The organism is Kallipyga gabonensis, assembly GCF_001286805.1.
GTDB lineage: Bacteria > Bacillota > Clostridia > Tissierellales > Peptoniphilaceae > Kallipyga > Kallipyga gabonensis.
This window is the reverse complement of the sequence record NZ_CXYV01000002.1, coordinates 574,951-690,293: the sequence shown is the minus strand read 5'-3', so window position 1 is coordinate 690,293 and position 115,343 is coordinate 574,951. Positions and strand designations below refer to the sequence as shown.

92 protein-coding genes, 1 tRNA gene and 2 pseudogenes (2 of these 95 only partly in view) are annotated in these 115,343 nt (G+C 54.7%); 34 read left to right on the top strand and 61 right to left on the bottom strand.

All coding sequences use genetic code 11. The features are described from left to right. The 6 genes from BN2373_RS04555 to hpf form a co-directional block, all read right to left on the bottom strand. Positions 1-1,071 carry the 5' portion of an ABC transporter substrate-binding protein gene (locus tag BN2373_RS04555; RefSeq protein ID WP_053942956.1) on the bottom strand. The gene continues 948 nt to the left of window position 1, outside the view, so the window shows 1,071 of its 2,019 coding nt (coding positions 1-1,071); it begins with the start codon at positions 1,069-1,071; its stop codon lies beyond the left edge, outside the window. 163 nt (positions 1,072-1,234) lie between these two features. Then, positions 1,235-1,777, bottom strand: a complete 543-nt coding sequence (locus tag BN2373_RS04550; protein ID WP_053942955.1) for a thioredoxin family protein — start codon at positions 1,775-1,777, stop codon at positions 1,235-1,237. Next, a complete protein-coding gene (locus BN2373_RS04545; protein ID WP_053942954.1) occupies positions 1,764-3,515 on the bottom strand; it encodes a proline--tRNA ligase in 1,752 nt (583 codons plus the stop codon). Before BN2373_RS04545 ends, BN2373_RS04550 begins: the two co-directional genes overlap by 14 nt. Before the next feature lie 2 nt (positions 3,516-3,517). Further along, positions 3,518-4,631, bottom strand: a protein-coding gene (gene prfB, locus BN2373_RS04540) for a peptide chain release factor 2 (protein ID WP_238379627.1) whose coding sequence is annotated in 2 segments (ribosomal slippage) — positions 3,518-4,558 and positions 4,560-4,631 — 1,113 coding nt in all. Because the reading frame shifts where the segments join, the coding sequence is not laid out codon by codon here. Between the two features lie 24 nt (positions 4,632-4,655). Next, positions 4,656-7,487, bottom strand: a complete 2,832-nt coding sequence (gene secA / locus BN2373_RS04535) for a preprotein translocase subunit SecA (RefSeq protein WP_053942952.1) — start codon at positions 7,485-7,487, stop codon at positions 4,656-4,658. Between the two features lie 225 nt (positions 7,488-7,712). Further along, complete coding sequence (hpf, locus tag BN2373_RS04530; protein ID WP_053942951.1) at positions 7,713-8,279, bottom strand: ribosome hibernation-promoting factor, HPF/YfiA family; 567 nt, start codon at positions 8,277-8,279, stop codon at positions 7,713-7,715. 696 nt (positions 8,280-8,975) lie between these two features. Here hpf and BN2373_RS04525 point away from each other — a divergent pair. From BN2373_RS04525 to BN2373_RS04515, 3 genes are all read left to right on the top strand, one after another. Beyond that, positions 8,976-9,266: a glutaredoxin family protein gene (locus tag BN2373_RS04525; protein ID WP_053942950.1), complete on the top strand. Its 291-nt coding sequence runs from the start codon at positions 8,976-8,978 to the stop codon at positions 9,264-9,266. 116 nt (positions 9,267-9,382) lie between these two features. Further along, entirely contained in the window at positions 9,383-10,315 is a 933-nt protein-coding gene (locus BN2373_RS04520; protein ID WP_053942949.1) for a radical SAM protein, read from the top strand. Positions 10,316-10,319: 4 nt separating this feature from the next. Next, positions 10,320-11,258, top strand: coding sequence for a pyridoxamine kinase (locus BN2373_RS04515; RefSeq protein ID WP_053942948.1), 939 nt, complete (start codon positions 10,320-10,322; stop codon positions 11,256-11,258). Positions 11,259-11,662: 404 nt separating this feature from the next. On the opposite strand, the gene sufU is transcribed toward BN2373_RS04515, so the two are convergent. From sufU to BN2373_RS04465, 10 genes are all read right to left on the bottom strand, one after another. After that, positions 11,663-12,112 (bottom strand): Fe-S cluster assembly sulfur transfer protein SufU, encoded by a 450-nt coding sequence (gene sufU, locus BN2373_RS04510; protein ID WP_019133929.1) that lies wholly within the window; start codon positions 12,110-12,112, stop codon positions 11,663-11,665. Next, complete coding sequence (locus tag BN2373_RS04505; RefSeq protein ID WP_238379626.1) at positions 12,112-13,416, bottom strand: aminotransferase class V-fold PLP-dependent enzyme; 1,305 nt, start codon at positions 13,414-13,416, stop codon at positions 12,112-12,114. The genes sufU and BN2373_RS04505 overlap by 1 nt, the downstream gene beginning before the upstream one ends. Next, on the bottom strand, positions 13,406-14,494 hold the full coding sequence (locus BN2373_RS04500) for a SufD family Fe-S cluster assembly protein (protein WP_053942947.1): 1,089 nt from the start codon (positions 14,492-14,494) through the stop codon (positions 13,406-13,408). The genes BN2373_RS04505 and BN2373_RS04500 overlap by 11 nt, the downstream gene beginning before the upstream one ends. Next, entirely contained in the window at positions 14,494-15,987 is a 1,494-nt protein-coding gene (gene sufB, locus BN2373_RS04495) for a Fe-S cluster assembly protein SufB (RefSeq protein WP_238379625.1), read from the bottom strand. Before sufB ends, BN2373_RS04500 begins: the two co-directional genes overlap by 1 nt. A 1-nt stretch (position 15,988) precedes the next feature. Further along, a complete protein-coding gene (gene sufC / locus BN2373_RS04490; protein WP_053942946.1) occupies positions 15,989-16,762 on the bottom strand; it encodes a Fe-S cluster assembly ATPase SufC in 774 nt (257 codons plus the stop codon). 172 nt (positions 16,763-16,934) lie between these two features. Continuing rightward, entirely contained in the window at positions 16,935-18,089 is a 1,155-nt protein-coding gene (locus tag BN2373_RS04485; protein WP_053942945.1) for a glycosyltransferase, read from the bottom strand. A gap of 17 nt (positions 18,090-18,106) precedes the next feature. Then, a complete protein-coding gene (tkt, locus tag BN2373_RS04480) occupies positions 18,107-20,098 on the bottom strand; it encodes a transketolase (protein ID WP_053942944.1) in 1,992 nt (663 codons plus the stop codon). A 13-nt stretch (positions 20,099-20,111) separates the two neighbouring features. After that, positions 20,112-20,897 carry an Mrp/NBP35 family ATP-binding protein gene (locus BN2373_RS04475; protein WP_082338301.1) on the bottom strand — a complete coding sequence of 262 codons (786 nt, stop codon included), beginning with the start codon at positions 20,895-20,897 and terminating at the stop codon, positions 20,112-20,114. 91 nt (positions 20,898-20,988) lie between these two features. Then, entirely contained in the window at positions 20,989-22,041 is a 1,053-nt protein-coding gene (fni, locus tag BN2373_RS04470) for a type 2 isopentenyl-diphosphate Delta-isomerase (RefSeq protein ID WP_053942943.1), read from the bottom strand. A 40-nt stretch (positions 22,042-22,081) separates the two neighbouring features. After that, positions 22,082-26,323 (bottom strand): 2-hydroxyacyl-CoA dehydratase, encoded by a 4,242-nt coding sequence (locus BN2373_RS04465; RefSeq protein ID WP_053942942.1) that lies wholly within the window; start codon positions 26,321-26,323, stop codon positions 22,082-22,084. Between the two features lie 235 nt (positions 26,324-26,558). Here BN2373_RS04465 and BN2373_RS04460 point away from each other — a divergent pair, with 235 nt between their 5' ends. Both BN2373_RS04460 and gpmI read left to right on the top strand, forming a co-directional pair. Further along, complete coding sequence (locus BN2373_RS04460; RefSeq protein ID WP_053942941.1) at positions 26,559-27,794, top strand: FprA family A-type flavoprotein; 1,236 nt, start codon at positions 26,559-26,561, stop codon at positions 27,792-27,794. Between the two features lie 35 nt (positions 27,795-27,829). Beyond that, positions 27,830-29,431, top strand: a complete 1,602-nt coding sequence (gene gpmI, locus BN2373_RS04455) for a 2,3-bisphosphoglycerate-independent phosphoglycerate mutase (RefSeq protein ID WP_053942940.1) — start codon at positions 27,830-27,832, stop codon at positions 29,429-29,431. 90 nt (positions 29,432-29,521) lie between these two features. On the opposite strand, the gene BN2373_RS04450 is transcribed toward gpmI, so the two are convergent. Further along, a complete protein-coding gene (locus tag BN2373_RS04450) occupies positions 29,522-31,225 on the bottom strand; it encodes a hypothetical protein (RefSeq protein ID WP_053942939.1) in 1,704 nt (567 codons plus the stop codon). A 1-nt stretch (position 31,226) separates the two neighbouring features. Next, complete coding sequence (locus BN2373_RS04445) at positions 31,227-31,970, bottom strand: ABC transporter ATP-binding protein (protein ID WP_053942938.1); 744 nt, start codon at positions 31,968-31,970, stop codon at positions 31,227-31,229. Between the two features lie 365 nt (positions 31,971-32,335). Between BN2373_RS04445 and BN2373_RS04440 the strand changes: the two genes are divergently transcribed. Both BN2373_RS04440 and BN2373_RS04435 read left to right on the top strand, forming a co-directional pair. Then, positions 32,336-33,298, top strand: coding sequence for a D-alanyl-D-alanine carboxypeptidase family protein (locus tag BN2373_RS04440; RefSeq protein WP_053942937.1), 963 nt, complete (start codon positions 32,336-32,338; stop codon positions 33,296-33,298). 319 nt (positions 33,299-33,617) lie between these two features. After that, entirely contained in the window at positions 33,618-33,953 is a 336-nt protein-coding gene (locus BN2373_RS04435) for an SdpI family protein (RefSeq protein ID WP_053942936.1), read from the top strand. 109 nt (positions 33,954-34,062) lie between these two features. Here the strand turns inward: BN2373_RS04435 and BN2373_RS04430 are convergent, their stop codons facing one another. Beyond that, positions 34,063-34,542, bottom strand: coding sequence for a prepilin peptidase (locus BN2373_RS04430; RefSeq protein WP_053942935.1), 480 nt, complete (start codon positions 34,540-34,542; stop codon positions 34,063-34,065). 394 nt (positions 34,543-34,936) lie between these two features. Between BN2373_RS04430 and BN2373_RS04425 the strand changes: the two genes are divergently transcribed. Continuing rightward, the gene (locus tag BN2373_RS04425) at positions 34,937-35,128 is read left to right on the top strand and encodes a hypothetical protein (RefSeq protein ID WP_053942934.1); all 192 of its coding nucleotides are present in this window, start codon (positions 34,937-34,939) and stop codon (positions 35,126-35,128) included. Between the two features lie 84 nt (positions 35,129-35,212). Here the strand turns inward: BN2373_RS04425 and BN2373_RS04420 are convergent, their stop codons facing one another. From BN2373_RS04420 to BN2373_RS04400, 5 genes are read right to left on the bottom strand one after another with little or no spacing between them, the layout of a single operon-like run. Continuing rightward, the gene (locus BN2373_RS04420) at positions 35,213-36,124 is read right to left on the bottom strand and encodes a ribonuclease Z (protein ID WP_053942933.1); all 912 of its coding nucleotides are present in this window, start codon (positions 36,122-36,124) and stop codon (positions 35,213-35,215) included. 16 nt (positions 36,125-36,140) lie between these two features. Further along, positions 36,141-36,860 (bottom strand): Crp/Fnr family transcriptional regulator, encoded by a 720-nt coding sequence (locus tag BN2373_RS04415; RefSeq protein WP_053942932.1) that lies wholly within the window; start codon positions 36,858-36,860, stop codon positions 36,141-36,143. A gap of 19 nt (positions 36,861-36,879) precedes the next feature. Continuing rightward, positions 36,880-39,384: an ATP-binding protein gene (locus BN2373_RS04410; protein ID WP_053942931.1), complete on the bottom strand. Its 2,505-nt coding sequence runs from the start codon at positions 39,382-39,384 to the stop codon at positions 36,880-36,882. Between the two features lie 14 nt (positions 39,385-39,398). Continuing rightward, complete coding sequence (locus tag BN2373_RS04405; RefSeq protein WP_154826132.1) at positions 39,399-40,019, bottom strand: 5-formyltetrahydrofolate cyclo-ligase; 621 nt, start codon at positions 40,017-40,019, stop codon at positions 39,399-39,401. A gap of 9 nt (positions 40,020-40,028) precedes the next feature. Beyond that, positions 40,029-41,054 carry a PTS sugar transporter subunit IIC gene (locus BN2373_RS04400; RefSeq protein ID WP_053942929.1) on the bottom strand — a complete coding sequence of 342 codons (1,026 nt, stop codon included), beginning with the start codon at positions 41,052-41,054 and terminating at the stop codon, positions 40,029-40,031. A 262-nt stretch (positions 41,055-41,316) separates the two neighbouring features. Between BN2373_RS04400 and BN2373_RS04395 the strand changes: the two genes are divergently transcribed. Together BN2373_RS04395 and BN2373_RS04390 are read left to right on the top strand one after the other, a co-directional pair. After that, positions 41,317-42,762, top strand: a complete 1,446-nt coding sequence (locus BN2373_RS04395; protein ID WP_053942928.1) for a cell wall-binding repeat-containing protein — start codon at positions 41,317-41,319, stop codon at positions 42,760-42,762. A gap of 79 nt (positions 42,763-42,841) precedes the next feature. Further along, the gene (locus BN2373_RS04390) at positions 42,842-45,433 is read left to right on the top strand and encodes a ribonucleoside-diphosphate reductase subunit alpha (protein ID WP_202904632.1); all 2,592 of its coding nucleotides are present in this window, start codon (positions 42,842-42,844) and stop codon (positions 45,431-45,433) included. 494 nt (positions 45,434-45,927) lie between these two features. Here the strand turns inward: BN2373_RS04390 and BN2373_RS04385 are convergent, their stop codons facing one another. The 3 genes from BN2373_RS04385 to BN2373_RS04370 form a co-directional block, all read right to left on the bottom strand. Then, complete coding sequence (locus BN2373_RS04385) at positions 45,928-46,371, bottom strand: hypothetical protein (RefSeq protein WP_053942927.1); 444 nt, start codon at positions 46,369-46,371, stop codon at positions 45,928-45,930. Positions 46,372-46,896: 525 nt separating this feature from the next. Beyond that, positions 46,897-47,718, bottom strand: a complete 822-nt coding sequence (locus BN2373_RS04375) for an immunoglobulin-like domain-containing protein (protein WP_053942925.1) — start codon at positions 47,716-47,718, stop codon at positions 46,897-46,899. 58 nt (positions 47,719-47,776) lie between these two features. Next, positions 47,777-48,595: a hypothetical protein gene (locus tag BN2373_RS04370; RefSeq protein WP_154826130.1), complete on the bottom strand. Its 819-nt coding sequence runs from the start codon at positions 48,593-48,595 to the stop codon at positions 47,777-47,779. 186 nt (positions 48,596-48,781) lie between these two features. Here BN2373_RS04370 and BN2373_RS04365 point away from each other — a divergent pair, with 186 nt between their 5' ends. The 11 genes from BN2373_RS04365 (at position 48,782) to BN2373_RS04315 (ending at position 62,895) form a co-directional block, all read left to right on the top strand. Then, positions 48,782-49,825, top strand: a complete 1,044-nt coding sequence (locus BN2373_RS04365) for a ribonucleotide-diphosphate reductase subunit beta (protein WP_053942923.1) — start codon at positions 48,782-48,784, stop codon at positions 49,823-49,825. 32 nt (positions 49,826-49,857) lie between these two features. Beyond that, a complete protein-coding gene (purE, locus tag BN2373_RS04360; RefSeq protein ID WP_053942922.1) occupies positions 49,858-50,352 on the top strand; it encodes a 5-(carboxyamino)imidazole ribonucleotide mutase in 495 nt (164 codons plus the stop codon). A gap of 100 nt (positions 50,353-50,452) precedes the next feature. Next, positions 50,453-51,166: a phosphoribosylaminoimidazolesuccinocarboxamide synthase gene (purC, locus tag BN2373_RS04355; RefSeq protein ID WP_019133899.1), complete on the top strand. Its 714-nt coding sequence runs from the start codon at positions 50,453-50,455 to the stop codon at positions 51,164-51,166. A gap of 105 nt (positions 51,167-51,271) precedes the next feature. Then, a complete protein-coding gene (locus tag BN2373_RS04350; protein WP_053942921.1) occupies positions 51,272-52,696 on the top strand; it encodes an amidophosphoribosyltransferase in 1,425 nt (474 codons plus the stop codon). A gap of 2 nt (positions 52,697-52,698) precedes the next feature. Continuing rightward, positions 52,699-53,805 (top strand): phosphoribosylformylglycinamidine cyclo-ligase, encoded by a 1,107-nt coding sequence (purM, locus tag BN2373_RS04345; protein WP_053942920.1) that lies wholly within the window; start codon positions 52,699-52,701, stop codon positions 53,803-53,805. Further along, the gene (gene purN / locus BN2373_RS04340) at positions 53,802-54,449 is read left to right on the top strand and encodes a phosphoribosylglycinamide formyltransferase (protein WP_053942919.1); all 648 of its coding nucleotides are present in this window, start codon (positions 53,802-53,804) and stop codon (positions 54,447-54,449) included. The genes purM and purN overlap by 4 nt, the downstream gene beginning before the upstream one ends. After that, positions 54,446-55,198 (top strand): IMP cyclohydrolase, encoded by a 753-nt coding sequence (locus tag BN2373_RS04335; protein ID WP_238379624.1) that lies wholly within the window; start codon positions 54,446-54,448, stop codon positions 55,196-55,198. The genes purN and BN2373_RS04335 overlap by 4 nt, the downstream gene beginning before the upstream one ends. Further along, on the top strand, positions 55,195-56,631 hold the full coding sequence (gene purB, locus BN2373_RS04330; RefSeq protein ID WP_053942918.1) for an adenylosuccinate lyase: 1,437 nt from the start codon (positions 55,195-55,197) through the stop codon (positions 56,629-56,631). Before BN2373_RS04335 ends, purB begins: the two co-directional genes overlap by 4 nt. A 9-nt stretch (positions 56,632-56,640) precedes the next feature. After that, entirely contained in the window at positions 56,641-57,825 is a 1,185-nt protein-coding gene (locus tag BN2373_RS04325) for a phosphoribosylaminoimidazolecarboxamide formyltransferase (protein ID WP_053942917.1), read from the top strand. 52 nt (positions 57,826-57,877) lie between these two features. Continuing rightward, on the top strand, positions 57,878-59,146 hold the full coding sequence (purD, locus tag BN2373_RS04320) for a phosphoribosylamine--glycine ligase (RefSeq protein ID WP_053942916.1): 1,269 nt from the start codon (positions 57,878-57,880) through the stop codon (positions 59,144-59,146). Further along, complete coding sequence (locus tag BN2373_RS04315; RefSeq protein ID WP_053942915.1) at positions 59,143-62,895, top strand: phosphoribosylformylglycinamidine synthase; 3,753 nt, start codon at positions 59,143-59,145, stop codon at positions 62,893-62,895. Before purD ends, BN2373_RS04315 begins: the two co-directional genes overlap by 4 nt. Before the next feature lie 34 nt (positions 62,896-62,929). Here the strand turns inward: BN2373_RS04315 and BN2373_RS04310 are convergent, their stop codons facing one another. Continuing rightward, a complete protein-coding gene (locus tag BN2373_RS04310) occupies positions 62,930-63,772 on the bottom strand; it encodes a hypothetical protein (RefSeq protein ID WP_053942914.1) in 843 nt (280 codons plus the stop codon). Positions 63,773-64,315: 543 nt separating this feature from the next. Between BN2373_RS04310 and BN2373_RS04300 the strand changes: the two genes are divergently transcribed. Next, positions 64,316-65,446: a polysaccharide deacetylase family protein gene (locus tag BN2373_RS04300; RefSeq protein WP_053942912.1), complete on the top strand. Its 1,131-nt coding sequence runs from the start codon at positions 64,316-64,318 to the stop codon at positions 65,444-65,446. Then, positions 65,430-66,089 (top strand): NUDIX hydrolase, encoded by a 660-nt coding sequence (locus BN2373_RS04295; RefSeq protein ID WP_154826129.1) that lies wholly within the window; start codon positions 65,430-65,432, stop codon positions 66,087-66,089. Before BN2373_RS04300 ends, BN2373_RS04295 begins: the two co-directional genes overlap by 17 nt. A gap of 94 nt (positions 66,090-66,183) precedes the next feature. Here the strand turns inward: BN2373_RS04295 and BN2373_RS04290 are convergent, their stop codons facing one another. The 4 genes from BN2373_RS04290 to rpsF all read right to left on the bottom strand — a co-directional run bounded on the left by BN2373_RS04290 (position 66,184) and on the right by rpsF (position 69,972). Next, positions 66,184-68,451, bottom strand: a complete 2,268-nt coding sequence (locus BN2373_RS04290) for a cell wall-binding repeat-containing protein (RefSeq protein WP_053942910.1) — start codon at positions 68,449-68,451, stop codon at positions 66,184-66,186. Between the two features lie 476 nt (positions 68,452-68,927). Beyond that, on the bottom strand, positions 68,928-69,155 hold the full coding sequence (gene rpsR / locus BN2373_RS04285) for a 30S ribosomal protein S18 (protein ID WP_019133878.1): 228 nt from the start codon (positions 69,153-69,155) through the stop codon (positions 68,928-68,930). A 12-nt stretch (positions 69,156-69,167) separates the two neighbouring features. Next, a complete protein-coding gene (locus BN2373_RS04280; RefSeq protein WP_053942909.1) occupies positions 69,168-69,671 on the bottom strand; it encodes a single-stranded DNA-binding protein in 504 nt (167 codons plus the stop codon). 16 nt (positions 69,672-69,687) lie between these two features. Further along, entirely contained in the window at positions 69,688-69,972 is a 285-nt protein-coding gene (gene rpsF, locus BN2373_RS04275; protein ID WP_019133876.1) for a 30S ribosomal protein S6, read from the bottom strand. 545 nt (positions 69,973-70,517) lie between these two features. On the opposite strand from rpsF, the gene BN2373_RS04270 reads away from it, so the two are divergent. Continuing rightward, positions 70,518-73,406, top strand: coding sequence for an insulinase family protein (locus BN2373_RS04270; RefSeq protein ID WP_053942907.1), 2,889 nt, complete (start codon positions 70,518-70,520; stop codon positions 73,404-73,406). A 102-nt stretch (positions 73,407-73,508) separates the two neighbouring features. Here BN2373_RS04270 and BN2373_RS04265 read toward each other — a convergent pair whose 3' ends face one another. The 8 genes from BN2373_RS04265 to BN2373_RS04230 form a co-directional block, all read right to left on the bottom strand. Next, positions 73,509-74,219, bottom strand: coding sequence for a B3/B4 domain-containing protein (locus BN2373_RS04265; RefSeq protein WP_053942906.1), 711 nt, complete (start codon positions 74,217-74,219; stop codon positions 73,509-73,511). Between the two features lie 51 nt (positions 74,220-74,270). Beyond that, a complete protein-coding gene (gene htpG / locus BN2373_RS04260; protein WP_053942905.1) occupies positions 74,271-76,256 on the bottom strand; it encodes a molecular chaperone HtpG in 1,986 nt (661 codons plus the stop codon). Positions 76,257-76,414: 158 nt separating this feature from the next. Next, positions 76,415-77,821, bottom strand: a complete 1,407-nt coding sequence (locus BN2373_RS04255) for an MATE family efflux transporter (RefSeq protein WP_053942904.1) — start codon at positions 77,819-77,821, stop codon at positions 76,415-76,417. Then, positions 77,821-78,138, bottom strand: a complete 318-nt coding sequence (locus tag BN2373_RS04250) for an Asp23/Gls24 family envelope stress response protein (protein ID WP_053942903.1) — start codon at positions 78,136-78,138, stop codon at positions 77,821-77,823. Before BN2373_RS04250 ends, BN2373_RS04255 begins: the two co-directional genes overlap by 1 nt. Further along, positions 78,135-78,809 carry an HAD family hydrolase gene (locus BN2373_RS04245; RefSeq protein ID WP_053942902.1) on the bottom strand — a complete coding sequence of 225 codons (675 nt, stop codon included), beginning with the start codon at positions 78,807-78,809 and terminating at the stop codon, positions 78,135-78,137. Before BN2373_RS04245 ends, BN2373_RS04250 begins: the two co-directional genes overlap by 4 nt. Positions 78,810-79,055: 246 nt before the next feature. Next, positions 79,056-80,147, bottom strand: coding sequence for a cell wall-binding repeat-containing protein (locus BN2373_RS04240; protein ID WP_053942901.1), 1,092 nt, complete (start codon positions 80,145-80,147; stop codon positions 79,056-79,058). 216 nt (positions 80,148-80,363) lie between these two features. Next, positions 80,364-80,627, bottom strand: coding sequence for a hypothetical protein (locus tag BN2373_RS04235; protein ID WP_053942900.1), 264 nt, complete (start codon positions 80,625-80,627; stop codon positions 80,364-80,366). A 9-nt stretch (positions 80,628-80,636) separates the two neighbouring features. After that, complete coding sequence (locus BN2373_RS04230; protein ID WP_053942899.1) at positions 80,637-80,912, bottom strand: hypothetical protein; 276 nt, start codon at positions 80,910-80,912, stop codon at positions 80,637-80,639. A gap of 238 nt (positions 80,913-81,150) precedes the next feature. Between BN2373_RS04230 and murI the strand changes: the two genes are divergently transcribed. After that, the gene (murI, locus tag BN2373_RS04225; protein ID WP_053942898.1) at positions 81,151-82,005 is read left to right on the top strand and encodes a glutamate racemase; all 855 of its coding nucleotides are present in this window, start codon (positions 81,151-81,153) and stop codon (positions 82,003-82,005) included. 124 nt (positions 82,006-82,129) lie between these two features. On the opposite strand, the gene BN2373_RS04220 is transcribed toward murI, so the two are convergent. The 7 genes from BN2373_RS04220 to metG all read right to left on the bottom strand — a co-directional run bounded on the left by BN2373_RS04220 (position 82,130) and on the right by metG (position 89,252). Next, positions 82,130-82,216, bottom strand: a tRNA-Ser gene (locus BN2373_RS04220). 499 nt (positions 82,217-82,715) lie between these two features. Further along, positions 82,716-84,128 (bottom strand): exopolysaccharide biosynthesis polyprenyl glycosylphosphotransferase, encoded by a 1,413-nt coding sequence (locus tag BN2373_RS04210; protein WP_053942896.1) that lies wholly within the window; start codon positions 84,126-84,128, stop codon positions 82,716-82,718. A gap of 582 nt (positions 84,129-84,710) precedes the next feature. After that, positions 84,711-84,941, bottom strand: a complete 231-nt coding sequence (locus tag BN2373_RS04205) for a glutaredoxin family protein (protein ID WP_034579145.1) — start codon at positions 84,939-84,941, stop codon at positions 84,711-84,713. A 23-nt stretch (positions 84,942-84,964) separates the two neighbouring features. After that, positions 84,965-85,855, bottom strand: coding sequence for a 16S rRNA (adenine(1518)-N(6)/adenine(1519)-N(6))-dimethyltransferase RsmA (rsmA, locus tag BN2373_RS04200; protein ID WP_053942895.1), 891 nt, complete (start codon positions 85,853-85,855; stop codon positions 84,965-84,967). Beyond that, positions 85,815-86,408, bottom strand: a complete 594-nt coding sequence (gene rnmV, locus BN2373_RS04195) for a ribonuclease M5 (protein WP_337999380.1) — start codon at positions 86,406-86,408, stop codon at positions 85,815-85,817. Before rnmV ends, rsmA begins: the two co-directional genes overlap by 41 nt. 1 nt (position 86,409) lies before the next feature. After that, positions 86,410-87,240 carry a TatD family hydrolase gene (locus tag BN2373_RS04190; protein WP_053942894.1) on the bottom strand — a complete coding sequence of 277 codons (831 nt, stop codon included), beginning with the start codon at positions 87,238-87,240 and terminating at the stop codon, positions 86,410-86,412. After that, positions 87,237-89,252: a methionine--tRNA ligase gene (metG, locus tag BN2373_RS04185; protein ID WP_053942893.1), complete on the bottom strand. Its 2,016-nt coding sequence runs from the start codon at positions 89,250-89,252 to the stop codon at positions 87,237-87,239. The genes BN2373_RS04190 and metG overlap by 4 nt, the downstream gene beginning before the upstream one ends. Before the next feature lie 313 nt (positions 89,253-89,565). On the opposite strand from metG, the gene BN2373_RS04175 reads away from it, so the two are divergent. The 7 genes and pseudogenes from BN2373_RS04175 to BN2373_RS04145 all read left to right on the top strand — a co-directional run. Next, positions 89,566-91,191, top strand: coding sequence for a substrate-binding and vWA domain-containing protein (locus tag BN2373_RS04175; protein ID WP_053942891.1), 1,626 nt, complete (start codon positions 89,566-89,568; stop codon positions 91,189-91,191). Further along, the gene (locus BN2373_RS04170; protein WP_053942890.1) at positions 91,191-91,814 is read left to right on the top strand and encodes a 5-bromo-4-chloroindolyl phosphate hydrolysis family protein; all 624 of its coding nucleotides are present in this window, start codon (positions 91,191-91,193) and stop codon (positions 91,812-91,814) included. The genes BN2373_RS04175 and BN2373_RS04170 overlap by 1 nt, the downstream gene beginning before the upstream one ends. Continuing rightward, complete coding sequence (locus tag BN2373_RS04165) at positions 91,811-92,890, top strand: substrate-binding domain-containing protein (RefSeq protein ID WP_053942889.1); 1,080 nt, start codon at positions 91,811-91,813, stop codon at positions 92,888-92,890. Before BN2373_RS04170 ends, BN2373_RS04165 begins: the two co-directional genes overlap by 4 nt. A 15-nt stretch (positions 92,891-92,905) precedes the next feature. Further along, entirely contained in the window at positions 92,906-94,045 is a 1,140-nt protein-coding gene (locus BN2373_RS04160; RefSeq protein ID WP_053942888.1) for a toxic anion resistance protein, read from the top strand. Between the two features lie 206 nt (positions 94,046-94,251). After that, a complete protein-coding gene (locus BN2373_RS04155) occupies positions 94,252-94,578 on the top strand; it encodes a transposase (RefSeq protein WP_162200050.1) in 327 nt (108 codons plus the stop codon). A gap of 11 nt (positions 94,579-94,589) precedes the next feature. Next, positions 94,590-95,444: an IS3 family transposase gene (locus tag BN2373_RS04150; RefSeq protein ID WP_053942886.1), complete on the top strand. Its 855-nt coding sequence runs from the start codon at positions 94,590-94,592 to the stop codon at positions 95,442-95,444. Between the two features lie 24 nt (positions 95,445-95,468). After that, positions 95,469-96,188, top strand: a pseudogene (locus BN2373_RS04145) (IS3 family transposase); the annotation flags it as partial. 358 nt (positions 96,189-96,546) lie between these two features. Here the strand turns inward: BN2373_RS04145 and BN2373_RS04140 are convergent. The 6 genes from BN2373_RS04140 to BN2373_RS04105 form a co-directional block, all read right to left on the bottom strand. After that, positions 96,547-97,641: a hypothetical protein gene (locus BN2373_RS04140; protein ID WP_053942884.1), complete on the bottom strand. Its 1,095-nt coding sequence runs from the start codon at positions 97,639-97,641 to the stop codon at positions 96,547-96,549. 166 nt (positions 97,642-97,807) lie between these two features. Further along, positions 97,808-99,040 (bottom strand): MFS transporter, encoded by a 1,233-nt coding sequence (locus BN2373_RS04135; protein WP_162200049.1) that lies wholly within the window; start codon positions 99,038-99,040, stop codon positions 97,808-97,810. Positions 99,041-99,115: 75 nt separating this feature from the next. Then, entirely contained in the window at positions 99,116-100,360 is a 1,245-nt protein-coding gene (gene tyrS, locus BN2373_RS04130) for a tyrosine--tRNA ligase (protein ID WP_238379623.1), read from the bottom strand. A gap of 609 nt (positions 100,361-100,969) precedes the next feature. Then, entirely contained in the window at positions 100,970-103,204 is a 2,235-nt protein-coding gene (locus BN2373_RS04115; protein WP_053942880.1) for a DEAD/DEAH box helicase, read from the bottom strand. Continuing rightward, positions 103,179-104,462: a BREX system ATP-binding domain-containing protein gene (locus BN2373_RS04110; protein WP_053942879.1), complete on the bottom strand. Its 1,284-nt coding sequence runs from the start codon at positions 104,460-104,462 to the stop codon at positions 103,179-103,181. The genes BN2373_RS04115 and BN2373_RS04110 overlap by 26 nt, the downstream gene beginning before the upstream one ends. Then, positions 104,455-106,650 carry a tellurite resistance TerB C-terminal domain-containing protein gene (locus BN2373_RS04105; RefSeq protein WP_053942878.1) on the bottom strand — a complete coding sequence of 732 codons (2,196 nt, stop codon included), beginning with the start codon at positions 106,648-106,650 and terminating at the stop codon, positions 104,455-104,457. Before BN2373_RS04105 ends, BN2373_RS04110 begins: the two co-directional genes overlap by 8 nt. Before the next feature lie 83 nt (positions 106,651-106,733). Here BN2373_RS04105 and BN2373_RS08060 point away from each other — a divergent pair, with 83 nt between their 5' ends. Then, a complete protein-coding gene (locus BN2373_RS08060; RefSeq protein ID WP_274380697.1) occupies positions 106,734-106,859 on the top strand; it encodes a hypothetical protein in 126 nt (41 codons plus the stop codon). Positions 106,860-107,054: 195 nt separating this feature from the next. Here the strand turns inward: BN2373_RS08060 and BN2373_RS04100 are convergent, their stop codons facing one another. From BN2373_RS04100 to BN2373_RS04065, 8 genes are all read right to left on the bottom strand, one after another. Then, positions 107,055-108,026 (bottom strand): transporter substrate-binding domain-containing protein, encoded by a 972-nt coding sequence (locus BN2373_RS04100; RefSeq protein ID WP_053942877.1) that lies wholly within the window; start codon positions 108,024-108,026, stop codon positions 107,055-107,057. Positions 108,027-108,095: 69 nt separating this feature from the next. Continuing rightward, positions 108,096-109,622 carry an FGGY-family carbohydrate kinase gene (locus tag BN2373_RS04095; RefSeq protein WP_074018014.1) on the bottom strand — a complete coding sequence of 509 codons (1,527 nt, stop codon included), beginning with the start codon at positions 109,620-109,622 and terminating at the stop codon, positions 108,096-108,098. Between the two features lie 15 nt (positions 109,623-109,637). Then, entirely contained in the window at positions 109,638-110,432 is a 795-nt protein-coding gene (locus BN2373_RS04090) for a BtpA/SgcQ family protein (RefSeq protein ID WP_053942875.1), read from the bottom strand. Positions 110,433-110,466: 34 nt separating this feature from the next. Then, the gene (locus tag BN2373_RS04085) at positions 110,467-111,294 is read right to left on the bottom strand and encodes a sugar phosphate isomerase/epimerase family protein (RefSeq protein WP_053942874.1); all 828 of its coding nucleotides are present in this window, start codon (positions 111,292-111,294) and stop codon (positions 110,467-110,469) included. Positions 111,295-111,332: 38 nt separating this feature from the next. Continuing rightward, a complete protein-coding gene (locus BN2373_RS04080; RefSeq protein ID WP_053942873.1) occupies positions 111,333-112,070 on the bottom strand; it encodes an amino acid ABC transporter ATP-binding protein in 738 nt (245 codons plus the stop codon). Beyond that, on the bottom strand, positions 112,070-112,828 hold the full coding sequence (locus BN2373_RS04075; RefSeq protein ID WP_053942872.1) for an amino acid ABC transporter permease: 759 nt from the start codon (positions 112,826-112,828) through the stop codon (positions 112,070-112,072). The genes BN2373_RS04080 and BN2373_RS04075 overlap by 1 nt, the downstream gene beginning before the upstream one ends. 15 nt (positions 112,829-112,843) lie before the next feature. Beyond that, a complete protein-coding gene (locus BN2373_RS04070) occupies positions 112,844-113,611 on the bottom strand; it encodes a DeoR/GlpR family DNA-binding transcription regulator (RefSeq protein WP_053942871.1) in 768 nt (255 codons plus the stop codon). A gap of 559 nt (positions 113,612-114,170) precedes the next feature. Next, entirely contained in the window at positions 114,171-115,058 is an 888-nt protein-coding gene (locus BN2373_RS04065; protein ID WP_053942870.1) for an AEC family transporter, read from the bottom strand. Positions 115,059-115,075: 17 nt separating this feature from the next. On the opposite strand from BN2373_RS04065, the pseudogene BN2373_RS07665 reads away from it, so the two are divergent. Continuing rightward, a pseudogene (locus BN2373_RS07665) lies at positions 115,076-115,343 on the top strand (NAD(P)-dependent oxidoreductase); its annotated part runs 95 nt beyond the window's last position; the annotation flags it as partial.

The following is a 115,343-nucleotide window of genomic DNA, read 5'->3' as shown; positions in this document are numbered from 1 at the left end:
GTGGGTGTTCTTTTTCAGCGTCTCGTCAGTCGCATAGTTGGTTTCATTGAAAGTCTGACGATCAAAGTTGAAGACAACGCCAAATGCAGTTCCGTTGGGGAGGGTGTAGTGGGTCTGTCCCTCATATTTCTTTACATAGTCTTCATAGTCAGCCCAGCCCGGATTTAATGCAGCCTGGCTATAAACGCCGTTTTCAAAGCCCTTGATTCCGGAATAGTTGTCGGATCCATCATCATAGACTTCAGTGATCTTGGAAACGTGTACGTTGGCGGCATCCCAGTAAGCCGTGTTCTTGGACATGACGCGCTGGGATTTAGCGGTGTTTTCGGTGAGGATGTAAGCACCATTGTAAAGAATGGAGTCCAACTTTGCGGCACCAAAGTCACACTTGTCTTTGTTGGGAGCACCCAGTTTGCAGCCATCGCCGGAGCTTTCGAGGAAAGCCTTATTAATTGGATATAGCACAGAATAGGTGGTCATGGAATCGAAGTAGGGAGTAGGCTGCTCCAAGGTGAATTCCAATGTGGTATCATCAACGGCCTTTACGCCGACCTTATCCCAGGCTTCATCGGAGAAGTCGGAAGCAAGATATTCATCATATCCCTTTAAAACACCCTGTAAGAGATAAACGGCCTCAGAGTTGAATTCAGCACCATGACGAACGCCAGTGACAAAGTCTTCTGCTTTAACGGTGTCGTAAGCCTCACCGGTATGGGTGACCCACTGAACATCAGGACGAATTTTGAAGGTCCAAACCGTCTTATCATCATTCGACTTCCAGGATTCCGCAATAGAGGGAATTAGTTTCCCGGTAGGAGAATTATCAAGAAGTCCATCGACTAAGTTTGCATTGACCCGGTGGTCGGTTTCCTTGGCAGTGGTTACATAGTCCATATTCGCCAAGTCTGTTCCATAAGTAATGGTGAGCTCTTTCTCAGGAATGTTCTCCGTAGCTTGAGAGCCGGGGGCTTCCTGAGATTCTCCGGACTTGCTCTCTCCGCCACCATTGTTTCCACAAGCGGTCAGGGTCAAAGCAAGTGCCAATGACAATGCCAGCAATTTCTTTTTCATTTTTCCCTCCTTCACGATTCAATCGTGTAGTAATTTTGATTCAGTATAGCACAATGGAGCTTTTTTTCAAGGAATGAGAGAAATTTATAATGATAATAAAAAAGTCGCTTGCATAATTATTATGCAAGCGACCGTATTTTTCCCGGATTTTTTCCATTATTCACTAATTATTCAGCAAGCTTTCAACTTTGCTTTGGATGTCCTCCTTGGTGAAGGGCTGGGTAAAGTTGTTGGTGTCGTAAGCTATGACCTTGCCCTCTTTGACAAGGAGGATTGCCGGGATGTATTCGACCTTCAATTCCTTGGCAAAATGGTCAAATTCCTCTCCCTGAGCCTCCGCGTCCATATAATAAAGGGTCCAGCCCTCTTTTTTTGCCACTTCATCCAATAATGGAATAAATTTTCGGCAATAAGGGCAATAGGTCGCCCCCATGTAAATCAGGCGGTCTTCCTTTTTTTTCTGAGCTTCCTCCACCTGGTCAATAGTGATGGCGGGATAAGTTCCCACTAATTCATTGTAGGCTTTCTTCTCCGCCTTCTCTTCTTCGCTTTCTTCCTCCGAAGAAGCTTCCCCTCCCGATTCCATCTGGCTGACAGACTCGCTTTGACCGGACTCGGATTCTCCTATCGGTTTATTCTGCCCGCAAGCGGTTAAAGTGATAGCTAAGACCAAGGCTCCCAGCAAGAATTTATTATTCATTTTCATTGGTTAATTCTCCTCTTGCACTTCTTCCCCATAAGTCCATACAAAGGGCCGAAACACGGCCGATCGCTTCCTCGCTCGTCACATCCTCATTGACCATCTCCTTGCGGGTGGAATACTCCACCAGGTCTTCTCCGGCCTTCTTTCCCACCGTAATTCGGAGGGGGATTCCAATCAGGTCGCGGTCGTTGAACTTAACACCGGCCCGCTCATCCCGGTCATCCAAAAGGACTTCAACCCCCTTATCCATGAGGTCGGCATAGATTCTTTCCGCCAGGTCCACCTGGACGATGTCCTTCATGTTCATGATGGAAATGATGACCTGGTAGGGGGCGGTCAGGAGGGGCCAGATGATTCCCTTGTCATCGTGGTTCTGCTCAACGATCGCGGAGATGGACCGGGTGACCCCGATTCCATAAGACCCCATAATAATGGGCTGGGACTTCCCATTCTCATCCAGGAAGCTGGCCCCCATGGATTCGGAGTACTTGGTCCCCAGCTGGAAGATGTTCCCTACTTCAATTCCCCGGGCAAAGTGGAGGGGGGCACCGCACTTGGGACACCGGTCCCCTTCTTTGACCATCCGGAGGTCATCCACCACTTCCCCATCGAAATCCCGGCCGAAGTTGACGTTCTTCAAATGGAAGCCCGTCTCGTTGGCTCCACAGATCAGATTGGACCGTTGAGTCACCGTCCAGTCGACTAGAACCCGGACCGACTCATCCAGGCCCATGGGCCCGGTGTAACCTGCCTGAGCTCCGGTCAGCTTTTCAATAGTCTCATCGTCCATCATCTCCACTTCATGTTCAGGAACCTGGAGGTAGGCCACCAATTTGGCCATATTGAGCTCCCTTTCCGCAGGAAGGAAGACCATGATGGGATCCCCGCCGGCCTTAAGACAGATGGCCTTGACCATCCTGGCGGCATCCAGGCCCAGGAAGTCCACCAGGTCCTCGATGGTGGTCACATGGGGGGTGGAGATCTTCTCTACCTGGCCGGCCTCTTCGGTCGGAGCTTCCTCCCCGGCCATCCCGGCCTTTTCATCCGTGGCCGCATAGTCGCAGTCGGGGCAATAGACAATCACGCCTTCCCCCACTTCAGAGAGGGCGGTGAACTCATGGGAGAGGTTCCCTCCCATGGCCCCGCTGTCGCCCAGGACCACCCGATAGTCCAGGCCCAGGCGGTCAAAGACCCGGACATAGGCATCCCACATGTTTTGGTAGGCGGCTTCCATGGATTCCCGGTCCACATCAAAGGTGTAGGCATCTTTCATGAGGAATTCCCGAGACCGGTTGATCCCGAAACGGGGCCGCTTCTCATCCCGGTACTTCCACTGGATCTGGTAGAGGTTGAGGGGGAGTTGCTTGTAGGACCGGATTTCTTCCTTGACCAGGTCGGTGAAGGATTCCTCGGCCGTGGGGCCCAGGGAGTATTCCCGCTCGTTCCGGTCCTTGAGTTTGAACATTTCCGGGCCGAAAGTTCTCCACCGTCCCGACTCCTCCCAGATTTCTCGGGGCTGGAGGATGGAGGTCCGGATTTCCTGGGCACCGGCCCGGTCCATTTCCTCCCGGACTACCCGCTCCACCTTCTGAAGGACCCTCTCCCCAAGGGGGAGGTAGGAATAAATGCCCGAAGCCGTCATCCGGATCATTCCGGCCCGGAGGAGGAGGCGGTGGCTGGCAATCTCCGCGTCCGCCGGCACCTCCCTTAGGGTGGGCATATAAAATCGTTTCATTCTCATGGCTACACCTCTTCCTGTGCTTTCCAATTTAAGTAAGCCTCAACAAAATCATCCAGGTCTCCGTCAATAACCTTCTCCACATTGCCCATTTCATGGCCTGTCCGGTGGTCCTTGACCATGGTGTAGGGCTGGAAGACGTAAGAGCGGATCTGTGCTCCCCAGGAGATCTGGGTGTATTTTCCCTGAATGTCGGCAATTTCTTCCCGGTGTTCCTCTTCCTTGATCTGAACCAGCTTGGCCACCAACTCCTCATAGGCCTTGGCCCGGTTTTGGATTTGGGATCGTTCATTCTGGCAGGTCACCACCACCCCGGTCGGGAGGTGGGTGATCCGGACGGCGGAATCCGTCGTGTTGACGTGCTGGCCCCCTTTTCCTGAGGACCGATAGGTGTCGATCTTGAGGTCCTTTTCATCGATCTCAATCTCCCCCACATCCGGAATTTCCGGATAAACGTCCACGGAAGCAAAGGAGGTATGACGTCTGCCCTGAGAATCGAAGGGCGAAATCCGAACCAGTCGGTGAACGCCTTTTTCTCCCTTGCAGTAGCCATAGGCATAGGCCCCGGTGACGAAGTAGTCCACCGACTTGATCCCCCCGCCTGTTTCATTGAGGGTCAAAGCCGTCTGTTCAAACTTCCAGCCCCGGGATTCAAACCAACGCTCATACATTCGCTGGAGAATTTCCGCCCAGTCCGTCGCCTCCGTCCCGCCGGAACCCGCATGGATGGAGAAGTAGCAGTTGTTCCGGTCGTATTTCCCGGACAAAAGAGCATGAGTCCGGAGGGCGGAGACCTTCTTATTCAGGAGGCGGACCTCCTCGGAAAGATCTTCCCGGGCCTGAAAAAATTCTTCTTCAGAAAGGATGTCCATCATCTCTTCCAGGTCACGATGACTTTCCACCAGCCCCTTATAGCGATCGATGGTTTCTTTGTTGGCATCCAGGTCCATCATGACCTTTTTGGCCCGGTCGGGATCATCCCAGAATCCGGCCTCCATGGTCTGTATTGTCAGTTGGCGGACGGATTCTTCCAGGCCCTCGATGTCAAAGGGACCCCCTAAGCTCGTCCAGGACCTCTCCCATGGAGGCGAGGAGTCCGATGATTTCGTGGTGATCCATGGCTTTCCTCCTTATTGGTTCTTCTTATTGGTTCTTTCCATGGCAGTTTTTATACTTCTTCCCCGACCCACAGGGGCAGGGATCATTCCGGCCGATTTTCTTTCCCTTGCGGACGAAGGGTTTGTTTTCCTCTTCCTCACTGTCCCCGGAAATCTCCCGGGTGGGCGTCGCTACCCGGGTCCTCTCCAGAGAAGAGGCGGGAACAACATGGTAAATCAGACGGACCGTATCCTCCCGAATGGCCTCATTCATGGCGGCGAACATATCAAAGCCTTCATTGCCGTAGGCCCGAACCGGATCCTCCTGACCATAGGAGCGGACAGCAATCTCCTGGCGGAGCTGGTCCATGGCGTCGATGTGGTCCATCCACTTGCTGTCAACCACCTGGAGAAGGACGATCCGTTCCATCTCCCGCATGTTCTCTTGACCCAGCTCCTTTTCCTTCTTTTCATAAATATCAAAGGCAATCTCAAGGAGCTTGGCCTTGAATTCTTCCTGGCTCATTTCCCGGATGTCCGTGACCGCCAGGATTCCCTGGGGGAGGAAGAGGGTGTTAAGGTAGGTGAAGAGCCCCTCCAGTTCCCAACTCTCCGAGGAAACAGCGGGCGGGCAGAAGGAATCCACGGCATCGGAGACGGTGCTTTCGATCATGGTTTTGATGTAGTCCTTCATGTTCTCCCCGTCCAGGACCCGCTTTCTTTCTCCGTATACAGTCTTCCGCTGGACGTTCATGACGTTGTCATATTCCAGAACCCGCTTACGGGTGGCAAAGTTGTTGGCCTCAACACGGGACTGGGCCCTTTCGATGGATTTGGTCAGCATGCCTGCCTCAATGGGCTCATCATCAGGGAACATGGAGGACTGGGACATGTTCCGCATCCGCTCTCCCCCATAAAGGTACATGAGCTTGTCTTCCAGGGAGATGAAGAAGCGGGATTCACCCGGGTCTCCCTGACGGCCGGCACGGCCCCGGAGCTGGTTGTCGATCCGGCGGGACTCATGGCGGGAGGTCCCCAGAATATAGAGACCCCCTGCCTCCCTGACCTTCTCCGCATTCTCCTTGGTTTCCTGACTGAATTTCTCCTTGAGTTGGGAAAAAAGAGCCCGGGCATCCATGATTTCTCGGCCGGTGATGAACTGAACTTCCGCATCCGCTTCCTCTTCTTCGGTGACGACCGTCGACAGGGGAAAGCGGTCCTCCGGCTCCACGTGACGGAAGGAGTCGGCCCATTCAATCAACTCATCCGAATAGCCCTTGTTGGACATCTCCTTTTTGGCCATCCACTCCGGATTTCCACCTAAGACAATATCGGTACCACGACCGGCCATGTTGGTGGCAATGGTGACTGTCCCAAAGCGTCCCGCCTGGGCCACGATTTCGGCCTCCTGGCGGTGGAACTTGGCGTTCAAGACGGAGTGCTTGATCCCCACCTTTTTCAGAAGGCCGGAAATCAGCTCCGATGTTTCAATGTCCACGGTGCCCACCAGGATAGGCTGGCCGCTTTCATGGACTGCCCGGATTTCGTCCACAATGGCGGAGAACTTCCCCTTCTCATTTTTGAAAATCAGGTCATTTTGGTCCTTCCGGATCATGGGCCGGTTGGTGGGAATTTCGATGACGTCGAGGTGGTAGATTTCGGAGAACTCGTCCTTTTCCGTCATGGCCGTTCCGGTCATACCGGACAGTTTCCCATACATGAGGAAGAAGTTCTGGAAGGTAATGGTGGCCAGGGTCTTGGATTCCGAATTAATGGGGACCCGTTCCTTGGCTTCAATGGCCTGGTGGAGGCCGTCGGAATACCGGCGCCCTTCCATGATACGGCCGGTGAATTCATCGACAATCTTGACCTCATCGTCTACAACCACATAGTCAATGTCCCTTTTCATGGTTGTCCGGGCCTTAAGGGCCTGGTTGATGTAGTGCATGAGCTCCATGTGAGAGGGGTCGGAAATGTTGTCCACATGGAAGAATTTTTCCGCTTTATCATTACCCTGCTCGGTCAGGTTGGCGGATTTCCTCTTCATATCGACAAGGTAATCCACCGTTTCCAGTTCCGGGGCTCCATCCAGGAGCTGGTCCAGGGGGTTGATATTATCTTCATCCGGGTCCATGATCCGGCCTTCCAGAGTTTGGATGAAGGTGTCGGCCCGGGAGTACATTTCGGTTGATGGGTCTCCCTGACCGGAAATAATTAGAGGAGTACGGGCTTCATCGACCAGGATGGAGTCCACCTCATCAACGATAGCGTAGTGGAGGCCCCTTTGTACCAAACCGCTTTGGTAGATGGCCATGTTATCTCTCAGGTAGTCAAAACCGAACTGGTTGTTGGTTCCGTAGGTGATGTCGGCTTTATAGGCGGCCTGACGGTCACCGGTGGACATGTTCTGAAGAATACATCCTACCCGGAGGCCAAGAAATTCATGGACCTTTCCCATCCACTCGGAGTCACGGGTGGCCAGGTAGTCGTTGACGGTGACAACATGAACCCCCTTGCCGGCGATGGCGTTGAGGTAGGCCGGCATGGTGGAGACCAGGGTCTTTCCTTCACCGGTCTTCATCTCCGCTATCCGGCCCTGGTGGAGGACGATGCCCCCGATGATCTGGACAGGATAGGGCTTCATGCCCAAGACCCGCCAGGCGGCTTCCCGGACAACGGCGAAAGCTTCCACCAGGAGATCATCCAGGGTTTCGCCCTCCCGGTAACGCTTCTTAAATTCTTCGGTCTTGGCCTGGAGGGCTTGGTCGGACAAGGCCCCCATTTCTTCCTCCAGATCCAGGACCCGGTTGACCAGCGGTTGAATCCGATCAATTTCCTTTTCACTGAAGGACTTGGTCAAGAAATCAAATAAACCCATTTTCCCTTCTTCCTATCTTATACAGAGTTCATCAATCAAGCAGGTGACTCCTGAGTAGGGAAGATTCTCCCTGCTTGCTCATGAGCCAATTTCAAAATAATCATACAGATTCATTATACACAAAATCTTGTTCATAATATGACAAAAAAAGATCCCGTCGCAAGGACGGGACCTGAATAGACATGAAAAGACGTTTTGGATAACCTGAATACTTTTTCGGAAATCTTATTTAATGAATCTTCCTTCACTTGGTGTAATCATGCCGTAGTTTCCGGCCTTTCTCCGGTAGACTACGGAGAGGGTGTCTTCTTCCATATTGAGGAAGAGGAAGAAATCGTGACCAAGAAGGTCCATTTGAAGAACGGCTTCTTCCGGAGTCATGGGCTGGACGTCGATTTCTTTGACACGGGCAATGTCCGGTACATCATCGGCAACCGCCTCCTCAGGCAGGTCTTCGATCTGATCAAAGAGGAAGCCGGTCTTTGTTCCATCCTTATGACGGTTCTTCAGCTTGGTCTTGTACTTGCGGATCTGAGAAACCAGGGCCGAAACGCACTGGTCGACGCTCTGGAGCATATCAAAGGAGGTCTGGTCAGCACGGAGAATGGCATCCGAGCCGGGAACAGGAATAGTCACTTCCACCCTCTTCTCCTGGCTCCCCTCGGTTGACATGGTGACGGTCGCTTTGACGTCTTCGTCAAAGTACTTGTCCAGTCGTTCCAGTTTTTCAAGGGTCAGGTCCTTAAAGTTATCACGTATGGAGATATTTTTTCCAACAAAATGAACTTTCATATGGAGCCTCCTTCTATTGATTTACTTTCTCTTTACATACCCCACTCTATTTTTTACAAAACCTATTCATCAATAAGAATTGGGTACCGGATGAATAGATTTTTTTACAAGGGCTTAACATAGCCCTTTGTATAAATAGTTGGTGAGAAAAGCCCTGGAACATTTTGGGATACTTGTGGACAAATCTCTTCCCTAACCCTGTGGATAATGTGGATAATTTTGAGGATAAGCCATGTTTGCGGGATTTTTGTCCACATTCTTTCCACAAAACGGTGGATAAGTTTCCCAAAAAAGATCCGGTTGACTTTTATGACAAAACCGCTAGGCCAAGACCGGTCAAGAATAAAATGTACAAAGGTCTGCAAACTTATCAATTCTCTTGTGGTCTTTCTGACCATGGTAACAAGATCTTGACCCTATTCATAAAATCTCGAATAATAATTATGTGAGTAATCATCGGATTATTTCATGGCCCAACTTTATTTTTGACCCAAAGCTCGAATATGTATTCATGACCTTTCTCAAATCACGGGAGGGTGACTAATAAATATCAAGTCCTTCCGTAAGATCTCCCTTTCCTTTTTAGAGAGCGAAGAAGTGGGTACATTTATGAATAGACTTCAGTGGACGGTATCCGGTGGAAATCCATGATCTTTCATCGGAATACCAAAGCAGAAAGAAAAGAAAGGAAAAGCCATGACACAGTACCGTCTCTTTTATAAAGAAACTTGCCCCTTTTGTAAGAAAGTTCGCTCTTTTATCGAGAAAAACCACATTGAAGGCATTGAGGAAGTGGACATCAAGGCCGATCCCGCCAACGAAGACTACCTGATCGAAAAGGGTGGGCAGGATATGGTCCCCTGTCTTTTCATTGATGACCAGGCGATGTACGAATCTGAAGACATCATCCAATACCTCAGGGATCATTTCCTTGATGGGCAAGGGGAGGATGCCGATGATCTTGGTGGAAACACCTGCCCCCTTTAAGGAAAAGTGACAGAACGAGCCTGAACAAGACCGGGAGATGATCACAGGTTTTGTGGTCATCTCTTTTTTTGTGGCAAATCGCTAAAAGAGAAATCGCCGAACGAGAGGAGTCAATGGTGAAGGAGCATGAACACGTTTATGGGCCAATCCCCTCCAGGAGACTGGGCAGGTCCCTGGGGGTCAGCCCCATTCCCGGAAAGACCTGCAACTATGCCTGTAATTACTGTATGTTGGGGGCGACCACCCGGATGAGTGGAGAGCGGAAGGAATGGATCCCTCTGGATGAACTTCTGGATGAGTTGGACAGCTTCCTGGCTGAAGGAATTGACTACGATACGGTTACTATCTGTGGAGAAGGGGAACCCACTCTCTATTCCAGACTGGGTGAATTAATTGAGGGCTTAAAAACCCGCCAGACCAAGCCGGTGGCCGTCATCACCAATTCCGGAAACATGGACCGGCCGGAAGTTCGTCAGGCCCTGATGAAGGCGGACATTGTCCTTCCCTCCCTGGAATCTGCCGATGAGGCTACCTGGCGGACCATCCACCGCCCCTCTCCCCATATCTCCTTCCCGGCTATCATTGAGGGGCTCAAGTCCTTTGCCGAGGATTTCCAAGGCCAGCTTTGGCTGGAAGTCATGCTTCTGGCAGGGATAAATGACAGCCCGGACCAGTTGGAAGCAATCAAGGCTCTGGTTGATGAGATTAAGCCCGACCGGGTCTACGTCAACACCCCGGTCCGTCCCCCGGCTGATTCTACCGTCAAGATACCCGACCACAAAAGGGTTCAGGCGGCGGTTGACATCCTGGGTGGGATTGCCCTGGACTACCTGACTGATCAAGACTTCACCAGTGCGGAGGAGGACCCCTTCCAGGCGGTCCTGACCATCTGCAAGCGTCACCCCATGAACCGGTTCGAGCTGGTCCACTTCCTTGAAGAACGAGGGGTAAAGGATACGGAAGCCTTTATCCGGACCCTCAAGTCGCTTGGTGGACTGGAAACGGTGAACTACTGCGGGATAGAAAGTTATCGGAATACGAGGAGCTGATAGTATGCCAAGACTAAAACGCTGTTGTGCCATCCATGACCTCTCCGGCTTCGGACGGGTTTCTCTCATGGTGGTTATCCCTACCCTCTCTGCTATGGGGATCCAGGTTGTTCCCGCCCCCACGGCCGTCCTCTCCACCCACACCGGAGGAGCCTTCCCGGGCTACTCCTTCTGCGACCTTACTGACACCATGGAGGCCACTTTCGCCCACTGGAAAAACCTCCATTTGGAATTTGACAGCATTTATAGCGGTTTCCTGGGCTCCCCCCGCCAATGTGACCTGGTGAGCGGCCTGATCCGGGACTTTCGCAGGGAGGATAGCCTGGTCATGGTTGACCCGGTAATGGGGGACCGGGGCGATTTCTACGCTTCAATTTCCCCCGATATGGCGGGAGAAATGCGGAAACTGGTTACCCAGGCCGATGTCGTCACTCCCAACCTGACCGAGCTCTTCCTTCTCTTAGACCGGCCCTACAATCCCGAGGTCGGCCCCGAAGCCTTCCGGGGCCTCCTGGAAGAACTGGCGGATATGGGTCCCCAACAGATCGTCGTTACCTCCTGCCCCGGAGAAAAAGAAGGCGAAATTGCCTGCCGGGTATATGACCACGGGGAGTTCATCAGCTTCAGTCAGTCCTACTTTGATGTCCAATATCAGGGAACCGGTGACCTCTACTCCGCCATCCTCCTGGGCCTCCTGATGACGGGATCTCCATTTGCCAAGGCCTGTGACACGGCGGCCGGAGAAGTTCTCCGGCTCATGAAAGGAAGCGTGACCTACGGCGAACCCTACACCGACGGGGTCTTCCTGGAAGCCTTCCTCCCGGAGCTGGGTCAACTGGTCGACCGGGACCAAACCCTGACCCCCGGCTACCGGGAAGGGCGGGAAAGCCTCCGGAAAGTCCCCGCCCCCGGCAAAGACTTCCTGGGAAATCCGGGCAAGTGAGGGAAGGCCCCGCGGGCGGGGCGGCGGAGACAAGCTGAGGTTCCGGCGGGGTCGGGAGGACTGGCGAAGCCCCCCTTCCCGCCAAAATCCCCATTTCGGGGAGGGGCCAAGCTGAGCCGCCCTTTTCGCCAAAATCCTCGTTCCGGAGGGGTATAACGATGCCCCTCTTTTCGCTGAAAACTCGTTTCGGAGGGGTATGGCGTTGCCCCTCTTTTCACTAAAAACCTCATTTCGGAGGGGTATGGCGATGTCTTTTTTTCACTAAAATCCCCATCAAGCTAACAGAAGGCCCCGCGGGTGCCGGTGGGACTGGGGGCCGACATGAGCCCTTCATGCTGCCATGAGCCCACCCCTCCACAAAAAGACCCCCTGACCGCCAAGCGGCCGGGGGCTTTTTTGTTTTCTTATTTCCCTTCGCCCAACCTCTTCTTGTCGATGAGGTTTTTCAGGGTGTGCCAGGCGAGTTCGGCGCATTTGACCCGTTGGGGCATGTAGGCGATGGATTGGAGGGCGACGGCGTCACCCAGGGATTCTTCGAGTTCTTCCATATCGGTCTTTTGTCCGGTGATCATGGCCAGGAAGTCTTCCACTTTTTGGTAGGCTTGGTCGACAGTCTCCCCTTCGATGAGTTCGCACATGAGGGAGGTGGAGGCCTGGGAGATGGCGCAGCCTTGGCCGGTGTATGAGGCTTCCTTGATCACATCCCCGTCCATGGTCAGTTCCAGCTCAATCTCATCCCCACAGGAGGGGTTGTGGCCGGCTTCGACGATGTCGGGGTTTTCCTGGTCATACTTATAGTCCGAGGAGTTGGCATGGGCCATGACGATCTTGGAATACAGGGCTTTCATATCCATCAGCGGACCTCCTCTGGATGCATGGTCTCCTGGACCAGGTCGATCCCTTCGAAGAGCTTGTCCACCTCTTCTTTGGTGTTGTAGAAGGCGAAGGAAGCCCGGCATGAGGCAGCGATACATAGACCCCGGTGAAGGGGCTGGGTGCAGTGGTGGCCGGACCGGATGGCGATGCCGATGGAGTCCATGATGGTGGAGACGTCGTGGGGGTGGACCCCCTTGATGTTGAAGGCAACGGCGGTTCCTCTGGCGGAATGGCGGGGCCGATAGACTTCCAGGTCCTCCCTGGCCTCCATCTTAAGGGCGCAGTATTCGGCCAGGGCCTTCTCATAGCGGGCGATCTTGTCCATCCCGATAGCTTCCATATAGTCGATGGCGGCATGGAGGCCGACCACCCCGCCCACATTCTGGGTCCCTGCCTCAAATTTGTAGGGCAGGGGGGCAAAGGTGGAGGTCTGGTCCTCCACATATTCGATCATCTCTCCCCCATAGAGGAAGGGAGGGATCTTCTCCAGGATCTCCTTCTTCCCATAGAGAACCCCGATCCCAAAGGGAGCCAACATCTTGTGGCCGGAGAAGGCCAGGAAGTCGCAGTCCAGGTTCTGGACATCGATAGGGTCATGGGGGACGGCCTGGGCCCCATCCATGACCGCGATGGCTCCAACCTCATGGGCCAGACGGATGATTTCCCTGGCATTGGGCTCCGAGGAGAGGACGTTGGAGGCTCCGGTGAAGGCCACCACCTTGGTCCGGTCGTTGAGTTTGGACTTGTAGTCCTCCATGTCGAAGGAGAAGTCATCGTCCAGCTCGACATAAACCAGCTCCGCCCCCGACTGCTGGCAGGCGAACTGCCAGTTCACCGAATTGGAGTGGTGCTCCATCCGGGAGATGATGACCCGGTCGCCCTCCTTCAGGTAGTGGAGGGCCCAGATGTAGGAGACCAGGTTGAGGGATTCGGAGGCATTCCGGGTGAAGATGACCTCCTCCTTGTGGCCGACATGGATAAATTTCGCTACCCTTGCCCGGCCCTCTTCATAGGCCTGGGTGGCATAGAGGGAAAGCCGGTGGTTGCCCCGGAGGGGGTTGGCATTCTCATAGCGGTAGAAGTCCGCCACCCGGTCGATGACGGGGTTGGGCCGCTGGGTGGTCGCCCCGTTGTCCAGGTAGGTGATGGGGGTCCCCTCCGACTTGAGATAGTCGAAGTCGGCCCGGACAGCCTCCAGGTCAAAGCCCGGATCATCCAGGATGGCCAGGACCCGGTCCATGGTCATGGGGATCTCGTTCAGCTTTTCTTTCTTATTTTCCATGGCGGTTGACAATCCTTTCGTGAATCACTTGCTTCAGGCTCTCCCGAAGGTCCTCATCCGGGATCCGGTCCAGGGAAGGCCGCATCCGGGATTCGACGATGAGGCCCTCGGCCTCGGACCGGGGGAAGCCCCGGCTCATGAGGTAGAAGAGGATATCCTCGTCCAGCTTGCCGTTGGAGGCGGCATGGTTGGCCTGGACCAGGTCCTCATGGCAGAGGAGGATAGGGACAGCCAGGGACTTGGCCTCTTCCGAGAGAAGGAGGGTGAACTCTTCCTCTCCCCCGACGGCTCCTACCGAGCCCTCCTTGAAGTCCAGGGTGTCCCGGAAGGACTTGTAGGCACGGTCCAGGAGGGCTCCATTGGCTTCGATGTGGCCATCGGTGAAGTGGTTGAAGAAGGTGACATTGTAAAAAAAATCCATCCTGGCCTGACCCCAACCCAAGTAGGCGGTGTGGATGTCGGCCTTGGATTCGTAACCCACCAGGTCTCCCCAGAGGTAGAAGTTGGACTTACCGGAACCCAGACATACCGTGGTGAGCTTGAGCTCAGCCCCGTCCTCCATGTCAGCGATCAAGGAGAGGTTGGAACTGACTCCCTCATCCACCTGGTCAAGTACAATTAAGTGGAGAAGGGCGTCTTCTTTCAGCTGGACCCGAACGGCTCCGTTCCGGTAGTAGGCCCCCTCCCCTTGGGAGGCGGTGGAGATGATGGCCGTTGCCCGGTGGCCTTCCGGAAGGTCAAACTGGTGGGAATCCACCAAAATGGGCTGATCATCGGACAGGGTGAAGTCCACCCGGTAATGGTCCCCTTCCTCAAGCTCGGTATGGTTTTTGTAGTTGGCAAAGATCCTGTTCTGGTCCATAAGGTCTCGGGAAATTCCCCGGGGATCCTCCTCCAGGTCCCGGGCCGTATGGAAGGGAACCTGGGTCTTCCGATCCGACTCAAAGTCGGGTTGGAAGGGATCCAGGACCGCATTCTTCTCCATGACCAGGAGGTCAGTCTCCACATCGTTGGCCTTCATCCAGCGATTGGTCAGTGCGGGTAGGACGGACCCGCGGCCTTGTTTAACACTTGTCATCAGCCAATCGCTCCTTTCAGTTCCAAAGTAATCAGGTTATTCATCTCCACGGCATATTCCATGGGCAGTTCCTTGGCCACCGGTTCGGCGAATCCCCGAACGATCATGGCCTTGGCCTCATCTTCCGGAATTCCACGGGTCATGAGGTAGTAGATGGCATCCTCATCGATGGATCCAATCTTGGCCTCATGGCCCAGTTCCACATCCTCATTTTCCACCCGGATAGAAGGGATGGTGTCGGTCCGGGATTCCGGATCCAACATGAGGGACTCGCAGTCCTGGGCACAGCGGGACCCCTGGGAGTCCGGCCCCATGACGACGGTTCCCCGGTAGATGGAGGTTCCCCCACCCTTGGAGATGGACTTGGAGTTGATGGAAGAATAGGTCCGGGGAGCAAGGTGGATGGACTGGGCCCCGGTATCCAGGTACTGGCCCTTGCCGGCGAAGGTAATCCCGGTGAATTCCGACACCGCCCCTTCTCCCTTGAGAACGGAAGCCGGGTAGAGCATGGAAACGGCGGATCCAAAGGAGCCGGACACCCACTCAATCTTCCCCTTCTTCTCCACCTGAGCCCGTTTGGTGTTGAGGTTGTACATGTTCCGGGACCAGTTTTCGATGGTGGAATAACGGAGGTGGGCCCCTTCTCCGACGAAGAGTTCCACGGCCCCGGCATGGAGGTTCAGGGTATTGTACTTGGGAGCTGAGCAGCCTTCAATGAAGTGGCAATCTCCCCCGTCTTCGATGATAATCAGGGTGTGCTCAAACTGTCCCGCCCCCGGGGCATTCAGGCGGAAGTAGGATTGGAGGGGGAAGTCCACCTTGACTCCCTTGGGGACGTAGACGAAGGATCCACCCGACCAAACGGCATAGTGGAGGGCCGCATATCGGTGGAGGCGGGGGGTAATGAGGGTTCCGAAATACTTCTTGACGATCTCGGGATACTCCCGAACACCTGTCTCAAAGTCGGTGTAGACCACCCCTTTTTCGCCCAAAAAGTCTTTCATGTTATGGTAGACGATCTCGGAGTCAAATTGGGCTCCCACCCCGGCCAGGGATTTAAGCTCAGCTTCCGGAATCCCCAGCTTCTCAAAGGTGTCCCGGATCTCATCCGGAACATCCTTCCAGTCCCGAGCCTTCTGGGCCTTGGGCCGGACATAGGCGGAAATCTTGTCCATGTCCACCGGGGTCAGGTCAGGACCCCAATTGGGGTTTTCGGAGGCATTGAAAATCTCCAGGGCTTCCAGCCGTTTTTCCAGCATCCAGTCAGGCTCGTTTTTCTCCTTGGAAATCTCCCGGACGGTCTCCTCCGACAGGCCATTTTCCGTTTTATAATCATAGTCCAGACTGTTTTTAATATCGTAGACCCCCCGCCGCTGGTCGGACACATCCGTCCTCTCCGGCGGAGTGACCCGCTTTGATTGTTTTCTCCGGTCCCTCTCCGCCTTCCTTTCCAGGTGACGGGCATGGGCCAGGTCCATACGGTCTTGGTCCATCTTAGGCCTCCTCTTCCGACTTGGTCTCCAGACCCAGTTCCTCCCGGATCCAGCCGTAGCCCTCTTCCTGAACCTTGTCAACCAGGTCGGGACCACCCTCCTTGACCAGCTTGCCCCCGATGATGACGTGGACAAAGTCGGGATGGAGGGAAGCCAGAATAGTGGAGATGTGGGTGATGATGAGGCAGGACTTGTCTTCGTTGAGGAAGTCCGCTACCCCCTGGGAGACCACCCGGACCGCATCCACATCCAGACCCGAGTCGATTTCATCCAACATGACGAACTTGGGGTCCAGTGTCTGCATCTGGAGGATTTCCGTCTTCTTCTTTTCACCCCCGGAAAAGCCCACGTTGAGATAGCGGCCGGACAGGTCCCCGCCCATCTCCAGGTCTTCTGCCTTCCGGTTGATTTCCTTATTGAACTTCATAATGGAGGGGTTCTTCCCCGTCTTCTGGGCAACAGAAGCCCGAAGGAAGTCCTCTACGCTGACCCCGGGCACCTCCTGGGGGTTCTGGAAGGCCATGAAAATCCCCTTCCGAGCCCGTTCATCCGCCGTCCATTCCAGGATGGACTCCCCTTCAAAAAGGATGTCTCCCTGAGTAATCTTATATTTGGGATGGGCCATGATGGCGTTGGCTAAGGTGGACTTGCCGGCACCATTAGGTCCTAATACAACATGGACTTCTCCGGGATGGATCGTCAGGTTGACCCCGGACAGGATTTCTTTGCCCTCAATCTCAACATGCAGATCTTTTATTTCCAGTAAATTTGCCATATTCACTCCTCATTCTTTCTGACAGCGTGCATTTTTTTATATACCGCTTTTTCCCTTTTTAAGACGGTCGGGAAAAAGGAAACTGAACAATAAAACCATCCACTATTCAAGATAGGGGATGGTTTCTTCTCTTCCATTGATTATAATCACATTTCCGGATTTTTGATCCCAATCACACTTGAGCCTCCGGCAGCTGGGGATAGTCCTCTCGATAGAGGTCGACCAATTCCCGGGCAATGGTCCCCCAGGAGAATTTCTCCGCCACTTCCCGGGCCATCTTGTCCCGGTCATAGCTATCGATGGTTTTCACCATCCGGTCCATGGCCCGGCCGGCAGCAAAGGCATCCCCCACCTCCACCACTTCTCCGTAGTCTTCCTTCATATAATCATCCAGACCCCCGCAGCGGGAGGCGATGACAGGAAGGCCGGAAGCCAGGGCTTCCACAAAAGCCACCCCAAAGGTTTCCTTCCGGGAGAGGAGGACGAAGGCCTGGGCTTTTCCATAGGCTCGGGCGATGGTTGCCCTCTCCACCATTCCTTCCATGGTGACCGCCTCCCTGATGTGGAGGTCCTCAGCCAGGGCTTCCAGCTTTTCCCTTTCCGGACCATCCCCGAAAATGACCAGACGGCTCTTCGGGAAATGCTCCCGGTGGAAGGCAAAGGCCCGGAGGAGGACATCGTAATTTTTAATGGGAAGGAGGTTGCCGGCGGAAACAAAGGTGAAAGGTTCATTCTCCTTATTACCTGCAGATGAGACAAAAAGGGAGGTATCGATCACGTTGTTGATTACCGTGGAATCAAAGCCGGTTTCCCTCCGAATATTCTTTTGGAGGGAAGAAGAGACCGTAATCAGGCGATGGATCCGGGGATAAAGATCCTTAGCCCGTCTTTTGATTCCCGGATTCAACGGGGATTCATGGAGGAGGGAGGAATGCTCCGTTAAATAGAGGGCCAGGCCCTTCCTTTCACAAACCGGAGCGGCCACTTCCCCCACCTTGAGAAAGTGGGCGTGAACAAAAAGAGGAGCCTCTCCCTCTTCCTCCATAATCCGGTCCAGGAGCCGGCGGAAAGCCCGGGTACCCAGTTTTTCCTTGACCCCCTGAGGGATGGAGCCTAAAGGAAGGGACACCTGGTAGCAGGAAACCCCTTCCTTGTTTGTCCGGAGAAAGCCCAGGGGGCGTTTTCTTCGGATGGATCGGAGGTCGATGGACCCATAAACAACCGGGAGGCCTGCCTTCTTCAGAAGGCAGGCCTGGTCGAAGGCAAAGGCCCCTTGCTTGGGATAGGTCGGGGTCGGAATGCCGTTTCCGAGGATGAGAATATACATAGTATCGTTCAGAAACCTTATAACGTTAAAAAGCGATCGACGACATTTTCCGCCGTCATGCCCAGGTGCTCCAGGGCCTGGCCGCCGGGTGCGGAAAGGCCGAAGCGGTCGATGGAGATGACCTTGCCTTGAGGACCCACGTAACGGTCCCAACCGAAACCGGCTCCCGCCTCGATGGAAACCCGCTTGGTCAGAGCCTGAGGAAGGACCGATTCCTTGTAAGCCGGATCCTGGTCCTCAAACCGGGCCATGGAAGGCATGGAAACCACCCGGACAGGGATCCCCCGGTCAGCCAAAATCTTCTGGGCTTCCAGACAGACCTGGACCTCCGACCCCGTTCCAATCAGAATGCCCTGGGCCTGACCCTGGGCTTCAGAGAGGACATAGGCTCCCTTTCGTACTCCGTCCATGGCCTTTTCCCTGGTTCCCTCCAGAATGGGGAGGCTCTGACGACTGAGGGCCAGCATGGTGGGCCGGTCGGTGGATTCCATGGCCAAAATCCATGCCGCCCGGGTCTCGTTTCCGTCAGCCGGACGGACCAGGTCCATGTTGACCATGGACCGCCAGGAGGCCAGGTGTTCAATGGGCTCATGGGTGGGGCCATCCTCCCCGACGGCCACGGAGTCATGGGTGGTGACATAGATGGTGGGGAGCTTCATGAGGGCCGAGAGGCGGGCGGCCGGACGGAGGTAGTCCGAGAAAACAAAGAAGGTGGCACAGAAAATCTTGGATCCCCCGTGGAGGTAGATCCCGTTATTGATGGCCGCCATGGCAAATTCACGGACGCCGTAGTAGATATTTCTGCCCTCATCCGAGTCGATGACAAACTTATCTTCCCCCTTGATGTCGCTTTTATTTGACCCTGACAGGTCAGCCGACCCACCCCAGAAATAGGGGACAGCCTTAGCCACTTCCTGAATCATCTCGAAGGAGTTGACCCGGGTCGCCTTGGACTCGCCCACGTCATAAGTGGGGAGGTTTTCCGCCCAGTCCGGTTCCAAGATGCCCTCGAAAGCATCCCGGAAGGCCTTGGCCTTGTCCGGATAGGCCGCCTCATAGGCCGCAAAGGTCGCCTCCCAGGCTTCCTGGGCCTGTCGCCCCCGGTCAGCTACCGCTTCTTTATAAAGGGCATAGGCTTCATCGGGCACATCAAAAGGCTCGCGAGCCCAAGCCAGGTTTTCCGCCAGGCTGACCCGTCCCTCGTCGCCGATGGGAGCCCCGTGGACGCTGGAAGTCCCCTGACCCGGAGCACCGTAGCCGATGACGGTCTTTACCTCGATCAGGCTGGGCTTTTTCTCCTCCTCCCGGGCCTGGCGAAGGGCCGATTCAATGGCCTCCACATCGTTACCGTCTTCCACCGTCAGAACCTGCCAACCCAGGGCCCGGAAGCGACCCGCCACATCCTCCGAGAAGGAAAGGTCCAGGGGGCCGTCCAAAGAGATCCGGTTGGAGTCATAAAGGCCGATCAGCTTGCCCAGGCCCAGGTGGCCGGCCAGGGAAGCCGCCTCATTGGACACCCCTTCCATGAGGTCCCCATCCCCGCAGAGGAAGTAGGTGAAGTGGTCCATGACCTTGTAGTCCTGGGTGTTATAGAGAGCAGCCTGGTGCCTTTCCGCCATGGCCATGCCAACAGCCATGGCAATCCCCTGACCCAGAGGGCCGGTCGTGGCTTCCACCCCATCCGTGTGGTGGACCTCCGGGTGCCCCGGAGTCCTGGAATCCAGCTGGCGGAAGTTCTTCAGGTCATCAATGGTCAGGTCATAGCCGGACAGGTGGAGGAGGGAGTAAAGGAGGGCCGACCCATGTCCTGCGGAGAGGATGAACCGGTCCCGGTTGGGCCAATGGGCATCCGCGGGATTCTGGTCCATGACCCGGGTGAAAAGGGCATGGGCCATAGGGGCCGATCCCAGCGGCAGACCGGGGTGGCCGGACTTGGCCTTATTGATCATATCAACACTTAACATTCGAATGGCATTGATCGCCACTTGGTCCATCTTGTTCACGTTCATACCTCCTTGTGGGTTAGTCAACGGACTTCCGGGTCATTTGGACAATTCTATCAACAAGCGGTTTGAAAACCGCAGTATCCGCTTCTTCGATCCGGCCCCGGTCCATGAGCCGGGCCAGGTCGGGGTTGATGGGGACCCGGGCCAGAAGATCCAGACCCTTGTCCGCACAGACCTCTTCGATATGGCTGTCCCCGAAGATCTTGTATTTCTTTCCTGTATCGGGAGCCTCGAAATAGGACATATTTTCCACCAGGCCCACGATGGGGATTCCCATCATCTGGCACATATTGATGGCCTTGCCTACGATCATAGACACCAGGTCCTGGGGTGAGGTCACGATAATGACCCCATCCACCGGGAGGGACTGGAAGACAGTCAGAGGAACATCGCCCGTTCCCGGGGGCATGTCAACAAAAAGGTAGTCCACGTTGGAATAGACAAAATCGGTCCAAAACTGGGTGACCGCCTGACCCACCATGGGTCCCTTCCACAGGACAGGATCCTCTTCGTGGCCCAGGATGAGGTTGGCCGAAACGATTTGGATGCCGGCATTGGATTCCCGGGCATGAGGAACCTTGCCCACCATCTCAAAGCCCTTGCTCAAACCGAAGGCTCTGGGGATGGAGGGGCCGGTGATGTCTCCGTCCAATATCCCCGTATTCCAGCCCGACCGGGCGGTAGCCAAGGCGGCCAGGGAAGTCACCATGGACTTTCCCACCCCGCCCTTACCCGACATGACGGCGATGACATGGTCAATCTTTGATTTCTCGTGGGCCTTCTTTTGGAGAGGCCGGTTCATTTCTGGCATTTCTCTGTGACCTTTCTTGTGTTCAAGGAGCCTTCCGGCTCAAAGAGACTTCCCGATAAAAACCGGGAAGTCTCGATCGGAACTATTGTCGGTAAACCTTGCCTTCCGCTAATTGGGCTAATTTCCCGGTCAACTGGTAGGGAAGGTGGTGAATGTCATCAAGATCCTGACAACCCATGAAGGACATGGCGATTCGGAAGTGGTCAGCCAGGCTCTCCAGGTAGTAGGCCGTATAGTCCTCTCCCCCGTTCAAGAGGAAGCGGAGAATTTCACCGGAGATGGCTCCCATATCCGCCCCCAGGGCCATGGCCCGAATCAAATCGCTGGCGGTTCGGATTCCTCCGGAGGCGATAATCTTTTGGCCGGGGGCTTGGGCCCTGGCATTGAGGATGGCCTTGGCGGTGGGGATTCCCCAGGTATAGAACTCGGTAAAGTCCTCATCCAAGCGTCGAAGGTCTTCAATTTCAAAGAAGTTGGTTCCGCCCAAGCCGGAAATATCCACATAGGCCAGGGGCAGGTCCTCCAGGAAAGCTAAGGCTTCCCGGTCCATGCCCAGACCCACCTGCTTGACGATAACCTTTCCGGGGAAGGCTTCCGCAATGGCTCGGACCCGGTCCTTCCAGGACCGGAAGTCCCTCTCCCCCTCTTCCATGACGGCTTCCTGGTGGGCGTTGAGGTGGATCCCGATTCCATCGGCATCGATCATGTCCATAACCTGATTAACCTCATCCACCTCCGCTTCCGCCCCCAGGTTGGCCAGGACCACCCCCTGGGGACCCATGATGTCCCGGACCACGCGAAAAGTGGGGATGGTGGAGGGGTCGTCCAGGGCAATCCGCATGGACCCGACCTGGACAGGAAGGCCCACCCTTACGGCGATTCGAGCAAGGCTTTCATTGATTGTCCGGGTGACCTCCGTCCCTCCGGTCATAGCATTGATCATGAGGGGGATGGCCTGGTGCTTGCCGAAAATCTCCAATCCGGTATCGATGGACTCCATATCCACTTCAGGGAAGGAGCGGGGCTCCAGGTAAACATCCTCGAGAAGGCTGTTCCCCACATACTCGGTTTGGAGGTAATTTTCAATGTGCTTGTCCTTGCGGGTCTTCCGTAAGTTCTCTTGTTCTGTCGTCAATCGCCTCACCTCCCATTCATCTTTTCTCTATTGTAACAAATTACGCCCTTTCACGGGCTGAAGTCATCATGAGTTTCACCCGGTTGACCTGGTTGACTTCTGAAGCCCCGGGATCGTAGTCGATGGCAATAATATTGGATTCGGGGTAGCTTTCACGGATGGCCTTCATGACCCCCTTGCCGGTGATGTGGTTGGGCAGGCAGCCGAAGGGCTGGATACAGACAATGTTGGGTGCCCCTTCATGGATGAGCTCCACCATCTCCCCGGTCAGGAGCCAGCCTTCCCCGTAGTGGTGGCCCAAAGAAATAATCTCAGAGGCAAAGTCCTCCACATCTTCAATATGGAACATCTCCGTGAAATGAGTAGAGGCACGAAGGGCCCGGCGGACAGGACGACGGTAGAATTCCACCAGGGAAACACCCAGGTTGCTGAGAGCCGCCATGGCCTTGGAGGTCCCTAAGAGGTCCGCTTTGTGGGTGGCGTTACGGAAGCAATAGAGGAAGAAATCGGCCAGCTCCGGCACCACCACCTCAGCCCCTTCCGCTTCCAGGAGGGCCTGGAGGTTATTGTTGGCCTCAGGGAGGTACTTAACCAGGATCTCTCCCACAATCCCGGCCTTGGGCTTGACGATGTTGCGACGGGGAATTTGGTCGAAGTCCCGGACGCATGCCCGAACCAGATCGCCATACCCTTTGATCCTGGGCTTGATGACAAAATCGGAGAAGGTCCGGATCCACTTTTCCTTGACCCGGTCCGTTTCCCCGGTCCTGACTTCGTAAGGACGGGTAGCGTTGGAGCATCGCATAATGACATCGCCGGCTACAATGGCGATGACCCCCCGGTTAACCAGACCCGGTGTGATCTGGAGACCGGGTGAAGTCTCAATCCCCTGGACGGAAAGGGCAATGACCGGGATTTGGGGTTGACCCATATCCTTGAGGGCCTTGCGAATATAGCCCACGTAGTTGGATGCCCGGCAGGCTCCCCCGGTCTGGGTCATGAGGAGGGCGACCTTGTCCGGGTCATACTTTCCGCTGTCCAGAGCCTCCATCATCTGACCCACTACCGTGATGGAGGGGTAGCAGGAGTCGTTGTTAACGTACTTGAGCCCCTCATTGATGGTATGTTGATCCACCTTGTCCAGGAAGGCCATATGGTAACCCAAAGACTCCATACCCGCTGCCAAAATTCGGAAATGATCCGGGGCCATGGCGGGAACAAGAATCGTGTAATCCTTCCGCATTTCCCTGGTAAAGGTCACCTTCTTGGGAGCATAGGAATCCATAGGCTTCTTTAAGGTCAACCCGGCCTTCCGGGCGTTGTCGATGGCCTGGATGAGGGACCGGATCCGGATCTTGACGGCACCTAAATTGGACACTTCGTCGATTTTTAAGACGGTATAAATCCGCCCCCTGGCTTCCAGGATTTCCTGGACCTGGTCGGTGGTTACGGCATCCAGGCCACAGCCGAAGGAGTTGAGCTGGATGAGCTCCAGGTCTTCGTGGTCGGCGACAAATTCCGCCGCCCGGTAAAGGCGGGCGTGGTAGACCCACTGGTCCAGGACCCGGAGGTCCTCCCGGATGTCCCCCGCCTTCATGGCGATGGAATCCTCGGAAAGAACGGCCAGACCCATCCCGTTGATGAGCTCGGGAATCCCGTGGTTGATTTCATTGTCCACATGGTAGGGGCGGCCGGCCAGGACGATCCCCCGGCCCTTGTGGGACTTGATCCAGTCCAGGGCCAATTCCCCCTCCCGGAGGATGTCGGACCGGTAGTTGGCCTGCTCGGTCCAGGCCGCATCCAGGGCCCGACGGATCTTGTCGGGGGGGAGGGCATAAGCTTTTCTGCCCACCTCAAAGGAAGTAAAGACCTCCACCAGGCGGTCGGCCAGAGCCTTCTTATCCTTAAAGGAAAGGAAGGGGTAGAGGTAGGTGACCTCCTTCTTTTTCAGGGCATCCACGTTGTTCCGGATGACCTCCGGGAAGCCGCAGACGACCGGGCAGTTGACCTGGTTCCGTGACTGGTCAAATTGCTTGTTTTCATAGAAAATCGAGGGATACCAGATCAGGGGGACCCCCTCCTCGACCAGGGCTTCGATGTGGCCGTTGACCATCTTGCCCGGATAGCAGACGGTCTCCGAGGAGATGGATCCCAGTCCCTTATCGTAGATCTCCCGGGAGGACCGGGGGGAAAGCTTGACCGGGAAGCCCAGGCGGGTAAAGAAGGTATGCCAGAGGGGGTAGTTCTCATAAATATTCAAAACCCGGGGGATCCCCACCGTGGGCAGGGCCGCCCCCTCCTCCGGGAGGGAGGAGTAGTAATGAAAGAGCCGGTCATATTTATAGGCGTAGAGGTTGGGGAGGTCATTTTTCTCCCTCTGAATTCCGGCCCCCCGCTCACACCGGTTGCCGGAAATATACCGGCTCCCGTCCGAGAAGATGTTGATGGTCAGGGCACAGTTATTGGTGCAGCGGCCACACCGGGCCGACTTTTGCCGGTAGTGGAAGGCGGCCAGGTCCTCATCGCTCAGGAGGGTGGACTTGCCTGTGGACCGCTCCTTGGCAATCAATGCCATCCCCATGGCCCCCATGAGGCCGGCAATGGAAGGCCGGGTGGCCTTTCGGCCTGTGATTTTTTCAAAGGCCCGGAGGATGGCATCCCCGTAGAAGGTTCCCCCTTGAACAACCAGGTGGTCTCCCAGCTTCTCAGGGTCCCTGACCTTGATGACCTTCTGGATGGCATTCTTGATGACGGAATAGCAGAGGCCGGCCGCAATATCCTCGACGGAGGCCCCTTCCTTCTGGGCCTGCTTGACCTTGGAGTTCATGAAGACGGTACACCGGGAGCCCAGGTCCGCTGGTTCTTTCGATTGGATGGCCTTTTGCTGGAATTCTTTCACGTCCAGGCCGACAGAAGCCGCAAAGGTGGAGAGGAAGGATCCGCAGCCGGAGGAACAGGATTCATTGAGCTGGATGGAGTCGATGACTCCTTCCCGGATGTGCATGGCCTTCATGTCCTGACCGCCGATGTCCAGAATAAAGTCCACATTGGGGTTGAAATAGCTGGCCGCCCGGTAGTGGGCGATGGTCTCCACCTCACCCAGGTCAACGCTCAGGGCGGCTTTGATGAAGTCCTCCCCGTAGCCGCAGATCCCGGATTGGGCAATCCAGGCATGGGGGCCCATCAGGGCGTAAATGGCCCGGATATTTTCGATGACGTGCTCCAGGGGCTTGCCCTTGTTGGAGGCATAAGAGGTAAAGAGGACCTGGTCGTCTTTACCCAGGAGGACGACCTTGGAGGTGGTGGATCCGGCATCAATGCCCAGGTAGGTGGGCCCGGAATAGGAGGCCAGGTCCTCCTCCCGAAGGTCACCGCTTTGGTGGTCCCGGACAAAGTCCCGGTATTCCTCTTCCGAGCTAAAGAGGGGGTCCAGGGTCTTCTTTTCGATCGCAACCACCCGCTCCTTCTCCAGGCGGTGGAGGATTTCCCCAAGACCGGTCTCCTCTGCCTCCTCCCGGGCCATAAGAGCTGCACCCAGGGCAACAAAGAGTTGGGCATCTTCGGGGATGGTAAAAGTATTTCCTTCCGGCCCCAGGGTCTCTTTGAACCGGTCCCTGAGGCTGTCCATGAAGTGGAGGGGACCGCCTAAAAAGGTGATCCTCCCCTGGATGGGTCTGCCGCAGGCCAGGTTGGAAATGGTCTGGTTGACCACGGACTGAAAGACCGACATGGCGATGTCCTCTTTAGATGCCCCGTCATTTAAGAGGGCCTGGACATCGGTTTTGGCAAAGACCCCGCAACGGGAGGCAATGGGGTAGATTTTCCCATAACCCCGGGCCATCCGGTTAATACCCCCTGCATCGGTATCCAGAAGGTTAGCCATCTGGTCAATAAAAGCACCGGTCCCGCCGGCACAGATGGAATTCATTCGCTGTTCAATATTTCCGTCCAGGTAGGTGATTTTGGAATCCTCGCCCCCCAGTTCGATGATGACATCGGTATCCGGGATATAGGTCCGGATGGCCCGGGTTTCGGCAATCACTTCCTGGACAAAGGGGATCCCCAGGAGTTCCTCCAGGATCATCCCGCCCGAACCGGTGACGGCCATCCGGACGGGAACCTCTCCTACCGTCTCCCTGAGTTCGACCAGGACTTCCTGAACGGTCCGTTTAACATCGGATTTATGGCGTCGATAGACGGAAAAAACGGGCTCCCCACTTTCGTCAACAGCAACGACTTTTACTGTGGTTGAACCCACATCAAGGCCAATGTGTAAATGCATCGGTCGCCCTCCTCTCTATGTCCATTCGATAAAATATTCAATGCTGACCGGTTTGCTGACAAAGCCTGCCGCTTCACCGGAAGATCGATAAAACCACTTTTTAGGATAATCTGAAAGCCTATTTTATCACATTGACCCAAGTCAAAGGAAAAGAAAGACAAGGCCCCCTAGAATGGGTTAGAATAGAAAAGAATCTCAACAAAATACAAAAAGATAATACAGAAAGGAAACGCCTATGATTTCTGCCATTCCAGTCAATGACTACCTTACCTATTTGGGTGTCAATGACCGCGACACCCAACTCTTTGAAAACCAGTGGCCCCTCCCTTACGGGATCTCCTACAATGCCTATCTCATCAGGGATGAGAAGACCTGCCTGATGGATACGGTCAAGGTCACGGAAGTGGACCAGTTTTTAGCCTGCCTTGATGACGGTCTGGACGGCGGTAAGTTGGACTATATCGTGGTCCACCACGTTGAACCCGACCACTCTTCCGCCCTTTCTATCGTTCGTGCCCTCCATCCCGAGGCCAAGCTGGTCGGCAACAAAAAGACCTTTGAATTCCTCAAAAATTTCTACCAGATTGACGAAGAGGATAAGGTCATTGTGGATGATGGTGAAAGCCTTGATCTGGGCGAGCGGACCCTGACCTTCTACAAGACCCCCATGGTCCATTGGCCTGAGTCCATGGTTTCCTTCATTGAGAAGGACGGCATCCTCTTTTCCCAGGACATCTTCGGAACCTATGGAGCCCTGGACGGGGCCATCTTCGATGACGAAGTTTCCCGCCGATCCCACTACGCTGAGGAAACCGCCCGCTATTATGTCAACATCGTCTCCAAGTACAACATGATGGCCGGGAATGCCCTGAAAAAGCTGGGCGGCCTGGACATCCGGATGATCTGCCCGGACCATGGCCCCATCTGGCGGGAGAAGCCGGCGGACGTCCTCCAGCTCTACCGGAACCTGACCGATTTCAAGGTGGAATCCTCCATCTCCATCGTCTACGGATCCATGTACGGCAACACCCAGGCCATGGCGGAGATCGTGGCCAGGGAGCTGGCGGAAGAGGGGATCAAGGACATCAAGCTTTTCGATGTTTCCAAAACCGATGCCTCCCACATCCAGACCGAATGCTGGAAGTCCCGGGGGATCATCCTGGGCTCCTGCACCTATGATAAGAAGCTCTTCCCCCCGATGAAGCACCTGGTCGGCCTTTTAGACGAGAACAAAATGAAGAACCACGTTCTGGGCATCTTCGGGAACTACTCCTGGGCCTCCGGGGCCATGGAAGGTCTCCGGGAATTTGCTCAGGCACAAAAGGACTACGAGGTTATCGACATCCAGCCCAACATCCGGTCCTCTGCCAACGGGGAAGACCGGGAAGCCCTCAAGGAGATGGCTCGAGCGGTCGCTAAAGCGGTGAAAAACCATGAGGGAGAAGACCGAAAGACCTCCTTCACCCTATAAGACGGCACAAATAAGAACACTAGAAAAGAGGCTCTATGACTCTTCAAAAAAAAGTCGCCCTCATCGTTATGGATGGTGTGGGCATTTGCCCTGAAGGAAAGGAAGAGGGATCCGCCGTTATTGCGGCCCACACTCCCGTCCTGGATCAATTGATGAAAGACCGTCCCTGGATCAAGCTCAAGGCCCATGGTCCTGCCGTAGGCCTGCCGGATGAATCCGATATGGGCAACTCCGAAGTGGGGCATAACGCCCTGGGCTGCGGTCAGATCTATGCCCAGGGGGCTAAGCTGGTCAACCAGTCCATTGCCTCGGGTCGGATCTTTGAATCCGCTGCCTGGGAAAATGGGATGGCCCACGCCCTAAACCAGGGAGGGGCTGTCCACTTCATCGGCCTCCTCTCCGACGGCAATGTCCACTCCCACATCAACCACCTCAAGGCCCTGATTCAAGAGGCTAAAATTGAGGGGGTCAGGAAAGTCTTTATCCACGCCCTCCTGGACGGCCGTGACGTCCCCCCCACCTCCGGCCTCTCCTACCTGGATGACCTGGAAGCCTTCCTGAATGGCCTTCGAGATGAGAACTTCCAAGCCGAGATTGCTTCCGGCGGGGGCCGGATGGTAGTCACCATGGACCGCTACCAGGCTGACTGGTCCATTGTCGAACGGGGCTGGCAGGCCCACGTCCACGGCCAGTCCCCCCACAAATTCTCCTCCGCTACTGAGGCCTACAAGACCCTCCGCCAGGAGACGGAAAAGATCGACCAGGACCTCCCCTCCTTCGTTGTTGAAAAAGATGGTCAGCCCATCGGTCCCGTCCGGGATAGCGATACGGTCTACTTCTTCAACTTTCGAGGCGACCGGTCCATTGAGATCTCCATGGCCTTTGAAGACGAGGACTTCCCCTTCTTTGACCGGGGCCGCCGTCCCGCCTGCTACTATGCGGGCATGCTGGAATACGACGGAGACCTCCACATCCCTGCTAACTACCTGGTAGAACCTCCCCAGATCAAGAACACCCTGACTGAATTTCTGGTCGATAAGGGGATCAAGGAATTTGCCTGCTCCGAGACCCAGAAGTTTGGCCATGTGACCTACTTCTGGAACGGAAACCGGTCCGAAAAGTATTCCGAGGAATTGGAGGACTGGCTGGAGATCCCCTCCGACAAGGTCTCCTTTGACCAACGCCCCTGGATGAAGTCAGCCGAGGTGGCGGATGCCCTCATCGAGGCTATGAAAAAAGAAGAGTACGGCTTCCTCCGGGTCAACTTTGCCAACGGCGATATGGTCGGTCATACCGGCGTCTTTGATTCCGTCCGGATTGCCGTCGAAGCCGTTGACCTGGCCTTAAGTCGAATTCTCCCCGTGGCTGAAAAGCTGGGCTATACCCTTCTGATTACGGCGGACCATGGCAACTCGGATGACATGATCCAGAAGGATAAGAAGACCGGAGAGACCATCCCCAAAACTTCTCACTCCCTCAACCCCGTCCCCTTCATCCTGGTGGACCCTGAGGGAAAAGCGGACCTGGACCGGACCCAGGACGGAAAGGCCGGGATCGCCAATGTAGCTGGAACGGTCGTCGACCTCATGGGCTTCGACCAACCTGAACTTTGGGAAGACTCCCTCCTGAAAAAATAGGATTGGCCTCCATCTGAAAGGAAAAAATGCCCCATCTCTGAACCCGGATTGGCCGGGATCGGAGGTGGGGCATTTTTATGCGTATGAAGACTAGCGGTTCATCTTGGCCAGGTGAGCCTCTGCCTTACCAAAGGTAAGAAGGGATGCGACAACAAGGATGACGGCGGAAATGCCCACAATGAGAAGGGAGGTCACATCCAGCGGGATACCGGTCTTCCAAACCAGGAAACCCAGGGCAAAAGGAATCCCCATGGTCAGAAGGACGAAGATGGTGGACCGGAAGCTGGACTTGACCGCCTTGGTCTCATCCTCCCAGTCCAGCTTGGGGGCAATGACATCGAAGGTAAATTCCATCATGGAAAGGGCAAGGGAAACCAGGAAGAAAGACCCTACCAAGCTCAGGTAGAAGGCCGGATTGACCCCTACCAAAACCATGACCAGGATTAAAAGAAGGAGGCCGGGGATCATGCTGACCATGTAGGAGGTAAAGAATTGGGCAAGGAAGAGGCGGGAAGCTTTAATCGGGAGGGCCTTGAAGGATTCGATATTCTTGGCATCCCGGGTAACCGCCGTAGACGGTGCCCCTCCATAAAGAGCCATAATGCCGATGAAGGCACCGACAATGACGCCCAGGACCAGGGGGCCGCCCATGAATTCCATGGCCTCTTCGATGAAATGATGGATCTGTTCGAGAGAAATCCCCGACTCAAAGATTTCATCCCGGGCCATATAGGCGGATAAGCCGATGACGAAAACCATCCAAAAGGGAACGAAGATGGAGGAGATGACTACGTTGAGGAGATAAGCCGAGGTCCTGGTGAGCTGACGCCACTCAAACTGAACTATGGCCCAGAAGGCTCCGGTGGACTGGCCCACAGCCTTGTCGATCTCTCCTTTGGCCATGGTCTTTCCATTGGATCCGCCCCCGGCAACCGAAGTAAGAATCCGGAAGTAGAAGGGCCGGGCAAAGATGACCAGGATGAGGATGGCGAGAATGGAGGTCGCCAGGCCCAGGGCTAAACCTCCCAGGAAGGTCAGGGCTCCCGACCCTGCCACCATGAGCTGACCGGCCTTGATGGCGGGGAAAACAAGGGACATGGTCCGGATGACCCCGGGACTGATCGGGAGGGTGGTCATGTCGCCCTCGGTCAGCCCCATCGTTTCGCCGGCCTGCATGAAGAGGACATAGAAGACCACGGCCAGAACCAGAGAGAGGACTCCGGTGATCATCCCCATCCGGTCCTTATTGCGTAGGACAGGAGCCACTTGAAGGAGGACCATGTAGATCAGGCTGATCAGGACTGCCGGCCAGATGGGGCTGAGGAGGATGGTAACCAGCCAGCCCAGGAGCCCCCGGAGGCTGAAGTCCACGATGAGGATGCCTCCGGCCATGGGGAGGCCGAAAAAGACGATCGAGCTGAGGAGGTAGACATAAGCCGAGGCAAACTTGGCTAAGGCAATCTCCCAGGAAGCAAAGGGCATAGTCATGAAAACCGGGGTGTCCTGAGAAAAGAAAAGAAGGGATGGCAGGGCAACCAGGCCCAGCCAAATGGACACCACCGTCACGATCATGGAGAACATCCCCACCAAGCGGTCCATCTCCCCCATGGCCATGGCGGACTTGGCCATCTTATTCGCCATTACTCCAAAGGTCATTCCCATGTAAGCAAAGAGGAAGATGAAGAGAAGAACCATTCCCAGCTTAGCCAGGGTGGACTTCTCCTTCTTTGAAGGCGAAAGGGCCTCAAAACCGGACTTGGTGGAAATTTTTACCAGCGACAAAAACCGCTTCATCCTAGGCCTCCTCTTCCTCATTCAGGAAGCGGGAGCCCGTGACAATCAGGAAGATCTCTTCCAGACTCTTATCCGGATACTCTTCCTTAAGAGCTTCCAAAGTACCCGTATAGGTGATCTTCCCCTTGTTGATGATAGCGATCTGGTCGCAGAGCTTCTCCGCCACCTCCAAAACGTGGGTGGAAAAGAGAACCATGTTCCCCTTGTTGGCATGGTCTTTCATCTTTTTCTTAAGCAGGTAAGAGGATTGAGGATCCAGACCGGTCATGGGTTCGTCCATAATCCAAAGACTGGGATCATGCATAAGTGTAGCGATAATATGAATCTTCTGCCGCATACCATGGGAATAGGAGGCAATCTTCTGGCTGACCGCTTCGGCCATTTCAAAGTCCTCTAAAAGCCGGTTCATCCGGTCCTTTCGCACCGATTCCTCCACCCCATAGACATCGCAGATAAACTTGATGTATTCCACACCTTTGAGACTGGTGAAGAGGTCAGGATTATCCGAAACATAACCGAACTCCTCCTTGGCCGCTACCGGATCCTCCGCCAAATCGATTCCGTTAAGAACAATCCGACCCTGGTCCGGTTTAAGGATTCCCGTCAGCATCTTGAGGGTGGTCGTCTTTCCGGCACCATTTGGACCGATAAAGCCGGTGATGGTCCCCTCTCTCAAGGTCAGGGAAACATTGTCCACTGCCCGCTTCTTGCCAAATTGCTTGCACAATCCGTTCAGTTCAATCATAGGTCCTCCTTAAACAGGCCTTTCGCCAGTCTGAAATATGTCTACTGTGTTATTCCTTCAATACAGTTTATGATAACAAACTTATGAGATCGCAACAAGGGGGTTTTGTAAAAAGTGAGTGAAATTTTAGAAGGGGGGCTCATGACGGGGTGCCATGGATTCTTGGCGGCCCCCTTTTCCCTCAATTCCGCAAAATGAGGAGGCTCACCATGGCCCCCTTTCCCCTGATTCGCCAAATGAGGGGGCTCCGCTTGGCTCCAAAGGACGAAAACCCCTCAATCTTCATATTTTATTACGAATTAGCAAGAGCACTTCATCTAAGATAAAAGAAGAAAGAAGAAAGATGGGAATGAAAGGAAAAAAAGATGAGAGATCGAAAAAAGTCGAGGAGGAGGGCCCGCTTCCTTCCCCTGGTCCTTGTTTTTCTTTTTGCCGTCGGGCTGGTTTTCTATGCTATCCAACCCGGAAGCTTCAGGGGACTAAAGAATGAAGTCCGTGCCCGGCTTTATTGGAGGGACTTCGATGGTCAGGATTCTTATAACGCCAAGTCTATGGTTCTGGTCGACCGGTCAAGCGGTCAAGTTTATGCCTCCAAGTCAGAGGATGAAAAGCAGTGTCCGGCCAGCCTGGCCAAGCTCTTCACCATTGAATATGCTCGAAACTTTGCTGACCTCGAGACAAAAATTAAAGTGAAAAAAGACCCCCTGGCTCATGTTAAGAAGGGGTCTTCCCTGGCTCAGCTTCAACCGGGAGAGGTCTACACCTTGGAGGATCTCTTTGCCGCCATGCTGGTCCCATCAGGGAACGATGCCGCCTATGTCCTGGCCGACTACATCGGCGGCCTCAACCATCCGGATGCCCGAAATGCCGATGACCGGATCCGCCTCTTCATGGACGACCTCAACAAGCATCTTCAAAAGAAGGGGTGGACGGACACCCTCCTCCTCGACCCCAGCGGCTATGACTTTGAAGGAACCACCACAGCTCAGGACCTCAGGGGAGTTTGTGACCTCCTCCTGGAAGAGAACTGGTTTCGAAACATCGTTGCACAAGCAAACTATGAGGTCAAGCTCCCCGACGGGTCATCCAAATCCTGGAAGAACACCAACAAATTCCTCAACCCCAAAGAAAGTGCCTACTACAACGAAAGAGTCAAGGGGATCAAAACCGGCTCTCTGGGCAAAGACTACAACCTCATTGTCCTCTATAAGACAGAAAAGAAGGAGTTCCTCATCATCAGTCTGGGTTCCTCATCCGACTCCTCCCGCTACGACGACCTCTCCTACCTCCTCAATACCATCGACAAAAGCTTTTATCTGAATAAGTAGTGTAGGGCCATGGAGGCCTGCCACGAGGCTCATGGCAGAGCGGCGGGGGCTCCTGGCGACTCCCCTTTTCCCTGATTCCGCCGAATGAGGGGGACAGATAATTCTCCCTTAAATGGCCCTTTTGGCAAATGAGGGGGACAAATGATTCCCCCTTAAATGGACATTTTGCCGATTGAGAGGACTTCGCAGAGCAATGTCCATATAATAGTGTAAGAGAATATACAAAGAAAGAGCCAAAATTATATCTTGGCTATAATGTGAGTAACCAAACCAACACTATAGTAACTAATTGTAGGCATGTTATTAGAAAGGATTTAATATGGAAGTGTATATTGGATATATTTTTATTCCTATACTATTACTTATTTTTGGAGTAGTACTTTATGTCAAACCGCCAAAGAATATCAACAGCCTGATTGGTTTTAGAACAAAAAAATCTACTTCATCACAGAAAAATTGGGATTTAGCTCAAAGATTATGTGCTAAAAGTCTGATTTTTATTTCCATTCTGACTGCTGTTTTCTTCTTAATATTGCGATTATCTGGTATATATTCTGAATTAACAGAGGATGCGAGAGCATGGTTTCTTCTTGTTCCAGCCATCCTCCTGGTTTTGTCGATACCTTATGTCAATAGTAAGCTATCTCGTGGTTAATCAGTTTAAGTGCAATTGATTGGGAACATGACTGCCCATGCACCCGGATGACTGCACCCACCTGGCTATGCTCTTTACCGCTGAATATGCCCACCCCTACTACTTGACTTCACAAGCAATGGACAAGTATTAGAAAAACCAGGCAGGCCAGAAATAGAGAGCCGGCAAAGGGAAGGCGAGATTCGGACTTCTTCCACAGGCGAAGCCAAAGGAAGCGGACCATGGTCAGCCCCAGGGCCATGGCCAGGACGGTCAGGCCTGCAGAAGCCAGGAAGAGGAAGAGGGTGGCGATCAACTTGACATCCCCCATACCCATACCTCCCTTAAAAAGGAGGACAAAGATCAAAAGAAAAAGAAAAGCTCCCACTCCCCAGGCCAAGTGCTCAAGCCATAAGCTCGCGTATTCTTTCGGACTTAAGAATGGTGGTCCCATGCCTGATGTTAGTGCAAATACCAGGGAAGACAGGCCGAAGAGGGAAAGGCCCGCCAAAATAATTCTATTGGGAATCCGTCGATCCCGCTCATCGACAAGGCCGGCCCAGAGGACAAAGGGAAGGAATAAGTAAAAAGGAATCCGATAAATTTCCATACGACCACCTTTCGTTGCGACGGGCTTTCCATACGACCGCCTCTCCGAAAAGGAGAAAGGCTTTGCCGGAGGGGAAGACCTGTCCTTTCCCCCTCCACCACCAGTCTAGGCAAAAGATGTCCCGGAGATTGCCCAACTTTCCCCTCTTTTATCCCGAAAATTTCCCAAAAAATCTTTTGCAAAATTTCGTTTTTACACTTGTCTTACCTGCTTTTAACGTGGTATAACTAACAGGTATCAGTTTTGGAAGGGAAGGAGATAGAATCCGGCTAGCCGGTATTCACAATCTCTACACTTTTCAAAATCTGATCGTGGTACTCTATGTATGTACTAGATGCCTCTATATTGAGGTGAGAAAGCCCTCCCTGACGGAGGGAAATTTAGGAGGATTGAAATGAAAAAAGTTTTGACCAAAGGTGCTCTGTTCCTGGCTTTAGCTCTTGCCCTCGTTGGTTGTGGTAACAAGGACAAGACTCCTGCTGAATCTACAGCTCCTACAGAATCTTCTGCTCCTGCTGAGTCTTCTGAAGCTCCCGCTGAATCTTCTGAAGCTCCTGCTGAGTCTTCTGAAGCTGCTTCCAACTAAGGAATTAGCGAAGACTAATAAAACCCGGACCGGGCCTAGCCCGATCCGGGTTTTTTTTTGTCTAAATTCTGACCTGTCCGAACTTCAGGCCTCTTCCTGGTCGTCAAATAGGATAGTTTTCCGGTCGCCGTCCCTGGCAAAGCGGACGGTGGGGTTAATGGCGGCGATGGCCGGGGCATAGTCCCTCTGGTTCCGGAAAGAAGGAGAGTAGTGGGTCAACCAGGTTTCCCGGGCACCGGCATTTTTGGCCAGGAGGGCGGCCTCCTGGGCGGTCATATGCTTCTTCTCCTTAGCCGATTGGAGCTTGTCGGGATCACCATAGATCCCCTCGGTGACCAGAAGATCGACATCATAGGCCGCATCCTCCAAGCTCCGACAGGGCCGGGTATCGGTGGAATAGACCAGGGAGATCCCCCGACGGGAGGGTCCCCGGACCTGGTCGGGAGTGAATTTTTTCAGGCCAACCCGGACCTTCTCCCCATTTTGGAGCTTGGACCAGTATTGAACAGGAATATCCAGAGCCTTGGCCCGGTCGGGCAGGAAAGCGGGCAGACGGTCGATGTCGAAGCGGTAGCCATAGCAGGTGATGTTGTGGTTGACCGAAAAGGGGGTGATGGTAACCCCGGAAAAATCAAAGGTCTCCTTGTCAACCCGGTGGAAAATAACGTCAAAGGGTACGGCCACAACGACGCAAAGATGGGAAATAACGGGCTCAATCTGACCAGGACCAATGATATGGACCGGCTCGGTCCGCCCTTCCGTCCCCATGGAGGAAAGAAGGCCGGAGATGCCCGCCACGTGGTCCCCGTGAACATGGGTGAAACAAATACAATCAATGGAATGCATGGACCAGGCGTATTTTCGGATGGCGACCTGGGTTCCTTCCCCGCAGTCAACCAGGATGGAATGACCCTGGTAGCGGAGGAGGAGGGAAGTCAGGTGACGGCCCGGCAAAGGCATCATCCCACCGGTTCCCAGCAAACATACATCTAACATAACAATCTCCAAACATTCAATCGAGGGATTGGATGGACACGGATGACCCTCGGTCAGTAACAAATTGATGGAGGCCCTCCAGGTCAAGAATGTGGATCCCGGACTGGCCGGACCGCTCGATAAAGCCCCGCTTGGTGAGAAGACCGATCTTTCGGGAGACCGTCTCCCTGCGGAGGTTGATGGAACCGGCGATTTCATCCACCGTCAGCTCCAGATCCCGCCCGTGGCTATTTAGGGTCTGGAGGTAGATGAAGCGGGCCAGCCGAACCTCTGCATTGTTCTCGAAGAGAAGGGCCGAACGCTCTTTTGCCGCCCGAAGCTTCCGGCTCATGGACCCCAGGAAGGTCAAGGTGGTTTCCGGCTCTTCCAGGAGAAGCTGGATGAAGTCGGCCCGGGAGATCTCGCAGGTCCAGGTATCCACCAGGCAGGTGGCCGAATAGGGGTAGGCGGTTTTTTCCAGGAAGATGTCCTCAGCGATCACCTCCTGGTCGGAGAGGATCTCATAAATGGTCTCCTTCCCCTCACTGTCGAAGGAATTGAGCTTGACCTGGCCGGCATGGATGACATAAAAGGCGTCCGCCTGGTCCCCTTCCCGGAAGATGGTCTCCCCCTTTTCGTAAATCCGGTGGATGGCCAATCGGGAGACCTTCTCCTGACTCTCCGGAGGAAGGGCGGAGAAAATATCGATTTGTCGGGTACACTGCATGCAGCCGTTAGGGCAAAATTCAAAGGACATGGTACCTGCTTTCTTTTTCTCAGCGTTCGGTCAAAGTTGGACCGGATCCTCCCGCTTGGAGTTGGGCCGGATCCTCCCGCTTGGAGATTTGGACCCGGTCACGCGGGACCCAGACCAAAAGGAAGGTAGCCAGGTGGATGTCAGCCTTCCTGGGCTTGAGGGCAAGGGTAGTAAGCTCCCGGCCCCCGGCCTCCCACTCCTCCTGGAGGCTTTGGATTTCCCGGTCCATTTCTTCTTCCAAGAGGGTAAGGTCCTCTTCCCGTCCGGTCAGGCCGGCTTGGGCCCGGTCAATGTCCGAAGCCTGCTCCCTCTGGCGGCCGGCGGCCCGGGCTGCCATTGCTGCCTTGCTGGCCGTGGTCTTGCCGAAAATCTTCTTGCCCAAAAGGCCGTCCAAAATAGCCGAACCCACAGAAATCATGGTGTTGGACCTGGCCTTGGCCGCCTGGTCTTCCTCCTTCTCCAGGCGTTTACGGGCAGTTTCGACCTTGGCTTCCGCTGCCCGAATCTTCTTCTCATAGGAAGCCTTCAGGGCACGAACCGCCCGATCCCTCTCCTCCCGGAAAGCCAAATCCGTCCGGACCTGGAAGTCGGACAGGGATTCCTCCGGGTCGGAAACCAGGGAAAGCTTCTTGTTCTCATAAAGGAGGAAACGGTCATTCCGGTAGATGTAGTCCTCCAGGTCCTTAGCCCAGGCCTTCATGGCCTTGCCGGTAACCCCGCCGGCCGGAAGGGGGGCCAGGCGGGCGCCCGAGGGGAGGTCCTTCCTCAGGTCCTCGGGCCGGGCCGTGACCCCGGCCGTCATAGACCAATCCACCGGGATGGGCCCCTCTCGAAGGGGCGTGGACCAGATGACCTCCCGCCTGGCCTCCGTCTTAACCGACCGGTCAAAATAGGTTGTCTCACCAAGGCCATAAAGGACGGGGATATAGACCCCTTCCCCTCCGTCCACCAAGTACTGGTCCACCCCGTCCAGGGAGGGCAGGTGGGCCTGAACGTCCTCCTCTCCGGAGGGGGCTTGGTGGGCCGGAGCCGGGGTCTCAACAGGAGCCGAGCCGGTCTCCGAGCCAGGCCCCGGAACCGGGTCCGTGCTTGCCGGACCGGCTGCCCCGGCCTCCCCCTCCTCCTCTTTCAGGAGGGCCAACTGGGGCCGGCTGAGAGGGCCGGCCAGGTAGGACATGGCCCAGCGGGACTGGATGAGGTCCAGGCGGTCAGCATGGACATTCTTGACCAGGAAGGTCCGCTTGGGGAAGTCGGAGAGAATTTGGTCGATCCGGTCCCGGTCCCCACCCAGGCCGGTCTCCCCCTCCTCCAGGCCGTCCAGGAGGCGGCTCTTGTCCTGCTTGGTTTGGAGGCGACCGATGAACCAGGTTCCGATGTTGGACAGGGCCTTGTAGTCCAGGTCCACAGGGTTCTGGCTGGCCAGAACCAGACCCAACCCGTAGGCCCGGGCCTGCTTGAGGAGGGTCAGGAGGGGGGTCTTGGAGGGCGGGTTGGCCACTGGCGGAAGGAAGCCGAAGATCTCATCCATATAGAAGATGGCCCGGAGGGAAGAGGTTCCTGGCTGGCGGCGGATCCAGGCCAGGAGCTTGTGGAGGACCATGGTCACAAAAAACATCCGGGAGGATTCCGAAAGGTGGCTGATGGACAGAATGGAGTGGCGGGGACGGCCATCCTCGGTGTAGAGGAGCTTGCCGATGTCCAAAGGCTCCCCCTCCATCCAGATTCCGAAGGAGGGGGCAGCCAGAACATTATTCATGGCCATGGCCAGGTCCATCCGGTCCTTCTTGGAATAGTAGGTCTCCAGGGGGATAACCCCCACCTTATCCAAAGGCGGGTCCATGACCAGGGCTACCATGTCCTCTATGGAGATGGACTTCCCCTGACCCCAGAGCTTTTCAATGATGGTGGAAAGGAGGATGTGGTCCCGGGAGGTCATGGGATCAGCCTGGATCCCGGCAAGGGTGAGAAAGTCGGTCGCCGCAGCCTGGACGCTGTCCAGGAAAATCTCCCGCTTGTCCATAATCTCGTGGCCGGGGAAGGCCCCCATGGAAGCAATGGAAAGGGGAATGCCCGCATTGGATCCCGGGGTGTAGAGCTTGCGGTCCACCGCATTTTGAAGGGCGGCCACTCGGTCCCCGTCCTGGTCCCAATCGGCCAGGCCTTTCTTCCAGGTCTCTGCGGTCCTCTCGGCCAGGTCATCCAAGCTCACTCCTTCCTTCCGAGCCTCCTCTTCGGACAGCCAGGGGCGGAAGGAAGCAGGAGCCAGGTCCGGGAAGTTGAGGAGGAGGTTGGCCATATCCCCCTTGGGGTCCATGATGATGGCGGGGATCCCGTCCATAGCAGCCTCTTCTAAAAGGTCGATGGACAGGCCCGTCTTGCCGGACCCCGTCATCCCCACAGATACGGCGTGGGTGGTCAAGTCTGCCGAATCGTAGAGGTAGTAGCCCTCCTCCCGGACCTCCTTGTCCGGATCAACCCGCTTGCCCAAATAAAATTGACCTAAAAGCTCGTAGGACGCTTGCATGTGGACCTCCTTTTTCAAACGATTTTTTCACCTTCTTTATATATACCCTCTTCCGTCAGGACATAGGTGTAGGCAATATCAAAATAGCCCATGGGAACCTGGTCCAGGATAAAGGCCTCGGGACAAAGGAGGATGGTTTGCCCCCGGTATCCCTTCATGAACCGGTCATAGAAGCCCCCTCCCTTCCCCATCCGAAGACCGTCCCGGCTGGCGGCCAGACAGGGAACGATGACCAGGTCGATGGCCCGGTGGGGAGCAGCCGGCTTGTCCCTGGCCGGCTCCCGTATCCCCCAGGTTCCGGAAACCAGGTCGTCCAGGGAAGCAACCTCCACCGCCGACATGATTCCCTCCTTGGCCGAATCCACCCGGGGAAGGTAGAGGGTCTTCCCGGAGTCCAAAATCAAATCGACCATGGGAAGGATGTCCACCTCCCCCTTGATCGGCATGAAGGCCATGACCGACCGGGCATCCCGGAAGCCAGGCCAATCCCGGATCAGGCGGGTCATGGCCCTGCCCGTTTCCTTATAGTAAGAGGGAGGAATCGTCTCTGCCTTGGCTCGGACTGTTTTTCTGGTTTCCTTCTTTGCCAGGTAGAGCTTTTTTCCCCGCATAATTTTTCGCTGTCTTTTCGTCACATCCTCCTCCTATTCTGTCCGAAGGGCCATATCACCGGGCCGGATCCATCCCCTCTTCCGCATGAATGAGGCAACAAGTCCGGCAATGAGTCCAGGCAGGATAAAGTGCATGAGGGCGATCTGAAAAAGGACCGAAGGGGTGGTTCCCATGACAGAGACCTGGGCAAACTGGCCGACCAGGCCGGAGGTACCCATGCCGGCTCCCGTGGCATTGGAGGTCATGCCCAAAACAGCCGAAGAAAGGGGGCCCAGGATGGCTGAGGCGACAATAGCCGGGAGCCAGATGATGGGCTTTCTTACGATATTGGGGATTTGGAGCATGGAGGTCCCGATCCCCTGAGCCAGAGAGCCACCCAAGCCGTTATCTTTATAGGAGGCAACGGCAAAGCCGATCATGTTGCAGCAGCAGCCCACCGTAGCGGCCCCGGCGGCAAGGCCCGACAGGTTCAAGGAAACCGCCAGGGCAGCGGAAGAAATGGGGAGGGTCAGGATAATTCCCATGAGGACGGAAACGGCAATACCCATGGGAAGGGGCTGAAGTTCGGTCGCCCGGTTGATGACCTGACCCAGGCCGGTCATGACTTCAGACATGACCGGTGAAACAAACTTTCCCAAAAGGCCGCCTACAAGGATGGTGACCAAGGGGACAAGGAGGATGTCCACCGGAGTTTTCCCGGCAACCCGCCGACCCACTTCAACCGCTCCCAGGGCGGCAACAAAGGCACCGACAGGCTCACCCAAGCGGATGGTGATTCCGCTTTCCGCCAGCTGGAGTGCTCCGCCCCCCATGGCCCCACAGGCGACCGCCGACATGACCACCAGGGCCGGTGCCTTGAGGACATAGGCGACGCCAACACCGATGGCCGGACTCATCATCTGCATGGCCATGGTGCCGAAGGAAACCAAAAGGGGGAGGCCGAATACCTGACCCAGGGTCCGGATGATGGTCCCGATCAGGAGAGAGGCAAAAAGTCCCCAGGCCATCCCATTGAGCACAGTAGTGATGTAATCTCTTACCGAATGAATTTTTTTCATCGTCAACACCTTTCATCATTTTTATCCCAACCCGACCGGCAAAGACCGGCTCATCAACAATCAAAAAGGGTCCAAAGACTCATAGACTAGAGTACCTCATTTCGATGGAGATGGGAAAGGTGGAGACCCGGAAATTTTTTCTCCAGTCGGAAAAATCTCCCATAAAAAAGGGTGATTCTATGGTAGGATAGGAATGGAACAAAAATCCCAAAATAAACTATATCTAGTGGTTTTTTCTTGATTTTGCCCTAAAGGAGGTAGTATGAACCCCAAAAAATGGACCGGCCGAATCCTGGTTTTGGCCCTTATTTTCAGCTTTTTCCTCAGTCCGTCCGGCCGGGCAGCCGGTTTTCTTTTTGAAAGCCAGACCCCTGCCTACTATGCCGAATCCCAGGAAATCCAGGTCGTCTTTACCAACCGTTCAGACAAACCCGTTCCCATCAGCCGGATGGACTCCCAGCTCTACTATTCGGCCAGTCCCGGCGTTACCATCACCCGGGCCCAAATCCGGAACATCGAATTTGACCGATCCAAGCTGGTGACCGTCAATAAGGAAGCCTGTCTCCCCTCCGGAGGAAGCTTCAAGGTCTGGATTAACTACCAGGCGAAGGGTTTAGGGAAAAACAGGGAGCTCAAAAGTGTTGAAACCCAGCCTGTTCCCCTCAAGGCCATGGAAAAATTCCGGACGGTGGACGGGGCGGTCTCCTTTAAGGTAGGAAACCAAATCGTCTTCTCCGTCTACATCGGTCGAAACAAGACCTCAGCCAATCAAGCCTACCAGGGGCCGACTTACGCCCAGCCCCGGCGAATCAGCGGGTCCACTCGCTATGACACCGCCCTGGCCCTGGCTAAGGACTATCCCTCCGCTCCGGCGGTCGTCATCGCCCGGGGGGATGACTTTGCCGACGCCCTGGCGGCCACTCCCCTCGCCCATTCTCTGGGCGGACCCATCCTCCTCAACCCCACCGACAAGCTCCGCACGGATGTCAGCAAGGAAATTCGCCGCCTCCGCCCCCGGACCATCTATATCGTCGGCGGGACCTCCGCCATTTCCGGCCAGGTAGAATCAGCCCTCCAAGGGCAAGGCCGGGTAGTCCGCCTTAGGGGACAGAACCGCTTCGACACCTCCGTGGCCATCGCCAAGGAGCTTCGTAAACAAGGCGGTCAGTTCGTCCAGGCCTTTGTCACCACCGGGACCAACTTCGCCGACGCTCTGGCTGTCTCCCCCCTGGCCGCCCAATCCTACCTCCCCATCCTCCTGGTGACCAGGGATAGCCTTCCTCCTGAAGTCAAGGAGGGGATGGAAGCCCTCCAAATCTCACAAACCGTGATTGTAGGCGGGGACGCCGCCGTCTCGGACCGCGTTGCCCGGGCTCTTCCCGGAGCGAAACAACGCCTGTCGGGATCCAACCGCTATGAAACGGCTGCTGTTGTCGCCTCCAACTTCCCCGATGCCCAGCGGGCCTACCTGACCGTGGGAGATAACTTCCCGGATGCCTTAGCTGCCGGTCCTCTGGCCGCCCGCTATGGTGCCCCTATCCTGCTCACCGGTAAAAACGCCCTACCCGGTCCCACTGCCTCCGTCCTCCAAAGGACTTCCGCTTCCAACCAGGTCTTCCTGGTCGGCGGAGATGCCGTCATCTCAGAAGCCGTGGCCAGCCAGGTCCGCTCCTACCAGTGGATCCGCCGAATCAACAAAGGCCAGTAAACCGAGGTAAAAGAGGTCCTTCCGGGGATCTCTCATCCAATCCGTTATTTGTCCCCATTCTGTAATTGAAGGAGAATCCATGAACGTCCAAGACATCAGCGTACAAAAGAGGGATGGCCGGGTCGTCCCCTACACCAGGGAAAAGATCCGCAACGCCATGAACAAGGCCTTTGTCCAATATGAGGTTCCTATCACCGACCAGGCCCTGGATGACTTAGTCAGACAGGTGGAAGACCGCTTCCACGGAGCAAACCGCCTCACTGTCGAAGCCATCCAGGATAAGGTGGAGCTGGTCCTGATGGAGGAGGAGTACTTCACCGTGGCCAAGGGCTACATCCTCTACCGGGAGGAGCGGAGAAAGAAGCGTTCCGCCCGGTCCAAGCTGGAATCCTACTTCCCCGAGCTCCCCGAACTCCACGACATTTTCCTGACCATCGAGGACAAATACACCGACCCCCAATATGACCTCTCCCGCCTCCTCCTCAAGTTCGAATCTTTCTATAAAACGGATCGGACTGCGGATGAGCGGCTTTCGGCCCTGACCCATGCCGCCATCGAACTCACCGATGAGGAGGGAACCCGGTGGGAATTCATCGCCTCCTACTTCTATGACCTGGCCTACAAGCGGGATTTGGCCGACCACTGGCAGTCCTTGATCGACCAGGGCAAGGTCGCCGGAGCCGGCGAAGCCCCCGGCACAATCCGGACCGAGGATCTGACCTTTGCCCAAAAAATCCGAGCCATGGAAAGTCTGGGCCTCTACTGCCATGAGATCGCTTCCACCTATTCGGAGGAGGAACTCAACCGGGCTGCCCAATGGCTGGACATGGACCGGGACTTCCTTCTCAACTACAGCGGGTATGATCTCCTGGTCAACCGGTATGTGGTCCGGACCCATAACCTTCTCCCCCTGGAAAACCTCCAGGAGATGTACCTGGGGATCGCCCTCTTTCTGGCCATTCCGGAGAAAAAAGAGGACCGGATGGACTGGGTCCACCGCTTCTACAACATGCTCTCCACCCTCAAGGTGACCATGGCCACCCCCACTCTTTCCAATGCCCGCAAGCCCTTCCACCAGCTCTCCTCCTGCTTTATCGACACGGTGCCGGACGACCTCCAGGGGATCTACAAGTCCATCTCCAACTTCGCCAACGTGTCCAAGTTCGGCGGGGGCATGGGCCTCTACTTCGGCAAGGTCCGGGCCCAGGGCTCGACCATCCGTGGCTTCAAGGGGGCTGCCGGCGGGGTCATCCGCTGGGTCCGCCTGGCCAATGACACAGCTGTGGCAGTCGACCAGCTGGGTGTCCGCCAGGGTGCCTGTGCCTGCTACCTGGACGTCTGGCACAAGGATGTGCCGGAATTCCTCCAGATCCGGACCAACAACGGGGACGACCGGATGAAGGCCCACGACATCTTCCCCGCCATCTGCTATCCCGACTACTTCTGGCAGCAGGTGGAGACCAATATGGAAGGTCAGTGGGGCCTCCTGGACCCCCATGAGGTCCTGACCAAAAAGGGCTACGCCCTGGAGGATTCCTATGGTCAGGAATGGACCCAGAAGTACCTGGACTGCATGGCCGATGAGACGATTTCCAAGCGTTGGATCCCCATCAAAGAGATGGTCCGCCTCATCATCCGGTCCCTGGTCGAAACCGGGACTCCCTTCGCCTTCAACCGGGATGCCGTCAACCGGGCCAACCCCAATAAGGATAAGGGGATGATCTACTGCTCCAACCTCTGCACCGAGATCGCCCAGAATATGTCCCCCTCCACCATCATTTCCGAGGAGATCGATACAGAAGATGGCGACCCCATCGTCGTGACCAAGATGGTTCCCGGGGACTACGTCGTCTGCAACCTGGCCTCCCTCAACCTGGGCAAGATCGATGTCCAAGACCCCGCCGAAATGGAAGAGGTCACCACCGCCTCCGTCCGAGCCCTGGACAATGTCATCGAGATGAACTACTTCCCCGTCTCTGCTGCTAAGGTCAACAATGCCAACTACCGGCCCATCGGCCTGGGCGTCTCCGGCTACCACCACATGCTGGCCAACAACCACATCTTCTGGGAGTCCGAAGACCACCTGACCTTCGTCGACCGGGTCTTCGAAGACATCAACTACTATGCCATCAAGGCCTCCATGGAGAACGCCAAGGACAAGGGAGCCTACCCCTACTTCAAGGGCTCTGACTGGGATACAGGCGCCTACTTCACCGACCGGGGCTACCACTCCGACCGCTGGACCGCCCTGGCCGCCCAGGTCCATGACCACGGCCTCCGCAACGGCTACCTCCTGGCCGTCGCCCCCACCTCATCCACCTCCATCGTGGCTGGGACCTCCCCTGGTGTCGACCCCATCATGAACCGCTTCTACTACGACGAAAAGAAGAACGGCCTCATCCCCAGGGTGGCCCCCGATCTCAGCCTGGACAACCTGGTCTACTACAAGCCGGCCCACCAGCTCGACCAATCCTGGCTCATCCGGTCGGCCGGCATCCGGACCCGCCACATCGACCAGGCCACCTCCATGAACCTCTACATCACCAACGACTACACCTTCCGGGAAATCCTCTCCCTCTACCTGGATGCCTACCACGAAGGTGTCAAGACCGTCTACTACATCCGGTCCAAATCCCTGGAAGTCGAAGAATGTGAGTCCTGCGCCTTGTGATGGGGCGGCAGGATAGATGAATCAAGATAGAAAGGACCTCGCCGGTTGGCGAGGTCCTTCTATATTCCCCCTATAGTGGATGATTTTGAGGAATGGGGGTATCCCGGCCCCCTTTTCCCTTGATTTTGCTGGATGAGGGGGCTTTACTTTGCCCCCCTTCCCACCGATTTCGCTGGATGAGGGGGCTCCGCTTTGCCTCCCTTCCCCTGGATTCCGCCGGATGAGGGGGCTCAGCTTTGCCCCCCTTCCCCTTGATTCTGCCAAATGAGGAGGCTTTGCTTTGCCCCCCTTCCCCCTGATTCCGCCAAATGAGGAGGCTTTACTTTGCCCCCCTTCCCCTTAATTTTGCCATATGAGGGGGCTCCGCTTGTCCCTTTTTTCCAAAGCAGCCAGACAACGAGTTTACCGATCAGCTAGATTGTATTTGGATAGAAGATTATTCTTTGACCTCAAATTCCACATAAAGACTTTTTTCCTGGGCCTTGAGATTAGGATCACTGTCCCTCACTTCTTCTCCTCATTAAATCGCTCCAAACCTTGTCGCTGAAGTGCTCTTCTACAGCCTGCGATTTCCGGTAGATTTCAAAGAGTTCTTCGCCCTTCTCCTCGGCTAGCTTATACATCACCCCATTCACTGCAATCGTGGTCTTGTTTTTGATGATGTAAGTCTTCCCCTCATACCAAATTTGACCAATCCAACCTCCTTTCAGGGCTAGCCCCCTTCCAAATTTGCTGGCGTCATTCAAGAGGCCGATGATGGAATGAATTTCCTCCTCATCGGTGATGATCTTGGCCTGAGGTGGGGAGGGCAGGGTGACAAAAAGAAGGCTGCGGTCCTCCTCATAGGTGATCTCCTTGAAGGTGAAAAAGTAAATGAATAATAGGACAAGTACAAGGACCAAGAAAAGGGCCGGCCAGTATTTTTTTATGCTTTTCATTTCATTCCTCCTTTCCTAGCACCAATTTCTACCTACCTACTGAAATGTGTTCATACAGGATATAGCCGGTTAATTATAGCTACTTAGCATTTGCTCAATAACCGCGCTCATTTTTGCATCCTCCTTATCAATGACACTAGCTTTTTAATATTCCTTGACCGGTACCGATCAGATAGAGCAGTCAGTTTCTCGACATCCAACGTCAGGAGATCCGCCTCATCGATCCGAAGGTCTTCCATGAGCAAGTCAGCGAAATCCCTAATCGTAAGAACCGGAGTCATCTCATAGGTGGCTCCCGGAATGAAGTGATGGTAGAACAATGCATACTCAACTGAACCATGCTTGAGAGTTGGCTTTCGAATTAGCATATTCTTTTAATGACTCAAGCATCATATTCGTTGTATTTATCATAATTTCACCTCATAGTCCTGTCATATTGGACTATGAGGTATTTAATTCATGACCCTTTCCAAAGCAGCCAGCCAGCGAGTTTACCGATCAGCTAGAATGTATTTTGACAGAAGATTATTCTTTGACTTCAAATTCCGCATAAAGGCTTTTTTCCTGGGTATTAAGATTAAGATCACTGCCTTCAAGAGAATAATCCTTTTTAATCCGGTAGCTTCCTGGTTTGAGGTCGACACTTAGTAGACATTTGAATTCCTTCTTTTCCCCGGGCCGAATAATATAAGCAAGGTCCTCATAGGAGATGGGATTATCCACTACTGTCCACTCCCCCTGATTATTTCTCTCTAGATCATAAGCTTCGCCAGTGCTGATATCATGATCACTCTGATTCTCCAAAACCAAGAGCAATTCTTTAGTTGAAGGGCGAATATCTTTCGGATTTACAATTTCTAGTGCAAGCTGATCATTTTTATCATAGGGCTCAGTATTCCCATTTGAACTTTCGCCCTTCTTCCCCTTATTGAATCGTTCCAAAACTTCGTCGCTGAAGTCCTCTTCCGCAGCCTGCGATTTCCGGTAGATTTCAAAGAGTTCTTCGCCCTTCTCTTCGGCTAGTTTATACATCACCCCATTCACTGCAATCGTGGTCGTGTTGTTGATGATGTAGTCAGTCCCCTTATACCGGATTTGGCCAATCCAGCCTTTTGTCAGGCCTAACCCCCTTCCAAATTTGCTGGCGTCATTCAGAAGGTCGATAATGGAACGAATCTCCTCTTCATCGGTGATGATCTTGGCCTGGGGTGGGGAGGGCAGGGTGACGAAGAGAAGGCTGCGGTCCTCTTCATAGGTGATCTCCTTAAAGGTAAAAAGGTAAATGAACAATAGGGCAAACACGAGGATCAAAAAAAGTGCCGGCCAGTACTTTTTTATGCTTTTCATTTTATTCCTCCTCTCTTAACGCCTAAGGCCCTTCTCCGGAATCAACCAACAAAGTAATTTACCGATCAGGTACCCTATCTTTTGGATAGTAGACAAAATCAAAGAGACCATAGGCCACCGGCTCATAAAGCGTTTGCTCAGGATTGCCGTATTTCTCAAGCGCCTTCATGACAGACTTATCATAATTTTTGATCGATATCGGCTTAGCTTGTAAAATATAGGATTCTTTTTCTCCATATACCAAGTGGTTGGCAATGGGAATAAAAAAGCAGGTGAGGCTTTCTCCAATGTGTTTTTTATATTCCACATCAACAGGTTCAACATCCATTCCAATTTGTAATTGTTCCGCCATGGGCAGGTAGGATTGATATTTTTCCTTAATCTTTTCTCCTGAAAAAATACTGGCGATCGCTATGCCGGTATGGCGATAGAAATCAGGATTAAAAATGATTCCCCCCTCCTCCGGAATGATGGCGAATGGGGTAAGTCTGATGGGCTTCATCAATGAGGGTCCAATAGAAAAAATCTCCTGGCCGTCAAAGTAGTGTGTCATCTCCCGGAGAGGAAGGTGGTCAAGATCAACCCTTTTCCCTTCCGGATCGAATAAATAATGAGTGCCGCCATCCTTCCAGTATTTGTCCTGCTCTTCCGGAGAAAATTGCTCGATGGCAATGACATCCGTCGTCGTGGCGAGGGGCTTTCTCTCTTCTGATTCTTGGGAATCTACCACCAGCTCAGAAGCCCTCTCTTCTCCTACACCTTCCTTACTCAATTCTACCGAAGTGGAAGGGTCTTTGGAAGAAGTGCATGATACGAGAAGGATGCAGCTAGCTAAGATGAAGAAGCAATGAACAAGTTTCTTTTGAGATGAAATCATGATGAGCCCTCCTTTTCCGACATCCATCCTTTCCTTCTTATATATAAATTATAGTATTTTTTCTCGGTGTGCAAACATTTTTATTCCTCATCCTTCCCCCTTTCCCCTGCTCTATCTTCCCCACATCGTATATAATGGAGGCGATGGACTTAGATTTGACATCCTACATACAGAAAGGAAGTTTTCATGGAAACGATCAATAAAAAGCCCCTGTATAACCCTGATGGGGACATCTCCCTGACCGCTAGACGGATGGTCAATGGGGATACGACCAACTTAAATGACTTCAACAACCTTAAGTATGAATGGACCTCGGACTGGTACCGCCAGGCCATGAACAACTTCTGGATTCCGGAGGAGATCAACCTGGCCCAGGATAAGAAGCAGTACCCCAACCTGCCGGAAGCGGAGCGGGTGGCCTATGATAAGGTCCTCTCCTTCCTCATCTTCCTGGACTCCATCCAGTCGGCCAACCTCCCCAACGTGTCGGACTACATCACGGCCAATGAGGTCAACCTCTGCCTCCACATCCAGACCTACCAGGAGTGCATCCACTCCCAGTCCTACTCCTACATGCTGGACTCCATCTGCGAGCCCGACAAGCGGGATGAGATCCTCTACCTCTACCGGGACGATGAGTTCCTGGCCAAGCGGAACAAGTACATCGGCGACATCTACAACGCCTTCCAGGAGGAAAAGACCCCCCACAACTTCCTCCGGGTCCTCGTGGCCAACTACATCCTGGAAGGAGTCTACTTCTACTCCGGCTTCATGTTCTTCTACAACCTGGCCCGCAACGGCCGGATGACCGGGTCCGCCCAGCAAATCCGCTACATCAACCGGGACGAAAACACCCACCTCTGGCTCTTCCGCAACATCATCAACGAGCTGCGGAAAGAAGAACCCTCCATGTTCACCGAAGACCTCCAAGCCGAGTACCAAGCCATGGTCAAGGAAGGGGCTGAGCAGGAGATGGCCTGGGGCAAGTACGTCATCGGCAACGACATCCAAGGGCTCAATGAGTCCATGGTGGAAGACTACATCAAATACCTGGCCAACCAAAGGGCTGTGGACATCGGCCTGGAGCCCATCTATGAGGGCCACAGGGAAGAACCCGAGTCCATGAAGTGGGTCTCCAACTACTCCAACGCCAACATGATCAAGACCGACTTCTTTGAAGCCCGGTCCACCGCATACGCCAAGTCCGGCGCCCTGGTCGACGACCTCTAAACCCGGACCGGAAAATCCAGAAAGGAAGTGTCATGAAAAAAGTTGCCATCGTCATGGGGTCCGACTCCGACCTCCCCATTGTGGAAAAAGCCACCAAGATCCTGGAGGAGCTGGAGGTCCCCTTTGAGGCCCATGTCTACTCCGCCCACCGGTCCCCGGAAGAAGCCAAGGAATTCGCCCAGACGGCTGAAGAAAAGGGCTTCGGGGTCCTCATCGGGGTTGCCGGCATGGCCGCCCACCTAGCCGGTGCACTTGCCGCCAACACCATCCTCCCCGTCATCGGTCTCCCCTGCAAGTCCGCCTGCCTGGAAGGAATGGATGCCCTCCTCTCCACCGTCATGATGCCCTCCGGCATCCCCGTGGCTACCGTGGCCATCGACGGCGGAAAGAACGCCGCCCTCCTGGCCTGCCAGATCCTAGCCCTGGAGGATGAGGACCTGGCCGACCGGCTCAAGGCCCGCCGGAAAGCCGACCACCAGGCCAACCTGGAAAAGAACAAGAGGGTGGAAGAAAAGCTCAATAAATAGTACAATAGAAGTTCCTGGAAATCGTACAAGGAAGGCCGGCCTGGACGGATCTCCCGCCCATGACCCGCCCCGCTAAGGGAGAAAGGACTGGAATCGACCTATGGAAAAGAAAGAACAACTCTACGAAGGCAAGGCAAAGAAGGTATTCCTGACGGACGAAGACGACAAGCTGATCGTCTCCTATAAGGACGATGCCACCGCCGGTGACGGTGCAAAGAAGGGCACCATTGTCGGTAAGGGATCCATCAACAACCGGATGACCAACATCCTCATGCAGCTCCTGGAAGAAGTCGGCGTCCCCACCCACTTTGTCGAAGAACTGTCGGATACCGACACCGTCGTTAAGAAGGTTGAAATTGTTCCTCTGGAAGTCATCATGCGCAACACCTCCGCCGGCTCCTTCGCCAAGCGCTACGGCGTGGAAGAGGGCATCGACTTTGACGAACCCACCTTTGAGTTCTCCCTGAAAAATGATGACCTCCATGACCCCCTGATCAATAAGTCCCACGTCCTGGCCCTTAAGCTGGCCACCAAGGAAGAGTTGGACCGGATTGAAGAACTCTCCCGCAAGGTCAATGAGACCCTGAAAGAATTCTTCCTCAAGCACAATGTCAAACTGGTCGACTTCAAGCTGGAATTTGGCCGCCTCCCCGACGGGACCATTGTACTCGCCGATGAGATTTCCCCGGATACCTGCCGGTTCTGGGACACCGAGACCAACGAAAAACTCGACAAGGACCGTTTCCGCCGCGACATGGGCAAGATCGAAGACGCCTACCAGGAAATGTTCCGCCGGGTCACTTCCGGTAAATAGCATTCCGACCCCGAGTCGTCCCACTGTATCTTTTTTGGGACGGCTCTTTCTTTTTCAAAGACATTTTTTTGAGACAGCTTCCTTTACAGAAAGGAGACCCGCCACATGGGCGCATTTTTTGGACTTGTGTCCGCCCGGGACGCCATCGAAGACGTCTTCTACGGAACGGACTACCTCTCCCACCTGGGAACCCACCGGGCCGGCATCGCCTGCTATGACCCCGAAGAAGGCCTTCAACGGGAGATCCACAACATCGAAAACACCCCCTTCCGGACCCGTTTCGAACACGTCCTGGAAGAAATCCACGGGACCTCGGCCATCGCCTGCATCTCCGACCGGGACCCCCAGCCCCTCCTCATCCACTCCTCCTTCGGGACCTATGCCATCTGCTTCACCGGCATCCTCAACAACCAGGACGAGCTGGTGGAACGCTATCTCCGGGAGCCCGGAGCCCACTTCGACGCCATCTCCGGCGGCGGAATCAACTCCTGCGAACTCATCGCCGCCCTCATGAACATGAAAGAGGACATGATCGACGGCATCCGCTTCGTCCAGGAAGTCATTGACGGAACCATGTCCCTCCTCATCCTCCAAGCCGACGGGACCATCATCGCCGTCCGGGACCTCAAGGGCCGGATCCCCGTCATGATCGGGCGGGATGATGAGGGCTTCGCTGTTTGTTTTGAATCCTTCTCCTACCAGAAGCTGGGCTATCGGGACTACCAGGAAGTCGGCCCCGGAGAGATCGTCAAGATCACCAAAGACAAGGTCTTCCAGCTGGTCCCCCCCAGGAAGGAAGAAAAAATCTGTGCCTTCCTCTGGGCCTACTACGGCTATCCCGCCTCCGTCTACAACGGTGTCAACGTCGAGGCCGTCCGGAACAGGAACGGCGCCCTCATGGCCAAGCAGGACAAGGAAAGGGGCCTCCTCCCCGAACTGGATTCCGTGGTTGGCGTCCCCGACTCCGGCATCGGCCACGCCCTGGGCTACGCCTACGAATCCGGCCTCCCCTATGCCCGGGCCATGGTCAAGTACACCCCCACCTGGGCCCGGTCCTTCACCCCCCAATTCCAACGTCAGCGGGAGAAGGTAGCCCGGATGAAGCTGGTCCCCGTCCACGGCCTCATCAAAGACAAAAAGCTCCTTTTCGTGGACGACTCCATCGTCCGGGGGACCCAGCTCCAAGGGACCGTGGGCTTCCTCTACCGGAACGGGGCCAAAGAAGTCCATATGCGGTCTGCCACACCCCCCACCATGTATGTCTGCCGCTGGCTGGGCTTCTCCCGGTCCCACGACGACATGGAGCTCCTGACCCGGCGGACCATCGTGGACCTGGAAGGGAAAGAAGGCCTTAACTACCTGGACGACTACGCCGACGGGGAAAGCGAGAGAGGGAAGGCCCTCCGCAAGCAGATTGCGGAACACTTCCACTTCTCCTCCCTGGAATACCAATCCCTCAAGGGACTCCTGGACTCTATCGAACTGGATCCCTGCAGGTTCTGCACCTACTGCTGGAATGGAAAGGAATAAGCATGACCACCGATAAAAACCAATCCCACTCCACCGCCTATGCCCAGGCCGGCGTCGATATCACCGCCGGCTACCGGGCCGTTGAGCTCATGAAAGACCACCTGGCCCGGACCAACCGCCCCGGGGTCCTCTCCTCCATCGGGGGCTTCGGCGGCCTCTTCCAACTCCCCAAGGGCTATGAAGAGCCCGTCCTGGTCTCCGGGACCGACGGGGTCGGGACCAAGCTCAAGCTGGCCTTCGACATGGACACCCACAACACCATCGGAATCGATGCCGTGGCCATGTGCGTCAATGACATCATCTGCCTGGGGGCCGAGCCCCTCTTCTTCCTGGACTACATCGCCTGCGGGAAGAACGACCCCGACCGGATCGCCTCCATCGTCGAGGGCGTGGCCGAGGGCTGCGTCCAGTCCGGCGCCGGCCTCATCGGCGGAGAAACCGCTGAAATGCCCGGCTTCTACCCCGAAGACGAATACGACATCGCCGGCTTTGCCGTAGGCATCGTGGAAAAGTCCAAGATCCCCAACCCCGAAGACATCCAAGAAGGGGACGTCCTCCTGGCCCTCCCCTCCACCGGCCTCCATTCCAACGGCTTCTCCCTGGTCCGGAAGATCCTGGCCGACCGGGAGATCTCCCTGGATGACCCCTTCCCGGTGGATGACATCCTGGCCAAGGGCCCGGGCAATCTGGGCGGGTCCTTCCTGGACCTCAACCTGGCCGGAAAGACCGTGGGCCAGGTCCTCCTGGAGCCCACCAAAATCTACGTCAAGGAAGTCCTGGACGTCTTTAAGAAAGTGGCCGTCCGGTCTGTCGCCAACATCACCGGTGGGGGCTTCTATGAGAACATCCCCCGTTCCCTCCCGGACGGCCTGGGGGCCCTGATCCGGCGGGAGGCCATCCAAGTCCACCCCGTCTTCCCCTACCTCCAAGACCTGGGCGGAGTGGATGACCACGATATGTTCAACACCTTCAACCTGGGTGTGGGCATGGTCCTGGTCCTTCCGGAAGAGTCGGCCGACCAAGCCCAGGCCATCCTAAGAGAAGACGGCCTGGCCGCCTACCGCCTGGGCAAGGTCGTCCGGTCGGAAGAAAGGGTGGCCTTCGAATGAGAGACCGGGCCCGGATCGCCGTCCTTGTCTCCGGGGGCGGGACCAACCTCCAAGCCCTCCTGGACCGGGAGAAGGCCGGGGACCTCCCCCATGGGGAGATCTGCCTGGTCGTCTCCAACCGGAAGGGGGCCTATGCCCTGGAGAGGGCCCGGAAGGCGGGCCTCCCCGCCCTCGCCCTCCCCCGAAAAAAAGGGAAGGGGGCGGCTTTCGAAGAAAAACTCCTGGCGGCCCTAAAAGAAGCGGACATTGACCTGGTCGTCCTGGCCGGCTTCCTGGCCATCCTGTCCGAGGATTTCCTCCGGGCCTTCGCCGGCCCCATCCTCAACATCCACCCCTCCCTCATCCCCTCCTTCTGCGGACCAGGCTACTACGGGCTCAAGGTCCATGAGGCGGCCCTGGAAAGGGGAGTCAAGGTGACGGGGGCCACAGTCCACCTGGTCAATGCCGAGCCGGATGGAGGGCCTATCCTCCTCCAAAAGGCCGTAGAGGTCCTTCCGGGCGACAGCCCCGAGACCCTCCAGAAGCGGGTCATGGAGGAGGCCGAATGGGTCCTCCTCCCCCAGGCCACGGAAAGCCTGGCCCGGGATATTGTGACCCGGAGGACCGGTGAAAATGCAAGCAAAAGACGAGAGGAGAGACCATGATGGACTTTATCGCAAGCAAGAAGACCCTGGCCCAATGGGTCCAGGGCAACCCCTACCCCGGCCGGGGAATTTTCCTGGGCCTGACCCCAGATGGGAAGAAGGTCCTTTCGGCCTACTTCATCATGGGCCGGTCCAAGAACTCCCGGAACCGGGTCTTCCGCCTGGACCAAGGCCAGCTCTACACCAAGCCCTTCGATGAATCCCTGGTGGAGGACCCCTCCCTCATCATCTACCGGGCCACGGCGGCCTATCCCGACCACTTCATCCTGACCAATGGGGACCAGACCGACACCATCGTGGACTTTGAAAATGAGGGAAAGATCTTTGACCAGGCCCTCTTCTCCCGGACCTTTGAACCCGACGGGCCCAACTGGACCCCCCGGATTTCCGGCCGGGCCGACTGGACCCAAAAAACGGAAAAGACCCCCTTTACTTATGAGATGGCCATCCTCAAGGCCCAGGACCCGGAAGGCGGGGCTTGCTCCCGGTCCTTCTTCCACTATGAGGCCCGGGCCGGTCTGGGCCACTTCCTCTCCACCTACCAGACGGACGGAGACCCCATCCCCTCCTTCCGGGGAGAGCCGGTGGCCCTCCGGATCGAAGACGAATCCCTGGAGGACTTCAGCCAAGCCCTTTGGGCGGGCCTGGACAGGGAAAATAAGGTGGCTCTCTACGTCCGGACCCAGGACCTGGCCACCGGCCAGGTGGAAGAAATCATTACCAATGCCCGGGAAGGAGAAGACCAATGACCCCAAACCATGATGCCTATCAGTCCCCCTATTCCGCCCGCTATGCCTCGGCCGAGATGGAATTCCTCTTCTCGGACAACTACAAGTTCCGGACCTGGCGGAAGATGTGGATCGCCCTGGCCAAGGTAGAAAAGGACCTGGGCCTGGACATCAGTGAGGAACAGATCAAGGAAATGGAAGACCACGCCGAGGACATCGACTATGAGGTTGCCCGGCAAAAGGAGAAGGAAATCCGCCACGACGTCATGAGCCACGTCTTCGCCTTTGGCCAGGTGGCCCCCAAGGCCCGGCCCATCATCCACCTGGGTGCCACCTCCTGCTATGTGACGGACAACGCTGAACTCCTCCAGATCTACGATGCCTCCCAGCTGGTCCTCAAGAAGGCCGCCCAGGTCGTGGCCAACCTGGGCGATTTTGCTGACCGCTACAAGGACCTCCCCTGCCTGGGCTACACCCACCTCCAGCCCGCCCAGATGACCACCGTGGGCAAGCGGGCCTGCCTCTGGATCAACGACATGGTCCTGGCCATGACCTTCCTCCAGGACCTCCTGGACCGCTTCCGCCTCCGCGGGGCCAAGGGAACCACCGGAACCCAGGCCTCCTTCCTGTCCCTCTTTGATGGGGATGAGGACAAGGTTAAGGCCCTGGACAAGGGCGTGGCCCGGATCCTGGGCTTCGAGGACACCGTCTCGGTCTCCGGCCAGACCTACTCCCGTCAGGTGGACTTCCACTACCTGGCCGCCATGGCCAACTTCGCCATGGCCGCCTCCAAGTTTGCCAACGACCTCCGGATCCTCCAATCCTTCGAGGAGATGGAAGAGCCCTTTGAGAAAACCCAGGTAGGGTCCTCCGCCATGCCCTACAAGCGGAACCCCATGCGGTCGGAGCGGATCACGGCCCTGGCCCGCCACGTCATGGTCAACGCCCTCAACCCCGCCGTCACGGCCTCCTGCCAGTGGTTCGAACGGACCCTGGATGACTCGGCCAACCGCCGACTCTCCATCTCCGAGGCCTTCCTGGGCGTGGACTCCATCCTCAACATCTACATCAACGTAACCCAGGACCTGACCGTCTACGACAAGGTAGTCCACCGTCGGGTCATGGAAAAGCTCCCCTACATGGCCACGGAGAACATCATGATGGCCTCGGTCAAGCGGGGCAAGGACCGCCAGGCCATCCATGAGAAAATCCGGGAACACGCCCACGCCGCCACTCGGAAGGTCAAACTGGAGGGGGGAGAAAATGACCTCATCGCCCGCCTGGCCGAGGATCCCGACATCCCCCTCACCCTGGAGGAAATCCAGGCCCACCTGGACCCCAGGGATTATGTGGGCCGGGCCCCCGCCCAGGTCACCGACTATCTCCGGGGCGAGGTTCAGGAGATCCTGGACCGTTACCACAAAACCGTCATCGACGAAGAACTCACCATATAGGAGGCAAGTGTGAAAAAACTGGAACTCAAATATGGATGCAACCCCAACCAAAAGCCCGCCTTCCTCTCCATGGAGGACGGGTCCGACCTCCCCATCGAGGTCCTCAACGGCCGGCCCGGCTACATCAACGGCCTGGACGCCCTCAACGCCTGGCAGCTGGTCAAGGAGCTGAGGGAGGCCCTGGACCTCCCGGCCGCCACTTCTTTTAAGCACGTCTCCCCCACCTCCGCCGCCGTCGGCCTCCCACTTTCTCCGGAACTGAAGAAGGCCTGCTTTGTGGAGGGGGTAGAGGGGCTGGATGACTCCCCCCTGGCCCAGGCCTATGTCCGGGCCAGAGGAACCGACCGCCTCTCCTCCTTCGGGGACTTTGTGGCCCTCTCCGACCCCTGCGATGAGACCACGGCCCGCCTGATCAAACGCGAAGTCTCCGACGGGGTCATCGCCCCGGGCTACGTCCCGGAAGCCCTGGACATCCTCAAAGAGAAAAAGGGGGGAAACTACGTGGTCTTGAAAGTGGACCCCGACTATCAGCCTCCCGCCGTCGAGACCAAGATGGTCTTCGGGGTCACCTTCAGCCAGGGCCACAACACCTGCAAGGTCACCCCCGACCTCTTCCGGGAGATCCTGACCAAGAATAAGGACCTCCCCCAGGAAGCCATCCGGGACCTGACCATCGCCCTCATCGCCCTCAAGTACACCCAGTCCAATTCCGTGGCCTTCGCCTACCAGGGCCAGACCATCGGGATCGGGGCCGGCCAGCAGTCCCGGATCCACTGCACCCGCTTAGCCGGGGACAAAGCCGACACCTGGTTCCTCCGCCTCTCCCCCCAGGTCCTCTCCCTCCCCTTCAAAAAGGGACTCAAGCGGCCCGTCAGGGACAACGTCATCGACGGCTACATCAACCACAATGAGGAGGATGTGACTGCCGAGGGGAACTGGCAGAAGTACTTTACGGAAAGACCCCGGCCCTTGACCGATGAGGATAAGCGGGCCTACCTGGACCGGATCACCGGAGTGGCTCTGGGGTCCGACGCCTTCTTCCCCTTCGGCGACAACCTGGAGCGAGCCAAGAAGTCCGGCGTATCCTACGTCGCCCAGCCCGCCGGGTCCATCCGGGACGATGACGTCATCCGGGTGGCCGACCGCTATAACATGGTCATGTGCAAGACCGGCCTCCGCCTCTTCCACCACTGATTCGTTTCTGAATTTTTCCCCTATCCCCATCCATGCATGAAAAGGAGTCCTCATGAACATCCTCTTAGTCGGCGGTGGCGGCCGTGAACATGCCATTGTAAGAAAACTTCGTGAAAACCCCAAAGTCCGGACCATCTGGGCCCTGCCGGGCAACCCCGGCTACGGGATGGATGCCGACTGCATCGACATCTCGGCCGAGGACCTGGACGGGGTCTGTGAATTCGCCCAGGAAAACCCCGTAGACTATGCCGTCGTCTCCCCCGACGACCCCCTGGTCATGGGCCTGGTCGACCGCCTGGAAGCCCTGGGGATCCCCTGCTTCGGCCCCAACAAGGCAGCCGCTGAGATCGAGGGATCCAAGGCCTTCGCCAAGGGCCTCATGGAAAAATACGGCATCCCCACGGCCAAGTTCAAGGTCTTCGATGACCTGGACCGGGCCCTGGCCTTCATCGACCAAGTCGGCGCCCCCCTGGTGGTCAAGGCTTCCGGCCTGGCCAAGGGCAAGGGAGTCATGATCTGCCCGACGGAAGACCAGGCCCGGGAGGCCGTCCGGGCCTGCATGGTGGAGGGAAAATTCGGCAAGTCCGGCGAGACCTGCCTGATCGAGGAATTCCTGGAAGGGCCGGAAGTGACCGTCCTGACCTTCACCGACGGAAAGACCCTGGTCCCCATGGTCTCCTCCATGGACCACAAGCGGGCCCTGGACGGGGACAAGGGCCTCAACACCGGAGGCATGGGCTGCATCGCCCCCAACCCCTACTATACGGATGAGGTGGCCAAGACCTGCATGGAAACCATCTTCCTCCCCACCATGGAAGCCATGAACAAGGAGGGCCGTCCCTTCAAGGGCTGCCTCTACTTCGGCCTCATGCTGACGAAAGAGGGCCCCAAGGTCATCGAGTACAACTGCCGGTTCGGCGACCCCGAAACCCAAGTGGTCCTCCCCCTCCTGGAATCCGACCTCCTGACCATCATGGAGGCCGTCACCGAGGAGCGGCTGGGCCAGGTCGAAGTCAGCTTCTCCAAGGATGCCGCCTGCTGCGTGGTCCTGGCCTCTGAGGGCTATCCCCAAGCCTACCAGACCGGCTACCCGGTTACCGTTTCCGAGGAAGTCCTGGACAAGGTCCACTTCGCCGGCGTCCGCCTGGAGAGGGAGTCCCTCCTGACCTCCGGCGGCCGGGTCCTGACCGTGACCGACCGGGCCAAGACCCTGGACCAGGCCATCAAGAAGGCCTACCGGTCCATCCAGGACTGCCACTTTGACCATGCCTACTACCGGAAAGATATTGGCCAAGAGGCCTTGAAAGCGAGGTTATCATGATCTTTCGCCGCTACGTTGAAAAGAAGCCCGGCCTTCGAAACGAAGAAGACCGAATCCTCTCGGATGCCCAAACCCTCTACGGGATCGAGGGCCTGGAAGAAGTCCGCCTTCTCAAAAGATACGATGTGGACATGGCCTCCGAGGATCTCTTTGACCTGGCCCTGGAGGAAGTCTTTTCCGACCCCCCGGTCGACCTGACCTACCAAAGCCTGGAAGAGGCCCAGGACGGGCGGAAGGCTGACTTCATCCTGGCCGTAGAAGCCCTCCCCGGCCAATTCGACCAAAGGGCCGACTCCGCCGAGCAGTGCATCCAGATGCTCCTGGGCGGTGACCGCCCCCGGGTCCTCTCCGCCCAGGTCTACCTCTTCTATGGGGTCCTGACCGAGGCTGACCAAGCCAAGCTCCGCCGCCTCCTCATCAACCCCGTCGATTCGAGGGAGGCCGGCCTGGACAAGAAGGAGAGCTTGGCCATGAAGATCACTCCCCCGGACCCCGTCCGGCTCATGGAGGGCTTCCGGGCCATGGACTCCGCCGCCCTGGACGCCTTCCGGGAGGACCGGGCCATGGCCATGGGTCTGGACGACCTGACCCTGATCCAGGACTACTTCAAGAAGAAGGACCGGGACCCCAGCGAGGCCGAGTTGGGCATCCTGGACACCTACTGGTCCGACCACTGCCGCCACACCACCTTCAACACCGTCCTGGACCAAGTCACTTTTGAAGACCCCCTCCTGGAAAAGTCCTACCAGGACTACCTGAAAACCCGGGAGGAACTGGGCCGGACCAAGCCCATCACCTTCATGGACCTGGGAACCATCGCCGGCAAGGCCCTCCGGGCCCAAGGCAAACTGGACGGTCTGGACGCTTCCGAAGAAATCAACGCCTGCACGGTCAAAATCAAGGTCACCATCGACGGCAAGGAAGAGCCCTGGCTCCTCCTCTTCAAAAATGAAACCCACAACCACCCCACGGAGATCGAGCCCTTCGGTGGGGCCGCCACCTGCATCGGCGGGGCCATTCGGGACCCCCTGTCCGGCCGGGCCTACTGCTACGGGGCCATGCGGGTGACGGGGGCGGGCGATCCCCTGACCCCGGTGGAAGAGACCCTGGAAGGTAAGCTCCCCCAGATCCAGATCTGCCGGGAAGCCGCCCAGGGCTACTCCTCCTATGGCAACCAGATCGGCCTGGCCACGGGCCAGGTCCGGGAGATCTACCACCCCAACTATGTGGCCAAGCGGCTGGAAGTAGGCGCGGTGGTCGCCGCCGTTCCTGCGGACCTGGTCCGCCGGGAGACCCCCCAGCCGGGCGACCCCATCATCCTCCTGGGCGGACGGACCGGACGGGACGGGATCGGCGGAGCCACCGGGTCCTCCAAGGCCCAGAAGGTGGACTCGGCAGAGACCGCAGGGGCCGAAGTCCAGAAGGGGAATGCCCCCGAGGAAAGAAAGCTCCAACGCTTCTTCCGCAATCCCAAGGCCGTCAAGATGATCAAACGCTGCAACGACTTCGGGGCCGGCGGGGTTTCCGTAGCCATCGGCGAGCTGGCTGACGGGTTGGAGATCGACCTGGACAAGGTCCCCAAGAAGTATGAGGGTCTGAACGGGCTGGAACTGGCCATCTCCGAATCCCAGGAGCGGATGGCCGTCTGCATCGACCCCGAGGACCTGGAGGAATTCCTGACCATGGCCCATGAGGAAAATCTGGAAGCCACCCAGGTGGCCGTGGTCACTGAGGAGCCTAGGGTCAAGATGACCTGGCAAGGCAAGACCATCGTGGACCTGGACCGGGCCTTCCTGGATGAGAATGGGGCGGACAAGCACATCACGGTGGAAACCGCCAAGTATACCCCCTCCTTCGCCGGCCTGGTGGAGGACCCCAAAGACTTCGCCTCCGCCATGGAAGATGTGGTCACCGGCCTGAACGGAGCCTCCCAGCGGGGCCTGGCCGAATCCTTCGACGCCACCATCGGCAAGGGGACGGTCCTCATGCCCTTCGGGGGCCAGAACCAGCTGACCCCACCGGAGGCCATGGTCCAGAAGATCTCCGTGGAGAAGGCCGACACCGAGGACGTCTCCTTCATGGCCTGGGGCTTTGACCCCTACCTGACCGCCTCCTCCCCCTACCATGGGGCTTACTATGCGGTGGTCGATTCCCTGACCAAGCTGGTGGCTGCGGGGGCCGACCTGGAGGAGACCTACCTCTCCTTCCAGGAGTACTTCCTCCGCCTGGACCAGGACCCCAAGCGCTGGGGCCTCCCCATGGCCGCCCTCCTGGGCGCCTACCAGGCCCAGATGGACTTCGGCCTGGCCGCCATCGGGGGCAAGGACTCCATGTCCGGCTCCTTCGAAGACCTGGATGTCCCCCCCACCCTCATCTCCTTTGCCGTCACCACCGGCAAGCTGGACCGGGTCCTCTCTCCGGAATTCAAGGGCTCCGGCCATAAGGTCTACCTCCTCTCGCCCAAGAAGGACGACAACCTCCTTCCCGAAACCGACTCCCTTCGGGCCCTCTTCGATTCTGTCGATGAGGCCAACCGGTCGGGCAAGATCCTGGCTGCCGGGACCCCCGACATGGGCGGGATCGCCCACAAGGTCTTCGAAATGGCCCTGGGGAACGGGATGGGCTTTGTCTATGAGGACCGGGACCTGGAGGACCTTTTCGACCGGAACTACGGCTCCTTGATCCTGGAAGTCCGTGAGGACCTGGCCCCCTCGAAGGCCTTCGACCTGACCCTCCTGGGCCGGACCAACGACGACCGGACCCTCCAATATCAGGATGAGGTCCTGGACCTGGCCGACCTCCTGGCGGCCTATGAGGACACCTTGGAGGAGGTCTATCCCCTGGAGGGGCCCGAGATCGATGAAGCCGACCTCCCCGCCCCCAAGGCCAAGGCCCCTGCCGACAACCCCATGTCCCAAGTCCGTGCCAAACTGTCCCAGGCCCGTCCCAAGGTCCTCATCCCGGTCTGCCCGGGCACCAACACCGAATACGACGCCGCCCAGTACATCCGGGAGGGGGGCTTGGAACCCCAGGTCTTCGTCGTCCGCAACCAAACGAGCCAAGACATCGCCGAGTCCACGGAGGCCTTCCGCAAGGCCCTGGACCAGGCCCAGGTCCTCTACCTGCCCGGCGGCTTCTCCGGCGGGGATGAGCCCGACGGGTCAGCCAAGTTCATGGCATCCTTCCTCCGGAATGAAGGCATCGCCCAGGCCATCGAAGACCTCCTGTATAAGAGGGAGGGCCTGGCCCTGGGCATCTGCAACGGCTTCCAGGCCCTGGTCAAGCTGGGCCTCCTCCCCTACGGCCACATCACCGACCCCAAGGAGACCGCCCCCACCCTGACCTACAACCGGATCGGCCGCCACCAATCTCGGATCGTCAACCTCAGGGTGGCCTCCACCGACTCCCCCTGGCTCTGCTTCCTGGACCCCGACCGCCTCTATAAGGCACCCATCTCCCACGGCGAAGGCCGCTTCCTGGCCCGGGATGAGGACGTCCAAGCCTTCTTCAAGAATGGCCAGGTCGCCTTCCAGTACGCCGACCCCGATGGCCGGCCCTCCATGGACATCGCCTTCAATCCCAACGGATCCACCGCCGCCATCGAAGGCCTCATGGCCGCCGACGGCCGGATCCTGGGCAAGATGGGCCACACCGAACGCTCCGGCTCCGGCCTCTACCTCAACATCCCCGGGACCTACGATATGAAGTTCTTCCAAGCCGCTAAAGTCTACTTCGACCAGGAAATCTAATGCCGGGCGCCCTCTGGGCCTCGTGATTGGACCGCTAAAGGACCTCCCTTTGGCGGTCCTTTTTTTGCCTTGGCCGGGCTCCGGGAGGAACTAAAGGCAGGAGGAAGTCCCGAATCAAATCCTTGACCCGGTCGTAGTCCACGCTCAGCTTTCCCCCTTCAAAAGTCACCAGGAGCCGCCGACCCAGCCCGATCCCATTCTTTTCGTAGGTCCGAATCTTCTCAATGGTCCTCATCGTATAGTCCCCATCTCCCATGAGGCCATGGTGCTCCCAATAAATCTCCTCCTCGGTATAGGGATTGAAGAAGGTGAAGTCAGGATAGAAGATGACCCCGTCCTTGAGGACCAGGGGGCATTCGTATTTGTAGGTGATGCCCATCTGATCAAAGCGATCACAGAGTATTTTCTCCGTCTTGGATCTCACCCGCTTTCCTTGGTAAGTTAGAATCAAAGGATCCTCCGGTTTGAAAGGGAGCCCCTGGTAGGCCCTCTTTTTCCAATCCGCTAACTTCTGGAGGAGAGGTTTCTGGACCGGTCGAATCAAGCTTCTCCTCTCCGGGGACAAAGCAAGAAATTGGTCGTCCACCAGACGGTCAATCTCATCATTATCCAAATCCTCTCTTTCCAAAGAAGAAATCAGTCTTTCTACCGACCGATTGTAGGTCTGCTGAGCTAAATGCCGAGCCAAATCCATCTCTTGAATAGAAATATAACGACGCTGGATCTTTCCCTCCATACGAACCCGGTGATAATATTGACATGTCCCCCGCCCACGCTTGATGTAAAGGTTCCCCGCTATTTCCTCCACCTTAATCGACTCCAACCCCTTTTTTAAGGCCCGAATCTTCTCATTTTTCCGATCTCGCTTTCTATTCAAGACTCCTCCTTGTCTCCAATCATCATTCATCGGATTATCCCTTACATTTTGACATAAACTTCGTCCCGGATCTGTTCCAAAAACCTTGGTCTATATGCCCATACCGGTCCTCTTGGCAAAATCCTCGTTTGGAGGGGTAGCCTCATGCCGGCCCTTCCCGGCAAAACCTCCATTTGGAGGGGTAGCCTCATACCGGCCCTTCCCAATAAAATCCCCATTTGGAGGGGTAACCCCATACCGGCCCTCTCCGGCAAAACCTCCGTTTGGAGGGGTAGCCTCATGCCGGCCCTTCCCGACAAAATCCCCGTTTGGAGGGGTGGCCTCATACCGGTCCATTCCGGCAAAATCCCCAATTGGAGGGGTATTCCCTCCTGCAGAAAAACCGCCCAATTCCCCATCCTCATGTCTAGGGCGGAATTATCCTCCCCAAAATCCCCCAAATATGGAGTAAAGATGTTCGACAGGCCCACCCGAATCCGATAGAATAAAGGGGTGAGTTAGCAAGTGAAAACATCGACAATGATGAGATAAAAGTGAGGAAATATGGATAACAATTTTCATGATCATCCGGATTTTCACCAGAGGCGGGCGGAGGCCCGAAAAGCAGCCGGACGGAGAAGGCTCCTTGTCTTCCTCCTGATTGCCATTGTTGCCCTGGCCATGGGTATCTTCATCGGCTACCGGTTGCGGGAGGTTAAGGAGGGTCGACTCGTCCCCCCACCCCAGCAAGGCAATCCCACGGACCCGCCCCAAAGTCAGGGTACGTTTGCTCCGGTCGGGACTGACCCCGAATCTTCCCTAACAGAGACTCCAAGAGAATCCGAATCCTCCGTCCAAAGCCAGGACCAATCCGACACTTCATCGGATCGGGAATCCAATGCAGAAAGCCCTGCCGGTCACGGCGAAGGGAAGATCCAGGCCAAGGCCAACACCGGAGATGCGGTCCAGGATGCCCAGGGCAAAGGGACCAACCACAATAAGGCTGCTTCCGTCTATGCCTATCCCGTCCAGGCCATCAAAGAAGCCATGTTTGAAGGAAAGCCCCTGGCAGGAGATAATAAGATTGCCTTCCTCACCTTCGACGACGGCCCCTCCTCCAAATCCACCGGAGAACTTCTGGACATCCTCGCCAAGGAAGGTGTCCCCGCCACCTTCTTCCTCTGTGGCCGGACCATGAATGAAGAAACCAAGCCTCTGATGAGACGGATGATGGATGAAGGACACGGTCTCGCCTACCACTCCTTCAGCCACGACTACGCCTACCTCTATCCCGGTCGGTCAGGTAACAAAGACCACATCATGGAAGAATACGATAAACTGCACACCCTCCTCAACAAGTTGATGGGCGAAGATGTTCAGGTCAATGTCTGGCGGTACCCCGGGGGCCATATGTCCTGGAAAAACCTGGAAGCCGCAGACAAGGCCCTGGCCGACCGCGGCGTCCACTGGATTGACTGGAACTCCACCAACGGCGATGCTGCCCACAAGGGTGGGCCAAAGACACCCCTAGCCCAGGTTGAAGAAGTCCTCAAGGGCTGGACAGCCTACGGAAAGCCCAACTGCATCACCCTCCTCATGCACGATACGCCCAAGAAGGAAGTGACCCGGAAGTCCATCCCTCTCATCGTAGAGGCTCTCCGAAAAGAAGGCTTTTCCTTTGGCATCATCGAATAGAAAAGAAATGGAGGTCATCCCCTTGAACAAACGCCTCAAGACAAGCCTCGCTTCTTTACAAAACCACCCTCCCCAAATCATCGGGGAGGGTGAATGGAAAAACTATGCGATTTTGCTCCCCCTCATCCCGGACGGGAAGGGGGAGTTTTCTTTACTCTTTGAAGTCCGTGCTTCCCACCTCAAGACCCAACCCGGAGAGATCTCCTTTCCCGGCGGGGCCATCGAAGACGGCGAAAGCCCTGCGGAAGCAGCCATTCGTGAAACCGGCGAAGAACTCCTCCTCTCCCCCCACCAGGTCCATATTCTCGCCCACCCCTACACCTACGTCTCCACCTACGGCCGAAAGATCGACTGCTTTTTAGGCCTTTTGGAAGGCTACGGTGAAACATTCTCAACAGATGAAGTCGACCGGATCTTCACCATTCCTTTGGAGGCCCTGGCCCATCTGGAAGCCAAAGTCTACCGGTCTCAGGTTCGTGAGTTCCCGGAGGAAAGCTTTCCCTACGAAGACATCCCGGGTGGCCGAAACTACCCCTTCATCGAAGGCGAATCCATAACCCCCTTCTTCTATTGGGAAGGGAAAACCATCTGGGGGCTGACCGGACGAATCCTCAAACAACTACAAAAGGACCTCTCGATATAAGGCAATACTCCACCAAGATCCACAAGAGATTTTGGACATGAAAAAAGCTGGACCCTTCGGGGCCCAGCTTTTTTGCCGTGGTAATGAAGATTATTTACTTGGTGATTCCAAGAACGATGTCTTCAATTTCCATTTCGACTTTCTCAGAAACGGCATTGTCACCACCAACGATGACGTAGTCGGTGATCTTGTCGTTCTTCTTGATCCAGTCGGACTGTTCCTTAGTCAAGCCCTTGGGGTTGACCATGAGGATAGCAGCGTTGTTCTCAGCAGCCAGGTGTCCGGCAACGAGAGCATCAGCATACTTTTCACCGGTTACCACATAGACCTTGGTGGCGTTCTTGAAGTATTCATTAACAGCCATGTTGGTCTGGTAACGGTTCTGTCCATAAAGTCTGTCGACCTTGGAACCGGGAACATCAGACTTGGCACCTTCGGAAACTACAGCGGTTCCGCCCATGACCAGGATCTTGTTCAGCTTGCCGGCCTTGAACGCATCATCCAGGAAGGACTTGGTTTCAGGACGGAGATGGTTGGATCCATCAGTCAGAAGGATGGGATAGCCGTAACGGGAAGAAGGTACGGAGGCGATCAGAGCATCAGCGAAGCTGAAGCCGTTAGCCAGGAAGTAGGTCTCGCTATAACCGTCGGTATTCGGATTGACGCGATCAGCTACTCGAATAGCATTCTCGGCAAAGGGGATTTTTCCTTCGCTCGGATCAGCCTTCAGGAGCTTAGCCACTTCAATAGCGGTTTCAAATCTGTTAGCACCACCCACGCTGGCAACGCTCAGACGCATCTTGGTCAGCACTTCAGAAATGGAGTTGGAAACAGCGTCGCTCTTACCAACGATCAGGACGTTCTCGAGCTTTCCGGCAGCCTGCTGAGCCTTCAGATAAGCCATGACCGACTCAGGAATGCTGTTGGACTTGGTCAGAAGGATCGGAGCCTGATAGAGGTTGGTCAGGCCGTTAGCGGTCAAAGCATCGGCGAAGTTCTGTCCGGTGGCCAGGATGACGGTCTTGTTCTCGAGACCATTGGGATACTGTTCCTTGGCAATCTTAACAGCGGTTTCATACCGGTCTTCACCCTCAATCCGCGGGAAGAGAGCCTTGCGGCCTTCATTGATCTTTACTTCATAGTAGTTATTATCAATATCTTCGTCAGTAATCTTATGCTGAGCGATGACCTTGCCGTCCTTCTTGACGGTGATGATAGAGAAGGCTCTGTAAGGAACCTGAGTCCAGTCTCCATCTTGAGGAAGGGTCTTCTCAACCCAATAAATCAGGACATTGTGATCCTTGACATAAGCAACGCCGTTCTTGTCGGTCTTGCCGTTATAGAGGACTTCACCTAATTTGAGTTCCTGCATGAACTCGGAAGCATCCTTATTGATGGTGACTTCAACGCCTTCTACAGCGTGAAGATCAGTCTTGCGACCTTCCGCGAAAACGCGAACTTCAAAGGGAGCTTGTTCCTCGGTGTTGTACATTCTCAGAACCGCGTTGACACCGTTCTTTCTTTCCAGTCCGGGGATCTGGTCGTTCAGGTCGTTGCGGAGAGAGATGAAGGAGACGGTAGAGTTAGCATAACCTTGTTTTTCAGCCTTGACAGCGATGACAACCGTCTTCGCTTTTAGAGGCAAGTTTTTGAGGGTAGATGCACCAAGCTTGATCATACCATCCTTATCGGTCATATAATTGCCTGTAATGCCTTCTACTTCATCATCAATCATTAAATTGTGATTCTCATCAAGGGCGTATTTATCTCCATCTACTTTGACGTTATAGAATTTGATTTTAGCCCCTTCAATCGGATTATCGGTTCCATCTTCAAAGACACGGATGGTGGAGTCTTTAGTCTGGTTGAGGACCCACTCGAAGGTGAAGTTGTAGTTCAGGGTGACATCAGGAGAAGCAATAGTCTTATCTCCGCCAACCCAAGCGACAATCTGATCGAAGGTCCGAGTTCCCATTTCCTGAGCGGCAGTAGCAGGATCTTCCTTGCTTCCGCCAACGGCATTGCCCAAGAAAATCAGGTCCATATCTGTTCCGAAGATTTCTTCAGCTTTGATGGTCGGGGCTTTCACTTCAACCTTGCCGACCTTGGCTTCAACAAGAGCCTTCAGAGAAGCGGCATCAGCCCAAACCTTGAGGGTGATGTTCTTCAGAGTGTCAACATCGTTTCCGGCAATCTGCTCGGGCACGTCAACGTCGAAAGAGATGTCCGTAGTCTTATCAACGGTGAGGGGCTGAGGAGTTGTTGCCAGGGCTTCCTGGACCTTGGTCCCGTCGGCCTTCTCTGCGGACCAAGCCGCATAGACGTTCACTTTTGCCATGTCATCATCGCCCAGCATCAGCATCTTATTGCTGCTGGTCTTGATGGTGACGGTGAATTTTCCTTCTCTGCCCTCAACAATACCTGTGTCGCTATCCTTGGACTCAGCGAATGCTGTAGGAACAGCAGTCAGGATAAGAGCCAGAGCTAAGAAAATCCCTAAAACCTTTGAAAATTTCTATCCCATTTTTTCCTCCTTAAAATAAATAATCATCATTTATCTCTTGTGGTCTCGGCCATAAACTGTATAAAAATGTCTACGACCCTTCCACTATGGCTTACTTGGCTTATCACGTTTACAAAAAAGTTTCAATCTCTTTCACCCATCTCCTGAGCATTTTTTCTTCATCATAAAGGATTGAAAACACAAGCTTTTTGGTCTGTTTTTATCTTATTATTTCTTGTCCTACTCCCAAAGCCAAGATAAAATCCGATAAATCGGAGAACGATTTTTTTGTCATCGCAAAAAAAAGATCGGCCAGACGGCCGACCTTTTGATTCTTACTTGTCTTCGTAAGGGATGATGGCGATGGCCCGGGCTCTCTTGACAGCCTTGTTGACATCGCGCTGGTGCTTGGCACAGGTCCCGGTCACGCGGCGAGGAAGGATCTTCCCGGCATCGCTGATGAAGTTCTTGACCTGTTCCACATCCTTGTAGTCCAGTACTTTTTCTTTATCTTTGCAGAATTGGCAGACCTTTCTGCGGGGTCTAAATGTGCGGCGGCTCATACGATCTCCTTTTTAGAAAGGGATGCGGGAATCATCCACCGGGGCGAAGTCATCGCCGAAGAAGTCATCGCCCGATCCGCCAGCTTCCTGGCTACCCTGGGCACTCCGGTTCTCGGGGTAGTTGTTGTTTTGTGGGGCCGGAGCGGAACCGCCCTGGTTATAGGAATCATTGCGTTCCTTCCAGTCCACAAACTCAACATTGTTGGCCACCACATCGGTGGTGTAACGCCGAGATCCATCCTGGGCAACATAGGATCCGGTTTGGATCCGTCCTTCGACCAGGACCCGCTTCCCTTTTGCAGAAAAGCGGTTGACATTCTCTGCTAACCTTCCCCAGCAAACACAGCCAATGAAGTCGGCCGTGGGCTGATTATTCGCTTCCATCTCCTGTTTCTTCTCACGCGATAGTCTCTTGTCCACCGCAAGGGTGAAGCGGACCATGGCGTTGCCTGTAGAATTATTGTAGGTTAACTCGGGGTCTCTTGTCAGTCTTCCCATCAGAACGACTTGGTTCATCGCTACCTCCTAGGACTTACGCCTCTTTCTTTACGGTCAGATAGCGTAAGATGTTGTCCAAGATTCTTGCCCGACGCTCGACTTCCTGGACAGTTTCCGGCTCTGCCTCATAGGTCAGAACAACGTAATAGCCGTCTTTCTTGAAGTCAATCGGATAGGCAAGCTTGCGGTTTCCCCACTCATCGAGATCCAGGACCTTGCCGGTCTCATCGATCGCATCAATCAAGCGATCCAAGACTTTTTTGCGGTCTTCTTCTTCAACATCAGCTCGTAAGATGACCACCATCTCATATTGATTCATGTCTTTCACCTCCCTTTGGATTTGACCCGCTTTTGAACGGACCAGAGATTGCTCATGGCAGGGCACAAAAATCCCTAAACCACTGAACATACCAATACATTATACTAAATGGCCCATCTTTTGCAAGAAAAATTCTTCCCTCCCCCTCCCCATTTTGAATCATTCCATCGATATGAATACCATCTGAGCTCCCCATAGTGTTGATTTGCCATTTTTCCCCAAATCAACACTATATTTTCCCACCTCACTAGTGGTGGTTCGCCGTTTTTTCGCCAATCAACACGACTGCAACGACCATATTCCCGAAATCTATAGTGTTTGTTTGACGTTTTTCTCCAAACCACCACTACCCTCATGCAAAAAGACATAATGGTGGTTTCGTCATTTTCCCAAAACCACCACTACTTCTAGCCCAAAACCATAGTGGTGGTTAGCCGTTTCTCCCCAAACCACCACTACTTCGGTCCCAAAACCATCTTTCCGGGCTTCTTCCCCCTCCCCATTTTTGGTAGTATAGTCTCATCACCTGATGAAAGGAGCCCAACATGACCACAATCCACGGATTCACCCAAATCAAGGAGAGGGCCGTCCCCGAGGAGGCCTCTACCCTTCATTTATATAGACACGAGAAGACCGGCGCCCGGGTCCTCCACATGAAGAAGACTGATGACAACAAGGTCTTCGCTATCACCTTCCCCACCCCGCCCCTGGGGTCGACCGGGAACTGCCACATCCTGGAGCACTGTGTCCTCAACGGGTCACGGAAGTACAGGACCAAGGAACCCTTCATGGACCTCCTTCAGTCTTCCCTCCAAACCTTCCTTAACGCCATGACCTATCCCGACAAAACGGTCTACCCCATCGCCTCCCGGAACCCGGCCGACTTCCGTAACCTCATGGACCTCTATCTGGATGCCGTTTTTTACCCCGCCGTCCTTGAGGACGAAAGGATCTTCCGCCAGGAGGGCTGGCACTACGCCATCGACCGGCCGGAGGACCCCCTGACCCTAAGCGGAGTCGTCTACAACGAGATGAGGGGGGCCATGTCCTCCCCCGAAGACCAGGTCTTCGATGCCATCATGCGGTCCCTTTACCGGGGAACCATCTATGCCAACAATGCCGGCGGAGACCCCTACCGGATCCCTGACCTGACCTATGAGGCCTTCTGCGACTTCCACCGGACCTACTACCACCCCTCCAATGCCTACATCTTCCTCTATGGGGCCATCGACGAGGAGGCCACCTTCGACCACCTGGCCTCCTATTTGGATGCCTTCGATAAGAAAGAAGTCCGGAGCCAGCCGGAAACAGTGGCCAAGGTAGAGGCTCCCATAACCAAGGAAGTTCCCTTCTCCATCGACACAGGCGAGGATGAGGAGGGCCAAGCCTTCTTCTCCCTCTCCTGGCTGGTCGACCGGGCCAGAACGGACGAGGTTCGCTATCTCTACCACCTCATGGACCAGGTCCTGGTCAAGTCGGAGTCTTCCTCCCTCCGCCGGGCCATTCTTGAGGAAGTCGGGGCCAAGGACCTCCTTTCCGAGGTCTGGGACCTCAAGGAAGTGGGTTTCTCCCTGGTCGCCAAGGGGGTGGACCCCGACAAAAAGGACCTCTTCCTGAAAGTGGTCGACCGGGAGATCCGGCGGATGGTGGAGGATGGTCTGGACCGTGACCTCCTGGCCGGCCTCCTCCAATCCCTGGAATTCGACCTCAGGGAAAAGCAGGGGATGGCGACCAAGGGGATCCTCTTCATGGCCATGGCCCTGTCCGAAGGGATCTATGGGGCCGATCCCATGGACCGGATCGCCTATGCGGACAAACTCCGGTCGGTCCGGGCCATGGTTCGGGAGGGGGCTCTGGAGGCCTACATCCGGGATAAGCTCCTGGACAACCCCAACCGGGTCTTCCTGGTCCACCTGCCCCAGGCCGGCTTAAATGCCCAAAGGGACCGAGACCTGGCCAAGTCTCTGGCTGATTACAAGGCCGGTCTCTCGGAGGAAGAAATCCAGACCCTCATCAAATCCAACAGAAAACTGGAAGATCGACAGAACCGGCCCGATTCTCCGGAGGCCAAGGCTACCATCCCCCGCCTGGGCCGGGAGGACCTCCCCGACCACCTGGTCCGTGTGCCTCGGGAAGTCCGGGAAAGCGACAGGGCAACCTACCTTCTCCATGACCTCCCCACATCAGGAATCACCTACCTGACCCTGGTCTTCGACCTGGCCCACTTCGCCGAAGCCGACCTTCCCTATGTGACCCTGGTCTCCGACCTCATGGGACGGCTCTCCACCCGGACCCTCTCCTACCGGGACTATGAGGTACTAGAGGACCTCCTGACCGGAGGGATCACCCTGACCCCCAAGGTCTACGACCGCCAGGGATCCATGGACTTCCAGGCAAAGCTCCTCCTTTCCACCAAATTTCTGGGCCTGGAAAACCTGTCAGCCGGCCTGGACCTCATGGCCGACCAGGTCCTCCGGACCCGGTTCGATGAGACCGACCGTATCCGGGAGGTCATGGCCATCATCCTCTCCTCCATGGAAATGGGGATGGTGGATGACGGATCCGGGGTCGCCCTCCAACGGGCCATGGCCCAGGTGACTCCCGCCGGGGCCTACAACGACCGACTCAAGGGCCTGTCCTACTACCTCTGGCTGAAGGATCTGGCCAGGAATTTCGGTCCTGAGGACTTAGTTAAATTTGAGGAAATCTACCACCGACTCTTCCTGACTGCCCGACCCCTCGTCAATATCACCGGGTCGGGTAAGGACCTGGACCGGGTAGTCGATGAGGTGGAGGGCTTCCTGGCCTCCCTGCCCGTCAAATCCGAGCCTGCCCAGGACTTCCCCTTCCTTCCGGAAAAGAAGGCCCTGGCCTTCAGCCTGACCTCGGATGTCCAATTCGTGGCCATGGCTTCCCTCATGGACCCCGACCGGGCGGCCTATGGGGGCCACTTCCAGGTCCTCTCTAATATTATGTCCAACACCTACCTCTATACAGAAATTCGGGCTAAGGGCGGGGCCTACGGTCAGGGGCTTGCCCTGGGAACCAACCAGGTCGCCGGGGCCTTCTCCTACCGGGACCCCCAGCTCCGCCGGACTCTGGACATCTTCCGCACCCTCCCCGACCGGGTGGCCGAACTGGACCTCACTGACGATGACCTGGTCCGCTTCATCATCGGGTCAGTGGGCCGTGTCGATGGCCCCATGACCGAAAACCAGAAAGGCCTTTTCGACCTCTCCAACTATCTCAGGGGAGTCGATCGCTCCTTCCATGACCGGATCCTCCGGGAAATCAAGGAGACCCGCCTGGACGACCTCCGGGCCATGGCCAACCCCCTGAAACAAGCCTGGTCTCAGGCCTCCATGGTCGTCCTTGGCTCCAAGGAAGCCATAGACAAAGAAAAGGACCTCTTTGACGAGGTCCGTAGGATCTAGGGGGCCAGGGTCGAGCGGCCCCGGCCAGCAACCAAATCAGGCCCCGGCCAGGGTCCGGTTAGGGTGGGGCCGCCCTGGCCAAAGGGCAAATCGGCACTTGGCCTAATCCTCTAACAAGAGGCTGGGGTTTTCCTTATCCAAAATGACTTTTTCCACCTTTCCGGAGAGATAGGTTCCCACCTGATCTTCAATAAATTGAAGGGCTTCTTCCAAGGCATCTTCCCGGGAGGGATCCACCAACTCGCTGATCAGGAAAGCATTTTTCGTACCCTCGGTGATCATGGTCCGCTGACCGTCCCGCCAGTTGAAGCAACGGCAGACGGCCCCGGCATCATCCTTATAGCAGAGCTCGCCCGGCAGGGTGGGCTGGTTTTCCCCATCTCCGATAGGATAGAAGGCATCATCGCCCTCCGTGATGGTCAGGCGGAGGTCGCCTTCAAAGGTGTCCATATCCTCTGCCCCAAAAGGAAGGGCGAAGCGGAGGCTGGCCGCATTGTAAATATCGACCAGGGGGTTGATGGAGGGTACGGGGTTGTCCTTGGAGGCCCGCTTGAGGAGGGCTTCAATGGACGACCGGGCCCCTTTCTTGGTCTTGAACTGTTTGAAGGCCTCCCGGTAGACGGCGATGACCGGGTTCTCGCTGAAGACGCCGGCCGTTAAATAGGACTTGGCCATCTCATTGGATTCGGCCAGGAGGGACTGGAGGGCCTCCGGAGACTCCTCCCCGGCTTCCATGTCTTTAATGAGGAGGACACCGATCTTGGCCTCCGGAAAGAGTTCCCAGAATGAAGAATCGACAATAAATTTTTTCATTTTTACTCCTTTTTGGTTCAAAGAAAGGGCTGAACGAACAGTCTGGAGCCCCTACATGAGCTCCTGAATCCGACGGGTGAAGGTCACCGGATCCTCCACGCTCAATCCGGCAATGATCCGGGCCTGGTCATAGAGGAGTTGGGTATAGGCCTGGAAGTCCTCTTCCTTGCCCTGGTCCCGGAAGGCCAGGAGCTTCTTGACCACGGGGTGGTCGGGGTTGACTTGAAGGACCTTCTGGGCCTGAACCTTGGGCATGTCACCCGGCTGGCCGGCCAGGGTCTTTTCCATCTCGATGGAAATATCTCCCTGGGCCGTCAGTATGGCCGCATCCCGGGTCAGTCCCCGGCCCGCTTTGACATCCACCACTTCCCCATCCAGGACCTCCTTCATAGCGGAAAAAAGTTCTTCGGCTTCCGGAGAGAGATCTTCTTTCTCCTCCCCCTCCAAGGCAAAGTCGTCGGAAAGAACGGACTGAAAGGCATGGCCCTGGTAGTCCACCATGGCCTTGATGGTAAATTCATCAATCGTATCGGTCAGGAAGACCACTTCCTCTTCCTTTTCCATGAGGGCCTGGACCGTGGGCAGTTGGCGGATCCCCTCCAGGGATTCCCCGGTGGCATAGAGGATTTTTGTCTTTTCCTTTTCCTCCGCCTTATCTTCTGCCCCATCTTGGCCGTCAGCCTCCAAGCCATCGGCATCCGCCGGCTCATGATCCCCGTCATGATCCCCGTCCTCACCGATGATTTGGTCTAAAGAACGCCCTTGGCCCAGGGAGGTATCGAAGAGGAGGAGGGGGGCAAGGTCATCTTTTTTCGCCCCATAAGACTGGTAGATGCCGGCCTTGAGGGTGGTCCCAAAGAGGCCGAAGAAGGTCTTGTAAGCCTCCTCATCCTCCTCCATCATCTTCTTGAGCTCCTCCAATACCCGCTTTTCAATCCGCCGGGCCATGGCCATCATCTGCCGGTCTTCCTGGAGAGTCTCCCGGGAAAGGTTGAGTTTGAAATCCTCGCTGGACACCACCCCCTGGACAAAGGAAAGATAGTCCGGAAGGAGGGAGTCCGCATGGTCCATGATCTTGACCCCGGCGGAATAGAGGCTGAGCCCCTTCTTAAATTCCCGGGTGTAGAAATCCCAGGGGACCTGGGAGGGGATGTAGAGGATGGCCCGGTAGGACAGGGTCCCATCAGCCACCAAGTGGATCCAGCGGAGGGGCTTGCCGAAGCCCAGACCTTCCTGCTGGTAAAAATTGATGTAGTCCTCGTCCTTGAGGTCTTTTTTGGGTTGGTTCCAGATGGGGGTCTTGGAATTGAGAGTCAGAGTTTCCTGAGTCTCCTCATATTCCGGATTGTCCTCCCATGCCTTCTTTTCCTCTTCCGTCGCATCCTCCCGGAGGGGAACCCGCTTTTGCCGGCTGACCTCCATCTCGATAGAGTAGCGGATGTAGTTGGAATACTTCTCGACCAGGGACCGGAGGGTGTATTCATTCAGGTAGCGGGAGAAGTCCTCATCCCCCTCATCCTTGCGGAGATGGAGGATGACATCGGTCCCCACCTCCTCCCGGTCAGCTTCCTCGATCTTATAGCCGTCTACCCCCTCGCTGATCCAGCGGTGGGAAGCCCCGTCTTCCAGTGATTTGGTGACCACTTCCACCTTTTCCGCCACCATAAAGGAAGCATAGAAACCGACCCCGAACTGGCCGATAATGGAGGCCACATCCCCCTTGGACTCGGCCTGCTTGAACTCCTGGGTGCCCGAGTGGGCGATGGTCCCCAGGTTCTTGTCCATCTCTTCTTCCGTCATCCCGATCCCGTAGTCCCGGACGGTCAGTGTCCGGTCCTCCTCATCAGGGATGAGTTCAATCTTGTAGGTCGACCGGTCGAAATCCGAAGCTTTCTCCTCCAGATCAATAATGTACCGCTTATCCAAAGCATCCGAAGCGTTGGAAATCAGCTCCCGAAGGAAGACATCCTTGTTGGTGTAGATGGAGTGGATCATCATATCCAGGAGCTTCTGCGATTCCGCCTTAAATTTTTTCATCTTGACAAATCCTTTCTATTCCCGTCACTATTTCTATCCCCTCTTCGTCGGTCCGGCAGGTCGATGGCCCGACAGGAAGAGGTTTCTGACTTTCTTTGACCTTCTGACTTTTCATTATACCCCATGATCCCCCTCTTGCAAACAAAAGTCGGATGCCCTTAGGCAGTCCGACCCTTGAGATGACCCGTCTTCAAATAGTCCCTCATCTTCTTCCAAAGGCCCAGGCCCATAAAGGCCGACCGGAGGACACCCATGAGGGACATGGCCAGCCAAATCCCCTGAACGCCCACCATGGGAATCAATAAGAGGGCGAGAGGTACCCGGGCGACATTGGTCACCAGGGAGACCATGGAGGGAAAAACCGTATCCCCCAGGGCGGCATAGGTGGAGGAAGTCGCGGATTCCAGACCCATGAAGGGCTCCTGAATGGCAAAAATCAGAAGATAGGTTCCGCCCAAAAGGATGGCCTCCTTCTCCCGCATAAATAGGGCAAAAATCTCCCGGCCGAAGAAAACAAAAAGAAAGGAAGTAAAGCAACCGATAGCGAGAGAAATTCCGCAGCCGACCAGAACCGTGTCCCGAACCCGCTTCCTTTGTCCGGCCCCGATATTTTGAGCCACCATCGAGGTCAGGGCAGATCCCAGACCCTCGGTAGTCATCCAGCAGATGGACTCAATCTGAGTGCCGAGAGCACCCACCGCCACCGCTATGGCCCCGAAGTTGGAGAGGATATGGTTGGTGACCATGGAGATAAGGCATAATACTAAGGACATCAGGGCCATGGGAAGGCCAATCCGAACCATCTCCCGGTAAAGGCTCCATTTGGGCCGCCCCAGGAGGGAAGCCCGCCCCACCAGACCCAGGGGGTCAATGGGATCCCTCCGCCGAGAATAGGTGATGAGGAGAAAAAGGACCAGGGCTTGGGAAAGAGAGGTGGCTAAACCTGCTCCGAAAACCCCCATAGCCGGGATCGGCCCCCCTCCGAAGATGAGGAGGGGGTCTAAGACCATATTGAGGACCAGACCAACCAGGTTGATGGAAAAGGGGACCATGGAATTGCCCAGGCTGGAGTAGGACTGGGAATAGGAAACCGACATGATCATAAAAACCATACCAATAAGAACCACCCGGGCATATTGGATAAGGTAGATAAAGACGGTTTCCCCCAGTCGGTAGAGGTCAGCGAAAGGAACGAGAAAGACCTGACCCAGGAAACAATAGGTTACCGCAACCAGGAAAGAGAGCTGGAAGCCTTGACCCAATCGGAGGAGAAGCCCCTCCCGAAGGGCATGATCCTCTTTTTTCTTCGACTGAGCCTGGCCGAAATACCGAGCCACCAGGACCCCCATCCCGTTTTTCCCAATGAGAGAAAGAGCTTCGCCAAACCAGAGTAGAAGACCGACCAGTCCCACCGCCGCCACAGCCTCGGCATTGATCCGGCCAATCCACATCATATCCACCAGGCCGTAAGCCATCTGGGCAAAGGCCGTTAAGACAAAGGGAGCCGAAAACCGCAGGAGGGTCTGCGGAATCGGCTCCGTTAAGAGGTCTCTTGTGTTTTGCATCAGATGACAACCACATCTACCCGGTCGCAATTAAGGCCGAACATGGACTCGACTTCTTCCTTGATCGCAACTTGAGCTTGGTAAACCACGTCCTTGACAACCGCATCCCGACTGACGGAGAGGACCAGGACTGTGGTCAGGTGGCCATCCTGGGTTTCCGTCTGGATCTGCTTGTCATAGTGGGCCCGCAAACGGCCGTTCTTCGCATCATAGCCGCGGACCTGACTGACCCCTTCGACCTTAGCGGCCGCTTGGGCAATCACCGTGTCAATAACCTCGTTCGCTACGAAACAGGATCCCCCGACAAATTTTTTCATTGGACCCTCCTTTGATCTTCTTTTTCCAGCCATTCTTTCGGCGTAAAGTACTCAAAGCCGACCAGGTAATAGTCCGCCTGCCGCTTCATCTGGTCAATATCCTGACCATAGGCCTCATCTTCCAAAGCGACCACCGTATAGCCGGCCGCCTTGGCCGTAATCAGGGCATAGAGGGCGTCATCAAAAAGGGCCATATCTTCAGGAGCCTGGCCCATGGCCTTGGCTGCCGCCTCCCAATACCGTTTATCATTTTTCGGAAAGCCGTCTGTGGAAGAAGAATAAACCAGGTCAAAATAATCCAGGATCCCTGCTTTTTCAAGGGCAATCATGGCCAAGTCATAATTGGTCGCCGTTGCCACTCCCATAGGAATCCCCGCATCCTTGAAGCAGTTCAGGGTTTCCACCACCCCTTCCCGGGTAACGGAATTCTCCTTATACCACTTGGACATGATGCTGTTCGCCCGCTTGTACATGGCATCGACGTCAGGTGCAAAGTCGAAATTCTCCTTGAGCATCCGAACTAAATCTTCAAACCCCTGGGTGATGACGACATCATAGTCCACCTGGTCCATGGGAATATCAAACTCTTCAATCAGCCGGGCGTTAACCGCATTCCATGCCGGCATGGAATTCAGCAGGGTCCCGTCCATATCAAAAACAATTGCTTTCATAGTCCCTCAATTTCTATGGATTCACGCCATTCATTGGCTTGGATCACTTCCGGTTTGCCTATTCTTAGTATAACAGAAAGCCGGAAGCTTGGCATAGGAGGGGAAAAGGAAAAAGGCGATGGACGCTATTATGAGCTGACCCCCTAAAGTTGGACCAAAAATCCAACTTTTTGGGGGCAGTTCATTACGCCCACCGCCTTTTTTAATTAGCCCTTTTTTCTCCCTTTTTTCTAGGGAAGAATCCCCTTATCTGTTCAATGCTTCCTTCAGTGTGGGGACCTTTCCGTTGTATCTCTTGGTAATGGGAAGGCCCAGCTTTGCATTCGCATCGCGGGTATCCTCTTCTTCCTCTAAGGCAAAAATAGCAATCCGGGCATCTCCGCCAATGATGGTAAAGTGGTCGATAATGCCGTTTTCTAAGACATCCTGAGCAGCCTTGTGGAGCTTGGCTTTTTTCGTCAAAAGGATGGGCGACTTGAGTGTGCCGGCGACAGGACCGATGGCCATGGCATCGGCGAACTCTTCACCGGATACCAGGAAGGCATGGTCGCTCTTTGCAAAGGCAAATTCCGCCACCGCTTTGGCGGTTTCGTAGCGGGTTTCGCCCGACAGACGCGTAGCCAACTTCGGCAGATTCTCTTCTACCGACTTCGCGATAGCATCGGTTCCGCCAATAATGAAGACTTCTTTGATCTTCAGATCTTTCAAGGCTTCTTTTACCGAAGCTTCAACGCTGTCCTTCCGGACAAGGAGGATGGGGCTATTCTTTTCCACAGCAAGGCTAGAAGCAGTCAGGGCATCCGGCCATTTCTCACCGGTAGCTATGACAGCCTTCATGGTATAGCCGGTCTTTTCGACGACCTTACGAGCAACCGCAGCAGAAGTCTCATAACGGTTCTCTCCCTCAATCCGGTCAATGCCGAAAAGGGTAATTCCCTTGAGTCCCTCTTTTACTTCGTTGCTTAAGGCCTTGACACCGCCAACCAGGATGACCCGGTCAGGATCCAGACGCTTAATTTCTTTATAGACTTCTTCATCCAAATGGTCAGATTTCGTCAGCAGAATGGGGCCATTATAAGCTTTGGCTAATGAGGCTGCAGCAAGAGCATCGGGGAATTCATCCGCACAGGCTAAAACAACCGCATCCACCTTTCCCTTTTCAAAGTATTTCTTGGAAATTTCTACGGCTGTGGAAATCCGATTCTTTCCGGAAACCCGTGAGATAAAGTCAATGAATTCAACATCCACCAAGATCAACTTCACATCCTCAAGAGCCTTGACGGCCGCATCAACATCCTTCTGACTTCCGTTGACAAGAAGGGCTTTGTAGTCATCCAACTTATCTGCCTGAGCCTGGTAGGCTTTTAAGGAATCCTCCGTATAATACTTGTCCTTATACTCTTTTGCCTTCTCAAATTTTTCGATGGCTTCCTTGAGCTTGTCAACCTTGACGAGGCCATTTTTTGCTGCTTCATAAGCCGCTTTAGCCTCTTGGGTTTTTGTTAAATCGGTCTTAGCCTCATCCGGAACCGTCTGGGCCTTGGTGAAGGCTTCCTAGGAAGTCTTCGTGTACTTGGCGGAAGCATCTTTGTACTCCGGCTTTTCCTTATCTTCCTTAATTGTCTTCAGCAATTCGTTATACATTTGCTCGGCAGTCGTCTTTTCCGACGCCTGGATGGCCTCATTGACCTTCTTCGCATCCTCTTTCTTGACCTTACCGTTTAAGCTGACATCGCCTGATTTAAGGAGAACAGCTTGGTCCATATCACTCGGGAAAAGACCTTTGAACTTTGCCAGGTCGAAATTATCGGTCAGCACCTTCTCTCCCTATTTGCGAGTCAATGTAAAAGATGGGGCACCGTCATTCCCCTTGGTCAAATCCATCTTTTTCACCGCATCAGCAAGATCCGCCGTTACGGTGGCTGTAATCATTACCTTGTTATCCTTTACTTCAATAGCAAGGGTAAAACCGTCCTCTTTTTGTTCAACGGGAGGTGTTACAGGCTCTTCAGCAAGAACCTTGGGCATACCGAATCCGGTTAAAACCAGGGCAAAAGACAGGGCCAGAGCCATCATCCTTGTATAGAGTTTTCTTTTTTGCATATGAACTCCTTTCACACATGATATATGTGTTTCCTCTCTTCTGACCGGATCAATCAAAAAATTACCCGGATAGGAAGAATTCTTCCTGTTTTCATTATGTCAAAGCCTGTGTTTTTATTTTGTATGAAACTATCTCATCATATCCCATCTTTTCTCCTTTATTATTTTTTTTGATCTCAAAAAAAAAAGACGGCCACCCCCTCATGTGGTAAAGTAAGATATTGAACAAGGAGGAGACATGACTCGTTTAGAAAATTATAAAATTGGCGTGGTGGATTCCGGAGTCGGCGGCCTTACCGTCATGAAAAGCCTCCTGGAGGCCTTGCCGGATAACCACTACTTTTACTTTGGGGACAGCGGGCATGCCCCCTATGGCGGCCGGCCGGTTCCGGAGATGAAGGCTCTGGGCCACAATATGGTGGATTTTCTGGCCCAATTCCATCTGGATGCCCTCGTCCTGGCCTGCAATACCATGTCATCCTGGATGCCCTACGAATACCGGGACCGTCACCACATTCCCGTCATCGGGACTATCGAAGCCGGCGCCCGGGAAGCCCTCAAGGCCTACCAGGAATCCGACCACCCCTGGACCATGGACCATGAGACCCCCGACATCGGGGTCATTGGAACCATCAACACCGTGGAATCCGGTTCCTTCCAGAAGGCCCTCTTCGAAAGGGACCGCCTCCTCCACGTCCTGGGCCTCCCCTGCCCCTCCATTGTCCCGGTCATCGAGGAGGGCAGCTTCAACCACGACCTCTACCGGGCTGCCGTGGAAAAAGACCTGGCCCCCTGGCAGGGCATGGTCCCCCCCATCGTCATCCTGGGCTGCACCCACTTTCCCATAGCCCAGCGGGAAATCCAGACTTTTGTCGGTGAAAACATCTGCCTGATTGACCCGGCCAAGGGTATGGTTGATGACCTGGCCAACTACCTCTCTGCCGTCTCACCGAAAGAACCCAAGGAATCCGTTCCCTCCTATACCTTCTATACCTCCGGAGAAAAGCGGATCATGGAGGACATGGTCGACTCTCTCCTGGGAGATTTGTTGACCGGACGGAAATATGAGGTCTTGAGGGAGCCCTTGGAGTAGGGGATGTTGGAATTAGTTGGAGGGGCCGGATCGCATGGCTTGAGCGGTAGATGGCCCGCCTTTTTGTGAAAATATAAAAATGCCCAATCCCTTGGTTCTTGAGGGATTGGGCATTTTGCTTCCACGGAGACGGTGGGATTCGAACCCACGTGGCGGAGACCGCCAAACTGATTTCGAGTCAGCCCCGTTATGACCACTTCGATACGTCTCCAAAAAACTAAATTTGACTGGGATTTATTATATCGTCCAAAGAGGATGGGGTCAAGTTCAAAGGAAGCCCCCTTTTTCCCCGGTTTCACCAAATGAGGAGGCTCCGATTGGCCCTCTTTTTCCTCGATTTCACCGAACAAGGGGGCTCCGATTGGCACCCTTTTTCCAGATTTAACCAAATGAGGAGACTTTGATTGGCGCCCTTTTCCCCGATTTCACCAAATGAGGAGGCTCCGATTGGCCTCCTTTTTCCCCGATTCTGCCAAATGAGGAGGCTCCGATTGGCCCCCTTTTTCCCCGATTCTGCCAAATGAGGAGGCTTTGATTGGCCTCCTTTTTCCCTGATTCTGCCAAATGAGGAGGCTTTGATTAGCCCTCTTTTTTCCCAATTTCACCGAACGAGGGGGCTTCCCACGGCTGCCGAGCTTCCACACGGCCTACAGGAGGGCTCATGGCACCTCGAGCTCACCACAGCCCACAGATCGGAGCCCGCCTGTCCCCTACTTTCCGGTCAGGTCGTGGATTTTCTGACTGTCTTCTTTGCTGAAGCCTTCGGTGGACTCGGGCTTGAAGATGACTTTCACCGTTTCGACGATGAGCTGGAAGTCGAGGAGAAGGGACCAGGATTGGATGTACATGAGGTCCAGCTTGAGTTTGTCCAGGGGGGTGGTGTTATATTTGCCATAAACCTGAGCGTAGCCGGTCAGGCCGCCGCGGACCTTGTTCCGAAAGATGAATTCGGGTATTTCTTCGGAGTACTTTTCCACATGTTCCACCCGCTCGGGCCGGGGGCCGACCAGGGACATGTCGCCCTTCAGGATGTTGATGAGCTGGGGGAGTTCGTCCATCCGGGTGGGACGGATCCAGCGGCCTACTTTTGTAATCCGGTCATCGCCGTCTTGGGCGGGACGGGATTTTCCATCCTTTTCTGCATCAACAATCATGGACCGAAATTTGAGGATGTCAAAGGTCTTTCCGCCCAGGGTGGCTCGCTTCTGCTTGTAGAAGACGGGACCGCCATCGTTGACTTTAATGGTGATGGCTACAAAAAGGAGGAGGGGGCTCAAAATAATCAGAGCAATAAGGGACAGGAGGAAGTCGAAGGCCCGCTTGAGGGCGGACTGAATGACCCAGCGTTTCCCGTTGGTCATCACATAGATCGGGGTGTCGAAAAGATTGAGGACTGAGGCCGACCGGGTGAGAATGTCAGAGATTTTTGGGGTGAAGTAAACCCGTTCATTGATCCCATAGCAAAACTTGATGATGTCATTTTTCCTTTCCGACTCCACATCATTAATCAGGACAGCATCATAAAAAGGAATAACTTTTTCAATCTGGGCCATGGGGGAGTCAGCGGACATCCGACCCTTGATCCGATAAAGATAGGACCGGCCATTGATCTTTTCCGCCAGGTGGTTGACATAACTACCGTAGATTTCCAGCACCTCCATGGGTGGGAATTTCTCCACATAGAAGGAAACCGCCAACTTGGTATAGATGAGGAGGAGGATGACCTGGAAAATGGTCAGCATAAGATAGAGAACAAAAAAGTTATCCCAGAAGCGGACTTGGCCGGTGATGGCCATGGAGATAAGAATCTCGGTAATATTGACCAGGAAAACGCCCAGGATCTGGGAGGCAAAGACTTCGGAAGCCCGGTTTGTCCCAATCCGGAAAGCCCCGAAAGAATGGAAAAAAATGACAATGAGAATCATATAGATTCCGATGGCCATGAAGAGATTCCCCTTTCCCAAGAGGTGGCCGGTGATGTTGTTTTCGGAAACAAACTGGAACCAGAGCCACATAAAGGGCAAGGTGGTCAGGATCACAATCAAGGTCGAAGAGATGGCCCGAAAGGTAGACCGTCTCTGGTCATCAAAAACAGGTGGCATTTGTTCAACGGAGTTCTTCATATCTATCCCTTACTTGGTCACAGGTCAGCTCATACCTGCCGAAAAGCAGAGAGCCTTTGTCATCCGGGCCATGAAGCCCACAGGTATGGTCAATTATATCACACCCCTTGGACTTGCTCGCCATCTTTGTTTGGCCGGATGGTGGGGTTGCCCTGTCGTCAAAGGTGGCGACCCAGGATAATGATGAAACCTTGCCCCAGCCCTGCCAATCCGCCAAATCCTATGAAAATCAGGGATCCGAAGCCCTGACAATTCGTAGGATCTCAAAATAAGCAGGAGTTAGAAAACCCTGATAAATGAGCAGGTTGCAAGAATGTCAGGGAGAAAAACCCTGTCAAATTGGAGAATTTCAAGAATAACAGGGTAAAAAAAGACCCTGATTATTTAACAGAAAGCGAAAATATCAGGAGTCTGAAGCCCTGACAATCCACCAAAGCCAAAAAAATCAGGGTCAAAGAGCCCTCAAGAATCGACTAGTTAGTGAGTTCAGAGCTCCAGCCAGGGCAGGGCACCCCCCACACCCCCCAAAAAAGAGGCGGTATCCGATCCTTCGGATACCGCCCCTCTCATTGTTGATTTCCCTTACAGTCCCAGCAGCTCGTTGAGTTTTTGTTGGTCGAAGCCGACGATGTCTTCCCCGTCTACGCGGATGATGGGGACGCCGGTGTATCCCTTGGCCAGGAGTTCCTTGCGGGCTTCCTTGTCCACAGAGATGTCTCTTTCATCAAAAGGAATCTCATTGTCCTTCAAATACTTCTTTGCTGCCTTGCAGTAGGTGCAGGTGGGTGAGGTGAAAACCGTAACTTGTGCCATCATTGATCTCCTTCTCTCAATTTTTACATCTTGCTTGTGGTTTTTATATACCCAAGACTTTGCAAAATATGCCGGAAATCTTCCAGTTGGAGGTTTTCCGCCCGGGCTTTTGTCGACAGGCCCCGGGCTTCGAAAGCCTCTTCCACCTGTCTCCGGTCCATGCCTGTCCCCCGCTGGATGGCCTTGATGACCATTTTCCGCCGCTGCTGGAAGGCCAGGCGGATGATCCCGTTGACCCGGTCCCGGTCTTCAGAGGAAAGCTCTCCCTCCCTGGCCGGCCGCCGCTTAAGGACCAGGACTGTGGAGTCCACCTTGGGGGCCGGCATGAAGGCGGTCCGGGGCACTTCAAAAGCCCGGATGGGGTCCGCATAGAGGGCCACAAACAGGGTCAGGGACCCATAGTCCGGGGTCGATGGCCGAGCCATGATCCGGTCCGCCACCTCCTTTTGGACCATGACGGTCAGGCTCTCGATGGGGAGGTCGGTCCGGAGGAAGCGTTCCAGGAGGGGAGCCGTAATATAGTAGGGAAGGTTGGCCACCAGCTTCCAGGACCGGCCCGGGGCCGCCTGGGCCAGGACCGGAGCCAGGTCCAGCTTAAGGGCATCCCCCTCCATGAGGAGGAAATTGTCCCGGTCCCCAAAACGGTCTTGGAGGACGTCGATAAAGGTCCGGTCGATCTCCACAGACAGAACCTTCCCCGCATGGAGGAGGAGCTCCTCGGTCAAGGTCCCGATCCCCGGGCCGATTTCCAGAACCCGGTCCTCCTCCCCCAGCCGGGCCGCATGGGCGATCTGGCGGACGATGTTCCCGTCGATCAGAAAGTTCTGCCCCAGGGACTTGGTGAAGTGGAGGCCGGCCTGGTCCATGACCTCTTTAATGATCTTCGGTTGGTAGAGTCTCCCCTCTTTGGTCATGAATGTCCTCCATGCACGATTCAAACTCCTCCCTTTGGATGTCATACTCATTGAGGCGGGCTAAAATCTGTTTCCCATTCCCGTAGCCGATCCCCAGGGCCTGGCCCAGGAGGATCCGCCGGTCCTTAGCTCCTTCTTTCCCCTCCAGGCCATGGCGGACCAGGTCCTCCATGGTGAACTCTCGCCGCCTTTGGGTCAGGCCCGCATGAGCCTGGATCAGGGCCTGGCGGATGGCCTCCGGGGGCGCATTCTCCACCCCGATATCGTCCCCGCGGAGGGCCATCTCCCGGGGGATGTAGGCCATTTTCGCATTGGGGATCCTCTCCCGGATCCGGGACCGGATCTTCTTCCCTGCATAGTCCGGGTCGGTGAGGACGATAATCCCCCGCCTCTCCTGGACCACCTCTAGGAGGTCCAGGAGGTCCTGGCCGAAGCCCGACCCGTGGGTGATGATGCACTCGCAGTCCACGGCCGCCTTGACCTGGGCCACGTCGTCCTTTCCTTCTACAACGATCACCTCACTGACCATCCACTTATCCCATGTCTTATCCATATTAAAAGTCCAATTCCAAACAGGGGTCCACCGGCTGGGTGGCCTCTTTCAAGGGAGCCAGGGCCCCTTCCAGGTCGTAGAAATCCAGAGTGTTGGCCAGGACCCGGTCAGCCAGGTCCTGGGGGTCCCGGTCAAGTGTCCGGGCCAGGACCTGGAGGGTGTACCAAGCCCACCAGGGCTTGGTCAGCTTCCCCCGGCGGGGAACCGGGGACAGGTAGGGACCATCCGTCTCCATGAGGATCCGGTCCGGGTCTGAGATCCTGGCCTGGGCCCGAACCTCCTCCCCATTTTTGAAAGTCAGGATCCCCCCATAGGACACATAGCAGCCCAGGTCCCGGAAGGGAGCAAAGGCCTCCGGACCATCCGTAAAGGAATGCATGAGGATCTTGAGGCCGGGGAAGTCCCGGACGATGGCCAGGGCGTCCTCCGCCGCCTCCCGGCAGTGGACGACCGCCGGCAACCCCAGGTCCGAAGCCAGCTGGAGCTGGGCCTCGAAGACCGCCTGCTGGACCGCCTTGGGCTGGGTCATGTAGTGGTAGTCCATGCCGAACTCCCCCATGGCCACCACTTTGGGATCCTCCGCCATGGCCCGGTAGCGGGATTCCACCTCCGGGCTGTAGGAGTCACTGTCGTGGGGGTGGGTCCCGCAGCAGGCGAAAATCCGGTCGTGGCAGTGGGCCAGATCCAGGGCCTTCTCCGATGAGGCCAGGTCCCAGCCCGGAACCACGGCCCCCAAGAGCCCAAAAGAGGGGAAGGCCTGAATTAGGCCTTCCCCTGGGTCCGCATAGTCCTCTTCATTGAGATGGCAGTGGGCATCAACCAGGAAGCTCATCCGATCAAACTTCCGTTCGGCACATCCTTCACCGGGGTCAGGGGGCAAACCACGCCGGCTTCCTCCGCCTCGGCGGTCAGGATCATGGCCTGAGATTCAATCCCGCGGATCTTCCGGGGCGGGAGGTTGGTCAGGAAGACGAACTTCTTCCCCTCCATCTCCTCCGGGCTCATCCATTCGCGGATGCCGGAGACCACGGTCCGGGTCTCATCCCCAAAGTCCACCGTCTCAATCAAAAGCTTGTCGGCATCAGGATGGACCTCGCACTTGACCACCTGGCCCACCTTCATCTCCACTTTTTCAAAGTCATCGAAAGTCATATAGTCCACGGCTTCCTCCTTGGCTTCTTCTTTTTCCTTTTCCTCATGGGGGGTCTGTTTCGCCTCATTCTGCCGGGCTAAAAGCTCCTCCAAAGAAATCCCCTGGCGCTGGGCCATGAGGGCGTTGTTCTTGGCATAGATCTTCCCCATCTCTTCCTCTACATCCATCCGGGGGAAGAGAGCTTGGCCCCGCTGGACCTTGGTCCCGGCGGGATAGCGGTCGACTTCGGAGGCAAGGAGGTAGTCTTCTTTTTCAATGGCCAGCTGGCGGAGCATCTCCTTGGAAGTCTCCGGCATAAAGGGAGCCAGGAGATTGGCGATGGTCCGGAGGGCATCGACCAGACGGTAGAGGACCGTGTCCAAAACAGGGGAACCCTCATCTTTGGCCAGGATCCAAGGCTGGGTCTCATCGATATACTTATTGGACCGGCGGACCAGGGTCCAGATGGACTCGAAGGTCTTCTGGAAGTCGAAATGCTCCATGTGTTCCTGGACCAGACCCAGGGTCTCCGCCTGGACCCTCTTCAGGTCCTCATCAAATTCGCTGGCCTGGGCTGGTGCGGGCACGATGCCGTCCCGGTATTTGTCCACCATGGCCAGGGTCCGGCTGAGGAGGTTGCCCAGGTCGTTGGCCAAGTCGGAGTTGGTCCGCTCGATGAACTTCTTCGTGGAGAAGTTCCCGTCCGACCCGAAGTTGAACTCCCGGAGAACGAAGTATTTCAGGGGATCCCGGCCATAGAGCTCGACCAGGGGTTCCGGATAAATCACATTTCCCTTGGACTTGGACATCTTATCCTCATCAAAGAGGATCCAGCCGTGGGCGAAGACCTGGTCCGGCAGGGGGAGGTCCAGGGCCATGAGGACAGCCGGCCAGATGATGGTGTGGAATCGAGCGATGTCCCGGCCGATGAAGTGGACACGAGCAGGCCAATAGCGGTCGAAATCTTCCGGCTTGTCGCCGATCCCGATCCCGGTCAGGTAGCAGATGAGGGCATCGATCCAGACGTAGATAACGTGGTCGGGGTCGAAGGGGACGGGAACCCCCCATTTGAGCCGCTGACGGGTGACGGAGAGGTCATCCAGACCGTCTTTGAAGAAGGACCCGATCATCTCCTTCTTCCGGTTCTCCGGCATGATGAAATTGGGATGGTCCTCATAATATTTCAGGAGCTTGTCCTGGTACTTGGACAGGCGGAAGAAGTAGGAGGCCTCTTCCCGGTATTCCACAGGCCGTCCGCAGGAGGGGCAATTCCCATCTTCCAGCTGGGCCTCGGTCCAAAATTCCTCGCAGGGGGTGCAGTAGTAGCCCTTGTATTCGCCCTTGTAGATGTCCCCCTTGTCATAGAGCTTCTGGAAGAGGGCCTGGACGTCCTTCTCATGTTGTTCAGAAGAGGAACGGACGAAGTTATCCGGCTCCACATCCAGGAGCTTCCACAGGTCTTTGATGGAGTCGACAATGGGGTCGATGTATTCCAGGGGCTTTTTTCCCTTAGCCGCCGCAGCTCGCTCCAGCTTCTCCCCATGCTCATCCGATCCGGTCACATAGTAGGTGTCATAGCCCAGCTCATCCGCATACCGGCGGACCGCATCGCAGATGATGGAGGTATAGGTATTCCCCAGGTGGAGGTTGGCCGAGGGATAGTAAATGGGGGCAGTGATATAAAAGGGCTCCCCCTTATGGTTCTTGCACATGGTGATCTCCTTCCTTTCGTCGGACACCGGGTCCGAAGATCTCGTGGTCAATGCCTGTATGGCCCGTAAACATAGCTAAATTATAGCATGAGGAGAAAAGAGGGGCCAACCCTTCCCCCAAAATCCGGCTTTTTCCGGGATCTTCTGTAAAATCCGGGTTAAATGTAAGGGAATCCTGTGTTAAATGGCTGAAAATGGCCATTTTCATCGTCCGCCGTCTGGGGGCTGACGAACAAAAATTCGGCCCCTTCTCCTATAATAATGAGAGAAGATCAAAAAAATCCTATTCGAATGAAATGATTGGAGGTACCCCATGACTGCTGGAAGAAAGAGGCTGGTCCTCCCCCTTCTGCTTTTCCTTCTTGTCCTTTTTGCCGCTTGTGACAAAAGCCCATCCGATGCCCCCTCCCGGTCGGCAGATTTTGAAACCCGGTCCGGATCCGGGACCCCCCTGACCATTGTGGCGGGTTCCGAAAATAAGATCCTGGAACCCCTCATCGAAGAATACGCCAAGGAATCCGGGCAAAAAGTCCAGGTGGACTACCTGGGCTCATTGGATATCATGAATCTCCTCTCTTCGGAGGACATCCCCTATGATGCGGTCTGGCCGGCATCCACCCTCTGGATCAATATGGGGGACACCAAGCACATCCTTAAACACACCAAAACGACTGCCGTCACCCCGGTCATCTTCGGCATTCGAAAATCCCTGGCCCATGAATTGGGCTTTGTGGGTCGCGATGACGTCAAGATAGCGGAAATCACCCGGGCCATCCGGGCGGGCAAGTTGTCCTTCTGCATGACCTCAGCCACCCAGTCCAACTCCGGGGCCTCTGCCTACCTGGCCTTCCTGACCTCCATGGCCCAATCACCGGACAAGGGTCTGACCCCTGCCGACCTTCAAAGCCCCGCCCTGCGCGAGGAGATCACGGCCCTCCTGGCTGGGGTCAACCGGTCCTCCGGCTCCTCCAACTGGCTTATGGATCTCTTCCTCATGAGCCGGGGCTACGATGCCATGGTTAACTATGAGCAGATCATCATCCAGACCAACCGAGAGCTGGAAAGGCAAAAAGAGGAGCCCCTCTATGCCGTCTATCCGGTGGATGGCCTCTCCCTCTCGGATGCCCCCCTGGCCTATGTGGATAAGGGGGACGACCATAAGGAGAAGACCTTCCTGGACTTCCAAAACTTCATCCTCTCCGACCAGGGCCAGGATGCCATCGAGAAAACCGGCAAGCGCAATGCCTTCGGGAAGATTTCCGACCGCAACCGGAAGTACTATCCCAGGGAATGGGGGATCTCCATCGACCGGACCCTCTCCCCCATCCGCTTCCCGGCCAACGACACCATCCAGGAAGCTCTGACCCTCTACCAAACCTCCTTCAAAAAACCAGCCTACACGGTCTATGTCCTGGACTATTCCGGGTCCATGGCCGGCGAGGGGAATGAGGAGATGATCCGGGCCTTGGAAGAAATCTGGCAGCCGGAAAAGGCCAAGGCCAACTTCCTTTTGGGGACTGACCGCGATGTCTCTGTCTTCCTCCCCTTCGCCTCCTCTGTGGGCCAGCCGGTGACCGTCGAAGGCGGGGACCTGGAATCCCTCCTGAACGAAGCCCGAAACACCAGGGTTGGGGGATCCACCTACCTCTTTGAAGGGGCCATCAAGGCCATCGACCTCCTCTCCCAGGTGGACAATCTCGATGACTACACGCCCGCGGTCGTCCTCTTAACCGACGGGAGGGCCAATGGAACCATGGATATGGAGGGCTTCTCGCTCCTGTACAAGGATTTCGGGAAGGATATCCCCGTCTTCACCATCACCTTCGGAGATGCCTACGATGAGGAGGTCAAGGACCTGGCCGAACGAACCCGGGCGAGGGTCTTCAACGGCCGAGAGAACCTGATCGATGCCTTTAAGAAAGTGAAGGGATATAACTGATGGATGACCGACGCGCAACCCGGGTCTCCCTCCTTTCGGGCATCTTGGGCGGGGGCCTCTTCCTCCTCCTTTTCCTCATCCTCAAGTGGTCCTTCTTCGTCGCCGCCCCCCTGGCCATCCTCTCCTGGGCCGGGGTCTACCTCCTAACCAAGCCCGTCCGAAAAATCGGGAACACGGCCATTGATGACCTGGACCAGGGGGAACGCCTGGCCGAGATCTATCGAGATGGACAGGCTGCCCTGGAGGATTTGGCCACCGGCTACCAAAGGATTGCCCAAGCCCAGATTGCCGGAAAGGTCTGGGAGCTCCATGCGGTGGGGAAGGATATCATGAACTACCTGGCCAACCACCCCCAAGCCCTCTCCAAGTCCGAACACTTCATCCACTACTACATGGGCTCGGGCAACCGGATCCTGACCAACTATCTTTCCTTGAAGGAGTCCGGTGTTTCTCCGGACAAACTGGCCCGGGTGGAGGATAAGGTCCAGGAATCCATGACCTATCTCCTGGATATTTTTAGCCGTCAGAGGGATTCCTACCAGGAAAATACCATCATGGACCTGGAAGCGGAGTCCGAGCTCCTGGAGAAAACCGTGAAATTATCGAAAGGAGGGAAGGAATGAAAAAAGGAAAGTGGGCCGGCCTGGTCCTGGTCCTGGCCGTCATCCTGATAGCCGGATCCTATGTCTTTTTTAAGGATAACCAGCCCCAAAAAGCGGAACTTTCAGGCCTCCTGGGCGGGGAGAAGATCGGCCTGTTTGAAAGTCAGGATTTCCGAAAGCACATGGACCGGGGATTCGCCCTCCGGATGAATTACCGGAAGGCCGGATCCTTTGCCATGGTGGAGGAAACCGCCCAAAACAAGAATGAGGCTTCCTATGATTATCTCTTCCCCGCCTCCCAGCTGGCGGCCCAATACTACAAGAAATTAGGGGGATCCTCCCTCCAGGAGGACATCATCTTCAACTCCCCCATCGTCCTCTATTCTCGAAAGCCGGTGGTGGATGCCCTCAAAAAGCTGGGAATCGTCACGGAGCGCAATGCCATCCTCTATGTCAATATGGAGAAGTTGGCCACCCTCATCGCTGACGGGACCTCATGGGCCAAGATCGGCCTCCCCCAACTTTATGGAAACATCTTCGTGGATACCACGGACCCCAAGGCCTCCAACTCCGGAAACATCTTCCTGGGCCTCCTGGCCAATGCCCTCAACGGCAACAAGGTTGTTACCGGAGAGAGCCTACCCGCCGTCCTCCCCAAGATCATGGCTATCTACCAGCAGATCGGAAATATGCAGACCTCTTCCTCGGATATGTTTTCTCAGTTTCTCAAGCTGGGCATGGGGTCCTACCCCATCATCGCGGGCTATGAGAATCAGATCCTGGAGCTATCGAAAACGGATCCCCAGGTCTTCGACCAAATCAAGGAGGAGGTCCTCATCCTCTATCCAGAGCCCACCGTCTGGTCCTCCCACGTCTACATCGCCCTCAGCAAGAATGGCCAGAGGGGGCTGGAGGCCTTGAAGGACCCTGAGACCCAGAAAATGGCCTGGAAAAACCACGGCTTCCGGACCATCGTCTCCGGAACCGCCGACCCCAAGGAATTTTCGGTAAAGGGCCTCCCGGCCACCATCGACCAGGTCATGCCCATGCCGGACATCGATGTCATGCTCCGGCTCATGAAGGCCATCGACCAATAAAGAAGGAGTATTGTTATGGAAGAAAAAACCAACTACAAACTGGACGACCTTTTGGCGGCCCCTGCTCAAAAAGCGGCCGGGATCATGGACCCTGAGGAAGCGGAGAAAGTCACCCATGAGGACCTCCCCATGCTTTCGGAGGAGGACCAAGCCAAAGTCCAAGCCCTCAAAGAGGAACTGGACCTCAGGGACTCCTCCCTCTCCACCTTCTATGGGTCGGTCGCCCAGGAGAATATGGCCGAATTCTCCAACACTATCTTGTCCGAAGTTCAGGCCAAGGACAGTGGGGAGGTGGGGGCTCTCTTGACAGACCTCCTGGTCAAGGTGGATTCCTCGAATGGTGAGGACAAGGGCGGTTTCCTCGACCGCCTCTTCTCCTCCGGGAAAAACCGCGTGGAGCGCTACCTGGCCTCCTACCGGTCCCTCTCCCAGAATATCGACGCCATATCCGCCAAGCTCCAGGATGAGCAGAAGGCCCTGATGAAGCAGGTCACCCTCTTTGACCAGCTCTATGCCAAGAACCTCCAGGAATACCGCGACCTGGAAATCTATATCCAGGCCGGGGAAGCCAAACTCCGGGAGATGCGCCAGGAAGCCCTCCCCAGCCTCTATGACCAGGCCAAGACCTCGGACAATCCCATGGCCCTCCAGGTGGTCAAGGACTTGGAGGCCAATGTCGACCGCTTTGACCGGAAGATCCATGAGCTCAAGGTCTCCCAAACCCTGGCCCTCCAAACCGCCCCTCAAATCAAGCTCATCCAAAATAACAACCAGCTCCTGGTCGACAAGATCAATGACGTCGTCGTCAACACTATCCCCCTATGGCGGTCCCAGACCGTCATCGCTCTGGGCCTGGCCAAGCAGGAAGACGCCCTCAGTATGCAGCGGAATATTTCCGAAGCCACCAACCGCCTCATCCAAGGCAATGCCCAGAAGCTCAAGCAGGTCAGCCTAGGGGTCCGGGAAGAAGCGGAGCGGTCAACCGTGGACATCGAATCCCTGGAAGCCGCCAACCAGGACCTCATCGATACCATCAAAGGCTCCCTCGAAATCTCCAAGGAGGCCCGGGCAAAACGAGCCGACGCCGAAAAGCGGATGGTCAAAATCAAAGATGATCTCCAACAAGCCCTCCGGGATAGCCTGGAGGAGAAGTAGGAGGGCTTGGGGCCCGGCGGCGGTCTGGTCGAGATGGACGATTCAGTCAGGGCCTCGGCAGGGTCGCCATACCCCCTCAAATGGCAAAATCGGCCGAAAGGGTGGTATCCTCATACCCCCTCAAATGGCGAAATGACATGTCCCCCTAAAAGTAGAGTCTCAAGAGAGAACAAGTTACAATGAAGAAAGAGACGAAGGAGGATGACATGGCAAGACGCAGATATACGAAATCATTTCGAAAGAAAGTTGTAGAAGAAGCTTTAAGGCCGGAGATGGAGGGGAAGGAATTTTTGGTTGCAGAGAAATATAATATCCTGCCCTCAACCGTTTGTCGCTGGAGGGACCTTTACCTAAAGTATGGAGAAATGGCCCTTTGTGAGAATGTTCAGCAATTTTATGCTTCTCAGAGTAAGGAGAGTGGAGCCTACAAAAAATTAAAGGCAGAGACAGATAAGGAGATTGCGGAACTGAAAGAGGAGGTAGAGATCTTAAAAAAAGCCGCGGCCTTTCTAACCAAGATCCAAAGAGACTAAAGTTTGCATTGATGTACCGCTTCCGAAAAGAACATGCAATCGTTAGAATGGCCAAGGTATTAGAAGTCTCTGAAAGTGGCTACTACAAATGGCTGAGACACCAAGCATCCTGGAGTCTACGCGACATTGAAAACATTGAAATCACCGAAGAGATCGAAAAGATCTATAGCGAAAGCCGGGCAGTGTATGGGATTCGCAAGGTGACGGCGGAACTGAATGCCCAGCGTCAGCAAGAGGGGAAGTCGCCGGTGAATCACAAACGTGTGGAGAAGATTATGCGAGAGAAGGGATGGCATTCTCGGGTAAGGCGGAAATATGTTGTAACAACAGATTCTTCGAAAACAAAAAAGCCGGCCGACAATCTCTTACAAAGAAACTTTTCCGCAAAAGCACCTGGAGAGAAGCTCATTAGTGACACCACCTATGTTTCCACTCACCAAGGCACCTTGTATGTCGCTGTTATTTTAGACCTCTATGGAAGAATGCCTGTAGGACTTGCCATGGGAAGAAGAAATGACCAGAACTTAGTCATCGACTGTTTTGAAGATGTGCTCGCCAGGCACCACCTAAAGCCGAATTGCCTAATTCACTCCGACCGGGGATCCACCTATGCTTCGGAGGCCTACCAGAAGCTCTTAAAGAAAAATCATGTTCGCTGCAGTATGAGTAAGAAAGGAGATTGTTGGGATAATGCGGCGATGGAAAGCTTTTTTGGGAAGATGAAGGCAGAGTGGTTGTACAACACACCAAAAACCATTCTTGAAGCCAAGCAGCTGGTCTTTGAATATGTATGGCACTTTTATGCGAAGAGAAGAAGACATGCTTCTCTTGCATACCGAACACCCCATGAGTTCTTTTACCAATAAGGTGGTGAAAAGACGAATGTCACCGAAGAGATCGAAAAGATCTATAGCGAAAGCCGGGCAGTGTATGGGATTCGCAAGGTGACGGCGGAACTGAATGCCCAGCGTCAGCAAGAGGGGAAGTCGCCGGTGAATCACAAGCGTGTAGAGAAGATTATGCGAGAGAAGGGATGGCATTCTCGGGTAAGGCGGAAATATGTTGTAACAACGGATTCTTCGAAAACGAAGAAGCCGGCCGACAATCTCTTACAAAGAAATTTTGCTGCAAAAGCGCCAGGAGAGAAGCTCATTAGTGACACCACCTATGTCCCCACTCACCAAGGCACCTTGTATGTCGCTGTTATTTTAGATCTCTATGGGAGAATGCCTGTAGGACTTGCCATGGGAAGAAGAAATGACCAGAACTTAGTCATCGACTGTTTTAAAGATGTGCTCGCCAGGCACCGCCTAAAACCAAACTGCCTAATTCACTCCGACCGGGGATCCACCTATGCTTCGGAGGCCTACCAGAGGCTCTTAAGGAAAAACCATGTTCGCTGTAGTATGAGTAAGAAAGGAGATTGTTGGGATAATGCGGCGATGGAAAGCTTCTTTGGAAAGATGAAAGCAGAGTGGTTATACAATACACCGAAAACAATCCTTGAAGCCAAGCAGCTGGTCTTTGAATATGTATGGCACTTTTATGCGAAGAAAAGAAGACATGCTTCTCTTGCATACCGAACACCCCATGAGTTCTTTTACCAATAAGGTGGTGAAAAGACGAATGTAGACTCTACTATTTGGGGGACACTTCAAAATCACCGGAAAGGGCGGTATCCTCATTCCGCCCCAAATCGCAAAATCGCCGGAAAGGGCGGTATCCCTCTACCGCCTCAAATCGCAAAATCGCCGGAAAGGGCGGTATGCTCATACCTCCTCAAATCAGGAAATCGGCAGAAAGGGCGGTATTTTATTACCGCCCTATTCGTAAAATGACAAAATGAGGCGGAAATCCTCCACCGCCTTATTCGCAAAATGGCCGAATAGGGCGACCTCTCCATGTCACCTCATTTTTCCCATAAAAAAATGGTCTAGTCCAAAGGACTAGACCATTCTTATTATCTTTTTACCGAGTGTAGACATCAAAGTGGTTGCCGGTGGTTCCCCGGTCATAGACCTTGCCCCAATAACCGAAGGGAGTGGGAATGACGGTGCCTTTAGGAGCGGAGTTGGCTAAAACAATATAGCCATCCTTATCTGCCACAAAACCGTCAGCGTTGACGTGACGTCCGGGAATCCGGAGACCCCGACCGGGCAGAACCCGTTGGGAGTAGTAAGTAAATTTATAGCCGTTCCAACGGATGACACCGTGGAACATCAAATTCCGCAAAGAATAAAGGCGTGGTGCCTGGTTAGCTTCCTCAGCAGCCTTCTTCTCGGCTTCTTTCTTCGCGGCTTCTTCCGCTGCCTTTTTCTCAGCCGCTTCCTTTGCTGCTTTTTCTTCCGCCGCTTTTTTCTCAGCAGCAGCCTTCTTCTCGGCTTCTTTCTTCGCGGCTTCTTCTTCAGCCGCCTTTTTCTCAGCTGCTTCTTTGGCTGCTTTTTCTTCGGCAGCTTTTTTCTCGGCCGCTGCCTTCTTCTCAGCTTCCTTCTGACCAGCTTCTTCTGCAGCTTTTTTCTCGGCTGCTTCTTTAGCCGCCTTTTTCTCTGCCGCTTCCTTAGCCGCTTTTTCTTCAGCCGCCTTTTTCTCAGCAGCAGCTTTCTTCTCGGCTTCTTTCTTCGCGGCTTCTTCTGCCTTCCGATCATTTACTGAAGAATCTGACTTATCTTCCGTCCGGATTTCCTTAACCGGAGCTTCCTTGACCGGTTCTTCTTTAACTTCAGGCTTCATCGAAACCGCTTCCACTGAAGGAAGGCTTTCTTCCTTAGCCTCATCGGCTTTTTTGGAGACTTTCACCGTCTCTTCTGCCGCTTCGATCTTTTCGGTCTCCTCTGCCTTTTTCACTTCCACATCGACATGGGCCTGGTCATGATTTTTCGATGGTTTTTCCTGATCCAGAAGATCATTACGGCCATCAACCTGATCAATAAAAGCGGATTCCATAGCATAATCAGCACGAACGTCATTGGCTTTATCCTGACCGAAATAGCCGATCCCGGCCACGGTCAAAATTCCGCAGGTTCCTACCAAGCCAACTAAGGATCCTAACTTCTTCTTATCCATTTCAACTCCTCGTGTTTTCCGGAGGTCACAGAATCCGACCCCTTTGTATGTTCTCTACGAACTATGATAACAGAAAAGTTACAAAAAGGTCAAGAGAAAGTTACAAAATGAAAACAGGAAAAAGCCCGGCAAAATACCGGGCCTGATGGCAGGAAACCCCGCATATTCACTTGCTTTCAAATCCGGATGCTTTCTGTCCTTGAAGGGCAGAAAAAACAATAGCACATCCCAGGCCGGATAGGGCCGCCATGAGATAGAGGGTGGCGGAAACCCCCAGGAACTGGATGGCCGCCCCGCCGAAGAGAGCCCCCATGCCCCCGCCGATGGACTGGACAGCGATGCCGATCCCCTGAGCCCGGGTCTTCTCCCGGACGGTGACGGTCCCGGCGGCGAAATAGGCCAGGGCCGGAGTAAAGAGACCGAAGGAGAAAAATTGGATGGTCTGGGAAAAGAAGACCATGGCCATGGTGACGGCCAGGGCCAAAATGAGGTGCTTGATAGTGAAGGCCAGAGCAGACACCTTAATCCAGAAGACATCCCCCCTCTTCTCCCGGATCTTGGAGTAGAAAATCATGGCCGGCATTTCGGATAGGGCGGCCAGCATCATGGCGATACCCAGGTGTCCGGGATCGCCATGGACTCGGTTGATGACGAAGGCCATGTAGTTGTTGATGACGGTGTGGCCGACGAAAAGCAGGGAAAAGCCCACCAGGAGACCCAGAAAAACGGGATATTGGCGGAGGAGGGAGGGGGAATTCTCCGGCAAGCCCTCTGCGGCTTCCGATAAACCCTCCACCGGGTCCGTCATGCCCCCCCTCCCTTCGGACTTGGGGATGACGGGAAGAGACCGGATGACCAGACCGGTGGCCAGGAGGGCCAGGGCCTCCACCCAGAGGATGTGGTCGATGGGGGCGGTCTTGACATGGAAGCCCAGAAAGAGGGAGGTGACGGCGAAGCCGATGGACCCCACGCCCCGGATCATGGAGAAGTGAAGGCGGTGGCCCATTTCCTCATAGGTCATGGTCATGGTGTATAGGGTAGTTTGGGTGGAGATGAGGATGGTCGTTTGAACCAAAAAGGCGAAGAAAATGTAGGCCTTAGGCAGGCTAACCACCAGGAGAGGGGCCATGGTGAGGCAGGCGATAGAGATTTGACCCAAAGCCAGACTCTTGAGAGCAGGGCCATCGGGTCGGTCGGCCCACCGAGCCAGGAGGTCCTGGAGGAAGGTTGCCATCAGGTTGCCCAGACCCAACATAAGGCCGATGGTCAGGGGGGCAAAGCCCTTGGCGGACATATAGAGGGCCGCAAACATAATCACGGAACAGTAGGCCATGAAAAAGAGGAAGTTCATGGCCATATTTTGTATGTTGAGCTTTCGATCTTGTGCGGCGTCTGCCATCCTGATCTCCATTTCCTTCCTTATATATAGGGGATAGGGGCGGAGCCGGGGCCCGCCGGCCCATGAATCCCCCGACTAGCGGGCGATCACCCGGAGGTAAATTTTCTTTCCCTTTTTGACGGTAATCCCTTCCTGGAGGCGGGCCTTGGCAATCTCCACCCCGGGATCGGTCACCTTCTCATCGTCGATGGTGATCCCTCCCTGCTGGACCAGGCGACGGGCTTCCCCATTGGATTTGGTCAATCCGGCCTGGGTGAGGAGGTTGAGGAGGCCCAGGCTCTCCCCTTCAACCTCAATCTCCTGGCTGGGCATATCCTCATGATCCATGCCGGAGGAAAAGAGGGCTCGGGAGGTTTCCATGGCCCGGTCGGCGGCTTCCTGACCATGGACCAGCTTGGTTACCTCATAAGCCAGGATTTCCTTGGACTGGTTGATTCGCTCATCCCGGTAGGATCCCAGCTCCTTGCACTTGGCGGTGGGGAGGAAGGTCAGCTGGAGGAGGAATTTCTCCACATCCCGGTCATCGACGTTGCGCATGTACTGGAAGAGGTCGTAGGCCGAGGTTTTTTCCTCATCCAGCCATACAGCCCCCTTCATGGACTTGCCCATTTTGACCCCGTCCGCTGTGGTCAGGAGCTTGAAGGTCAGCCCAAAGGCCTGCTCATTCTCCGCCTTGCGGATGAGGTCGGCCCCGCCGATGATGTTGGCCCACTGGTCCGACCCACCCAGTTGGAGCCGGCAGCCTTCCTCCCGGAAGAGGACCAGGAAGTCGTAGGACTGGAGGAGCATATAGGAAAACTCGAAGAAGGTCAGTCCCCCCTCCGCCAGGCGGTTCTTGTAGGCATCCTTTTTGACCATCTCACCGACGTTAAAATGAACCCCTACATCCCGCATAAATTCCAAGTAGTTGAGCTGGAGGAGCCAGTCTTTGTTGTTGCGGATGATCCCTTTTCCTTCCTCAAAATCCAGAAAACGTCCCATTTGTTCCGCAAACCGATCCGCATTGTGCTGGATGGTTTCCTTGGTCATGAGGGTCCGCATATCCGACCGCCCGGAGGGGTCCCCGATCATGGTCGTCCCACCGCCCAGCAGGGCAATCGGCACCATCCCATGCGCCTGCATCCGCATCATGACCATAATCTGGATGAAATGGCCGATGGTCAGGGAATCCGCCGTCGCATCAAAGCCGATGTAAAACTTCCTCCCCGGCTGGGACAGGTAATCTCGAAGCCCCTCCTCATCCGTCGTATTGTCAAAATATCCTCTTTCCTTCAGTTCATCGACGATATTATCATGTTCCATCTCATACTTCATCACCATACTATCTCCTCCGATCACGTGACTAGTGCCATAGGCCGACTGGGGCTGCCTTGGGGTGGCCTGGGGTCCCTTGGGGTGCCTTGGGGTGCCGCCGGGCCATGAGCCTGTCCCTTCATAAAAAATGCTCCGACACTGAAAGGGCGCATTCGCGGTACCACCTTTCTTTGCCGAAGCCTCATGATGGATAAAGGCATCACCCTGGCCCGCTCCCGTTTTGTAAGAACGCTCATCGCCGGCCTTCCATTAAAGATGAAACTAGTGTAGCAAAGGCAGGCCAAAAAGACAAGAGCCCGGAACCAGATGGCCGGGATACCGCCCTTCCCACCGTTTTCACCATTTGGAGGGGTATGAGGTTTCCCCTCCTTCCCGCCGTTCTCGACATTTGGAGGGGTATGGAGATACCCCTCCCTCCCGCTATTTTCACCATTTGGAGGGGCATGAGGATACCCCTCCTTCCCGCTGTTTTCGTCATTTGGAGGGGCATGGGGATACCCCTCCTTCCCGACATTTTCGCCATTTGGAGGGGCATGGGGATACCCCTCATCCCGCCATTATCGACATTTGGAGGGGTATGGAGCCCAGCCAGCGCAAGGCTGCCCTGGCCACTCCCTACCAAAGACTCCCAGGGCCACTCTCCTCCCAGAAGTCCACAAGGAGGTCTTCCAGGCCGTCCTCGCAGAGGTTGTCCAGGATAAAGTCGACCTGGAGGCGGACGGGGAGGAGGAAGGCGTACTTGATGCCGGTCAAGAGGCGGTTGCGGAGGGGCTCATTTTCCTCCAGGAGGTCACGGACTCCGGTCCGGTCCAGGGTCCCCTGGTCCATGAGGTTCCGGCGAAGGAGGGAGAGGGCCTGGCCCAGGGCGGGGCCCTCCATGGTCCCCTGGCCGGCATTCCAAAGGATGCCGTTGGGTGACTCCGGGACCATGGCCAGGAGGTGGAGATAGAGAGTCCTTTCCATGGCGGTTCCAATAAAGAGGGCCAGCTTGACCCCGCCTTCTCCGGTCTCGTGGGCTTGGATGTAGGTGGGATCGGGGTATTTCTCGGCCATGCGACTGAAGGCCTCGTGAAAATCGGGCCGGGATAGGATGTCTTCGGGGGGATTACGGAGGATTTGGACCATCCGCCGGCGGAGGCGGCCGGAAACCTCCATCCCCTGGCCGCCGAAGGTCGGGCCCTTGCCTTGGGATGCGGGCTTGACCAGGATCTTCCGGGTCCGGTCCAGGATTTCGGTCACCTCCCAGACCCGGGCCGTCAGGAGGAAGCGGGAGCCGACTTGGAGGTCAGGCGTGAGGGGGAGGTGGCCCACCCGGTCCTTGCCATGGACCACTTCGTAGTCATTTTCCGCCTGAAAGAGGGCATAGAAGTCCCGGCTGCCGACAATTTTTTCCCCGGCCAGGCCGATGATGCCCTCTTCCTCATCGCCCGGGAGGATCTCAATGTAGTCCCGGTCCAGGAAAAAGTCCAGGAGGTCCTCCAGGTCAGCCCGGCTGGCAAAGGAGAGGGCCGGGATCCGGTCGGGCAGGGCGAAAATCTCGGACAAGGTCATCCCCGACCGTTCTAAAATGAGGGCTAGGACCTGGTGGGCCAGGACGTCATAGGGTTTGGCCAGGGGGGCGGTCCCATCCAGGTCGCCGGCCCGGACCATGTCCAGGGCAGCCACCCCCTGAAGGAAGGCCTCATCCCGGCTGGCGAAAAAGTGGAGGCGGGCCGGCTGGGGCTTCATCTTGCCCGAGATGGGGTCGAAGACCTCCCCACGACCCGACCGGCCCAGACGCTGAGAGAGGGAGATGGCCGAGGGAGGGGCTTCCACCTGGGCCACGGCATCCACGGACCCGATGTCGATCCCCAGCTCCAGAGTGGAGGTGGCACAGATGGCAAAGGGCCGGTTGGGCTGCTTGACGAAGGCTTCGACCTCCTCCCGGAGGGCCTTTTCCACCGAGGAATGGTGGGCAAAGATGGCCACATCCATCCCCTCCTTCCGAGCCCGCCGCTTGAGCCCGTCGGCCGTCTCCTCCACCTTCTTCCGGGAATTGGGGAAGATGAGGAGGTTCTCCTTTTTCAGGCAGTCAAAGACCCCGTCCAGGAGGCGGTTCCCGGCATCCTCATGGAATCCCCCACCCCTCCCGCCGACAAGGTCTTCCTCCTCCCGATACAAAAAGAGATCCGACTCAATTTCCCTTTGCCGGCTGTCCATGAGGATCCGGGTGGGGAGGTCCGAGGGGAAAAAGGCCTTGACCTCGCCAATGTTGTCCCGGGCCAGGGTGGCCGACATGCCGATGAAGCGGGGTCGAGCCGGAATCCGGTTCATGAGCCGGGCAAGGAGGGAGCGAACCTGGCCCCCCCGGGCCGTGCCCAGGAAGCTGTGGACCTCATCCACCAGGACCCATTCCAGGCCGGAGAAAAGCCGGTCGGCTCGCTCGGGGTGGAGGTCCAACATGGCTTCCAAAGATTCGGGGGTCATGATGACGATCCCGGCAGGCCTTTCCAGGATCTTCTTCTTTTTGGCCGATGAGGCTTCCCCATGCCAGGCCACGACCGGGATGTCCAGGTGGCGACAGAGGTCGTAGATCCGCTTGAACTGGTCGTTGATGAGGGCAATCAGGGGAGAAAGGGTCAGGATCCGGACTGACCCCTCCCCCCAGTCCATGGTGGAGATGGCGGGGAGGTAGGCCGCCTCCGTCTTTCCCGAAGCGGTGGGCGAAGCCAGGACCAGGTTCTGGTCGGTCTCCATGACCATCCGGATGGCGGTCTCCTGGATGGGGCGGAGGGCCTGCCAGCCCTGGTCATAGATATAGTGGCGGATGGCCGGATCCAGCCGGTCAAAGGAGTTCAATGACGTCATCATCATGGTCGTCCTGGTCTCGGACCACCCGGCCCATCCGGCCGAACTGCTTGGCCAGGATGTCCCCTGCCGAGACCTCCGGATTCTGGCGGGCCAGTTGGAGAAGGAGGAGGAAGTCCTTGATTACAGCCCGGGGGGTCAGGAACTCATCCGCCCCCGGCCGGTTAAGCTGGGCCTGCATATAGCGAGCGATCTCCCCATCCGACAGGGCTCGCCCCTCCGGATAGAGGGTCAGGAAAACGTCCTGGAGCTTTTCCAGGAGGGTGAAAATCTCCTCAGGAGTCAGGGGGTGGAGGATCTGGAGAGTGGATGAGGTGTCCACCAGGTCCCGAAGGCCGGGGTCCTCCGTCCCGATCCGACTCTTAAGCGCCCCATAGGAAGCCATTCCCCGGCGCCCATCGAAAACGGTCTTCCGGGTGGCCGCCAAATTGACATAGAGGCCGGGGACCGCCCCCGACTTGAGGTCGTTGTAGAGGTTGAGGATGCGCTCATAGTTCTGGTCCCGGGACTGGGTCCGGGGGAGCTTGTAAAGGTTGACCAGCTCATCGAAATTCACCACAAAGCCGGCAAAGCCCATGACCCGGAAGAGCTCGGCCAGGTTTTGCAGGAAGAGGGTCCAGTTGTCGTCCCGGATGATCTGGCTGATCCCCAGGACCTGCTTGGCCTCGGTTTTGGTGGGGATCTGCCCCCCTAGCCAGCGGAGGGCCTGAAGCTTCCGATCCCGGTTCCCCTCCATCATCCCCGAGGCATAGGCCACCAGGGCCTGGCCCAGCTCATAGCGGAGGCCCCCCGTCTGGAAGTCCTCCACACTGGCAAAGATTTTTTCCTGAACGACCTCGAAGTCCTCCCCCAGTCCTGCCATCCAGGCATCCAGGATATGGGCCAGGGCATTCCCCTCTCCTGAGGTCCGGGACTGGAGCCTCCGGATGACTTCCTGGTAAAGGGCCAGGCCCTTGCCGTCACTGGCCTGAAAGCGGCGGGAGGGAGAGAGGTCCACAGTCGAGGCCACGAAATTCTTCTGGAGGGCCAGTTGCTGGATGGCCCCCAGCATGAAGGACTTGCCGGACCCGAAATCCCCTACCCAGATCATAAGGTCACTTCCCCCCTCCTCCACCCGGCTCAGCCGGTCAGCCACTTCCCGGACCTGGGCCTGGCGACCCACCAGGAGGTGGCGGAGGCCCATCCGGGGGACAATCCCCCCTTCCAGGGCCTGGATGATCTGTTGGGCTTCTCGTTTTCGTATGGGGCGTCGGTTACTCATGAGCTTCTTCCTTTCTCAGGGACTGGAGCCATTCGCCGTCATAGGGGTCCATGACCACCCGGTCCCCCTCAACTTCGACCAGCTGGGCTCCAATATCGTCATAAAATGCATCGTTGATCCGGCCGAGAACCGGAGCCAGGGGCTCATCCGGTCCCCCTACCAGGGCCTGGGCCCGATCCATGGGGAGGGCAAAGTCCTCATTCTCCACCAGGGCTTCCAGAAGGGTCTCCGCCCGGGCATCCAAGGGGCGGCCGAAGGCTTCTTTGGGGGCGGGAGGGGCTTCTGTCGCCTCTTCCGCCTCCGAAAGGTCCTCCTCTTTCGGCGGGCCCTCAGCGTCCTGATCTTCCTCATCGAGGAAGCGGCCCAGGAAGTCCACCGTATCGGCCAGCTTCTCCCGGGAAGCCCGGATGGCTGACCGATTGAGGGTGAGGGTCCTGGCCTTGGGCGTCCGGAAACCGGACAGGATGGCCATCAGAAGGTCGGCCCAGGCCCCTTGGTGGACCAGGCCGGCACGACGCTCCTTTTCCTCCGGCACTAGCTCCCGAGCCAGGCCCGGGTCCTCCATGAGGCGGTCATAGAGGTTCTGGAGGTCCGTGGAGCGAGGTGGTCCCTCTTCCTTGGAACGAGCCAGGTCGGCCCGAGACAGAGTCCGGACCATCTTGAGATAGGTCCCCTCCCAGGAGGGGTCCATGAGCCGGGCCCTCTTCCTGGCCTGGGCAGGGCTGGGCTCCTTCCCCTCCCCTTCCCGCTTGACCGCCATGAGGATCAGGCGGAGGCTTTCCAGGTCGACGTCGTCGGTCGACCAGCGCCGAAGGAGGGTGAAGGCATCCTCCGGGCTCAGCTTGTTGATGATCTCCCGCTTCCGGGCCAGGGGGTCCTCCCCCTCTTGACCCCAGACCTCCGCCATCTTGACCCCGTAGCGAGAGAGGTGGATCATCCCGGCCATCTCCTCCCCGGATAAGGGGGGGAGTTGGTAGGTCTCGATAGTGGCCAGGACGGCCTTTCGGACGGTCAAGGGCAGACGCCTCTCCAGGTTCTGCAGATCTTCCCCAATGGCCAGGGCCGGGAGGCCGGGAATCAGAGCCCGGACCCGGTCCTCGGACAGGCGGAAGATGTTGGAGAGGAGGGTGTAGTTGTTGGGATTGTCCACCTTCTTACCCGTCACTGAGCTATAGAGGTAGGTCTTCATGGCCAGGGACCGCCAGCGGATGCTGTCGTCTTCCAGGGCCTCCCGGAGGACGTCGCAGACCCGGTCATAGAGGGCCAGGATCCGCTCCGCCAGAGGCGGGGCTGTCCAGACGAAGGTCTTTTTCAGGGGCTCATGGTCAAAGCGCCGGATTTGGAGGGGGCTGTAATTTCCCTGGGCCTGGATCCTTCCCTCCGGATCCCACCAGGTCTTCCGGATCCCGGTCTCCGTATAGCCCATGGCCAGGTACTCCCGGGGCCCGGCCGGAGGAATCTCCTCGACCAGGGCATCCGCCAGGAGGACCAGGTCCTCCACCCCTTGGCGTCCAAAAGCCCCTTGGAGGCTCCGGAGGTCCTTGGGGAGGGACAAAGAAGGATCCTCCTCCCGGTCGGGCGAGAAGTGGGCCTCCACCCGGTCCCGGGCATAGGTGGCCAGCCGACGTAGGAGGGCAGAGGAAAGAAAGACCCCCTGGAAGCGGGCTTCCTCCTCCCCGGACTGGCCGGCATAACGGGGTGACCAGGTGAAAGCCAGGCCATTGGCGAAGTTGGCCAGGTGCTCATAGAGGCCCTCGGCCCAGGTCCTCATGGCCTCGCCGCCCTCCCGGGCCATCCGGGCTTCCCTCTCCTCATCTTCCGACCGATTGCTCTCAGTCCAAGGATCCGGCTCCGGACCCATGTCCTGAAAAATCCACCGGGCCCGGGCCTCATCCATGGGGGGCCCACTATATAGGCGGTTGAGCCAAAAACCGTCCGGCTGGTATTCATGGCCCCGGCGGATTTGCCTCATCCTAGACTCCCTCTCTTGGAGACGGGCCCCCTCCTTCATTCCGGATGCCCGGATGTCCGACCCGACGACCCCGGATACCTCGAGGATGTCCTCATCGGAGGGGGCTGCCTCACGGGTCTCCGCCAGGTCCTTCTCCGCCATCCGGGCCTTCATCCGGTCGACCAGGTCAGGGTCCTTGATCTGCGATAACAACCATTTTGAAAAATCCTGATCCATGCCCTCTCCTTCCCGGTCCTGCCGTATCTTCATCTGATCATATATACCCCGCTTTTTCGGTAGGACACGGGGAGGGGGTTGGATTGGAGTCAGGAGTAGTGGTGGTTGGCGAAAAAACGCCCCACCACCACTATTTCCATGAGGACCATTATCTTGACTCCGTAAAGTACACCATGACCATCCAGGATTTGCATAGCCTTGACCAGTAAATTTGGAATAAGGCGATAATAAAGCACTAAAAATGCGAGATAGTTGATTTGTTTCAGTCTTTTATTAAAAAGAAAGGACCTGGCCCTAGGGTCAGGTCCTTTCTTTTGGAGGGTTTTCTCACGAACATTCCACAACGCAGTTATTTAGTGGAAATGATAGTGAGAATGAAATGAAAACAATCCTAGAAACTTGGATTAGTGTTCATCATTATAGCTTTCAGTCTCACTTGCTTGGATGGCTTCCGCATCGGATCCATCACTCAAGGGCTGGGAGTTCAAAGCTTTGGTCATAATATCCAACCTATCTTGATCAGACAGGGTATCGATGACCTTATTGCATTTTTCAATCAACTCGGTATTTCCCTTTTGAATAGGAATTGCTGCACACAGAGCGGACAGCTCAACATCAAATCCTTTGCCTTCCTCAAAAGTAACATATGTAAGATCAGGGTTGGACATACATCCAGACTGTGCCTCAGTCAGGCCAGTGATAATGGCATCTAACTTACCGGAGCTTACACCAACTAGAAGCTGGGACATATCTGATAAGCCAGGCTGTTTGTCCACATTCGGGATCTGATCAACGAGAGGCATCCAAATGGAAACGAGTTCAGAAGTTACCTTTGCACCATCAAAATCCTGAAGAGAGGTGGCATTGGCGTATTTGCTATCTTTACGTACAACCATAACGCAACCATTATTCCAATAATAGTGCGAGAAATCTACGGATTGGAGACGTTCTTTGGTTACGCCAAGAGTGGAAATGCAGCAATCAAGTTTTCCTGAGACTACTCCAGGAATCATGCCATCCCAATCCGTTTTAATAACTTGCAATTTCCAACCATTAGCATCGCAGATTCGACGAGCCATCTCAACATCATATCCAGCAACAAATTGCTGTGTTCCATCAATGGGATAACCATTATAGGAGTCATCATCCTGAGTCCAGTTGAAGGGAGCGGCACCACAGTTCATCCCGACACGAAGAGTATAACCGGCAGGATATTTTTCTTCAGTATTCGATGCTTCCTGAGATTCCGAAGCTTGAGATGATGCATTGGGATCCTCAGATGAATTTGTATCATTAGGCTTGTTGTTGCCACAAGCAGCCAAGATGAAAGCAAAAGATAGGACCAGTGCTAACACAGTGAATTTACGTTTTTTCATAGTTTCTCCTTTTTCAATAGATGAGATCTTCATCATCCGCTTTATTCCGGTGAGTCATTTAAAGATGTTCTAGGATAATGCGTGCATTAGATCCTTATTTCGGCGGTACAACTCCTCATAGATATCCAAATATTTTTGATAAATCTCAAAATTATCTGGGTTGGGACGGATGATCCTTCCATGAGGTAAAGCGTCTGCCAATTCTTTAAAGTCAGCCAGCTCACCGCTTCCTACTGCTGCCATACATGCGTCTCCAAAGCTAGCAGTTTGCCAATCTTCGGCAATACAGATTTCACTTTGAAGAACATCAGCCATGATCTGCATCCACACTTTGTTTTTTGTACCACCTCCTGCCAAAATTATTTTATTTGGGATAAGATTATGTTTTTTAAATAATCTTAAATGGGAACCGATAGAATAAGCAACGGCTTCTAAAGAAGCACGGGTAATCGACTTCCTATCATGCTGTCCTCTTAGTCCGAAAATTACTCCTCTGGCTTTAGGATCATGGATAGGGCTTCTTTCTCCATGAATATAAGGCAGGATAACTAGCCCCGTACTACCAGCCGGGATTTCTGCTGCCTCTTCAGCCATGATCTTAAAGGCGTTTTGGCCGCCTCCTTTTTCCCGGTCTCTCTCAGGAAAATAAAATTCATCCCTAATCCATCCGGTTAGAGAGCCTGCTGCATTTGTCCCCCCCATCACCGCATAAATACCGGGAACGGTAAAAATCTCACTTCCCGGGAAATTATCCAAATCACATGAGGGAATCTTCTGATTTGTTGAAAAGATATAGAAGAGGGTTGAACCAACCTGGGCAAAGAGGATGTCTTCTTCTAACAAACCGGAAGCCACGGATTCTGCCGTTGAATCACCGGTTCCGATAATGACAGGTGTTCCCTCTTTAAGTCCGGTTTCTTCTGCTGCTTTTTGATTGACTCCCCCGGCAATATCGGTGACTACACCGGTCTTAGCCAACTGATCACTGGTACAGAAATAGGAGGAGTATTCATTATTGAAGGAACCATCATCGTTATAAAGAGGGCGAAAGGAGCCTTTAGCCAGATATTGGTCAATCCAATAGTTTCCAGTGAGTTTAGCGACCATATAAGAGGAACCGGTAAGGAATTTATAGGTTTTCTTAAAAACTTCCGGTTCATTTTCCTTGATCCATAGGATCTTAGTGGAAATATCATCGGAATTAGGTTTATGACCGAACATTTCCAAAACTTTTTCTTCCCCAAAATCCTCGTCAAGCTTCCTAATTTGGTCCACGGATCGAGCATCAATTCCGTATAAAATCGCCTTTCTAATGGGCTTGACCTCACGATCCACAGATATGCAGTCGCAACCCATTACGCTGACACCTACGCCTGCAATCTCTTGGGATTCGATTCCAGCTGATTTTTGTAACTCCTTACTGATCTGACAAAATTCATCCCACCAGATATTGGCATCCATTTCATAGTGGTAAGGTTGAGAGTTTTCAATGGTATGACTGACTGCATAACTAGTAACTGGCCGTAAATTTTGGTCAATTAATATGCCTTTTGTCTGTTGTGTCCCTACATCAACACCCATAAAATACTTTTTCATGATCATCTCTCTAACTTAACTGCGTTTTTCCTTAACCAATTCCATAAATTTCTTGGTCTTTTCAAGAGATACTCTGCCGCTCTCATCCTTAAAAGCAGTACCAACGCAAGCACCGTCCGCCACTTCTAGAATTTTATCGATTGTGTCATATCGGCATCCGGTATTACAAAAAACGAGAACCTTGCGAGTTTTCGCCATTTCACAGATTTTAGTCAGATAGCCATAGTCAGCTTCTTGTCCTGAACCAGGTCCGGAAACACACAGAGCTCCTACAAAACCCCCATCCGTTAAGGTCTTAAATACCTCTTCTTCTGTTTGATCACCAAGGCGTGAATCACCTTCGGGATTGAATTTACAAAGCAACTGAATTTCCGGTTTCCCTAATGAATATTTCAGACGGACATTCTTGCCAAAATCCACGGAATGAATGCCATAGGTTCCTGTATAAGCACCACTGAAGGCACTTCTTCCAAAAGAGGCATCAAAGACGGCCGCCATCTTAATGGTTTCTTCCGGGTTATACACCACGTTGGTACCAAAGGGGACCTTAATGTGTGGATATAAATAACCTATAACTGCTGCCATGGCCATTAAAGTAACGGTTCCTGTATCTGCAGTAATTGGAAAGCAATACTCGTTGGCAATAAGAATTCCATCTACACCGGCTTCCTGCAAATTGTCCAAATCAGTCTTTGCATGATCCATAACATCTTGCAGTGAACCCTGATACCCGGGCTCACCCGGCAGTGAATCTAAATGTAATAAAGCAATAATTGGTTTATCTGTCCCGAACAGTTCTTTTGTCCACATAAATACCTCATTTCTTTAAGATTATTTCAATAAGTTAATCCAGCTGTTGACAAATAGCCTTAAAACTTTTTTTATCTGCCTCCTTGGGATCAACATAATATCTATTATCCGTGAGCTCTTGAGTTAGGTATCCTTGATAGCCAAATTTATTAAGTGTTTCAATATAATCGGTCAATGACCGATTCCCATCCCCCCATACAAGATGACCGTAAGGGGTTCCATCGATAAAATGGAGGTGCTGAATATTGCCTTCAAATGCATTGAACCAATCCTCCAAAGTTTCACCCGCTACCGCCATCGCACAGGTATCAATCATAGGCTGAACGGAGGGATGGTCCAGTTCCTTTAAATATCTTTTCAGGCGAGGCAAGGAGTTGACCAGATTTGATTCTTGCTCCCGAAGGGATTCCATCACTAGGATTATCCCCCTGTCAGCTGCTTGTTCTGCATACCACTCAAAAAAATGTAGACTCCTCAACCAGGCTTCTTTCTCTGATTCATTTCTCATCCCCCAGCCGGAATGACAGGCTACTCTTGGGCATTGGAGTGTAAGAGCGAGGTCAAGTGTACTCAAAAAATACCTCTTAGTTTCTTGCAGAGCTGTATCACCTCTGACGGCGTATTGCCAAGGGCTCATACAATTATCCGGAGTAACACATATCACTTGTAACCCTGAATCTTTAATATCTTTTATCACTTCCTTTTCATCCGCTATTCCCTCAGAGCTAATGTGAATATGAGGCTCTCCGCAATATAATTCAATGGAAGAAAAGCCAACTGATTTTTGTGCCTCCAACATATATGAACGAGAAAAATATCGGTAATGTATTCCCATACCGGCGATCTTTGTTGCCGTAATCAAGGGAAACTCCTCTCTCCTCTTTTATCCAGGTCTATCCCCTATCTTTGAAATCTAGCTAAGAATTCCCTGGTTCTTTCACTATTCGGGTTATTAAACAGCTGTTCAGGCGGGCCCTGCTCCTCAATAACTCCATGGTCCATGAAAACAACACGGCTGGAAATGTCTCTTGCAAACATCATTTCATGTGTGACAATAACCATGGTCATACCTGTTTCAGCTAGCTTTGCAATTACTTGTAGTACCTCACCCACCATCTCCGGATCAAGGGCCGAAGTAGGTTCATCGAATAATAGAACTTCGGGCTGCATACAAAGGGCTCTGGCAATAGCCACTCTTTGTTTTTGTCCACCGGATAATTGATGGGGGCGAGCGTTTCGATAAGCACTCATCCCTACTGCCTTCAAGTATTTCATGGCCAGTTCTTGAGCCTCTTGCTTGCTCTTTTTCAGAACTGTTTGGGGACCAATCATGCAATTTTCTATTGCATTTAGGTTGGCAAAGAGGTTAAAAGACTGGAAAACCATGCCAACCTTAGCCCGAAATAGGCTTTTTCCTTTAGTAGATCTTGGAACCTCCTGCCCTTTGTAAAGGATTTTTCCATCTGTAACTCTTTCCAACTGATTAATACAACGCAGGAGAGTTGATTTTCCTGATCCTGAAGAACCGATTACAGAAATAACCTCACCTTTGTCCACTTCAAAATTAATATCTTTTAAAACCTCATGTGTACCGAATGTTTTTTTCAGATGCTCAACACGTAGGATGGGTTCTGCCATTAGGCCACCTCACTTTCACTATCATCAAGAATCAATTCATAGTTTTGTCCACCTGCTAACTTTTTATCCACAAATTTTAGTAGATAGGACACGGTAAAGGTGAGGATAAAGTAGATGGCACAGATGATTATGTAGGTTTCGAAGAATTTGTAATAAGTACCGGTAATTGTCTTTGCTGTGAAATATAATTCTGTGACAGCAATGACGTTTAAGACAGAAGTATCCTTAATCGCAGAAACAAAAGTATTCCCAATCTGTGGAATAAGATTAATAAAGGCTTGTGGAAGAATAATCCGGGCCATGATTTGTCCGTAATTCATTCCTATCGCCTTTCCTCCTTCCATCTGACCGGGATCAATCCCTTTAATCGCACCCCGAACAGATTCAGCCATATATGCACCTATATTTAAAGAAAGGACTGCGATACCGGCACGGAATGACGGAATATCCATATCCCAAATCGACATCGTTCCATAATAAAGAACCATAGCTTGAACCATCATTGGCGTACCACGAACTACTTCGACATAGACGCTTAAAACTGCTTTTATAATTCTTGTGAGTGTTTTTCGCACCATTGAGGAATCTTCATCAATCGGGATTGTTCGTATCATTCCCACAATAAAGCCGATAAGGCATCCTAAAATGGTGCCGATAATTGCAAGCTCTAGAGTAACTAAGAGTCCCCTGAGAAAATCCATAGAATATTTATCAAGTAAAAAGCTCACCCATCCAAAAAAAGTTGTTGGAAAATCCATGACAGCCTCCCTAGCCTATTCGACAACAACGACTTTTACGCCCAAATCTCTCAGAGCTTCCACTTGATTCTCAGGCGTCTTATTATCTGTAATGATGACATCAATATCTTTGACTGAAGCAACAAAGGTAAATGCATCCTTCCCGAACTTTGAATGATCAGCTAATAGTATGACCCGCTCAGATTGCTCGATCATGATTTGTTTCAAATGAACATCATAAGAATTGAAACCAGATATTCCAAACGATGGGGTCACCCCGTCAGCACCTAAAAAACAAGTATTTGCATGAAAGTTGGACATCATCTTTTCTGCAAAATGTCCGTGGCATGCCGTAAATCCTTTTCGAACCACCCCCCCCGCAAGATATGATGTGATGTTTTCTTTTTCTTCCAAATAAGTAATATGTTGAAAATCATAAGTGACAACATATAGATTTAATATATTTGGAATTTGCCTGGCTAATTCTGTAACTGTCGAACCAGAGTCAAGCATGATAAAGCTATTGTTTTCAATATATTCGAGACCAGCTTTTGCAATCTTTATTTTTTCCTCAGTATTGGAAACCTGACGCATTCGATTACTTGGCTCACTACGATGCGTCTTTGGATTAAAAACAAAACCGCCCGTAGTCTTTCTTAATATGCCAGCATTTTCTAATTCATTAACATCACGGCGTATGGTCGAACGTGAAACACTTAAAAGGTCCTCTAAATACTCCCATGTGACAATATCATTGGTATCTGATAGGTTTTGAATGGCCTCTAAACGTTCAGCTTGAATCATCGAGCTCCTCCTACAGGATTCCAAAATAGGCTTGCAATCGTTTTTATTAGCAGAAAAACTTGCTCTAAAATAGAGTAAAAGATATGGTTTGTTTCAATTTATTTCTTTTTTGCTCATTATTTTCTAAATTATATCAAAATAAGCCATCTATTGCAAGCGATTTCTTGCGTAATATTCAAAAAAACTTATTTTTTTAGATTTAATTAACATGCTTGCTCATATAACTACGTCATAAATAAAAAAAATATTGACTAAGAAAAAAAGATAGGTGTTTGGAGAATAGAAATAGAGCGAAAGAAAGAACCTAGTCTTGAAAACTAGGTTCTTTCTTAGGAGGGATTTCTCACTTGCATCTCACACATTAGTTGCTTAGTTGAGACAACAGTGAGATTGAAATGAAAACAATCCAATAAATTTGGATTAGTGTTAATCGTTATTGCTTTCTGTCTCACTAGCCTAGATGTTTATGCTTCTGAACTGTCGCCTAACGACTAAGATTTCTAGGCTTTGATTAAAAATCTATAGCTCTCAGCTAACAATCCTTATTGGCTCCATCATTCTATATCAGTTGAAGACTCTTAAAAACATAGATAAAGAAAAATAAGCTGAATGCACAGAAGATCGAAGTAAAAATCAGGATCTGTCCAGCCAATTCCTCATCTTGTCCCATGGAGGATGACATGGAATAAGTAACAACTGCTACAGGCGAAGCAAAGACCGCTAAAAGAGCAACCAGAGTTTCTCCTCGGTAACCGATGAGAACTGCAAGGGATAGCATACAGAGAGGAACAATGACCAGACGACCGATCGTTGAAACTACAAGGGCCTTAAAAATCTTCTTTGTGGCTTCAAAGGAGAAGATGGCCCCTAACGAAATCAAAGCCAGAGGTGTCCCAATGTTTGCAATAGACTTCATGGGTCCATAGAGGAGGTCTGGGATTTTAATATCTAGAAGCGAGAATACCAGCCCCAATAATACAGCATCGATCAGAGGATTCTTTAGAACATGTACCAGGGTATCCTTCATTGATGTCTTTGTTGAACCATAGTACTGCAAGATAAAAATAGAGAGCACATTGGCAAGAGGAATATACACCGCAACCAAAACCTCTATTATTCCCGTTCCCTTACCTTGTAGGAGAGCATATGTGAGGGCCGAACCAAATAAACCTAAATTCGTCCGATAGCTGGATTGAATTAGGGAGCCAAGATACTTATCCTCCGTGACCCATCTGCTGTAAAAAAACCAGGAGATGAAGAATACAAGAAGCATGCCGGACAGGGTGAAGGCAATGACACCAACTAGCTCCCTTCTTATTTCAAAAGACTGACTAGAACTTAAGAAAAGGTTCATCGGCATGAATAAGGAAAATACCAAGCTATTGATTTTAAGCGCTAGATCCTTATCAATTAGGCCTTTTAATTTACAGGCATATCCCACTAACATATAAAAAATAAGTGGAGGAGTCCGATGTCATCTTCCTCCATTGCCCACTCTTCCCTTCCACTCAAGGCATCATTAACAGCGACAATATCGCTATGATGAAAGATGGCGTGATCATTATTAATAACAGTCGAGGAGGATTGGTTGTTGAGGAAGACCTTGCCTAAGCCTTAAATTCGGGCAAGGTTTATGCGGCAGGTTTGGATGTCGTTTCAACAGAGCCTATCCAAGCTGACAACCCCCTCCTTCAAGCAAAAAATTGCTTGATCACCCCCCATATTTCCTGGT

Excerpts from the sequence above, each read along its gene's own strand:
- BN2373_RS04550 (WP_053942955.1), bottom strand. The coding sequence starts at position 1,777 with ATGAAAATGAATAATAAATTCTTGCTGGGAGCCTTGGTCTTAGCTATC.
- BN2373_RS04545 (WP_053942954.1), bottom strand. The coding sequence starts at position 3,515 with ATGAGAATGAAACGATTTTATATGCCCACCCTAAGGGAGGTGCCGGCG.
- secA (WP_053942952.1), bottom strand. The coding sequence starts at position 7,487 with ATGGGTTTATTTGATTTCTTGACCAAGTCCTTCAGTGAAAAGGAAATT.
- hpf (WP_053942951.1), bottom strand. The coding sequence starts at position 8,279 with ATGAAAGTTCATTTTGTTGGAAAAAATATCTCCATACGTGATAACTTT.
- BN2373_RS04525 (WP_053942950.1), top strand. The coding sequence starts at position 8,976 with ATGACACAGTACCGTCTCTTTTATAAAGAAACTTGCCCCTTTTGTAAG.
- BN2373_RS04515 (WP_053942948.1), top strand. The coding sequence starts at position 10,320 with ATGCCAAGACTAAAACGCTGTTGTGCCATCCATGACCTCTCCGGCTTC.
- sufU (WP_019133929.1), bottom strand. The coding sequence starts at position 12,112 with ATGGATATGAAAGCCCTGTATTCCAAGATCGTCATGGCCCATGCCAAC.
- BN2373_RS04505 (WP_238379626.1), bottom strand. The coding sequence starts at position 13,416 with ATGGAAAATAAGAAAGAAAAGCTGAACGAGATCCCCATGACCATGGAC.
- BN2373_RS04500 (WP_053942947.1), bottom strand. The coding sequence starts at position 14,494 with ATGACAAGTGTTAAACAAGGCCGCGGGTCCGTCCTACCCGCACTGACC.
- sufB (WP_238379625.1), bottom strand. The coding sequence starts at position 15,987 with ATGGACCAAGACCGTATGGACCTGGCCCATGCCCGTCACCTGGAAAGG.
- sufC (WP_053942946.1), bottom strand. The coding sequence starts at position 16,762 with ATGGCAAATTTACTGGAAATAAAAGATCTGCATGTTGAGATTGAGGGC.
- BN2373_RS04485 (WP_053942945.1), bottom strand. The coding sequence starts at position 18,089 with ATGTATATTCTCATCCTCGGAAACGGCATTCCGACCCCGACCTATCCC.
- tkt (WP_053942944.1), bottom strand. The coding sequence starts at position 20,098 with ATGAACGTGAACAAGATGGACCAAGTGGCGATCAATGCCATTCGAATG.
- BN2373_RS04475 (WP_082338301.1), bottom strand. The coding sequence starts at position 20,897 with ATGAACCGGCCTCTCCAAAAGAAGGCCCACGAGAAATCAAAGATTGAC.
- BN2373_RS04465 (WP_053942942.1), bottom strand. The coding sequence starts at position 26,323 with ATGCATTTACACATTGGCCTTGATGTGGGTTCAACCACAGTAAAAGTC.
- BN2373_RS04460 (WP_053942941.1), top strand. The coding sequence starts at position 26,559 with ATGATTTCTGCCATTCCAGTCAATGACTACCTTACCTATTTGGGTGTC.
- gpmI (WP_053942940.1), top strand. The coding sequence starts at position 27,830 with ATGACTCTTCAAAAAAAAGTCGCCCTCATCGTTATGGATGGTGTGGGC.
- BN2373_RS04450 (WP_053942939.1), bottom strand. The coding sequence starts at position 31,225 with ATGAAGCGGTTTTTGTCGCTGGTAAAAATTTCCACCAAGTCCGGTTTT.
- BN2373_RS04445 (WP_053942938.1), bottom strand. The coding sequence starts at position 31,970 with ATGATTGAACTGAACGGATTGTGCAAGCAATTTGGCAAGAAGCGGGCA.
- BN2373_RS04440 (WP_053942937.1), top strand. The coding sequence starts at position 32,336 with ATGAGAGATCGAAAAAAGTCGAGGAGGAGGGCCCGCTTCCTTCCCCTG.
- BN2373_RS04435 (WP_053942936.1), top strand. The coding sequence starts at position 33,618 with ATGGAAGTGTATATTGGATATATTTTTATTCCTATACTATTACTTATT.
- BN2373_RS04430 (WP_053942935.1), bottom strand. The coding sequence starts at position 34,542 with ATGGAAATTTATCGGATTCCTTTTTACTTATTCCTTCCCTTTGTCCTC.
- BN2373_RS04425 (WP_053942934.1), top strand. The coding sequence starts at position 34,937 with ATGAAAAAAGTTTTGACCAAAGGTGCTCTGTTCCTGGCTTTAGCTCTT.
- BN2373_RS04420 (WP_053942933.1), bottom strand. The coding sequence starts at position 36,124 with ATGTTAGATGTATGTTTGCTGGGAACCGGTGGGATGATGCCTTTGCCG.
- BN2373_RS04415 (WP_053942932.1), bottom strand. The coding sequence starts at position 36,860 with ATGTCCTTTGAATTTTGCCCTAACGGCTGCATGCAGTGTACCCGACAA.
- BN2373_RS04410 (WP_053942931.1), bottom strand. The coding sequence starts at position 39,384 with ATGCAAGCGTCCTACGAGCTTTTAGGTCAATTTTATTTGGGCAAGCGG.
- BN2373_RS04400 (WP_053942929.1), bottom strand. The coding sequence starts at position 41,054 with ATGAAAAAAATTCATTCGGTAAGAGATTACATCACTACTGTGCTCAAT.
- BN2373_RS04395 (WP_053942928.1), top strand. The coding sequence starts at position 41,317 with ATGAACCCCAAAAAATGGACCGGCCGAATCCTGGTTTTGGCCCTTATT.
- BN2373_RS04390 (WP_202904632.1), top strand. The coding sequence starts at position 42,842 with ATGAACGTCCAAGACATCAGCGTACAAAAGAGGGATGGCCGGGTCGTC.
- BN2373_RS04385 (WP_053942927.1), bottom strand. The coding sequence starts at position 46,371 with ATGAAAAGCATAAAAAAATACTGGCCGGCCCTTTTCTTGGTCCTTGTA.
- BN2373_RS04375 (WP_053942925.1), bottom strand. The coding sequence starts at position 47,718 with ATGAAAAGCATAAAAAAGTACTGGCCGGCACTTTTTTTGATCCTCGTG.
- BN2373_RS04370 (WP_154826130.1), bottom strand. The coding sequence starts at position 48,595 with ATGATTTCATCTCAAAAGAAACTTGTTCATTGCTTCTTCATCTTAGCT.
- BN2373_RS04365 (WP_053942923.1), top strand. The coding sequence starts at position 48,782 with ATGGAAACGATCAATAAAAAGCCCCTGTATAACCCTGATGGGGACATC.
- purE (WP_053942922.1), top strand. The coding sequence starts at position 49,858 with ATGAAAAAAGTTGCCATCGTCATGGGGTCCGACTCCGACCTCCCCATT.
- purC (WP_019133899.1), top strand. The coding sequence starts at position 50,453 with ATGGAAAAGAAAGAACAACTCTACGAAGGCAAGGCAAAGAAGGTATTC.
- BN2373_RS04350 (WP_053942921.1), top strand. The coding sequence starts at position 51,272 with ATGGGCGCATTTTTTGGACTTGTGTCCGCCCGGGACGCCATCGAAGAC.
- purM (WP_053942920.1), top strand. The coding sequence starts at position 52,699 with ATGACCACCGATAAAAACCAATCCCACTCCACCGCCTATGCCCAGGCC.
- purN (WP_053942919.1), top strand. The coding sequence starts at position 53,802 with ATGAGAGACCGGGCCCGGATCGCCGTCCTTGTCTCCGGGGGCGGGACC.
- BN2373_RS04335 (WP_238379624.1), top strand. The coding sequence starts at position 54,446 with ATGATGGACTTTATCGCAAGCAAGAAGACCCTGGCCCAATGGGTCCAG.
- purB (WP_053942918.1), top strand. The coding sequence starts at position 55,195 with ATGACCCCAAACCATGATGCCTATCAGTCCCCCTATTCCGCCCGCTAT.
- purD (WP_053942916.1), top strand. The coding sequence starts at position 57,878 with ATGAACATCCTCTTAGTCGGCGGTGGCGGCCGTGAACATGCCATTGTA.
- BN2373_RS04315 (WP_053942915.1), top strand. The coding sequence starts at position 59,143 with ATGATCTTTCGCCGCTACGTTGAAAAGAAGCCCGGCCTTCGAAACGAA.
- BN2373_RS04300 (WP_053942912.1), top strand. The coding sequence starts at position 64,316 with ATGGATAACAATTTTCATGATCATCCGGATTTTCACCAGAGGCGGGCG.
- BN2373_RS04290 (WP_053942910.1), bottom strand. The coding sequence starts at position 68,451 with ATGCTGATGCTGGGCGATGATGACATGGCAAAAGTGAACGTCTATGCG.
- rpsR (WP_019133878.1), bottom strand. The coding sequence starts at position 69,155 with ATGAGCCGCCGCACATTTAGACCCCGCAGAAAGGTCTGCCAATTCTGC.
- BN2373_RS04280 (WP_053942909.1), bottom strand. The coding sequence starts at position 69,671 with ATGAACCAAGTCGTTCTGATGGGAAGACTGACAAGAGACCCCGAGTTA.
- rpsF (WP_019133876.1), bottom strand. The coding sequence starts at position 69,972 with ATGAATCAATATGAGATGGTGGTCATCTTACGAGCTGATGTTGAAGAA.
- BN2373_RS04270 (WP_053942907.1), top strand. The coding sequence starts at position 70,518 with ATGACCACAATCCACGGATTCACCCAAATCAAGGAGAGGGCCGTCCCC.
- BN2373_RS04265 (WP_053942906.1), bottom strand. The coding sequence starts at position 74,219 with ATGAAAAAATTTATTGTCGATTCTTCATTCTGGGAACTCTTTCCGGAG.
- htpG (WP_053942905.1), bottom strand. The coding sequence starts at position 76,256 with ATGAAAAAATTTAAGGCGGAATCGCAGAAGCTCCTGGATATGATGATC.
- BN2373_RS04255 (WP_053942904.1), bottom strand. The coding sequence starts at position 77,821 with ATGCAAAACACAAGAGACCTCTTAACGGAGCCGATTCCGCAGACCCTC.
- BN2373_RS04250 (WP_053942903.1), bottom strand. The coding sequence starts at position 78,138 with ATGAAAAAATTTGTCGGGGGATCCTGTTTCGTAGCGAACGAGGTTATT.
- BN2373_RS04245 (WP_053942902.1), bottom strand. The coding sequence starts at position 78,809 with ATGAAAGCAATTGTTTTTGATATGGACGGGACCCTGCTGAATTCCATG.
- BN2373_RS04230 (WP_053942899.1), bottom strand. The coding sequence starts at position 80,912 with ATGCAAAAAAGAAAACTCTATACAAGGATGATGGCTCTGGCCCTGTCT.
- murI (WP_053942898.1), top strand. The coding sequence starts at position 81,151 with ATGACTCGTTTAGAAAATTATAAAATTGGCGTGGTGGATTCCGGAGTC.
- BN2373_RS04210 (WP_053942896.1), bottom strand. The coding sequence starts at position 84,128 with ATGAAGAACTCCGTTGAACAAATGCCACCTGTTTTTGATGACCAGAGA.
- BN2373_RS04205 (WP_034579145.1), bottom strand. The coding sequence starts at position 84,941 with ATGGCACAAGTTACGGTTTTCACCTCACCCACCTGCACCTACTGCAAG.
- rsmA (WP_053942895.1), bottom strand. The coding sequence starts at position 85,855 with ATGACCAAAGAGGGGAGACTCTACCAACCGAAGATCATTAAAGAGGTC.
- rnmV (WP_337999380.1), bottom strand. The coding sequence starts at position 86,408 with ATGGATAAGACATGGGATAAGTGGATGGTCAGTGAGGTGATCGTTGTA.
- BN2373_RS04190 (WP_053942894.1), bottom strand. The coding sequence starts at position 87,240 with ATGAGCTTCCTGGTTGATGCCCACTGCCATCTCAATGAAGAGGACTAT.
- metG (WP_053942893.1), bottom strand. The coding sequence starts at position 89,252 with ATGTGCAAGAACCATAAGGGGGAGCCCTTTTATATCACTGCCCCCATT.
- BN2373_RS04175 (WP_053942891.1), top strand. The coding sequence starts at position 89,566 with ATGACTGCTGGAAGAAAGAGGCTGGTCCTCCCCCTTCTGCTTTTCCTT.
- BN2373_RS04170 (WP_053942890.1), top strand. The coding sequence starts at position 91,191 with ATGGATGACCGACGCGCAACCCGGGTCTCCCTCCTTTCGGGCATCTTG.
- BN2373_RS04165 (WP_053942889.1), top strand. The coding sequence starts at position 91,811 with ATGAAAAAAGGAAAGTGGGCCGGCCTGGTCCTGGTCCTGGCCGTCATC.
- BN2373_RS04160 (WP_053942888.1), top strand. The coding sequence starts at position 92,906 with ATGGAAGAAAAAACCAACTACAAACTGGACGACCTTTTGGCGGCCCCT.
- BN2373_RS04155 (WP_162200050.1), top strand. The coding sequence starts at position 94,252 with ATGGCAAGACGCAGATATACGAAATCATTTCGAAAGAAAGTTGTAGAA.
- BN2373_RS04150 (WP_053942886.1), top strand. The coding sequence starts at position 94,590 with ATGTACCGCTTCCGAAAAGAACATGCAATCGTTAGAATGGCCAAGGTA.
- BN2373_RS04140 (WP_053942884.1), bottom strand. The coding sequence starts at position 97,641 with ATGGATAAGAAGAAGTTAGGATCCTTAGTTGGCTTGGTAGGAACCTGC.
- BN2373_RS04135 (WP_162200049.1), bottom strand. The coding sequence starts at position 99,040 with ATGGCAGACGCCGCACAAGATCGAAAGCTCAACATACAAAATATGGCC.
- tyrS (WP_238379623.1), bottom strand. The coding sequence starts at position 100,360 with ATGGTGATGAAGTATGAGATGGAACATGATAATATCGTCGATGAACTG.
- BN2373_RS04115 (WP_053942880.1), bottom strand. The coding sequence starts at position 103,204 with ATGATGACGTCATTGAACTCCTTTGACCGGCTGGATCCGGCCATCCGC.
- BN2373_RS04110 (WP_053942879.1), bottom strand. The coding sequence starts at position 104,462 with ATGAGTAACCGACGCCCCATACGAAAACGAGAAGCCCAACAGATCATC.
- BN2373_RS04105 (WP_053942878.1), bottom strand. The coding sequence starts at position 106,650 with ATGGATCAGGATTTTTCAAAATGGTTGTTATCGCAGATCAAGGACCCT.
- BN2373_RS04100 (WP_053942877.1), bottom strand. The coding sequence starts at position 108,026 with ATGAAAAAACGTAAATTCACTGTGTTAGCACTGGTCCTATCTTTTGCT.
- BN2373_RS04095 (WP_074018014.1), bottom strand. The coding sequence starts at position 109,622 with ATGAAAAAGTATTTTATGGGTGTTGATGTAGGGACACAACAGACAAAA.
- BN2373_RS04090 (WP_053942875.1), bottom strand. The coding sequence starts at position 110,432 with ATGTGGACAAAAGAACTGTTCGGGACAGATAAACCAATTATTGCTTTA.
- BN2373_RS04080 (WP_053942873.1), bottom strand. The coding sequence starts at position 112,070 with ATGGCAGAACCCATCCTACGTGTTGAGCATCTGAAAAAAACATTCGGT.
- BN2373_RS04075 (WP_053942872.1), bottom strand. The coding sequence starts at position 112,828 with ATGGATTTTCCAACAACTTTTTTTGGATGGGTGAGCTTTTTACTTGAT.
- BN2373_RS04070 (WP_053942871.1), bottom strand. The coding sequence starts at position 113,611 with ATGATTCAAGCTGAACGTTTAGAGGCCATTCAAAACCTATCAGATACC.
- BN2373_RS04065 (WP_053942870.1), bottom strand. The coding sequence starts at position 115,058 with ATGTTAGTGGGATATGCCTGTAAATTAAAAGGCCTAATTGATAAGGAT.